The 107730-nt window shown below is 51.6% G+C and carries 87 protein-coding genes; 66 read left to right on the top strand and 21 right to left on the bottom strand.

Annotated elements, in window-relative coordinates:
* Window positions 1–160: 160 nt before the first annotated feature.
* Window positions 161–1111, bottom strand: coding sequence for a phospho-N-acetylmuramoyl-pentapeptide-transferase (mraY, locus tag AC0YOB_RS34555; RefSeq protein ID WP_475796644.1), 951 nt, complete (start codon window positions 1109–1111; stop codon window positions 161–163).
* Between the two features lie 217 nt (window positions 1112–1328).
* Between mraY and AC0YOB_RS34550 the strand changes: the two genes are divergently transcribed.
* The 8 genes from AC0YOB_RS34550 to AC0YOB_RS34515 all read left to right on the top strand — a co-directional run bounded on the left by AC0YOB_RS34550 (window position 1329) and on the right by AC0YOB_RS34515 (window position 5809).
* On the top strand, window positions 1329–1661 hold the full coding sequence (locus AC0YOB_RS34550; RefSeq protein WP_475796643.1) for a winged helix-turn-helix transcriptional regulator: 333 nt from the start codon (window positions 1329–1331) through the stop codon (window positions 1659–1661).
* 268 nt (window positions 1662–1929) lie between these two features.
* Window positions 1930–2658: an NAD(P)-dependent oxidoreductase gene (locus tag AC0YOB_RS34545; RefSeq protein ID WP_475796642.1), complete on the top strand. Its 729-nt coding sequence runs from the start codon at window positions 1930–1932 to the stop codon at window positions 2656–2658.
* A 15-nt stretch (window positions 2659–2673) separates the two neighbouring features.
* Window positions 2674–3135, top strand: coding sequence for a DUF2269 family protein (locus tag AC0YOB_RS34540; RefSeq protein ID WP_475796641.1), 462 nt, complete (start codon window positions 2674–2676; stop codon window positions 3133–3135).
* Between the two features lie 205 nt (window positions 3136–3340).
* Window positions 3341–3799, top strand: coding sequence for a nuclear transport factor 2 family protein (locus AC0YOB_RS34535; RefSeq protein WP_475796640.1), 459 nt, complete (start codon window positions 3341–3343; stop codon window positions 3797–3799).
* Between the two features lie 151 nt (window positions 3800–3950).
* Window positions 3951–4301: a class I SAM-dependent methyltransferase gene (locus tag AC0YOB_RS34530; RefSeq protein WP_475796639.1), complete on the top strand. Its 351-nt coding sequence runs from the start codon at window positions 3951–3953 to the stop codon at window positions 4299–4301.
* Between the two features lie 25 nt (window positions 4302–4326).
* Window positions 4327–4764 (top strand): hypothetical protein, encoded by a 438-nt coding sequence (locus AC0YOB_RS34525; protein WP_475796638.1) that lies wholly within the window; start codon window positions 4327–4329, stop codon window positions 4762–4764.
* Between the two features lie 333 nt (window positions 4765–5097).
* A complete protein-coding gene (locus AC0YOB_RS34520; RefSeq protein ID WP_475796637.1) occupies window positions 5098–5595 on the top strand; it encodes a DinB family protein in 498 nt (165 codons plus the stop codon).
* 82 nt (window positions 5596–5677) lie between these two features.
* Window positions 5678–5809: a hypothetical protein gene (locus tag AC0YOB_RS34515; RefSeq protein WP_475796636.1), complete on the top strand. Its 132-nt coding sequence runs from the start codon at window positions 5678–5680 to the stop codon at window positions 5807–5809.
* Window positions 5810–6100: 291 nt separating this feature from the next.
* On the opposite strand, the gene AC0YOB_RS34510 is transcribed toward AC0YOB_RS34515, so the two are convergent.
* Window positions 6101–7039, bottom strand: coding sequence for a helix-turn-helix transcriptional regulator (locus AC0YOB_RS34510; RefSeq protein WP_475796635.1), 939 nt, complete (start codon window positions 7037–7039; stop codon window positions 6101–6103).
* Window positions 7040–7355: 316 nt separating this feature from the next.
* Between AC0YOB_RS34510 and AC0YOB_RS34505 the strand changes: the two genes are divergently transcribed.
* The 4 genes from AC0YOB_RS34505 to AC0YOB_RS34490 all read left to right on the top strand — a co-directional run bounded on the left by AC0YOB_RS34505 (window position 7356) and on the right by AC0YOB_RS34490 (window position 10483).
* On the top strand, window positions 7356–7673 hold the full coding sequence (locus AC0YOB_RS34505) for an N-acetyltransferase family protein (RefSeq protein WP_475796634.1): 318 nt from the start codon (window positions 7356–7358) through the stop codon (window positions 7671–7673).
* 944 nt (window positions 7674–8617) lie between these two features.
* The gene (locus tag AC0YOB_RS34500; protein WP_475796633.1) at window positions 8618–9472 is read left to right on the top strand and encodes an ABC transporter ATP-binding protein; all 855 of its coding nucleotides are present in this window, start codon (window positions 8618–8620) and stop codon (window positions 9470–9472) included.
* The gene (locus tag AC0YOB_RS34495) at window positions 9465–10121 is read left to right on the top strand and encodes an ABC-2 transporter permease (protein WP_475796632.1); all 657 of its coding nucleotides are present in this window, start codon (window positions 9465–9467) and stop codon (window positions 10119–10121) included. The genes AC0YOB_RS34500 and AC0YOB_RS34495 overlap by 8 nt, the downstream gene beginning before the upstream one ends.
* A complete protein-coding gene (locus tag AC0YOB_RS34490) occupies window positions 10118–10483 on the top strand; it encodes a GntR family transcriptional regulator (RefSeq protein WP_475796631.1) in 366 nt (121 codons plus the stop codon). The genes AC0YOB_RS34495 and AC0YOB_RS34490 overlap by 4 nt, the downstream gene beginning before the upstream one ends.
* A gap of 138 nt (window positions 10484–10621) precedes the next feature.
* On the opposite strand, the gene AC0YOB_RS34485 is transcribed toward AC0YOB_RS34490, so the two are convergent.
* Window positions 10622–11509: a ketopantoate reductase family protein gene (locus tag AC0YOB_RS34485; protein WP_475796630.1), complete on the bottom strand. Its 888-nt coding sequence runs from the start codon at window positions 11507–11509 to the stop codon at window positions 10622–10624.
* Between the two features lie 160 nt (window positions 11510–11669).
* Here AC0YOB_RS34485 and AC0YOB_RS34480 point away from each other — a divergent pair, with 160 nt between their 5' ends.
* Both AC0YOB_RS34480 and AC0YOB_RS34475 read left to right on the top strand, forming a co-directional pair.
* Window positions 11670–12284: a TetR/AcrR family transcriptional regulator gene (locus AC0YOB_RS34480; RefSeq protein ID WP_475796629.1), complete on the top strand. Its 615-nt coding sequence runs from the start codon at window positions 11670–11672 to the stop codon at window positions 12282–12284.
* 101 nt (window positions 12285–12385) lie between these two features.
* Entirely contained in the window at window positions 12386–12871 is a 486-nt protein-coding gene (locus tag AC0YOB_RS34475) for a DinB family protein (protein WP_475796628.1), read from the top strand.
* A 64-nt stretch (window positions 12872–12935) separates the two neighbouring features.
* On the opposite strand, the gene AC0YOB_RS34470 is transcribed toward AC0YOB_RS34475, so the two are convergent.
* The gene (locus AC0YOB_RS34470; protein ID WP_475796627.1) at window positions 12936–13385 is read right to left on the bottom strand and encodes a DUF1569 domain-containing protein; all 450 of its coding nucleotides are present in this window, start codon (window positions 13383–13385) and stop codon (window positions 12936–12938) included.
* 233 nt (window positions 13386–13618) lie between these two features.
* Between AC0YOB_RS34470 and AC0YOB_RS34465 the strand changes: the two genes are divergently transcribed.
* The 5 genes from AC0YOB_RS34465 (at window position 13619) to AC0YOB_RS34445 (ending at window position 17320) form a co-directional block, all read left to right on the top strand.
* On the top strand, window positions 13619–13789 hold the full coding sequence (locus tag AC0YOB_RS34465) for a hypothetical protein (RefSeq protein WP_475796626.1): 171 nt from the start codon (window positions 13619–13621) through the stop codon (window positions 13787–13789).
* Between the two features lie 99 nt (window positions 13790–13888).
* Complete coding sequence (locus AC0YOB_RS34460) at window positions 13889–14080, top strand: hypothetical protein (protein WP_475796625.1); 192 nt, start codon at window positions 13889–13891, stop codon at window positions 14078–14080.
* Between the two features lie 238 nt (window positions 14081–14318).
* Window positions 14319–14966 carry a pyroglutamyl-peptidase I gene (pcp, locus tag AC0YOB_RS34455; protein WP_475796624.1) on the top strand — a complete coding sequence of 216 codons (648 nt, stop codon included), beginning with the start codon at window positions 14319–14321 and terminating at the stop codon, window positions 14964–14966.
* A gap of 49 nt (window positions 14967–15015) precedes the next feature.
* Window positions 15016–15822, top strand: a complete 807-nt coding sequence (locus tag AC0YOB_RS34450; RefSeq protein WP_475796623.1) for a DUF6597 domain-containing transcriptional factor — start codon at window positions 15016–15018, stop codon at window positions 15820–15822.
* Between the two features lie 88 nt (window positions 15823–15910).
* Window positions 15911–17320 carry an MFS transporter gene (locus AC0YOB_RS34445; RefSeq protein ID WP_475796622.1) on the top strand — a complete coding sequence of 470 codons (1410 nt, stop codon included), beginning with the start codon at window positions 15911–15913 and terminating at the stop codon, window positions 17318–17320.
* Window positions 17321–17545: 225 nt separating this feature from the next.
* Here the strand turns inward: AC0YOB_RS34445 and AC0YOB_RS34440 are convergent, their stop codons facing one another.
* Window positions 17546–18358: a DUF6492 family protein gene (locus tag AC0YOB_RS34440; RefSeq protein WP_475796621.1), complete on the bottom strand. Its 813-nt coding sequence runs from the start codon at window positions 18356–18358 to the stop codon at window positions 17546–17548.
* Between the two features lie 399 nt (window positions 18359–18757).
* Between AC0YOB_RS34440 and AC0YOB_RS34435 the strand changes: the two genes are divergently transcribed.
* From AC0YOB_RS34435 to AC0YOB_RS34410, 6 genes are all read left to right on the top strand, one after another.
* The gene (locus tag AC0YOB_RS34435; RefSeq protein ID WP_475796646.1) at window positions 18758–19672 is read left to right on the top strand and encodes an ABC transporter permease; all 915 of its coding nucleotides are present in this window, start codon (window positions 18758–18760) and stop codon (window positions 19670–19672) included.
* Window positions 19673–19685: 13 nt separating this feature from the next.
* Window positions 19686–20561 (top strand): carbohydrate ABC transporter permease, encoded by an 876-nt coding sequence (locus tag AC0YOB_RS34430; protein WP_210046768.1) that lies wholly within the window; start codon window positions 19686–19688, stop codon window positions 20559–20561.
* A gap of 76 nt (window positions 20562–20637) precedes the next feature.
* Entirely contained in the window at window positions 20638–22197 is a 1560-nt protein-coding gene (locus tag AC0YOB_RS34425; protein WP_475796620.1) for an extracellular solute-binding protein, read from the top strand.
* A 63-nt stretch (window positions 22198–22260) separates the two neighbouring features.
* Entirely contained in the window at window positions 22261–23514 is a 1254-nt protein-coding gene (locus tag AC0YOB_RS34420) for an FAD-dependent oxidoreductase (protein ID WP_475796619.1), read from the top strand.
* A gap of 58 nt (window positions 23515–23572) precedes the next feature.
* On the top strand, window positions 23573–25210 hold the full coding sequence (locus AC0YOB_RS34415) for a response regulator (RefSeq protein WP_475796618.1): 1638 nt from the start codon (window positions 23573–23575) through the stop codon (window positions 25208–25210).
* Window positions 25203–27071 (top strand): cache domain-containing sensor histidine kinase, encoded by a 1869-nt coding sequence (locus AC0YOB_RS34410; protein ID WP_475796617.1) that lies wholly within the window; start codon window positions 25203–25205, stop codon window positions 27069–27071. Before AC0YOB_RS34415 ends, AC0YOB_RS34410 begins: the two co-directional genes overlap by 8 nt.
* A 181-nt stretch (window positions 27072–27252) precedes the next feature.
* On the opposite strand, the gene AC0YOB_RS34405 is transcribed toward AC0YOB_RS34410, so the two are convergent.
* Together AC0YOB_RS34405 and AC0YOB_RS34400 are read right to left on the bottom strand one after the other, a co-directional pair.
* The gene (locus tag AC0YOB_RS34405; RefSeq protein ID WP_475786839.1) at window positions 27253–28146 is read right to left on the bottom strand and encodes a carbohydrate ABC transporter permease; all 894 of its coding nucleotides are present in this window, start codon (window positions 28144–28146) and stop codon (window positions 27253–27255) included.
* Window positions 28147–28166: 20 nt separating this feature from the next.
* Window positions 28167–29048 (bottom strand): ABC transporter permease, encoded by an 882-nt coding sequence (locus tag AC0YOB_RS34400; RefSeq protein WP_475787381.1) that lies wholly within the window; start codon window positions 29046–29048, stop codon window positions 28167–28169.
* Between the two features lie 273 nt (window positions 29049–29321).
* Here AC0YOB_RS34400 and AC0YOB_RS34395 point away from each other — a divergent pair, with 273 nt between their 5' ends.
* The 5 genes from AC0YOB_RS34395 (at window position 29322) to AC0YOB_RS34375 (ending at window position 38927) form a co-directional block, all read left to right on the top strand.
* Window positions 29322–30878 carry a response regulator transcription factor gene (locus tag AC0YOB_RS34395; protein ID WP_475796616.1) on the top strand — a complete coding sequence of 519 codons (1557 nt, stop codon included), beginning with the start codon at window positions 29322–29324 and terminating at the stop codon, window positions 30876–30878.
* Entirely contained in the window at window positions 30853–32628 is a 1776-nt protein-coding gene (locus tag AC0YOB_RS34390) for a sensor histidine kinase (protein ID WP_475796615.1), read from the top strand. The genes AC0YOB_RS34395 and AC0YOB_RS34390 overlap by 26 nt, the downstream gene beginning before the upstream one ends.
* Window positions 32629–32788: 160 nt before the next feature.
* Window positions 32789–34429 (top strand): ABC transporter substrate-binding protein, encoded by a 1641-nt coding sequence (locus tag AC0YOB_RS34385; RefSeq protein ID WP_475796614.1) that lies wholly within the window; start codon window positions 32789–32791, stop codon window positions 34427–34429.
* Between the two features lie 47 nt (window positions 34430–34476).
* Window positions 34477–37563, top strand: coding sequence for a discoidin domain-containing protein (locus AC0YOB_RS34380; protein ID WP_475796613.1), 3087 nt, complete (start codon window positions 34477–34479; stop codon window positions 37561–37563).
* 395 nt (window positions 37564–37958) lie between these two features.
* Complete coding sequence (locus AC0YOB_RS34375) at window positions 37959–38927, top strand: DUF1835 domain-containing protein (protein WP_475796612.1); 969 nt, start codon at window positions 37959–37961, stop codon at window positions 38925–38927.
* Between the two features lie 89 nt (window positions 38928–39016).
* On the opposite strand, the gene AC0YOB_RS34370 is transcribed toward AC0YOB_RS34375, so the two are convergent.
* On the bottom strand, window positions 39017–40444 hold the full coding sequence (locus AC0YOB_RS34370) for an aldehyde dehydrogenase family protein (RefSeq protein WP_475796611.1): 1428 nt from the start codon (window positions 40442–40444) through the stop codon (window positions 39017–39019).
* A 64-nt stretch (window positions 40445–40508) separates the two neighbouring features.
* Window positions 40509–41705, bottom strand: coding sequence for an MFS transporter (locus AC0YOB_RS34365; protein WP_475796610.1), 1197 nt, complete (start codon window positions 41703–41705; stop codon window positions 40509–40511).
* 216 nt (window positions 41706–41921) lie between these two features.
* Between AC0YOB_RS34365 and AC0YOB_RS34360 the strand changes: the two genes are divergently transcribed.
* The 4 genes from AC0YOB_RS34360 to AC0YOB_RS34345 all read left to right on the top strand — a co-directional run bounded on the left by AC0YOB_RS34360 (window position 41922) and on the right by AC0YOB_RS34345 (window position 45920).
* Window positions 41922–42590 (top strand): TetR/AcrR family transcriptional regulator, encoded by a 669-nt coding sequence (locus AC0YOB_RS34360; RefSeq protein WP_475796609.1) that lies wholly within the window; start codon window positions 41922–41924, stop codon window positions 42588–42590.
* Between the two features lie 94 nt (window positions 42591–42684).
* Window positions 42685–43041, top strand: coding sequence for a hypothetical protein (locus AC0YOB_RS34355; RefSeq protein ID WP_475796608.1), 357 nt, complete (start codon window positions 42685–42687; stop codon window positions 43039–43041).
* A gap of 26 nt (window positions 43042–43067) precedes the next feature.
* On the top strand, window positions 43068–45200 hold the full coding sequence (secD, locus tag AC0YOB_RS34350; protein ID WP_475796607.1) for a protein translocase subunit SecD: 2133 nt from the start codon (window positions 43068–43070) through the stop codon (window positions 45198–45200).
* 207 nt (window positions 45201–45407) lie between these two features.
* The gene (locus AC0YOB_RS34345; RefSeq protein ID WP_475796606.1) at window positions 45408–45920 is read left to right on the top strand and encodes a CBO0543 family protein; all 513 of its coding nucleotides are present in this window, start codon (window positions 45408–45410) and stop codon (window positions 45918–45920) included.
* A 263-nt stretch (window positions 45921–46183) separates the two neighbouring features.
* Here AC0YOB_RS34345 and AC0YOB_RS34340 read toward each other — a convergent pair whose 3' ends face one another.
* Window positions 46184–47056: an aldo/keto reductase gene (locus tag AC0YOB_RS34340; RefSeq protein WP_475796605.1), complete on the bottom strand. Its 873-nt coding sequence runs from the start codon at window positions 47054–47056 to the stop codon at window positions 46184–46186.
* A 169-nt stretch (window positions 47057–47225) separates the two neighbouring features.
* On the opposite strand from AC0YOB_RS34340, the gene AC0YOB_RS34335 reads away from it, so the two are divergent.
* The 3 genes from AC0YOB_RS34335 (at window position 47226) to AC0YOB_RS34325 (ending at window position 52371) form a co-directional block, all read left to right on the top strand.
* Entirely contained in the window at window positions 47226–48497 is a 1272-nt protein-coding gene (locus tag AC0YOB_RS34335; protein ID WP_475796604.1) for an ATP-binding protein, read from the top strand.
* A 216-nt stretch (window positions 48498–48713) separates the two neighbouring features.
* Window positions 48714–50828: an alpha-galactosidase gene (locus tag AC0YOB_RS34330; protein ID WP_475796603.1), complete on the top strand. Its 2115-nt coding sequence runs from the start codon at window positions 48714–48716 to the stop codon at window positions 50826–50828.
* Between the two features lie 640 nt (window positions 50829–51468).
* Window positions 51469–52371 carry a DUF4380 domain-containing protein gene (locus tag AC0YOB_RS34325; protein ID WP_475796602.1) on the top strand — a complete coding sequence of 301 codons (903 nt, stop codon included), beginning with the start codon at window positions 51469–51471 and terminating at the stop codon, window positions 52369–52371.
* Window positions 52372–52375: 4 nt separating this feature from the next.
* Here the strand turns inward: AC0YOB_RS34325 and AC0YOB_RS34320 are convergent, their stop codons facing one another.
* Window positions 52376–53257: a helix-turn-helix domain-containing protein gene (locus AC0YOB_RS34320; RefSeq protein ID WP_475786824.1), complete on the bottom strand. Its 882-nt coding sequence runs from the start codon at window positions 53255–53257 to the stop codon at window positions 52376–52378.
* Between the two features lie 472 nt (window positions 53258–53729).
* On the opposite strand from AC0YOB_RS34320, the gene AC0YOB_RS34315 reads away from it, so the two are divergent.
* Window positions 53730–55118, top strand: a complete 1389-nt coding sequence (locus AC0YOB_RS34315) for a sialate O-acetylesterase (protein ID WP_475796601.1) — start codon at window positions 53730–53732, stop codon at window positions 55116–55118.
* A gap of 443 nt (window positions 55119–55561) precedes the next feature.
* Here the strand turns inward: AC0YOB_RS34315 and AC0YOB_RS34310 are convergent, their stop codons facing one another.
* The gene (locus AC0YOB_RS34310) at window positions 55562–56476 is read right to left on the bottom strand and encodes an AraC family transcriptional regulator (RefSeq protein ID WP_475796600.1); all 915 of its coding nucleotides are present in this window, start codon (window positions 56474–56476) and stop codon (window positions 55562–55564) included.
* A 197-nt stretch (window positions 56477–56673) separates the two neighbouring features.
* On the opposite strand from AC0YOB_RS34310, the gene AC0YOB_RS34305 reads away from it, so the two are divergent.
* The 16 genes from AC0YOB_RS34305 to AC0YOB_RS34230 all read left to right on the top strand — a co-directional run bounded on the left by AC0YOB_RS34305 (window position 56674) and on the right by AC0YOB_RS34230 (window position 75949).
* The gene (locus tag AC0YOB_RS34305; RefSeq protein ID WP_475796599.1) at window positions 56674–57687 is read left to right on the top strand and encodes an aldo/keto reductase; all 1014 of its coding nucleotides are present in this window, start codon (window positions 56674–56676) and stop codon (window positions 57685–57687) included.
* A gap of 383 nt (window positions 57688–58070) precedes the next feature.
* A complete protein-coding gene (locus tag AC0YOB_RS34300) occupies window positions 58071–59771 on the top strand; it encodes a sensor histidine kinase (RefSeq protein WP_210046276.1) in 1701 nt (566 codons plus the stop codon).
* A complete protein-coding gene (locus AC0YOB_RS34295) occupies window positions 59768–61180 on the top strand; it encodes a response regulator transcription factor (protein WP_475796598.1) in 1413 nt (470 codons plus the stop codon). Before AC0YOB_RS34300 ends, AC0YOB_RS34295 begins: the two co-directional genes overlap by 4 nt.
* Before the next feature lie 244 nt (window positions 61181–61424).
* Entirely contained in the window at window positions 61425–63134 is a 1710-nt protein-coding gene (locus tag AC0YOB_RS34290) for an extracellular solute-binding protein (RefSeq protein WP_475796597.1), read from the top strand.
* 77 nt (window positions 63135–63211) lie between these two features.
* The gene (locus AC0YOB_RS34285) at window positions 63212–64102 is read left to right on the top strand and encodes an ABC transporter permease (RefSeq protein WP_475796596.1); all 891 of its coding nucleotides are present in this window, start codon (window positions 63212–63214) and stop codon (window positions 64100–64102) included.
* An 18-nt stretch (window positions 64103–64120) separates the two neighbouring features.
* The gene (locus AC0YOB_RS34280) at window positions 64121–65011 is read left to right on the top strand and encodes a carbohydrate ABC transporter permease (protein WP_475796595.1); all 891 of its coding nucleotides are present in this window, start codon (window positions 64121–64123) and stop codon (window positions 65009–65011) included.
* A gap of 38 nt (window positions 65012–65049) precedes the next feature.
* Window positions 65050–65931, top strand: a complete 882-nt coding sequence (locus tag AC0YOB_RS34275; RefSeq protein WP_210046267.1) for a sugar phosphate isomerase/epimerase family protein — start codon at window positions 65050–65052, stop codon at window positions 65929–65931.
* 41 nt (window positions 65932–65972) lie between these two features.
* Window positions 65973–66983: a Gfo/Idh/MocA family protein gene (locus tag AC0YOB_RS34270; protein ID WP_475796594.1), complete on the top strand. Its 1011-nt coding sequence runs from the start codon at window positions 65973–65975 to the stop codon at window positions 66981–66983.
* A 54-nt stretch (window positions 66984–67037) separates the two neighbouring features.
* Window positions 67038–68204, top strand: a complete 1167-nt coding sequence (locus AC0YOB_RS34265) for a Gfo/Idh/MocA family protein (protein ID WP_475796593.1) — start codon at window positions 67038–67040, stop codon at window positions 68202–68204.
* A gap of 48 nt (window positions 68205–68252) precedes the next feature.
* A complete protein-coding gene (locus tag AC0YOB_RS34260) occupies window positions 68253–68708 on the top strand; it encodes a VOC family protein (RefSeq protein ID WP_475771952.1) in 456 nt (151 codons plus the stop codon).
* 28 nt (window positions 68709–68736) lie between these two features.
* Window positions 68737–69213 carry a VOC family protein gene (locus AC0YOB_RS34255; protein WP_475796592.1) on the top strand — a complete coding sequence of 159 codons (477 nt, stop codon included), beginning with the start codon at window positions 68737–68739 and terminating at the stop codon, window positions 69211–69213.
* A gap of 57 nt (window positions 69214–69270) precedes the next feature.
* Window positions 69271–69936 (top strand): ThuA domain-containing protein, encoded by a 666-nt coding sequence (locus AC0YOB_RS34250; protein ID WP_475796591.1) that lies wholly within the window; start codon window positions 69271–69273, stop codon window positions 69934–69936.
* A 416-nt stretch (window positions 69937–70352) separates the two neighbouring features.
* Window positions 70353–73442 (top strand): hybrid sensor histidine kinase/response regulator, encoded by a 3090-nt coding sequence (locus AC0YOB_RS34245; RefSeq protein ID WP_475796590.1) that lies wholly within the window; start codon window positions 70353–70355, stop codon window positions 73440–73442.
* A 34-nt stretch (window positions 73443–73476) separates the two neighbouring features.
* On the top strand, window positions 73477–74619 hold the full coding sequence (locus tag AC0YOB_RS34240; RefSeq protein ID WP_475796589.1) for a response regulator: 1143 nt from the start codon (window positions 73477–73479) through the stop codon (window positions 74617–74619).
* Window positions 74620–74754: 135 nt separating this feature from the next.
* Entirely contained in the window at window positions 74755–75159 is a 405-nt protein-coding gene (locus tag AC0YOB_RS34235; protein WP_475796588.1) for a VOC family protein, read from the top strand.
* Window positions 75160–75196: 37 nt separating this feature from the next.
* Window positions 75197–75949, top strand: a complete 753-nt coding sequence (locus AC0YOB_RS34230) for an aminoglycoside adenylyltransferase domain-containing protein (RefSeq protein WP_475796645.1) — start codon at window positions 75197–75199, stop codon at window positions 75947–75949.
* 93 nt (window positions 75950–76042) lie between these two features.
* On the opposite strand, the gene AC0YOB_RS34225 is transcribed toward AC0YOB_RS34230, so the two are convergent.
* Window positions 76043–76657 carry a M15 family metallopeptidase gene (locus AC0YOB_RS34225; protein WP_475796587.1) on the bottom strand — a complete coding sequence of 205 codons (615 nt, stop codon included), beginning with the start codon at window positions 76655–76657 and terminating at the stop codon, window positions 76043–76045.
* Between the two features lie 242 nt (window positions 76658–76899).
* Between AC0YOB_RS34225 and AC0YOB_RS34220 the strand changes: the two genes are divergently transcribed.
* On the top strand, window positions 76900–77994 hold the full coding sequence (locus tag AC0YOB_RS34220; RefSeq protein ID WP_475796586.1) for an AbrB family transcriptional regulator: 1095 nt from the start codon (window positions 76900–76902) through the stop codon (window positions 77992–77994).
* Between the two features lie 339 nt (window positions 77995–78333).
* The gene (locus tag AC0YOB_RS34215) at window positions 78334–80970 is read left to right on the top strand and encodes a PAS domain S-box protein (RefSeq protein WP_475796585.1); all 2637 of its coding nucleotides are present in this window, start codon (window positions 78334–78336) and stop codon (window positions 80968–80970) included.
* Window positions 80971–81048: 78 nt separating this feature from the next.
* On the opposite strand, the gene AC0YOB_RS34210 is transcribed toward AC0YOB_RS34215, so the two are convergent.
* The 6 genes from AC0YOB_RS34210 to AC0YOB_RS34185 all read right to left on the bottom strand — a co-directional run bounded on the left by AC0YOB_RS34210 (window position 81049) and on the right by AC0YOB_RS34185 (window position 89059).
* Window positions 81049–81915 (bottom strand): tetratricopeptide repeat protein, encoded by an 867-nt coding sequence (locus tag AC0YOB_RS34210; protein ID WP_475796584.1) that lies wholly within the window; start codon window positions 81913–81915, stop codon window positions 81049–81051.
* 17 nt (window positions 81916–81932) lie between these two features.
* On the bottom strand, window positions 81933–82883 hold the full coding sequence (locus AC0YOB_RS34205; RefSeq protein ID WP_475796583.1) for an ATP-binding protein: 951 nt from the start codon (window positions 82881–82883) through the stop codon (window positions 81933–81935).
* 36 nt (window positions 82884–82919) lie between these two features.
* Entirely contained in the window at window positions 82920–84668 is a 1749-nt protein-coding gene (locus tag AC0YOB_RS34200) for a SulP family inorganic anion transporter (protein WP_475796582.1), read from the bottom strand.
* A gap of 179 nt (window positions 84669–84847) precedes the next feature.
* Window positions 84848–85183, bottom strand: coding sequence for an ArsR/SmtB family transcription factor (locus AC0YOB_RS34195; protein WP_475796581.1), 336 nt, complete (start codon window positions 85181–85183; stop codon window positions 84848–84850).
* Window positions 85184–85596: 413 nt separating this feature from the next.
* Entirely contained in the window at window positions 85597–87396 is a 1800-nt protein-coding gene (locus AC0YOB_RS34190; protein ID WP_475796580.1) for a sensor histidine kinase, read from the bottom strand.
* Window positions 87397–87409: 13 nt separating this feature from the next.
* Window positions 87410–89059 carry a response regulator gene (locus tag AC0YOB_RS34185; RefSeq protein ID WP_475796579.1) on the bottom strand — a complete coding sequence of 550 codons (1650 nt, stop codon included), beginning with the start codon at window positions 89057–89059 and terminating at the stop codon, window positions 87410–87412.
* A 127-nt stretch (window positions 89060–89186) separates the two neighbouring features.
* On the opposite strand from AC0YOB_RS34185, the gene AC0YOB_RS34180 reads away from it, so the two are divergent.
* The 7 genes from AC0YOB_RS34180 (at window position 89187) to AC0YOB_RS34150 (ending at window position 101164) form a co-directional block, all read left to right on the top strand.
* Window positions 89187–90158 (top strand): ABC transporter permease, encoded by a 972-nt coding sequence (locus tag AC0YOB_RS34180; RefSeq protein ID WP_475771936.1) that lies wholly within the window; start codon window positions 89187–89189, stop codon window positions 90156–90158.
* Between the two features lie 91 nt (window positions 90159–90249).
* Window positions 90250–91140, top strand: coding sequence for a carbohydrate ABC transporter permease (locus tag AC0YOB_RS34175; RefSeq protein ID WP_210046239.1), 891 nt, complete (start codon window positions 90250–90252; stop codon window positions 91138–91140).
* 150 nt (window positions 91141–91290) lie between these two features.
* Window positions 91291–92928, top strand: coding sequence for an extracellular solute-binding protein (locus AC0YOB_RS34170; protein ID WP_475796578.1), 1638 nt, complete (start codon window positions 91291–91293; stop codon window positions 92926–92928).
* Between the two features lie 101 nt (window positions 92929–93029).
* The gene (locus AC0YOB_RS34165; RefSeq protein ID WP_475796577.1) at window positions 93030–95096 is read left to right on the top strand and encodes an alpha-galactosidase; all 2067 of its coding nucleotides are present in this window, start codon (window positions 93030–93032) and stop codon (window positions 95094–95096) included.
* A gap of 270 nt (window positions 95097–95366) precedes the next feature.
* Window positions 95367–99818, top strand: a complete 4452-nt coding sequence (locus AC0YOB_RS34160; RefSeq protein ID WP_475796576.1) for an S-layer homology domain-containing protein — start codon at window positions 95367–95369, stop codon at window positions 99816–99818.
* Between the two features lie 163 nt (window positions 99819–99981).
* Entirely contained in the window at window positions 99982–100404 is a 423-nt protein-coding gene (locus tag AC0YOB_RS34155; RefSeq protein ID WP_475796575.1) for a VOC family protein, read from the top strand.
* Window positions 100405–100591: 187 nt separating this feature from the next.
* Window positions 100592–101164 (top strand): TetR/AcrR family transcriptional regulator, encoded by a 573-nt coding sequence (locus AC0YOB_RS34150; protein ID WP_475796574.1) that lies wholly within the window; start codon window positions 100592–100594, stop codon window positions 101162–101164.
* Between the two features lie 470 nt (window positions 101165–101634).
* Here the strand turns inward: AC0YOB_RS34150 and AC0YOB_RS34145 are convergent, their stop codons facing one another.
* On the bottom strand, window positions 101635–101958 hold the full coding sequence (locus tag AC0YOB_RS34145; protein WP_475796573.1) for a hypothetical protein: 324 nt from the start codon (window positions 101956–101958) through the stop codon (window positions 101635–101637).
* 111 nt (window positions 101959–102069) lie between these two features.
* Between AC0YOB_RS34145 and AC0YOB_RS34140 the strand changes: the two genes are divergently transcribed.
* Window positions 102070–103221 carry an acyltransferase gene (locus AC0YOB_RS34140; RefSeq protein ID WP_475796572.1) on the top strand — a complete coding sequence of 384 codons (1152 nt, stop codon included), beginning with the start codon at window positions 102070–102072 and terminating at the stop codon, window positions 103219–103221.
* Window positions 103222–103342: 121 nt separating this feature from the next.
* Here AC0YOB_RS34140 and AC0YOB_RS34135 read toward each other — a convergent pair whose 3' ends face one another.
* Window positions 103343–104242, bottom strand: a complete 900-nt coding sequence (locus AC0YOB_RS34135; RefSeq protein WP_475786796.1) for a helix-turn-helix domain-containing protein — start codon at window positions 104240–104242, stop codon at window positions 103343–103345.
* A 162-nt stretch (window positions 104243–104404) separates the two neighbouring features.
* On the opposite strand from AC0YOB_RS34135, the gene AC0YOB_RS34130 reads away from it, so the two are divergent.
* Both AC0YOB_RS34130 and AC0YOB_RS34125 read left to right on the top strand, forming a co-directional pair.
* Window positions 104405–106012 (top strand): alpha-amylase family protein, encoded by a 1608-nt coding sequence (locus tag AC0YOB_RS34130; RefSeq protein ID WP_475796571.1) that lies wholly within the window; start codon window positions 104405–104407, stop codon window positions 106010–106012.
* Between the two features lie 72 nt (window positions 106013–106084).
* The gene (locus AC0YOB_RS34125; protein WP_475796570.1) at window positions 106085–107578 is read left to right on the top strand and encodes an amidase family protein; all 1494 of its coding nucleotides are present in this window, start codon (window positions 106085–106087) and stop codon (window positions 107576–107578) included.
* Window positions 107579–107730 lie beyond the last annotated feature (152 nt).

Here is a 107730-nt window from a genome sequence, read left to right as displayed (position 1 = left end):
CTGGATAGTATTGATACTTTTGTCCTTTAATCGCCATAAAAATGCACCCCTTAGAATTCATCGGAATAACCAGGGGGTTTTTCCAATGTCTATTCTAAGGGGTGCACTTCACTTTTAGCTAAAAAGCTTTTCGTTTTTTGTTGTGGAAGTCCTTGCAATGTTAAAGGACGAACTTCCAAATAATCCAACAAATGAGAGCAGAAGCCCAGGAGATGAAACCAAACACCATGACGATCTTATTCTCGCTCCATCCATATTTTAGACTGAAATGATAATGTATCGGAGCCATCTTGAATAGACGCAATTTTGTGCGTTTATAGTACCAGACTTGCAAAATGACTGATAATTGTTCAGCCAGATAGACTGAAAACAGGATTGGTATTAAAATTTCAACCTTTTCAATAACCGCTAAAAGGGAAAGCGAGCCTCCAATTGCGAGTGATCCAGTATCCCCCATAAACGCTCGAGCGGGATAAATATTATACAGAAATAAACCGAGTAGACAGCCAATCATTACGAGCGAAAATGTTTGTACTTCAGGTTTGTCTGAGATCAGAAAGAAGAAAAAATAAGTTGGGATCGCAACATTGATCAATAGCCCGTCTAGACCATCCGTAAAATTGATGGCGTTCGCTGAACCAACTACAAATAGGAGCATTATTATGATGTATACGTAAACGGGCAGGTGTAGTTGAAATCCGTGGAACAACGTAATGTCACTGGTCAGCGAGAACGAACTGAACAATGTGAAAAGCAGCACACCAGTAAATGCGAATTGAAACACAAGTTTCGTCCGTCCAGAGATACCGGATGGATCTTGCCATGCTGCCTTTTTGAAATCATCCATAAAGCCGACTGAGCTGAATAAGAGAAACGTAACGCATAAAAAGAACATCATTGGGGCGGGATGAAACTGTAGTGACGTTACTACACCGATAAGCAAGATCAAGCCAGCCATCAGTGGTGTTCCCCGTTTGGCTTGATGATCAGGAGGCAACTCAGATCGAATCGGTTGCGTTAGCTTTAGAACTCGCAGCCCCCTAATGAGTAGAGGTGTTAATAATGCCACAAGCAAGAACGAAAGACCAGACACGCCAAAGATCCCAAACATGTTAAAAGCACCGCTTTCATTACGGATTCTCACCTTTGATTATTGTAATTCTATATAGTGGACAAATAATCCTTTTACAGGTTGGAAATAAAAAGGAAAAGGCCATTCTTCGTTGAACGGGTAGTTATAGAGGAGAATAACCCCATTTCATTAGCACTTTGTTAAGTGTATACTTTAGGGTAATGAACTTACTTAAAGGTAAGGGGATGATTTATCAATGATCCATCAGCTTGAATGTCCAGTGGAGACAATCATTCATGTTCTGGGCGGCAAATGGAAACCAATGATTTTATGGCAATTGATACAATCCAATAAGCGATTCAACGATCTGGAAAAGCTTATACCTGATGTTTCTCAAAAAATGCTTTCACAACATCTACGGGACTTGGAACGAGAGGGCATAATCGATAGAACGGTCTACCCCACCGTCCCTCCAAAAGTAGAATATTCCCTGAGTGAATATGGTAAAACATTGATTCCTGTAGCAGAAGTCATGTGTGCTTGGGGAGAAAGCCATAATAAGCGGAAATATGAAGAATCTGCTTCTTAAAGCCGGTTCAATTCATTTGCACACGAATTCAAGGACTCATAACAAAAGCTGCCACGGGATTTTCCCTGGCAGCTTTTGCTATTTACAGTCAATCTTCCTTTAAGATTTTCGCCGTGGACCAACATGGATAACCCTTTCTGCTTATTGCTTACTTTTAAGTAAGGACCCTACATTAAAGTGGGTTCTTATCAAGACCTTTAAACGATGCTAAGCTTGAGTCAATCAGAGATGAAATATCGGGAGTCACTTATACAAGGAGGAAAAAACGATGAAAATTATTGTTTTCGGAGCAACGGGAAATACGGGGAGAAGAGCGCTTGTGCAAGGGTGTAAAATGGGACATGAAATGACCGCATTCGTGCGGAACTCCGAGAAGTTTTATGAACAGCAAGGAGAGCGTTCCGCCAAACATGTGAAGGTGATCGTGGACGATATCATAAACCCGGTAAGCGTCGGCGAGGCGCTCTCGCATCAAGACGCCGCTATTATTGCTGCCGGTCATGCAGGTCAAGGAGACGAGTTCGTTCGTCTCGTTGATAACATTATAAGCCAATGTGAAATCCACCCTAGTTTTTCCGGGAGGGTATGGGTAATGGGAGGTGCCGGCCTGCTGGATATTCCATATACGGATCTCATTGGCAACAATCTGCCCGGATTCCCGCCTGCGTATAAAAATCACAACCGGAATTTTGAACGACTGCTGCAGTCTGAGCTTGATTGGTCAATTATGTGTCCGGGAACTATGATTGATTCGATAGAACCTCCGGCGTCGGTTCATCTGCATGTAACAACGGAAACCTTGCCCATAGCAATTCCGAAGACGATCAAGGAATTATCCGAGGCCGATATAGCCGGTTACTTGTTCAGCCGGCTTCAAGAGCTGGATGTTGCTTATGATGATGTCGTGAAATGCATGCTGGACCATATCGAGCTCGGAGGGCCTTTTAAGAGGAAAAGGGTCGGACTCGCCTATCAAAGCGAGATTCCGGTGTGCTAGGGAGCAGAAAGGGAGATGGTGAGTTTGTTTGGATGGATCCTCGTTTTGCACATATTGGCTTCTATCGCGGTAATCGGTCCCGCTTTAGTGGTACCCGTCATTCGAAGGTCCGCGAGAACCGTCGGCCAGTTGCGCTTTGCTTTTGATGTAACGAACAAGCTTGCCATCCTGCCAAAAATTGGCGGAGCCATGCTTATGATTACCGGGGTTTGGCTTATGATCATAACGAAGATGGGGTTGTCCCAAATATGGCTAAATATATCGATCCTTTTATCTCTGCTCATGGTCGCCACGATCGAGGGATTGATCGGGCCGCGCATGAAAAAGATCATGGAGATTGTATCTATAGGTCAAAGCAAAGGGGATGAAGTACCCTCCGAGCTCGGTCGATTGATGAAAAAGATCGTACCAATCGAGACGGCGTCACAGCTGCTTATGATTGCCATAATCGTGCTTATGATCCTTAAACCATTCTAAAGAAGCCGTCAACCCTTTTAATAATCGGCCCCTGGGTAGCCCCAGGAAGGGAAAAATCAATATCGAAAAGGCTGCCGCGTGGCAGCCTTTTGTTCCGTATATAAACTTCAGCATCAACGCCGTAGCGAATGTAATAGCAACAAATCGAAGTTCCCATGTTCTATTATTAAAACGTAGCGGTCAAAATGAAGGGTGGGTTTCATGCATGAGTGGTACATTTAGCGACAACAGCACTAAGGCAACGGAAATATTAAATCGAATGTTTGAAGCTGAAATGGAATTTATGCGTTCGGATGGAAGTGACTTTAGCGGTATTAAATCTGCCTTCCACCACGGCATCGTGGTTCATGAACCTGAATCTCTTCCTTATCCTGGCGATTGGTGCGGTTATGAAGAGCTCGGAAGACTCTTTAAAACTATGCATAATACATGGAGTTCCATGAATATTGAGAACATGCTTGCTACTCTTGATGGGGACACCCTATTTATGGGGTGTACTCTAGTGGCTACGGCAAGACTATCTGAAAAAGAAGTCCGATTACCTTTCGCCCAAATCTTAAAAATGAAGGACAATTTAGTTATAGAAGCATTTCCATATTATTTCGATACTGCATTGATTAAAGCGGTCCTTGGTTATAATCAGAACATGGTAAAAAGGACTTGAAACGATACAGGGAGCAGATTGCCGTAGCAGCTGCTCCCTATTTTTATTGAAGTGACGGGCAGTAGAGCAGAATAACTGGATTAATTCGTAAAGGGATTGGAACGATTTCATCCGAATATATAGACATAGATTTTCTTAAGGGGACGATGCAGTGAATGTATTCAATCGTGCACGAAGTAAAGAAATCAAATATCATGATAAGTTTTATGCTGAGACTAAGTTATTCCAATCTGGCAGCTGGCTTTCCCGTCCAGTGAAAGTTGTACTCGAAAATTTAACACATATAGAAAAAAACAAAATTCAAGTACTTGATCTTGGATGTGGGGTCGGAAGAAACAGCATACCAATTGCTCAACAAATTCAAGCGTATAACGGAAAGGTGCATTGCATTGATTTACTGCCTTCAGCTATCAAATTATTAAACCAATATGCGGAGCATTATGGAGTTACCGATACAATTAGAGATGGGAAATATTATCTAAATTGGGGATTTACATGTTAAAATCAAGAAAAGAAGAGGTGAATTAATGAAGAAGGTTTGGGTTAATAACTTGCTTATTTATTTAAGTTACTTAGTAGTTGTGATCTTAGCTTTTATATTCGGGTTGAAATATCAATACCATTTGCAAGTAGAAGTACGTACGACGTTTCAACTTAAACCTAGTTTAGTCTTTTCTGTTCTTTTTCCTATTTGCTTTGGAATACTGCTCGGGTTACTAAGAGTCTTTGAACTACTGCGGAAAGCTGGAGAATGGAAGATAAATTGGATTAAGCTTTGTGTTTTCGGCTTACCATCACTCTATGTTTCCATATTTCCACTTTTATATTGGTTTGATTTATCTATATCTTATTTACCTTTCAGCTACCTGTTGATTACTTCAGGAACAACAGCCCATACAATAAGCGGCTTGATATTTGGTTATTTATTACTATATGTGCTCGATAGGGAAGTTAAATATGGTTAGACATATATGGATTCAGATTTTTTTGATATTAAACTAACATGCTTCGTTAGTTGAACAAACATTATCTTTTTTCAGCTGCCACAAAAATGTAATCACCCAAATTTAATGGCAATAAAGCCATTCGAGTACTTTTTCATTTTAAGCGTCAAATAGCCCACACCTTGTCCTCAAGATGTGGGCTATCTGACGCTTGCTTCATTCTTACCGTTCTTTTGTTTGATTTAAAATTTGCTGACACACAGTTGTCAGTCGGAGCTTCTTATAATAGGAATTGCAAATGAGTTTTCAAATAACTCAACAAACAACAAAGACCAAATTAGGAGGTTTTCCCCTATGTATCAATCCGTTCAAAGCTTCGTTACCGAGTACCAGAATGAGTCCAAGTTTACGCAGCAACTTCTGAGTTCCTTGACGGACGCGTCATTGAAGCAAGAGATCGCATCAGGCGTCCGTACGCTCGGAACTCTGGCATGGCATCTGGTGCCATCAGGCGGCATTCTGAAACCGGCTGGTCTCGATTTCGAAGCGCCGCCCGAGCACAGCATGGCTCCTGAATCCGCAGCGGAGATTGTTCAAGCGTATCGCGCCGCTTCCGCTGCCCTCATCGAGGCGGTGCAGATACAGTGGACGAATGAGAAGCTGCAGGAATCAGTGAATATGTTCGGTCAACAATGGAAGAACGGTTTCACGTTAGCGATCTTCCTCAAGCACGAAATTCACCACCGTGGACAGTTAACCGTCTTGATGCGCCAAGCGGGACTTCCTGTTATCGGAATTTACGGTCCTTCCAAAGAAGAGTGGATCAGCATGGGGATGGAAGCCCCGGTTTAAACATAAATGAAGGCGTGCTCTTTATGTTGACGGTTAAAGATGCACGCTTTCTTCACTTTAATATAAATGGGAGTGAATATTGATGTTATTGGAAGACGGAACGTTTGAACAGTATTGCGACGGCATGAGGCTGAATCAGCAGGAAATGCAACAAATTGAAAAGATTAAATTCCGTGAAGAAGATCTGAAAAAATTCAAGCAATTAGCTGGGTGAAACTGGAAAGGAATCGTATTGACGGCGGATTGGTGCGGAGATGCTGCCCTTATCTGACGAAGGGAACATCCCGAATGATTCCTACTTCATCTTTCTGAATGCAGAAGGTCAAGAACAGTTCGGCTGGGGGCCAAGATCACCGGAGATGCAGACATGGATGGGTTCCTTGAAGGGGCATCTGCCTCCAACCGAAACAAACGGTTTTAGTGAAGCGCAAAGTTTCGGACGATCAAGCGAAGAATCGCATCAGATCCGAAGCTATGGCAAAGCGTCCTCAGCAGTGTGAAACCTTTATTCGTAAAGGCTATAAATCTGTAGTGAGCGTTCTTTGATGCTATCGGCCAAATGCTTCGGCTCGATGACCGTAACATCTATACCATAACTCAGCAAGGTTCCATATAACCATACATCCTCGGCATGCTCCGTTCTCACGATGAAATAGCCATCCTCTGCGATAGTAATTTCCTCAGGAGGGAAATACTCTTCGACCTTGACTCGCGCCCGGGGGTGGAAGCGCAGCACCATGCTTATCAGATTCGCCGTATCTTGTTGTTTACCCCATTTGACGTCAAGTTCCTCCAAGCTCATATTTCTGCGCATGAACCTTTCATCCGATACAACAAGTTCTTTCAACCGGGATAATCTGAAGGTTCGATAGTCGCTTCGAAGCCTGCAATAGGCGTATAAGTACCAGGCATAGCCTTTCCACGCCAAGCCGATGGGTTCCACAGTCCGCAGCTCTCCCATCCCTTCGGAATTCGTATACACGAAAAGAACGACGAATCGATTCCTGGCTGCCTGCCGGAGCCTTGCAATCATAGACCTGTCTACATGGCCGCCTCGCCATATGTTCGTATCGAATATGAGTGTTTCGCCAGCTTCCTCAAGCCGGCTGTGCTCAGATTTGGTCACAAGTGCGCCAACTTTCACCATCAGATCGGCCAGATCAGGATCATCAAGAGAAGATTGAATGCCTTTTAGCGCATTCATAATGGAATGGAGGTCTTCGAATGTGACGATTTGTCTGTCGATATGATATTGCTCCATGATCTCATAACCGCCGTTCGTGCCGGAATAAGAGATGATTGGGATCCCGGCGCTATTGATGGTTTCCAGGTCACGATAGATGGTCCGCAGGGATACCTCGAACAAATCGGCCAGCTCCTGTCCGCTCATTCTTTTACGGCTTAGCAGATGCATAACGATAGAAAGGAGACGATGGACCTTCAATGTTTCAAACCTCCTTAAATGGGGTGAGTGTAACGATTCATCATACTGAATTATGAACCGGATTTTTCAATTATAGATTCGACGCTCGTCAGTATGCCCCTGCTTTATTTTCCATGAATTGTTCATATACTTGTTCTTTGTTCATTTTTTAAGCGTCAAATAGCCCGCATCTTGTCTCAAGCTGTGGGCTTAGCTATGCTGGAATCAAGCTTTGAACACGCGACAAGTCAGCGGCAGCTTTGGAGACCACGGCAGGAAATCATCCAACGCTTGAGGAGCTCTGGGATCGGGAAGCTGCGCGGGAGGAGGAGATTCAATGTACATAAGAAAAGCTTGTTTAGAGGATGCAAAGGGTATTGCAAAGGTTCACGTCGATAGCTGGAAATCTACTTATACAAACATTATTCCGGATGAGTTTTTAAAGAACCTGTCTTATGACCAACGAAAGGACTTGTGGGACCGTAATATCTCTAAAAAGGGAAATTATGTGTTTGTCGCATTAAATAATGAGGGAGAAATCGTAGGATTTGCGGATTGCGGAAAAAGAGAAAGTAATAATATCGGTGGTTCTGGTGAACTGAATCTCCTTATATATGAGTGGAGTAATATTGGCGAGGTATTATCTAAATTGTAATAAATTATTTAACGATAGTGGAGTTGCTTACTTCGGGGCAGCTCCTTTTTGGTTTGTTGAAGTAACGTGCAGGATAACGCAGAAACGCTATCGGAGAATGATTCATGGGATACAGACAGCTATGAATATGTTTATTTGCCAATGATAAAAAACGCATGTAGCAAAGGAGGCAGAAATATTGAACTCGCAATATTGGTTTCGGGTATAGGTTTAATGGGATTAAGACGATTAGAAAAGGTGTTAATCTTTGTTGCTTTTACAAATTGGACTTTTTTTATCGGGTTATTCCTTACTATATTAGGTTCTGTGTTTTCTGCTGACACTGTCATTAAAGAGCGAGGTGATCAACCCAACTAACGGCACGATAGCGGACGGGTTCAGATGAACAGAGAACGTCACAGGGTTATCACATCCTCCTTCCGGAGGTCAACGAAATTAAGTTTCTTAGCTCCTTCCGTTCCGATTAGACTTCCTATAGTTGCAATTATAGTGCTCGAAATAATTATTTTTAAAATATAATATATTCCAGTACCGACAAAAATGTCAAAAATAATAATTTTTTTAATTGTTGAACCCTTGATCGTATAAAATACAATTAGTTTTTTGTTTATTTTCAATTTTAGCAGCACTGTAATAATAATTTTTTTAAATGTTGGATCCTTGATTGTGTAAAATAAAAATAGTTTTTTGTTTAGTTTCAATTTTATCATCACCTTCATTCTTTTTCCTAAATTATGATAATAAATGGTTGTCTTATTCTTGATTCAAGATGGTTTATTCACTCCTCCTTGGCATGTTCAGTTAACGAAAACTTCTTGTTAGGTGGAGTGTACATATTCACCATCATTGTCGTAGGCAAATTCGGTTAGGGTGCATTGACTTCACAAACCTCTCGTGATATATTGTGCATGAACAACATGCACAATTTAATAAGGAGGTACCGTATGCTGGCATTAGACATTCGAAATTTAAATAAGAAATATCAAAATTTTCAGTTAAAAGATGTCTCGTTTCAGTTGGAAAAGGGTTATATTATGGGATTTATCGGTGCCAATGGCGCAGGAAAAACAACCACAATCAAATCGATCTTGAATATGGTTCATATCGATAGCGGCGAGGTCCGTATTATGGGCAAGAGTATGGCCAAACACGAAATGGATTTGAAACAGGAAATCGGATGGGCATTTGGCGGCATCGATTTTTATATGCGAAGCAAAATGAAAACACTGACCGATGTGATTAAGAAATTTTATAAGAATTGGGATGATGAAACGTATTACAACTATCTGCGAAGATTCAAATTGGATGAAAACAAAAAAATTGCCGATTTGTCGACGGGAATGAAAGTAAAGTACACTTTGGCCCTCGCCTTATCACATGGCGCGAAGCTGCTCATCCTCGATGAACCAACAAGCGGACTCGATCCGGTCGCAAGAGATGATCTGTTGGATATTTTTCAAGAGCTCGTCATAGATGGCGAAATCAGTATTCTTTTCTCCACTCACATTACATCCGACTTGGAAAAATGCGCGGACTTTATTACCTTTATCGAAAGCGGGCAAATCATCAACAGTTCTGAGAAAGACGAATTTATGGAGTCCTATCGCTTGCTGAACGGTGAAGAGAGCCAACTGAACCTGGTGAAGGAGAAGTTGATTTCCTATAAAATAAATTCGTTCGGCTTTACGGGATTGATCCACTCCCGGGACTTCGATCCCTCTTCCGGCATTAAAGCAACGACGCCGAGTCTTGAGGAAATCATGATTTATTTTGCGAAGAAGGAGGATATGTATGGTTAACTTGGTGATGAAGGATTTAAAATTAGGCGTAAATCCTATGTTTTTCGTATTCCCGTTTCTCATAGGCGCATTAATGCTTGTTCCCGGTTGGTTATATTTTCTCGTTCCTCTGTATTTTTGCTGGATCACGATCCCGAATATGTTTGGCGGATTTCGAATTCAGAACGATTTGATCTTTACCTCGATGATGCCTGTAACCAAAAAAGACATGGTGAAGGCAAGGGTGTCCGTTATCGTCATCCTGGAATTATTGCATATTGTGATTGCCATGATCTATGGCATGATAACGGTTCGCTTATACCCGAATTTGACCTACTATTTCTTCGGACCATACATGGGTTTTTGGGGACTATGTTTTGTCATGCTTGCGATCTTTAACATTATCTTTATCTCCATGTATTACAGGACAGCGTATAAATATGGCGCGGCAACGACCGCATCAATTGCGTCCGCTATGCTTTTTGCCGGAATTGCGCAATGGCTGGGAATCCAGAATTCTTATTTAGCTGACATTTTCTGTGGTACCGGTGTTGACAATATGGCCCTCCAAACATCCATCCTGATCGCGGGAATCGTGATATTTATTGCATTCACCATGCTTGCTTATCGAATTGCGATTAAACGGTTCCTAAAAGTGGAAATACAATGAACGTAGCTATTTCGAACACATCTGAAAAACCGATTTATCAGCAGCTTTTCGAACAAATCAGCGCCCAAATTCTGAAAGGCGAGTTAGAAAGCGGCTATTGCTTACCGCCAATTCGTCAAGCGGCCCAGGAGCTTCGGATTAGCGTCATCACCGTAAAGAAAGCTTGGGAAGAACTCGAACGACGCGGTTTGATCAATACAGTAACGGGTAAAGGATGTTTTGTAGCCGAATTCTCAGCCAATGAGATGCTGCAAATACGCAACGACATGATCTTGAAGCAAATGGTTAGCGACACTTCATACTACAAATCCTTTGGCCTCACCATAGATGAAGTTTTTGAACTGTTGAAGAAGATTTATTAACAGCCTCCCCGATGCATAACTGAAAGATAAGTTATATAAAAGTCTAGAAGCATCCCTCTAAATAAGTATCAGACTCCCCTCAAAAAAAGAAACTGCGGCGGACTAGGACTTGAAAAAAGTCTTAGACTGCCGCTGTTTCTATTGTGTGTATTTGCTATGAAACATCTCATCCAATAACAGTATTTCTGTTTTTTTGCTGACAGCATGGTTTCCAAGCTTAACATCAATCACAAAGTCATTGCTCAGCATCTGGCGGTACCGGGAAATAATAGCTTTCTCAGGCAATTCTCCCATCGACTTCGTCTCGGGCGGTATTACCGGGATTCCGGCTTGCTCTACCAGGCGAAGATTTTCTTTAATATCTGCGGCGACCTTGCTTAGAATGCTTTCACTTCTTGCTGTCTCTATATCCACCATTCCGTCATTCGTATAGAAGTGCTTGTTGACTGCAGCGAGCGCAGCATGCGAAACATGGAATGCTTGAATGTCCTTCTGTATTTCATAATGCAAATCCGCTGCTTCCAATATTTTGGCAAGCTCCTTCACTCTTTCGGTCGTTTGTCCATTTATTTCACCAAAAAAGGTTCCTTGGTGAGTTTTGGAACCGAATTGGGCGTATAGAACATCTTCTTTGATGTCTCCGCCTGCACCCGGGAATCCTGGAAGTAACCGATCACCCACGATTTCAAGCCAGGGGTCATACCCAATGGTATTGGTCAAGGTGATTATGGTTTGGCTCTGATTATTCTTGATCGCAGACAGGGCAGATTCTGCCTGATCATATCGTACAGGAACAAAGATGAAATCATAGATGTCGTCGTTTGCAAGCTTCTCAATCGTCTTGATCGATATTTGCTTTATCATTCCATTATCGTTGTACCGAAGTCCGTTCCTTTTAAGTGCCCCCAGCCTCTTTCCGCGGGCCAGCATTGTGACGTCCAGTCCCGACTGTGCAAATCTGAGTGCGTACACACTGCCAATCACACCGGCGCCAACTATCAAAAGTCTATGTTGTTTGATGTTCAATATTGTCCTTCCTTTCAGCTAACTAGTCACAGTTGTTTAAACAACATCTGTTTGATACGATAATAGTACAGCATGAGGAGGATTTCAACCGGCAGAGTAAGCAAAACGTTGCCTAGACAACAAACTTTGATATTTGATGTTTAAGAAGGGGGATATAGATATGGTAAATCAGGAAGATCCAAGAGTTTTACGCACACGACAGTTAATTAGGGAAGCATTCAGAGATTTGTTGCAGAATAAAGGATTTGATGCGATAACCATAAAAGATATCGCGCAGAGAGCTACGATTAACCGCGCCACCTTATATGCCCATTATGAAGATAAATATGCTTTGATGGAAGAAATTACAGAACAGGCTTTTCGCGAGATGATTCCTGAACAAGTGGTGAATGCGCGGGAGTTTACAGATGAAATATGCGGCCAGTTGATCTTGCTGACACACCGCTACATCGTATATTTTTATCAGATATGCAGAATGGATTCCCAATCTATTGCTAAGCTTGTGGATGAAAAGGTAAAGAAGATGTTGCAGCAAATAATAGAAGGCATTTTTTTGAAAGGAGATAACCCCCATATGGCAGACCGCCATCATACAAAGATCATTTCGGCCATGACAGGCTCAGCGATCTATGGAGCTGCCCATTATTGGTTAATTGTTGGGGAAAATGATCGAGCCGATTTACTTGTAGACATTGTTCGTCCCTATGTAATGAACGGTCTGGGGCTGTACCGCAATTGTGATGAATATTTAAACGACTCGCCGACAGCGCCTTAGGTTAATGCTTATCCAGTCTGCAGGAATTCTAACAGGAAGCGGGAACTGAATAATCAGCGTGGGGCAGGAGTTAATTTCTATATTAGAAAGGAAGATGCAGGGTGGAGCTATTATTCAAGCAATACGATTATGTAAGACGTACGCGGGGGATCCTGTTTAACTACTGTGAGAGGCTGACAGACGCTGAATATATAACGGAAATTGAGCAGTTCGGGCGTGGGTCGATTCGTGAAACGCATTTCCATGTTGCGGAATGCTACGCTTTTTGGCTCGGTGAGTTCGGTATGGGCCGCTCTTGCGATAGGAGATTGGAAACGGTTGTGGATGTGGCCGCGATGCGCAGTGTATTCGCGGAAGTCGATCAATTGGTTATCGAATTTCTGGAACGATTCGCGCTTGAAGCGGATTTGCAAATTGAAGGTCAGTTCAATGGACAAAAGTTTACAGCTGCACCGCTCTGGCTTTTCACACAAACCGTGACACACGAGTTTCATCACAAGGGGCAAATTGCCACAATGGGACGGATGAAAGGATATATCCCGCCGGACCTGGATTTGATCATGACGGATGGATTGGCGGATAACTAAAGACCAGCCAAGACATATTAATTAACGGGTACGATAGCTCAGAGTTGAATTTCATATCTAAATGCTAAACGCCAAACTGTTTTAAATGATGATCCAGGTGCTTGTAAATTCCGATTCCCCATTGCTCGGGAGTAAGTTTTCCGAAAAAGGGATGGGGATGAGTGGAGCATCTCTCCGGCCCACTATTCTGAAATGCTATAATATTTTGTTTCAGTATTTCTTTTTCTTGTTCAAACTCTTTTTCTTCTGCAATCAAAATAGTGGGGATAGTGGACATATTGCGGGGTAGTGGCTTGTCGTTATAAAAAAGCGGTTTCACAAACCTTCCGATTAATACCCCTACCCAACCTCTCGGTGGAAAAGAATTCCCCATTGGAATGTCTTGGAATGATGTGCAGTGAGCCAGCATTTGGGCAACATTCATTTGTCCCCATTGCGATTGTGATTGCGGGCTTAATTTATCGATGCGGCTTAAAATTTCCATTGAATGTGTATGATTAAAAATATTCCCCATTATTGCAAATCCCCTTATTTAGAGTATTTCACTCCGTATTTTAAGTACTATAATTCCATTATATCTTATGCTTTTTCTTTGATTTCTTTTCGATTGCTTTTTTTTGAAGAATGAAGTGAGAGGTGTGAGGACTCTAGAAAACACCGTATCTTTTCCAGATTGCCGTTCGTTTATAATTATAGGGTTTGATCCACTGATTCATCAAAATATTTTGATTAATGAGGTGAACGAATATGATCAATATATTTTCTGCCGAGTATCTGATGTTCCAGAATCAATTGGAGATTGAAAAAGAGGCGAAGCAAGCCTGGAAATGGATGAACGGAAAAGAAAAAGACTTGCAGCCCGTCGTGGCCGGGAGCGTCCCGTTGGAAAATATGACCAGACACTCCCCCCATGGTTGATGTGACAATTGTCATGCCATATCCATGATAACTGCTACTAATCTGTGAATAGGCGATGCGTTAAGATCAATACATAAGAAAAACGAGGGAGTGTTCAGAATGATCGGAAAAGCAGGCATGATTTGCGGACTATGTATGATTGCAGCGGGAGAAATCGGCGGTTTATGGGGAGCAAAAGAACAAGGTTACGAAATAGGCTCTGCCGCATGCGTAATCATTATGGGGGTTGCGGTCCTGCTGAATCAGAAGCAGCGACATGGCAGCCGCAACCGTAATCGTAACCGCGTTTAAAAACGGACATCAAACCCGATTCAAGAGATCCGGTTCTTATCCATTTACTTGGCTAAGGAGCAGCACAGCTGCTCCTTTGTCTTGCTCCAAATGTTTATGATTTGTCTGCCCGCAGAGAAAATAGTGTATGATTGAGCTACTATGAACATGCATCCTGCTGATGCCTGGTGGCCCCGCAATATGCCGCGAGATGTGCAGAGACAAGTATACATTAAAGCCAGACTGTGGAGGGAATGCGATGAGTAGAGTGCTGTTAACCGGCTTTGATCCGTTTGGCGGGGAAGCGATTAACCCCGCCTGGGAAGCGGTCACCCATTTTCACCTTAAGATGTATGAAGGATTTGAGGTGGAGGTCAGGCAAATACCGACGGTGTTCAAAAAATCAATTTTATCACTCAGGCAGATGCTTCTGGATATAAAGCCGGACGTTGTCATCTGTATCGGACAAGCCGGCGGCCGAAGCGATATCGCGGTCGAACGAGTAGCGATCAATATTGACGATGCCCGCATCCCGGACAACGAGGGAAATCAACCGATCGATGAGCAAATTGTCGTAGACGGCCCGGCAGCGTATTGGTCATCCTTGCCGGTAAAGGCGATTGCAGCACGTATACGCCAGGCCGGAATACCAGCCTCTGTATCTCAAAGCGCGGGTACTTTTGTATGCAACCATCTTTTTTATGGACTCCAGCATATGATCGCAACGGAGTTTACTAATATTCGAGGCGGCTTCATTCATATACCTTATCTGCCAGTCCAAACTGTCGCACGGCCGCAATTGCCAAGCATGAGCCTGGACGTTATGGTGAAAGCAATTGAAATTGCCGCAAGCATAAGCGTGCAGTACGATAGCGATATTGCCGCTGCTGATGGCCAGCTTTATTAAATTAACGGATTTATAACTGGTGGTTAGGCAGGGAGGTGCTTCAGCGGAGATGACGAGTGATTATCGTCCTATTCAATCGCCTATATTTCAGCAGGAGCCGGAGCACCCCGGTTACAGGTACCGGGAATATGCTCCGTGCGAGCAACTGGCATCGCATGTCAGTTGTTATTGGACCATTGACTTTCATGCCGATGTCGATAATCAATTACACCGGATCATTCCGGATGGCTGCGTGGATATAATTGTGGACCGCCGGTCGCCGGCCCCCCGGAAGGCCGCCTTTGTCGAAGGATTGATGGATCAATTTGAAGTCTTGCATATTTCCGGTGCCAGATCTTTGTTAGGCATTCGCTTTTTTTCGGAATCAGCGCAGTCCATTCTGAAATTCCCCGTCTCCGCATTTACCGGACAGCATGTCTTTCTGGAGGAGATATGGGGAGTTGAAGGGCTGTATATGGTTGAGGAGATCTTAGCTGCCGGTACAGCCTCAGACATGATCGAAATCATTGAACGCAAGCTGCGGAATTTATTAAGCTCCAGCAGCAGTTCACCCAATTCCCTGCTGCTCGCAAGCATGAAATATATGTATGCTTTTAAGGGGAGTATTTCAACATCGGAGCTGGCGGAGAAGCTTAGCTTCAGCGAGCGGCATCTAAGAAGGACCTTTGCCCAGGAGCTTGGACTCAGCCCGAAGGAAATGCTGGGAATTGTTCGATTTCAAAGCATGCTCCAGGAGCTTTGCGCCGGCGCTTATTCAAGCTTTTCGGACATTGCAGTCAAATACGGCTACTATGATCAATCGCATTTCATTAAAAGCTTCAAGCGTTATTACGGGATACTGCCCAAACAAGTGTAGAACGGACTGAGGAAGTCCGTTTTTTACTATTTTGACGGCCAGGAAAAGTCTAATATAGTCATTGAATCCAGTTCAAAGGGGGCATTCAATGTCGATATCCAAGACTACATCTCAACCGGGTGAAGCTGACATAAGGCGGATTATGCCTTGGCTCCTCTATGTCATCTTTTTCTCCGTTTTGAATGAAACGGTATTTAATGTGTCTACACCGAGTATTGCAGCGCAGTTTCATTTACTTCCTTCCCAAGTCAGCTGGGTAGTCACCATCTTTATTCTTTTCTTTGGGATCGGCTCTATTGTGTTTGGCAGGCTTAGCGACATGTTCAGCCCGAAGCATCTTATGGTGATTGGGATCGCCATTTATGTCGCGAGTTCTGTTCTCGGTTTTATTTTTCATGACAATTACAGCACGGTTATTCTCTTTCGTGCCATTCAGGGACTGGGGGCCTCAGCCATCCCGGCAATAAACAACACGATCATTACCCGCTATTTTACGGCCACAGGCCGCAAGAAAATGTTCGGTTTGGTGACATCGGCATTCTCCTTCGGCGTTGCGGCAGGACCTGTACTCGGCGGATACATTACCGGCCTCGTACACTGGGCGTACTTATTTTTAATTCCGGTATTTACGCTTGCGGCCATTCCCTTTTTCTTGAAAATTCTTCCCGTCGAGGAGAAGAAGCAAGGGAAATTCGATTTTCTTGGCGCTGTTCTTATTAGTTTGACGGTCTCAGGATTGATGCTGTTTTTGACACGATTGAATGTGGCGTACCTTGCGGGGAGTCTCGCTGCAGGCATTTGGTTTGCCATTCATGTCCGGGTACGCGCGAATCCATTTCTTGAGACTGCGCTCTTTAGAAATCCCTTGTACAGAATCGGTGTTATTATCGGATTTCTTATGTTCAGCGCCATTATGACGATGATGTTTCTGCTGCCGTTGATGCTTTCTCAGATCTACGCTTTAAGTGCCGAGACGATAGGCGTGGTCATGTTTCCTGGCGCAATCTGCGCAGCGTTGTGCGGGAAAATAGCTGGCGATATCGTTGTGAAAAGAGGGGCCAGGTATGTTACGTTCACCGGTTTGGGGCTGATCTCTCTTGGCTTCGCACTGATTTGGATCAGCATTGATCAATGGGTATGGTGGATAGCGGCGGCCTTGGTGGTCATGAACACGGGATATGCTTTTGCTCAAACGTCAATAACCGAAAGCGTGTCTTCAACGCTTCGCAGGGATCAGATTGGAATCGGCATGGGAATATTCAGTCTAGGCATGTTTATTGCGCAAGCGCTGGGGACAGCCGTCGCGGCCAAACTGCTGGATGGCTCCTTCCTGACATTTCAGCTTCACCCGTTCGTTGTGGGAAAACAGCCGTTGTTGTTTGTCAATTTAACGCTATTAATGATTTTGGTTATACTCTGCAGTACTTTTATGTATTTCTTATTCTCACGGCGTGCAAGTCAAACCTCCTCTTCCGGAGCATTGAGTCACGGCAATTAAATTCGATAAGATCGGCATCGCGCTAAGAGCCCGGATATGAGCAAGGCTGGCCTGATTTTCCATGGATGATCAGGCCAGCCTTTGTCATGTATTCCTTTGAAATATAAATAGCCACTGTTGATCCCTCAAGAAGCACCTTCGCAAATCCTCTTACTTACCGTCGGATAACCCGAGGGCCGGCGTGCATCGGCGGCGATTCCTGAACGCCCCGCTTTACTGTACGGCCTAATTTTTCGCAGACTGCTTGCTTCCCGTCCGGATATATTCTTTTCTTTTGTGAAAAGAAAGCGAACGGTAGCTGCCTGCCAGCTTGCTGATTTTCGATTGGGACAGGACTGACGGGCTGGAGAACAGACTTTTGTTCAGCGCGCTCTTCAAACGGACTTTCCCGGGATTGAGCGAATACACATAGTTGCCGTAAGTCTCAAACTCGGAAAACCCGAATTGCTTTTTGCGGTTGATGCTTGCGATGATCGCTTTGTACCACTTCTTTCCGTGCTTTTTCTCGATCCTGTTCTTCAGCGACTCGAGCTTCTCCTTGTCAAACATCATATAATGCGTCACGAAGGAGCGGGGACGGGGAGCCTTCTTTCCAAGGAGCTTGCGGTAGGTGACGAAATACTCCGGCTGGCTCCATCCCCGGCAATAAAACACCTGTTTGCTGTCCACGTAGAATCGGTGAGGCCTGATAAGCACAGTGTCGGCATCCATGACCAAATAATGCTGTTGACCCACGAAGGAGCTGCTCCCGAGCTTTAATAGCTGCTGGTACAGCCAACCGGATCTTTCCCATTTCTTGGAGTGATAAACGATATGTTTTTTTCGAAGGGGGAGGACGGTGTCTTCATGAACAAAAGTGCAGCCTTTGCGCTTGCAGACAGCCTTGATCTTTTTGTTTTCGGGCGCCACGACGAAGATCTGGCCGATAGGATGCGCCACATGTTTCCTTACGCCCTCGATCACGTGAGGAAGAGTACCCAAATCTTTGGCAATAGCCGGAATGACGACGTCGATTTTGATTCCATCGCCCGATGGCACCTGATTATCCGCTCCTTTTCAAATGTCTGATCTGTTTGTTCTCCATTTATATATGCCGGAGGCAACCATTCGGGAAGGGGCTAATGAGGGGATTTCGGATCGTAAGCTATCTTCCCGGGGGCCATTTATAAGCCGACTTTTCTCCAGTAGAAGAGCGGCTTTTTCTTAACCCTACAGAATGTATAAGTTTCACTTGCTGCGCCGCCAAAAGACGGCCTCAGCCGTTTCTTCTTGCCCTATAAAATTCTATAAAACACTATACAATACCACCAGAAATCGATGGATTGCCTTCTACTCAGGCGGGAGCCGGTTATTTAAAATAAAGACATAACAGACAGAAGAAGGTGATGGATTTTGAGTAAGGCCGACATCTCGATCGATAGCAAGTCTGCCGTCAGCATGGGAAAGAGAGGCGGCCGCCTGCGGCTGATCCGCGGGAATCTCGACATGTATGCGCTGCTGCTGCCGGGGATTATCTTTTTGCTATTGTTTAAATACGCGCCCATGTACGGGATTGTGATCGCCTTTCAGGATTTCAATATTTTTAGCGGCATTTCAGGCAGCGAGTGGGTGGGATTTGCGCAATTTGAGAAGCTGATTCATTCGGATGAGTTTCTGCAGGTGCTTGCCAATACGCTGCTGATCAGTCTGTACAAGATCGTAATCCTGTTTCCGATCCCGATCGTGATCGCGCTGCTTCTGAATGAAGTAAGGCGGATGTTCTTCAAGCGCACGATCCAGACCATTATTTATTTGCCGCATTTTCTGTCATGGGTTATTATTTCGGGCTTGTTCATCAACATCCTTTCGCCTTCAGGGGGATTTGTCAACGAGATTATCCGCTCGCTCGGCGGCCAGCCCATCTCCTTCATGACCGACAATCAATTATTCCGCAGCGTGGTTGTATTCACGGCAGGCTGGAAGGAAATCGGGTGGAACGCCATTGTCTTCATAGCCGCCATAGCGGGAATCGAGCAGGAACAATACGAGGCGGCTTCCATCGATGGCGCGGGCCGGATCAGACAGATGCTGTCCATCACCCTGCCGGGCATTATGCCGATTATTATACTGATGCTCATTCTGCGCATCGGCAGCCTGCTGGAAGCCGGGACCGAACAAATTCTGACCATGTACAATCCTCTTGTCTACAAGAGCGGGGACGTGATCGGAACGTACGTATACCGCATGGGTCTGGGGCAGCAGGATTACAGCTTCAGCACGGCCGTTGGCCTGTTCAATTCCGCAGTCGGCTTCCTGCTGATTATGGGCGGGAATATGCTCAGCCGAAAATTTCTTCAGCGAAGCATCTGGTAGGGGGTTAGATACTGTGCACAGCAAAAAAATCGGAGACTATGCGCTGGATGGCGGGATTTATATCATCCTGATCGTCATGGGGCTCGCGACACTGCTCCCCTTCGCGAATGTGCTGTCAAAGTCGATAAGCGAAGAGTGGGCAATCGTGTCAGGCAAAGTCGGAATTATTCCGGTGGGGTTTCAGCTCGATACGCTGCATTACGTCGCAACCTCCGGTCAATTCCTTCATTCATTGCTCATCTCGGCGCTTATTACCGTGATCGGAACGCTGTCGTCCCTGCTGATCACGGCGCTGACGGCCTATCCGCTGTCGAAACGGGAGCTTCCCGGTATGGGAGTTCTCATTGTCTTGTTTATCTTCACGATGATGTTCAACGGAGGCATCATTCCGAATTATTTGCTCATCCGCCAATTGGGCTTGATTAACAATCTGGGTGCGCTTATTCTGCCGGCCTTGATCAGCGTATTCAATTTGCTTGTCATCAAAAGCTACTTCGAGAATCTTCCTTCGAGTCTGGAGGAATCCGCCAAGCTGGAAGGGGCGCGGAATTACACCATCCTGTTCCGGATTATCCTTCCGCTGAGCGGACCTGTGCTGGCGACGATCGGACTCTTCTACGCCGTTTATTTCTGGAATGATTATTTCAATCCGATGCTCTATATCAACAGCTCTTCGCTCAAGCCGCTGCAGTTATATCTGCAGGACATCGTCATGAATGCCGATACATCCTCGGCCTTGAACAAGAGCGCCGATGATATGATGAACGTTCCGGCGGAAGGGATCAGATCGGCGACGGTCATTGCGTCGACCATTCCCATTCTGCTGGTCTATCCTTTCCTGCAGAAATATTTTATCAAAGGCGTATTAATCGGTTCTGTCAAAGGGTAAGCGCACTTTTGCATTAACGCTGTCAGGGATTTTGTGAAAGTTTAATGATATATAATAAATTCAGGGGGGTTTTACAATGGGAAGAGGATCCAGGTTAATCATGGTTATGGTAATGGCTGCATTTATCATCGCGGCTATGGCAGCCTGCTCGTCGAACAACGGCGGGGGGAACGCTTCGGGGGATTCGAATACGGCGGCAGATGCGGGCAGTGAAGGAAGCGCAGCCGGTAATGACACGGAGTCCAAGCCCACTTTGAAGCGGTTGGACGTCTGGCAGAACGAAGACTACAACACCTATCCTGTTGCCAAAATGCTGGAGGAGAAGACGGGATATAAAGTGCAGTACGACATGCTGCCGCAGGATAAGCCATCCGAGAAGCTCAATCTGCTTATGGCCTCAGGCGAACCGTACGATCTCGTCACCACTTCCAGCGATATGGCGCTCTACTCGGATTATGCCCAGAAGGGGGCGCTGGTCGATCTGACCCCGCTCATCGAGCAATTCGGACCTAATATCAAAACATCGATCTCGCAGCAATCCATAGATGCCCTCAAGGTCGACGGCAAGTTATACGCGATTCCGACGTCGATTACCTATCCCGTAAACAGCAGCATCCTGATCCGTACGGACTGGCTGGAGAAGCTGGGCCTGCAGATGCCGACAACGACAGACGAGCTGGTCACCGTTCTCAAGGCGTTCAAGGAGAAGGATCCGGGGGGCAATGGAGATCAGAATGTGCCGCTTACGATCAGGGGCGACCTCCCGATGCTCGATAATATCGTGGGCGCGTTCGGCATGCCGAATACCTGGAACGATGTGGACGGACAGCTGGTTCCAAGGCTCCTCGACCCGGCTTACAAGGATTATATCGCCTATACGTCCGAGCTTTACAAGCAAGGCCTGCTTGACAAGGAGTTCATCGCCAACAAAGATGCAACCGCCAAAGAGAAGTTCTCAAGCGGCAAAGCCGGCGCCATTATTATCCATTGGGCCGACATTCCGACAATCTCCGATGCGATGATCAAGAATCTTCCGGATGCGAAATTCGCTTATGTCCCGGCTTTGAAGGGTCCGGCAGGCAAAGCGGGCTTCGCGGCTAATGCGGGCTTCGACCGGCTGACCTTCATTCCAAAAGCCTCCGAGCATCCGGAGGACGCGGTCAAATGGATCAACGCAAGCCTGGATGCAGAGACGTTCAAGGATATGGCTATCGGGGAAGAAGGCAAGCACTATACGTTTGAGAACGGCGCTTATACGCCAATCCTGCCGATCTTCACTGATGAACGCAATCTGGCGAACAACTATATGGCGGGAACGGACGAGACCAATTATCCCTTGTACTGGCAGGCCCGCGTCCGCAAAAATCCGGTTATGTTCGAGGCATTCGATTTTCTGAACAACCAGCAGCCTGATGAGGTCAAAATCCCGAATAAGCTTGGTCTTGCACCGTTTATGCCGGAATACGCCAAGAACAATCTTCAATTGGAATCCATGGTCGGCGATTATACGGTGAAGCTTATCGCGGGTGCCGAATCCTTGTCCGGACTGGAAGCATTCCAGGCCAAATATAAAGCGGCCGGAGAAGAAGCAAGCGCGAAAGAAATCAATGATTGGTACGCGACTCTACAAAAATAACAGAATAGGCGGCGGCAGGTGGTTAGCAGCTTGCCGCTTCCTTTCATTGGAGGAGACTTGGCTATGAATAACACGGAATATTCATTCAAGCGTCAAATTGATACGTATCTGCATGCGGAGGTCATTGTAATCGGCGGCGGTCCTGCGGGCACGGCTGCGGCGATCAGCGCGGCGCGTTGCGGAAAGAAGGTCGTACTGCTGGAGAAATCGGCACAGCTTGGCGGCATGGGGACGCTCGCCAATGTCAGCATATTTATGCCCGTAGGCAATGTAACCGGAATTTACCGGGAGATTATCTCGGAGACGATGGCGGAATATCTGCCGCCGGATCATGATCAGTCCATTGCGCCGCAGTATTCGCCATTCCTGCTCCGGCAGTATTTGAACGGGAAAATGAAAAAGGAACAGGTGCAGGTCTTTTACCATTGCGAATTCATCGGAACGATTCAGGAGGGCAGCCGGATCCGGGCGGTTATCGTATCGACCAGGGAAGGATTGAAGGCTTTCGAGGGAGATTGCTTCATCGATTGTACAGGCGACGCCAGGGCAGCGATCGATGCGGGTGTCCCCTATCACGCCGGCCGGGAAGAAGACGGCTTGACGCAGCCGATGACTTTGATGTTCACCATGCAAAATACCGGCAAGCCCGTCACGCCCGTATTGCCGGAAGGTTGCTATGATTACGGGGATGTATCGGATCTGCCGCAGGGACGAAGATTGTATTGGGAGCAAAATAACGATGGCACGCTGCTGGTCAATATGTCGCGTGTCAAAGCGAACGGCGCCAAAATCGAGGATGTCAATTATGCGGAGACCGAAGCGCTGAAGCAGGTGTTCTCCATTGCGTATTACTTGCAGAAAACCGGATTCGAAACCTACGCCTTATCCCATATTGCCCCGCAGACCGGAGTTCGGGAGACGAATCAAATCGAGGGACTCTATACGCTGACCGAGCATGATGTGGTGAGCGGAGCCCGCTTCCCGGATGTGGTCGCGCAGACCAATTACGAGATCGATATTCATAGTCCCGATGCGAAGAAAACAACGGATGAGCGTAAAGTCAGCGGATATGATATACCCTATCGGTGCATGGTACCCGACGCAATCGACAATCTGCTCGTGGCGGGAAGAGCGATCTCCGCAACGCATGTTGCCATGTCCTCCATGCGAGTACAAGCGACTTGTTATGCGCTGGGGCAGGCTGCAGGCGCTGCGGCTGCCGTTTCGCTGGATGAATCCAGCTCGATGAGAAATATTTCAATAGACAAACTGCATGAAATATTAGAACATCAAGGAGTCAGATTTTTGCGGAAATAAGAGTCCGAACGAGTGACGGGAGCGGAAGCGCAAATGAGTGGGAAAGGAGGATAGAGCGTTGTACAAATTGCTGATCGTGGATGACGAGCCGACGGTGAGATCCGGCTTGCAGACCTATTTCAACTGGTCCTCCTTCGGTATTGAAGTGATGGGCGAAGCGGACGATGGGGACGTTGCGCTGGAAATGATCGGGATGGAGCAGCCCGATCTTATCTTGACGGACGTTCGCATGCCGAACATGGATGGGATCACGTTGTCCCGGCAAATCTCCGCTCATTATCCCCAGTGCAAAATTATTTTTGTCAGCGGTCATGATGATGCCGATTATTTGAAATCCGCTTTGAAAGTAAGCGCGGTCGATTACATCTTCAAACCGGTCAATCTGCAGGAGCTCAGCGCGGTGATGAAGCGGGTCGTCGCGGATCTGGATGCGGAGCGGGCGGAGCAGCGGCTTAAACAGGAACTGCAGGTCAAGCTGAAGGAGGGCATGCCGCTGCTGCGGGAGAAGTTTCTGCTGTCGCTGATCGATAACAGCGTGCCGAAGGTGGAGCTTGGCGAGCGGCTTGAATTTCTCGGGCTGGACTTGCCCGTCGAGGCTTCCTATTGGGTAATCGTCATCTCCGTCGATGACCTGGCCGAAGTGATGGCGAGCCGTTCGGAGCGGGATCGCCAGCTGCTTTGGTATTCGGTGCTGAACATATGCCAGGAGCTGATCGCTACCCACCTCGGCGGGTATGCCTTCGAACACCGAAACGGCGAATTCGTCGGTGTTTTGCGGATGGACATGGAAGGCGATAACGCTCCGGATGCGGCGGAAGCGTTGTTCGCGTTAGCCGGAGATATCCGCGATAACCTGGAACGCTGGCTTAAAATCAGCGTTACGATCGGCATTAGCGACCGGGTGGCCGCTCTGTCCCACCTGGCTCACTCGTACAAGCAGGCCCGCGAGGCGGCTGACCATAAATGGTATCTGGGCAAAAACCGGATTATCACGATGGACAGCCTGGAAATCCCCGAGACGGATGCCAGCAGTATCAACAGGTATGATCTGGTTCATAATGAGCTGCTCATTTCGGCATTGAAGGCTGCCGATCCGGACAAGCTGCGGGAGGTTCTCGACCATATATTCACGGACTTGAGCCGCAACCGGCGGGACGGATTGAAATACGGACGCAATGTGTGTCTGCAGATCGTGCTTGCGGTAGGGCAGCTTCTGCTGGAGCTCAATGCGCAATCCTCCGAGCTGGAAGGGGCCGAATCCCTGCTGTGGGAAGCATTGTTCGAGCAGGAGACGCTTGGCGAGATGCGGCAGCTGATTGAATCGCATTTGTCCGCGGTTTGCGAACGTATCCGTGAGAAGCGGACGGGCAAAGTGGCTAATCTGGTCGAACGGGTACGGACGATTATTGAGCAAAGCTATGCGGACGGCGGTTTGACCGTGGCCGATATCGGCAAGGCGGTGTATTTGACGCCAACCTATGTCAGCCTGTTGTTTAAACAGGAAACCGGACAGACCGTTAACGAATATTTGACTCAGGTCAGGGTGGATAAAGCGAAGGAGCTGCTGCGCGATCCCCAGTACAAGTTTTACGATATCTGCTATGCGATCGGGTATACGGATCCGAGCTACTTCACCAAGCTGTTCAAGAAAGCAACGGGAGTAACGCCGAGCGTTTACCGGGACAATTATGTATAAAGCCGTCAAATCGGTTCTGCGTCTGCTGGCAGACGGAGCCGCTCTGCTCCGCCGTCTCGTCCGCCGCTTCACGATTCCCCGCCAATGGCTGCTCGCTTATCTGCTGCTGATCGTGGTTCCGGCGGCCGTCTTCCTGTACGGCTATTACGAGCGCTCGGCCATGATTCTGAAGAGTGAAGTGGTGCGGACGATGCAGCAGGCGCTGAAGCAGGCGGGCAGCAATCTCTCTTACCGGCTGGAGCATATTCAGGATTTGAGCGACGCCGCATTCATGAATTCCAATCTCCATTCCTACCTGTCCGTTGGAGCCGATGACCAATCGATTGCCATTCAACTGCAGGTCATCAAGGACTTGAGGTACCTCGTCGATACGGTACAGCTGAATACCGACGTGTTCCATGTCCGCCTGTTCGTCGACAAATCGAAGCTGTATGCGGGAGAGAAGATCAATTTTTTTGCACTGGACAGCTTGAAGGGAAGACCTTGGTATTCCGACATCATCGAGGCCAATGGAGGAATCGTGTGGACGGGCGATTACAAGGAAACCTACCTGGATGTGGGCGATGTGAATATATTTTCCTCTGCCCGCATGCTCCGGGACCCCAATCACTACGATAAGGTATCTGGCGTGCTGATGGTCGATGTAAAGGAGAATCTGGTGTCGGATATTCTATCGGCTCTCCAGTTCTCGCCGGGCACGCAGGTTTATCTTGTGGATTCCAGCGGTTCCGTGGTCTATCATCCTGACAAGACACGGATCGGCACGGTCATTGACCGGTCCATATTGGACCTGTTGAAGCAGGGAAGCGAAGGCAGCGGCACGCTCAAGCTGGATGCGGAGGTCAATGACGTGATGTATACGACACTTCCTTCAACCGGTTGGAAGCTGGTTGCCCAAGGAACCGAATCCCAGCTGTCGCAGCGCGCGGTCAAGCTGACGCAAAGGTCGGAATGGACTTCGCTTCTGGAGTATATTGCATTGTTTCTCCTGCTGCCTTTTGTCCTGCTGACTATCATCGTGCGGGGAATGAACCGCAGGGTGAATCATGTCATTACCGTCATCCGCAAGGAAGGGACAGAAAGTCTGAAGGATCTCTCGCCCGTAAACGGCGATTTTCACATGCTCGAACGAAGCGTCGATCATCTGATCATCCGGGTGCGTACGCTTGTCGAAGAGAAGTACAAGGCTCAAATTCATGAACGCGAGGCGCAGCTGCAGGCTCTGCAGGCCCAGATCAATCCTCATTTTCTCTACAATACGCTCGATACGATCAACTGGATCGCGATCGGCAAGGGAGCAGCGGACATCAGCCAGATGATCGACAGCCTGGCCAAATATTTCCGGCTCAGTCTGAACAAGGGCAAGAACATCGTCAGCGTGGAGGACGAGCTCCGTCTGGCCCAGGTCTATCTGGAAATTCAGCAGAGCCGGTTTCCGGATACGTTCGATTTTCAGCTGGAGATCCAGCCGGGGCTGGACGCTTATCTGATGCCGAAGCTGATCCTTCAGCCTATCGTCGAGAATGCGCTGCTGCACGGGATCCGCAAAGCCAAGGGAAAACACGGCACCATCGTCATCTCCGTCAGAGAGGATAGCGGGGATCTCCTCTTTACCGTGTCCGACAACGGTATCGGTATGGACGAGCGGCTGTCGCGGCAGCTTCTAATGGAAGCGATGCCCGAAGCCAGGAACGACGGTTCCGGAAGCGGAAGCTCCTATGGTCTGTTTAATGTTAATGAGCGCATTAAGCTGTATGCCGGAGATCATTATGGAATCAGCATATCTTCTCAGCCTGGCGCCGGGACTACGGTTACGGTTCGTTTGAAGGCCGAGCGTGACGAACTAACGAGACAGAGCTGAAGATCAATTGAGTCGGGAAGATGGATTAGACTCCTCTTCCACAGCTCCTTCAGCAGATATTCGGGTATGATAAAGTAATACCAAGCAAGACCACTCATGATCAATATCATGGATGGTCTGTTTTTTTTCCAAATTTTATATTTCACAAAGGATAAGAATGTATATTCTTCCCCCATATTAATCAGCTCTTAATAGCCCCCATCATGATCCCCTTGACAAAAAACCGCTGGATGAATGGATAGACAAGCACGATCGGCAGGGTTGCCACCATCGTGACGGCCATCCGGATGCTTTCACCGGAAACGGGAATCCGCTTGGTGCTGTTGGCCATCTGTTCGGCTTCCGAGACCATGGAGCCGGTCTGGAACTGGTTCAGGATTTTGACCAGGATGGCCTGCAGCGTTTTTAATTCGGGCTTGTACGTGTAGATGTAGGAATCATACCAGGCGTTCCAATGGCCGATTCCGATAAACAGGGCAATGGTCGCAAGTACGGGAACGCAGAGCGGAAGGATGATGCGGACAAAAATTTGCAGCTCGTTGGCGCCGTCGATTTTGGCGGACTCTTCAAGCTCGGAGGGCAGCTGCTCGATATAGGTGCGCACCAGAATCATCAGGAACACACCGATCAGCCCGGGGAATATGAACACCCAGAAGGAATCGATCAGCCCGAGCGACTTGATGATCATATAGGTAGGAATCAGGCCCCCGCCGAAGTACATGGTGAAGATAAACAGAAGCGTGAAAAACCGCCAGCCGATCAGCTCGCGTTTGCTGAGCGAATAGGCCATCATGCAGATGCAAAGGACGGAAAGCGGCGTACCGACAACGGTCCGCAGCACAGTCACCTTCACGGAGCTGATCAGCTCCGAGTTCCGGAATATGGTCTGATAGCTGTCCAGCGTAAACACCCGCGGCCACAGATATAATCCCCCGCGAACGGAATCGGTCGCATCGTTCAGGGACACCACAAGAATGTTCCAGAAGGGGTAGAACGTAATCAGGAAAATAACCAGCATATAGGCGTAAACCGAAATATCGAAGAGCTTATCCGGGATTGTCTTTTTTTCTGTCATACGGCTGTACCTGCTTTCTGTTAAAATAGCGACTGGTTATTGAGCTTCTTGGAAGAGAAATTCACGATGACCACAAGGATGAAAGCAACGACTGAGCTGAACAGGCCGACCGCCGAGGCATAGGAGAACATGGAATTCTGAAGACCATACCGGAAGGAATAGGTCGAGAGCACATCGGAGTACTCCTGATTGAGTCCGTTCCCCAGCAGGTAATGCTGATCGAATCCCGCATTGAGCACGCCGCCCAGCGAGAGGATGAGCAGAATGACAATCGTCGGCTTCAAATGCGGCAGAGTCACATAAATAATCTGTTTGAACCGTCCGGCCCCGTCGACCTTGGCGGCTTCATAGAGCTCCAGATTAATGGAGGAGATAGCGGCGAGATAGATGATGGAGCTGTAGCCCATCTCCTTCCACGTATTCCCGAAGGCCACGATCCACCAGAAATATTTGCCCTCCTGCAGGAACAGGATGCTCTTGTCGGTCAAATGCAGCAGCTGGAGCAGCTTGTTGACGATCCCGTCCGAGGACAGCACAGTCACGACGATATTGGCGGCGATAACCCACGAGATAAAATGCGGGAGGTAGGATACAGTCTGCATCGTTTTCTTAAACATGCCGTTCTTGATTTCATTCAGGGCGATGGCAATAATGATCGGTGCCGGAAAGGACACCAGCAGCGTTAGCAGCGTGGAGGCCAGCGTATTGCGCATGATGATATAGAAATCGCCGTTATTGAAGAAATAATCGAACCAGTACATGCCAACGAATTCACTGTGAAACAGTGAGCTCCAGAAGTTTCCCAGCGATGGCTGATAATTGACGAATGCCATATAAAGCCCCGCCATCGGCAGATAAGCGAAGAGGACGGCCCAGATCAGGGCCGGAAGCAGCATGATCATGAGGTATCTTTGCTCGATCAGCCGGCGTTTCACGGTTTTTTTTGAGACGTAATCTTTTGAGCCAACCTTGACGGCTGTTTCCATGTGCGCACCCCGTTCTGTCGTAATGTGAAAATTATACGGGCTGCTTGTTGCCGCCTCAATATAACAATGTGCAGATCTATGCGGGAAAACGTCTTACATAACCGGAAATGGCAGGTTATGGCTTCATGGCGTGAAGGGGCAATAGTATAATAGGGGAGCTTTTAATTGATTCACGAGGAGGGATGCGAATTGTTGACCATATTTCTTGTGGATGACGAAACGATTGAGCTGGACCTGATGGAGAATCACATCGACTGGGCAAGCATGGGCATTCGGGTTGCTGGCACAGCAAGGAACGGCAGGAAAGCCTGGGAGCAGATTCAGCGCCTGCAGCCGGATATTGTGCTGACGGATGTCAGGATGCCGGTTATGGACGGGCTCCGTCTGGCTGCATTGATTCAGGAGAAGCTGGGTTGGATTCAGCTCGTTTTTCTAAGCGGGCATGATGAATTTACCTATGTGAAGTCTGCGATTGAGTCCGGCGCGGTCGGGTATCTTCTGAAGCCGATTGACCGGAAGGAGCTGTTTGCCGTCATGGACAGGAGCAGACAGGAGGTGGAGAAAATAAAGCTGCTCCGCCGCTCCCGGCAGCTGCTTGCCGCACAGCAGGTGTCGGAGGTGTTGACCGCAGGGGACAGCGAAATCCGGGAGCAGGCCTGGCGTGCGCTGTCCGGCATGGATGCGGAATATCGGGACCGGATTTATGTAACCGCTCTTATCAGCCTGGACGGCTATCCCCTTTATCCGAAAGCTGCTGCGCCGCTGCAGAAGGCGGCCGTAATAGCGGACCAGACGATTCAATCGCTGTTGGACAGCCGCCAGATGGGAGGAATGGCCGTCAGGAAGCAGGAGCATGAATGGCTGCTGATCATCGAATATAGGGAGGGTGTGAATGATGAACCATTCTGGCAGGACATGTCGTCCGCCATTCGCGGGACATTGGATTGGACGGCGACCATCGGCATTTGTGAAACGGCAGCCCCGCTGAATCAGGGTTACCGCATGTTCAAGGAAGCGGAGAAAGCGGCGGGAGAACGGTTCTATCGGGGGTATGGCGGCATTATCCGTGCCGGTCAGGTTCAGAGTGGACTTGATGCGGATATGGACCCCGAAGATGAGCCGACTCTGCAAAAGATGAATCTCGCTGACGGAGAGCCGCTGCGGGAGGATATCGGTCAATATTTTGACAGGATGGCCAGAGTGCGTCTGAGCAAAAACGGGGTTCTCTGCGCCGCTGCGGCTCTGCTCGACAAGATTGCCGGGGAGCTCGCCAAATATGGGGCAGCAGCCGGCCTGGAGGTGGGCGATTTGAACAGCTGGAACCAACGGGTCAGGAATATGGATACCATTAATGGGATTAAGGAGTTTATCCAGGGGCTGATCGGCAGAATCGCCGGGTACCTTGCTGACAGGCAGCAGGACCGGCATGCGCTGCTGGTGCAGGAAGTGGTGCATGTGATCGAAACGGAATATTTCGAATCGTTGACGATCGAGTATTTGGCGGGCAAGGTGTATCTGTCCCCCAACTATCTGAGAGTGCTGTTCAAGGAAAAGAAGGGATGCACGATCCATGAATATTTGACCCGGGTCCGGCTTCAGAAGGCGGTGGAGCTGCTGGGGGACAAAACGCTGAAGATTCATGATGTCGCCCGCAAAGTCGGCTATGACAATACATCGTATTTTTGTTCGTTTTTCTATAAAACGCAAGGGGTCACACCGAATGAATATCGTAAAAAGTTTCTATAGGCTTGCATCCACCCTGTACCTGAGCCTGGTTAACAAACGCTTCAGAAGCAAGCTGTTTCTCGTCTTTCTGCTCGTTACGATCGTGCCGATTTCCTTTTTTGTAATCTATTCCTATCTCACGATCAAGGAGCAGCTGGTTCATCAGGCGGTTGAGAACGTAGGAAGCACCATTGACCAGATCAACAATAATATCGAAAACAAGCTTGATCTGTACTACCAGATATCCACCTTAATTTATATGGACAGCGATCTGCGCAATTATTTGCTTTACCGGTATAAGAAGAACGATTTATCCTATCTGGACGCCTACGATTATATCAATAAGCTGCTGTACAAGGTCATGGCCATGAATCCGAGCCTCAAGGCAATCACCATCTACACGGACAATGAGACCCTTCATTCCGACGGTTATTTCATCAAGCATATGGATGAGCTGCCGGAGACGCTGACGATGCAGTCGATGCAGGCGGAGGGGCGGATTACCAACTTCTATCCCGATCAGAAATCAGCCAAGGAAAGAGTCGTCACTCTGGCGCGTTCCCTGAATTACTTGAGCCTGAATTTCCCTTACGGCATCCTCACGATGGAGATTACAGAGCGGGAATTCTTCTCGCTTATCGAGAAGGAGAACAAGAACAAAACAATCTTTGTGGCCGACGAACAAGGCAATTTGATTACCACGAATACCAGGCCGTCCAAGATCCTGAACATCGCGGAAGTGATCCCCCAAGCGCTTTCCCATACAGCAAGCAGCATCCCGAATAGTGAAATTAGCGGCGGCAAAAAGGCCATGGTTATTCAAAAACCGCTGATGAACGGGTGGAGGACGGTTGTCCTGCTGCCCTATGACGAGCTGCTGGAGCAGGCCCGGAATGCCTCCCGGAAAATGCTGTACATCTCGCTGGGCTGCATTATTGCCGCTGCTCTCCTGATCTATGGGACCAGCCAGCTCATGACCAAGCGCTTTGAAGCGCTGCTTCACCAAATCCGCAAGGTGGAGCGGGGGAATTTCGATCTGTCCTTCCGGTCCATGGGCCATGACGAGGTCGGACAGCTGTCTTTTGCCTTGAACAAAATGGCCATGACCATACAGGATTTGATCAATGACGTGTACAAGAAGGAAATTGCGCAGAAGGAAGCGGAGATGGACAGCCTCCAGGCGCAGATCACCCCCCATTTTCTCTATAACACACTAGCTTCCATATCGGCGCTTGCGGTTACCAACAACAATATGCAGGGGCATCTCATGGCGGATGATCTGGCCAAGTTCTACCGGATCTCGCTCAACAAAGGCAAGAAGCGGATTACGATCGAACAGGAAATTATGCTCACCCGGCATTATCTGTCGATTCAGAAGACCCGGTTCGAGGGCTTGTTCACGGTCCATTATTTGCTGGATGAATCGCTCCTGCGTTTTACCACGGTCAAACTAATTCTGCAGCCTTTTATCGAGAACTGCATCAATCACGCGATCTGGGATGATGAGTCCGGCATTACAATCATTATCAGGCTGATGCCCGACGGAGATGATCTGGTATTCTCTGTTATCGACGATGGTATGGGCATGCCCGCGGATGTCCTGGAGAGGCTCGCGCAGAAGACCGATCAGCCTGCGGGCTACGGTATTTATAATGTGGATAAAAGAATCAAGCTTGCCTACGGGGAGCGCTATGGCGTGAACATCTACAGCAGGCTCGGGATTGGCACCGCGGTGAATATTCGCCTGCCGAAGACAGTCACGTTTATATGAAAGGCGTTTTCCGTTATGTTTCATCACTTTGTTGTATAGAAAGCGGAGGATCGGCTGTCTACAATTAAGCTAAGTTATAGCGCAATTCATGATGGGCCAGGGATACTGCTCATGGAAAAATTGAAATCGCTATCATATCTTAAGGGGGAACTGATCAGCAATGAAGAAGAAGGAGTATTACCGGTTGACTGTCATGATTCTTGTATTATTCTCGTTACTGGTAGGATGCGGCAGCAACAGCACGCCGCTTACAGAAGCAACGGATGCGCAGGACACGAATGAAGAGGCGGCCGGGGCAGGCGGAGAACAACCGGCCGTTACCTTCACGTTCTTCGACCGGAATGTCGGGGATGCGTTCGATAATCCGGTCGCCCAGGAAATCACGAAGAAAACCGGCGTTTCCCTGGAAATTCAGCAGCCTACCGGCAATCCTGCGGAGAAGCTGAACCTGATGCTGGCGAGCAATGATCTGCCGGACCTCATGTCGATTGCGCGCGGCGATGTGCTCGACAAATATATTGTGGCCGGCGCCCTTGTTCCGCTCGACGATCTTATCGAGAAGTATGGACCCAACATCAAGAAAATGTACGGCGACATGCTCAACAAAACCCGGCATACCGATGGGAAAAACTATTATCTGGCTAACTGGTACGGGCTTGAGCAGTATCCGGTATTCGGTTTTCTGATGAGAATGGACGTGATGAAGGAGCTTGGAGCCGGAGCCAAGGCCGACAACGGGGAGCCCTTCACCTCGGAAGAGTTCGTGGACCTGCTCAGGAAATTCAAGGAGAAATACCCGAATGTGAATGGCAAGCCTTCCACGGCGATGACCTTGAACGGGGAGAATATGGGAGCCATCACCGGAACCTTCAAGGGGATGTTCGGGATTATGCCGTTCTATGAAACCGATGGCCAGCTCAAAAGCGATGTGAAGGACCCGAAATACCTGGACATGATTAAATTTATGAATGCCTTGTACAGGGAGGGCTTGATCGATACCGAGTGGGCGACAAACAAGACGCAGCAGTACGAACAGAAATTGTCCTCGGGCGCCGTGTTTGCGACAGCCGACGCATTCTGGAATCTGGGCAAGCCCAACACGATATTGAAGGAGGAAGCAGCAGATCCGTCCAAAGCGGAAGAGAGCCAGTTCTATCCGTATAAAGTGGTTGCTCCGGGCGTGGATCCCGCCAAAACAACCTACGGACCCAAAAACTCGCTTGGCTGGGACGGCATTGCTATTTCCAAAAGCAATAAAGATCCCGTCAGCGCCATCAAGTTCCTGGATTATTTGGCAAGCGAAGAAGGCCAGTACCTGTTGATGTGGGGAGTGGAGGGCACGCATTGGGATATGAAGGACGGCAAGCATGTGCCAAGACCCGAGGTTCTGGAAGGCTTCAAGAAGGATTGGGCCGGATATTCGACGGATACCGGAATCCGGAAATGGACATGGGCAATCAAGAATGGTCCGGGCGAGGATGGAACGCCATATGACCTGATTGGCCGTTACGAGACGGATGCTGTAGCAAAGCTGGCAATCAAGAACCTGGCTGACACTTCGTTCGACACCGCCCTGTACGACAATCTGGGTCCGAGCGGCGGCACGCCGGAGGTGATCAAGCAGCAGAAGGTGAACGAAACCGTCTCGAAGTATTTCCCGAGAATGGTGATGGCTCCTTCCGAAGCGGAGGCAGCGTCCCTGTACGACAAAATGATGAAAGAGCTGGAGACGGCGGGGCTGTCGGCCATTGAGAAGATATACACGGATAATTACAACAAGCGTAAAGAGCTGTGGAAATAATCTGAAATTAAAGATGTAATGATTTCAATAACCCTGGGAGGGTACTCATGCATAGAATGGGTCTGGTCAAAGCAATTGTGGTCGTCCTGCTATTTGTGACAGGAATTACGATGATGCCTGAAGTCAATTTGGCCAAGTCCAAAATGGCAATCGAGCAGAAGAAGGAAATGGTAACAGCAACAAACGGGCAATACACGCTCACCTATGACTTGTCGACTGGCCTTGGGAATGTGGCTTGGGGAGACAGGACAGTCATACGGGATTTCAACTCCAATTATCAGCTCACAGGCAAAGAGACCAGAATCCGCTCCAGCGATCCGGGCAAACGCACAGCCGAGTGGGGGAAGATCCCAAGCGACGGCTACGGCCGGAATGGCATGCAATTAACGCTCCGCAACGCGCTGGATTCCGGTTCTGCAATCGCGCTGACGGTTTATCTCTATCCGGATAGCTCCTATTTTCTGACCGATATGAATGTAACCGGTCCGGCTGCCCAGAGCATTGATATTCTAGAGCCTGTGTCTTCCTCCTACCTGGATATTGGAGCAGGGACGGATAAGCGCATATTTACCACTCCATATACGAATAACTTTGATTTTGGGATAGCGCCGGTTAATGACTTCGGCGGCAGCCAGAACGGCGCAGACCGCTTCGAGGGTGAGCAGCTGAAGTGGGAACCCTTCAACGGGGTCAGCCACTGGGTATCCGCCGTTTTTGACAATAATGCCAAACAAGGATTTATCGGTGGCGCAGCGACCGTCAAGAATTGGAAAAGCAGTCAGCGCCTCGGGCAGGCAGCGGCAGCGAACGGACCGCTCACCTCTTACAGCCTCTATAATTGGGGCGGCTCTCAAAGCGGAGAAACGGTTTCCTCGGACCGATTCTTTCTGGGCTTTTACGGCGATTATCAAGCCGGCTTGGAAGAATACGGAACCGTATACGATATCGGAGAGCCTCGCATGAAATGGAACGGCGATGTGCCGATGGGATATAACACCTATTATTCCCACTATAATTATGCATCTGCGGAAGCATTGGAGGGTATGGTGGATTATATGGCGGAGCATCTGAAGCCGCTCGGTTATGAATATTTTAATCTGGACGGGGGGTTCCAGCCTTCCTCCGAGGTTCCTTTCGATGAAGGGATGCAGCAGTTTGCCGATTATGTGCACAGCAAAGGGCTCAAGGTAGGCGGCTATCAGACGCCGTTCACCATTTATGACGCCTGGCTGGATTTGCCCATTGAAGGGACCTCGTACACTCACCGGGATATTTGCCTCAGGGATGAGAACGGGCAGTTGATCAGAACCTATCTGGGCACATATGCGATGGATGTTTCGCATCCTGCCGCCCAAACGGCAATACGTAATGCCATTCAGAAATATATCGACTGGGGCTTCGACTACCTCAAGCTGGATTTTATCGATATGGGTATGTATGAAGGTCAACATTATGACGAAACGGTAAATGGCGTTCAGGCTTACCGGATCGGTATGGGGATAATCCGTGATACCGTCCTCGCCGCCAAACGGCCCATCTACATCAATGAATCCATCGCTCCATTGCTTCCTGCGGCGTTCGCACATGGAAGAAGGTCTGCTTGCGATACAACGATCGGCGTCGATGGTTATTCGGGAATTGAACGCCAGGCGTTCAACACGGCCGCTTCCTGGTGGACCAACGGAACGCTTTATGAGTATAACGATCCCGATATGATCATTCCGGAGAACTTTGCCCAAGGCTTCTGGAATAAGTATGGCCAGAATGACGGGAAGCTGCTGGCGACGACCGTTGCGCTTGGCGGTGGGCATTGGCTGATTGGCGATAATATTCCCTTTCTGTCGGAAGAGAGATTGGGCATTCTGGAGAATAAGGAGCTTTTGAGGATTGTGGGCAAAGGTCAAGCGGCCAAACCGGTTAAGATGACCAATGTGTATCATAAAGGAGAGCATTCCCCATCGGCTGTTTATGCGAAGGATGACCGGGGCGGCATCCTTGTCGGTCTATCCAATTGGAACAGTAAGGAAGAGGCGCAAATCCAGGTTGATTTTGCCGATCTGGGCCTGCGAGGGAATGAGAAATATACGTTAAACGAGGTCTATTCCGGAAGAACGCTGGGCAAGGCGTCCGGGAAGCTCTCTTACACGCTTCCGCCTGGCGGTACGGCGATTATTAGAATAGAGAATGGCGGATCCGGCAAGGACGAAGATGCCGCGCCTGTGAATCTTGCTTTGGGCAAACAGGTCAACGTGTCCTCTACCTGGAGTGATGCGGGATATGAAGCGGCTAATATGACCGACGGACAAGTGTCGACGAGATGGAGCGCCGCCGACGGGCATAAGAACGATGAATGGTCAGAGATTGATTTTGGCAGGGCAACTTCCGTGAACCAGGTTGTGATCAAGGAATACCGGGATACCAATTTCCAGATTGCTAATTACGCATTGCAGTACTGGGACGGCGAGAAGTACGTTGATCTGACGAAAGGCTATACGGTCGGTGATAATAAGGTGATTACTTTCAAGACCGTATCCACAAGCAAACTTAGATTATACATGACGACCAGTTACATTATCCCGTCGATTAATGAAATTGAAGCCTATTACATCAAAGGAGGCAGCGGCTCTGTCATTGATCAGGACAACAGCAATGCGGGATATCAGAGTTATTCGGACGTCCGTGCCGGTATTCAGCGGATGCAGGTGTTCGAGCTGAATAAGAGCGATCTGCCGAAGCTCGATGTATACATTTATGAGAGCTACGTGAATGCCGTTCCGGCGGATGCGTATTACTTCGATATTGTCACCCTGGATGAGAACGATAACCCGGAGAAGACCCTGTTCTCCGCGTCACTTCCGGCGTATAACATCCCTGGGAGCGTAAGTCCGTATTCGATCTATCCCAAGCTGGATAATTTGGATACCACAAGGAAATACGGGCTTATCTTGAAATCGCCAAAATCCGTGAACACACCATCCACAGACAACAACTACGGCTTTGCGTACAGCGACGATGATACGTATCCGGATGGATATGAGAAGCTCTCTCTGGATGGCGGCCTTACCTGGGCAGCCGAAAATAACGGGAAGCGGGATTTGATCTTTACGCTCTACTCGAACGGTAAAGGCGATTAAGCAGCGTGCTTAAACGTTGTGCAGATTTATAAGACAAAAGACAGGCGGCGGATGTTGGACATCGGCCGCCTGTCTTTGTTTATTTTTCTTTGACGGAGCAAGCCGCATAGAGAATAGACTTCATTCGACAGCACGAAGGGTTTAAATTTAATCAGAAGAATTTTGAGGGGCTTCCAGGTCAGGTTCAGAAGAAGCTGTTATTGTGCATATTATTATGTGAGGCAGGTTCAGCTCGCAATAGAGGAATTGGCAGAACCGTTAGAGAATAAGAAATCTGGTCCGCTTTGGCGACAACCCGGTTAATTGCCCTGCACGAGGTACGTCCCCCCGGGACAACATTGGGCGATGCTTGAGTTAAATCATAAATTAGCATACGGGGGAAGGTGAACAAGAAGATGATTGCGTCAAGGCGCATGCTGCATATTGTGAACGGAGATGCCACAGCGGATAAGCTGAAACAGGGTGTCGTGCAGGGAGATATCCTCGTATGGCGGGAGTTGTATACGTTCGGACCCGTGTTCCGCGATATGAGCGAACGGGGGAACCGGGCGGAACGTGCCGGATATTTGGAACGGACGCTGGGAATCCCTCGGGAGGAATATATCCGGAGCAGCGGGGAGCAGGAGGCGGCTTTGCAGGAATTCCACAGATACGACGAGGTGATCCTGTGGTTCGAGCACGATCTGTTCGACCAGACGATGCTTGGCTGCTTGCTGCATTGGTTCGCCCGGCAGGTGCAGGCAGCAACGAAAATCAGTTTGCTGTGCGTAGGCTCATTTCCGGGTATTGAGGTGTTCCGGGGACTCGGACAGCTGTCGCCTTCCCAATTGGCAGCCTTATCGGGCACATGGCAGCCGGTCGGACCAAGGGAGCTGGAGCTGGGCAGCCGGTTATGGGAAGCTTACGCTTCGCCGGAGCTTGCGGAACATACCCGGTTTCTGGAGGAGGATACGTCTGCACTGCCTTTCTCCCGGGCGGCGTTCGAGGCGCATTTATCCAGGCTGCCATCTGCCGGCAACGGGCTTGGAATTGTGGAGCAAACCACGCTGGAATATATGGAAAAGGGGATCCATTCCCCATACGAGCTGTTTCGTGAGGTCGGCGATAGGTTGAATTTTCTCGGGATGGGCGATCTGGAATACTGGCATCGCCTTGCGGTTATGGCGGAGGAGCCTGGTCCCCTGCTGCATATTGAGGGGAAGGCGGTATTTCCAAAATACCGGCAGGGGAATCCGGATTTCGGTGAATGTATGCTGCTGCTGACGGAACGGGGACGGCGTGTACGGGCTGGTGAACAGCATTGGTCTTTGCCGGGAGACGAGTGGTATGGCGGTCTGCATCTGCAGAGGAATTCACTCTTGTGACTGCTGGATATTAGAGAAGCAGAACCGGATTCAAATAAACAAGCAGCCGGAACCTCAGGAAACAGGTTCCGGCTGATTGTCGTTCACCTTTATACGAGATCGTAACCTGTGATGGATTTGGGCTCCAGGCACTCCTCCAGTCCGTACACGCCATATTCCCTGCCGATCCCGGATTGCTTGGACCCGCCGAACGGAGCTTTCATCTCGGGGCCGGCTCCGTTGATCATGACGATGCCCGATGAAATCCGGGAAGCGATTCGATTGGCTTTATCCAGGCTGGAGGAGCTGATATAAGCCGCCAGTCCATAGCTGGTATCATTGGCCATTTCTATCGCTTCTTCTTCGGTTGTATACGTTAAAATAGAAAGCACCGGTCCGAATATTTCCTCTCTGGCAATGGTCATGTCCATGGTGACATTAGCAAAAACGGTCGGTTTTACAAAGTATCCCTGTTCAAGCCCCTCCGGATGCCCATCGCCGCCGATAACAAGTTCCGCTCCTTCTTCCATGCCAAGCTTGATATACCGCTGCACATTGTTGTACTGTTTCCCGGTTACCATGGGGCCGATTATCGTATCCTTCTCCCGGGGGTCGCCTACCTTGATCGCTTCAACGGCCGCCTTGGCGAGCCTCTTCACTTCTTCAAGGCGGTGCCGGGGAACAATCAGCCGGGAGCCGGCAATACAGGATTGTCCGCTGTTGCCGTAAGCGATCTTGACGGCAAGCGGAACGGCTTTGTTGAAATCGGCGTCGTCCAGGATGATATTCGGCGATTTGCCGCCCAGCTCCAGCGTCAATCTTTTCATCGTATCGACGACGCCATGCCGAATGATTTTCCCGACATTGGTGGACCCTGTGAAAGAGATCATTGCAATATCCGGATGGCGGGTTAATTCTGCCCCTACCACATCGCCTGTTCCGTTAATGATATTAATGACACCCTCCGGAATATCCGCCTGGTCCAAAGATTCCATTAACAGCTGTGTCTGAATCGCGCTAAGCTCGCTCGGCTTGATGACCACCGTGCAGCCGGCAGCGATGGCGGAGGCCAGCTTGGCGGCAATCTGGGAGTAGCTCGCATTCCATGGCGTAATGATGCCGATGACGCCCACCGGCTCAAGAACAACCCTCGCCTTGCCCATATATTGGACGAATTCAAACTCATCCAGCGCCTCCTTCGTACGAAGAAAATCCGCCGCGGCGAGATTGACGCGTCCGATGGCCGCATTCAGCGGGGCGCCATATTCTTCGATATTGCCTTGAATCAGTGCCTCCGAATTGGCCATTACCGCATCATGCAGTCTCTGCAGCATCTGACTGCGTTCTTCCACGCTTGTTCTTGAAAAGCTCTTAAAGGCCTGCTTCGCAGCTGCAATCGCGTCCTGTGTATCCTTCACATTGCCCAAGGTTACACGGCCGGTCATTTCTTTGGTTGAGGGATTGATGAGGTCCAGTACATCCGTGCCCTGAGGGCTCACGAATTGTCCATTTATATAGAATTGATTGAGTGTTTTCATTTGATCATGCTCCTTATGCTTGATTTTTATTGTTTGGATGGAGTGCCTGCCGTATCCATAATAATTAATTTTCTAATGAAGCTGCCGGCTGCCGGTCCCGTCTTGCTCTTACGAACAGCAGGGAAACGACCATGGATACGCCCATTGCGGCTGCCAACAGCATGAACGTTCCTCTGGTCGAAGAAAGATGGAACAGCGATTGAATGCCCTTCATGAACAGCGGACACATAAACTGGAGAAAATAATTGCAGGCCAGCAGTATGGAAAAAGCGCTCGTCATCCGCTCTTTGGGCACTATCTCGGCTGTCTTGTTGAACATCATCGGGAAGAACAATCCTTCCGCAAAGCCGATCAATAATACCGCCATCGCCGCCGCCAACACGGAATGCGCCAGGCTTTCCACCAGGAAGCCAAGCCCGAATACGACAAAAGCGAACGGAACAAGGACTCTGCCTAACAGCTGGGTCAGCGAAGTAATGGCAAGTCCGGCACCAAAGGTCCCGATTAGGGAAAGCGCGGATAAATATCCGACCGTCGATGCGGTTCCGATCCCATTCTCAGCCAGGTACAGCGACAAGCTCGTCGGAATGGTGAAGTACAGCATAATGTGTAGTCCGCTGCCCAGCGCAATGGCGTAGAAGAGACGCGGAAGCTTTACCGCAGGCCGGCCGCTGCCCTGTGCGGGCCTCTGAACCGGAGGGAATTTGGGAATGAACAGCAGCACCAGAATAAGGAGCAGAACGGCATAGGAATAGCTGAAAAAAACGCTTCTCCATCCATACGCTGCGATGAAGCCGCCGATCGTTAGGAAGATCGCGCCGCCGATTCCGTTCACCGCCGTAACCAATCCGTTCATTCTGGAACGTTCCTTGCCCTGAAAATTCTCGGCAATCAAGGCATTGAACGTCGGAGAGATCAATCCGATGCTCAGACCGAGAAGCGCCCGGAAAACCAGAATGCCGGTGATGGAATTCAGGAAGGCCGGTCCCACACCGCCAATAAGATACAGGATCAGGCCAACTATAAGGATGTTTTTCCTGGAAAACCTTCTGGATAAATAACCGGCCATGAATAAGGTCGGCAGGATAAATAAGGAAGACAACGTGACAACCCATTGAATGAGCAGCGCGCTGGTATCCGGAAAATCAACCTTGAGCAGTTTGATCGCCGGTGCCGCGAGCATGGGGGCGAACGCTGCCGTTATGGACAAGCTGAGCAAAGCCATTCGTGTGCTTAGTTTCACTTTTATCCTTCTTTCCATGATTTTGTTTTCTCATGATGCAGCCATGAACCGGGTTCCCATCATCCCGCCATGAATAATCACTCCTCGGCTTTGAACTTCGTAATGAGGATAACATCATTTTATCATAAAGTAAACAAAAAGAATCTAAATTGTCTATTATGTAATTGTTGTATATACTATAGCAGGGGATTGTGTATAATATAAGAATAGAAATCAGAGGAGGATAAAACAGATATGGATGAAACGGAAAACCATCAAAGTAAAACGAGGACCAAAATGCTGAAGAAGCTGAATGCGGTCATTGTCAAAGAGGGCTTTCAACAATTAAAAATGGATGATATTGCGAAAAGCATGGACGTAAGCCGGGCTACCATGTACAAATATTTTTCTTCCAAGGAGGAAGTCATCGAGGGTGTCGTAGGCACTTATGAGGATTATATAAACAAACTGTTGATTCCGGCTTCCGAGGCTGCGGAGCCGTCGTTCGGCACCCGGTTTCAGCAGCAGTTCGAGCAATCCGTCATGCTGGCCGGTAACATCACGGATGTGTTTCTGAAGGAGCTGCAGGCCATCTACCCCGACCTGTACGATCGTCTTAAGGATGTCATGCATCAGCGCGAACAGAAGATTCTGGAGTTTTATGAGGATGGCATGACGCAGGGGATATTTAACCGGATGAATCCGAAATTTATTTTGCTTCAGGATAATGTGCTGCTCCGGGAAATAATCGATTTCAAATACCTGCTGATCAACCAGGTGTCGCTGCAGCAGGTTCTTCATGACTACTACATGTTCAAGAAAGTTCAATTATTTCAGGCGGACAAACTGTCCATGGTGGATGATTCACAGATCGGCCCGATTATTGATTATATCGTTCAGAAGTTCAACCGTGCTTTTTTCTGACGCTTTACCAGAAGGATGAGGGGGAAATCCAAAATAGACAACCCGATATCCCCATGATATAATCCCCCTTAACCCAAATGAAGGAGGTGAGCCTATGATCAGAAAAAGATTAATGCTGTTTATTTTACTTACGGCCTTCATCGCTGCTGTCTATCTAAGTCCGCCCCGGCATGAAGCAACCGCGCATCTGGACAATTCCCCTCAGTTCGAGTGGGCAATGGATGCTTATTCCAACGGCGCCATTGAAGCGCCTGCAGTCAAGAATGTTCTCCCCCTGCTTCCAGCGTTCCCCTTCATGATCATGATGATGGCATTATTCGCTGTCTTCGCCCTCCGCATCGGTCTCAAATCCCACATACGTTCGGCAGTCCCCATTCTTCGGCTTCTCTACATCCTTAACCCCATTAAATTTAAATCCAACTATTTAGCATCCATCCCTGTTCTTCTATAACTATAGAATGAAAGGGAGTATTTGATTTGCGCAAAAATAGAAGATCGTTTGTACCGTTTGCTATGGCGGTATTGTTTTTGGTGACGTTTATGGGCTGGGCAGCTCCCAAGGCGGCGGGAAATATCAAGCTGGGTCTAGATTTGAAAGGCGGCTTCGAAATCCTGTATCAGGTCGAGCCTCTTGACGCCCATCAGAAGGTAACGAAGGAATTGCTGCTGGCAACCGAGCGCATGGTAGAGAAGCGGATCAATATCAGTAAGGTTGCCGAGCCGGAAATCACAATCGAAGGTACGGACCGCATCCGGGCCAAAATAGCCGGGGTCGCAGACCAAACGAAGCTGCGCGAGCTGATCGGCCAACCGGCCTATCTGACGTTCAAGGACGGCCAGGGCCGGATCGTACTGGATGGCAGCGACTTGGCCCCGAATGGCGCAAGCATCGGTCATGACCAGCTGAACCGTCCCGTGGTCAATGTGAAATTCAACGACCCTTCCAGGCTGAGGTCCGTAACGAAGGACAACCTGGGCAAGCCGCTGTCAATTCTATTGGATGACAAAGCCGTCTCCACGGCGGTTGTGCAAGCGGTAATCAGCGGCGGCAGCTCCTCGATTTCAAGTGAGGACCTGGAATCTGCGACAGAGCTGAAGGATCTGCTGAACGCTGGTTCCCTGCCGGCCAAGCTTATTGAGAAGCAGGTCAATTCCGTTTCGGCAAGTCTTGGGGAGGAAGCGCTGCACCGAACGTTAGTTGCGGGATATGCGGCTTCCGCGATCATCGTCATCTTCATGCTGATCGTCTACCGCCTGGCAGGTATCATTGCCAATCTTACGCTTCTGCTGTTTGCCTTTATCTGCCTCGTGCTTCTTGATTGGATGAATGCGGCGATGACGCTGTCCGGTATCGCCGGGTTCATATTGGCCGTCGGCATGGCTGTCGATGCCAATATCATTACGTACGAGAGGATCAAGGAAGAGCTAAGAGAGGGCAAAAGTATCCGCTCGGCCAGCCGCAGCGGGGCGAAATCATCGTTCGCCACCATTCTGGATTCCCACGCCACCACCTTTATCGCCGCGTTGGTTCTGATGATGATCGGCACGAATGCGGTCAAAGGGTTTGCCATCGTTCTCATGATGACAATCCTGGTGAGTCTCGTTACAAATGTATTCGGTTCCCGTCTCCTGCTGTGGCTGCTCCTGAAGGACAATGCGATTAAGCGCACCGAGTGGTTTGGGGTCCGTCTGAAACGGACGGCAGGCAGAGCGGTTAAGAAGCCGCTGCCTGATCTCGTGAAGCGAAGAAACTGGTACCTGGGCTTCTCGAGCGTGGTGCTTATTGTTGGCCTGATTGCCATATTGGGCAGAGGGCTTAATCTTGGAGTCGATTTTCAATCGGGGACGAGGCTGGATCTCTATATAGGCAGCCCCTTCCAGACAAGCGATATTGCAGCGGTTATTCACGAGGAAATCCCGTCCGCCACGATGAAGCCGGTCGTAAAATACGGAACGGACGGCCTTGGCGCAACAACCACCTTCAGCAAGCCGATTCCCGCCAGTCAGTTGAACGCGGTAGAGGACAAGCTGCAGGAAAGGTACGGCGCTCAAGTAAGCAAGCAGGAGTCCACGGTCGATCCTGTCATTGCCGCCGAGATGGTGAAGAAGGCCAGCTACGCCATATTGATAGCCTCAGCCGGTATCGTATTGTACACGGGACTTCGCTTTCACTACTTATTCGGCATTGCGTGCATTATCGCGCTCGCCCATGATATTTTGATTCCGGTCGCGTTGTTTTCCGCCCTCCGGCTTGAGATCGACCTGACCTTCATAGCGGCGGTTCTGACGATTGTCGGCTATTCGCTCAATGATACGATCGTGATTTTCGACCGGATCCGAACGAATATGAAGCAGACGAAGCTCACATCGGCCCGCGAGCTGGAGGAGCTGGTGAACAGGAGCCTGTGGCAGACGATGAGGCGTTCCCTGTATACGGTCCTGACCGTGTTCATCGCCGCTGCCGGTTTGTTATGGCTCGGCGGGGAGAGCATTCACCTGTTCTCGCTTGCGCTTCTATTCGGATTGGTGAGCGGCGCTTACTCGTCCATCTTTATTGCCGCGCAGGTCTGGCTGATCTTGTATAAACGCAGATTTCTTACAGCGGGTTAGCACTGATCCCCGCGGCGCGCGCCGCCGCGGGGTATTTTTGGAGTTTGGAATCAGGCTGCAATCCAAACCGAGGGGCTGTTTCTCTTATTGCTGCTGACACCTGTCTGGCCATTGGCAGCGAATTTTTCATACCGCCTGCAGATGACTTTTTCTTCATGCGGACTAAAAAAAAACCAGTATGGGAATGTTGATTACTGGGTGATATATATGATGCGAATCGTGTACGTTCTTGTACTTTGGATCGTGGCTTTTTACAAAAGCAATTGGAGGGATTGGAAAAAGTACCAACCCACCATTTTGTTCATGGTTGCATCAAGCTTCTTGGTTCATCTTTTAACCTATCGCTATCTGTTGTGGGACCTCAGCTCTGAATTGGGCAGCCATTTGATTAATGATTTGTTGTTGACCATTTTTGCATATCCGCCAATGGTGCTGATTTACCTGACCAACTTTCCATTCAACAAAAAAGTGATAGCCAAAGGGATGTACATTATTCTCTGGGTGTTTATATATACGGTAATGGAAGCCATTCAATATGGGCTGGAGAATATCCGGTATTATCACGGATGGAACCTCTGGAAGTCCATATTGTTTGATTTCGCGCTATTTCCGATGCTGGTCATACATCATATCAAGCCGCTGTTGGCTTACATTCTATTCCTCGTCGGAACGATCCTTTTTATATTGATGTATGGAATCCCCATTTCCTCGTTTAAATAAGGAAAGTAAGCTTGCTTTCCTGTCTGTAGTCTGTCGGAGCTATCCCTGACGGGTTTTCCGAAAACAGACAATTAATTAATCCCCCCAATTATTCATGCGTATAACAATGAATACTCTTAATCGTCAAGATGAAACCTGTTCATGCTTCAACTCCCATTATGATTTTCGCAAGCAGTCACAGTGAAGACAATAAAACCGGTATTTGCGGGCGATAGCCGCGAATACCGGTCGTTTGGAGAATATGAAATACTCTGGGCAAAATGTTACGGCTTCACAATGTCCGATAACGTATTAAACTCTTCTTCGCTCAGCGTGATAGCAGCGGCCGCAATGTTCTCCTCCACGTGCGCGACTGTCGAAGTGCCCGGAATAGGCAGCATGACAGGCGAGCGCTTCAGCAGCCAGGCCAGAGCCAGCTGGGAAGGAAGGGCATTATGCTGCTTGGCGATAGCGTCGAGCGGTCCGCCTTCTCTGGTTAATGCGCCTGTTGCCAGCGGAAACCAGGGGATGAATGCAATGTCGTTTGCCTCTGCGTAGTCCAGTACAGCCTCGGAATCCCGTTTGGCCAGGTTGTACAGATTTTGCACGGAAGCAATTTTGGCGAACTCGCTTGCTGCCTTGATCTGCTCGACACTCACTTCGCTCAGACCGATGTGGCGGATCTTGCCTTCCTGCTGCAGCAGGGCCAGCTCGCCGATTTGTTCAGCTAATGGAACCTTGGCGTCAATGCGGTGCAATTGAAACAGGTCGATCCGCTCAAGACCCAGATGGCGCAGACTCAGCTCAACCTGCTGCCGCAAATATTCGGGACGCCCTACCGGACGCCAATCGCCGGGGCCTGACCGCGTGAGGCCTGCCTTGGTAGCAATGATTACGCCGTCCGCATAAGGATGAAGGGCTTTCTTGATGAGCATTTCGGAAACGAAGGGACCGTAGGAGTCGGCTGTGTCAATGAAATTCACTCCGAGCTCCACAGCGCGCTGAAGAACGCGCACGGCTTCGGCTGGATCCTTCGGATCTCCCCATACTCCCGGGCCGGTTATCTGCATCGCTCCATACCCCAAACGGTTGACCGGCAGATCGCCTCCAATGGCATAGGTGCCGGACGCAGCAGCTGAAACATTCAGATCAGACATGAACCATCCTCCTCGATATATAAAAATAATAGTACCTATACTTGGTATAGCTTATATAGACACTTTTTGCAAATTTTTTTCGTGAAAGATCGGGGCAGAGACTCCTGATTTAAGCAAGATTTCCTGGCTGTTTATGTTACACTATTGAGTAGAAGGGGGTTGAACAGCTGTGGTAAAAATTCGAATCACATCCAGAGGCATCAAAAAAACACTGCAAAAATTTGACTATTTACAAGCGATCGCGGAATATGTCTGGAACGGATTTGACGCGAGGGCGACGATTGTCGAAATTAAAGCCGTATGGAACGCTTTGGGCGGTATGGAGAGATTGATCATTTCGGATAACGGAGAGGGCATCGACAGAACCGTTTTGGAACGGAAATTCACGCCTTTCTATGAATCCGAGAAACAAATCGATCCGAACAACAGGGTGCGGATGAGCTCTGCGATGCATGGCAAGAATGGAATCGGCCGATTGACCTTCCACAGCTTCTGCTCCCAGGCGACATGGAATACGACTTATAAAGCAGGTCCGGTCAATCAGACCTACTCTATTCATATAGCATCTGAAAGTCTGGATTCCTATACACTGACCGGCAATGCAGAGGGCAAGGCAAAAACAGGAACCTCGGTCACATTCGACCATATCCACAAGGAAATCGATTTGACGGAGTTGAAACAATTTCTGAGCAAGGAGTTCGGCTGGTTTCTTGAGCTCCATGCGGGCAAGAAGTTCGGTATCATCATGGAAACGGGCGAATACCTGGATTATTCCGGCATTATCGGTGCGAAGGAGAATATCGAGCTTGCGCATCCCGCGACCAACACCAAATTCGCCGTCAAATATATCCGCTGGACTGAGAGAATCAACAACGAATATTCCAGACTCTATTTTCTGGACTCCAGGAAGAGGGAGAAGTACAAGCAGCCCACCAGCTTCAACAATAAAGGGGACTCCTTCTATCACAGCGTCTACATCCAAAGCAAGCTGTTTGACGACTTCGACTTTATGAGCGAGGAACAATACGGGCAGCAGGAGATGGCATTTGGTTTAAGCCGCAAGAGCGAGGCCTTCCAATATCTGCTGGAGCAAATCAACCATTTGATCAGCGGAAAGCGCAAGCCGTTCCTCAAAAGCCATTCCGATCTGATCATTTCCGAACTGATCGCGTCGGACGCATTTCCCGCCTTCAAGGACACGCCGGAGGACAGCGCGCGCCAAGAGGAGCTGAAGCATGTCATTCAAGAGCTTTACCGGGTAGAACCCCGAATCTTCGCCCGCTTGAATCCGGAGCAAAAAAAGGTGATCGTCCATATGTTGAATTTGATTATGGAGACCGCAGACCGCGAGCGGTTCTATCATGTCCTGAATGACATTATTAAATTGGAAGGTCCGGAGCGGCAGGAACTGGCCGAGCTGTTGAAGTCCAATATCGGTTAATGCTGCAGGAGTCCAACAAGCAGAACCGCCCCAGGCAGATCCCGGGCGGCTCTGCTTTTATTTATTCCGGGACTTCAGCCGAGAATAATCCATCCTGAACCGAACATTGTGAATTGCCCCGGAGGCCGCTCTATTCTATGGTGTACTTGTGGGACAATGTCAGCAAGCCAAACGACAAATCTATGTCTATCATAATCCAAAATTGAGGTGAAAGTGTTGCCGATATCCGTTCATGAAGGTTTATTTGAAATTCAAACCCGGCAGACCTCCTATGTATTCGGGGTCAACGAGCAGGGAATCCTCCAGCATTTGTATTGGGGAAAGACGATTGCAGCGCAGGAATGCGCTTACCGTCTCCGTTCCAGATCGCACAGCTCGTTTGACGCTCAGGTGGAACGCGAGTACGAGGAATACAGCTTCTGGGGCGGTGTCGGTTATGTCGAGCCGACGCTGAAGGTACGGTTCTCCGATCACGTCAGAGATCTGAAAATGGTATACGAGGGATATCGCATTGTAACCGATCATGGGGTCGAGGAGCTGGTCCTGACCCTGAAGGACGCTCATTACGATTTGCTGGTCCATCTCCATTACAAGGTAATAGCGGAATGGGATATGATCGAACGCTATGCGGAAGCGGTTAATGCCGGCGATACGGAGATTGTCATCGAAAATATGCAATCGGCCGCGTGGGCGGTTCCTTATTTGCCGCAATACCGGATGACCCATGTTACCGGAAGATGGTCGGGCGAGTATCAGCTCAGAGACACCTTTCTCTCCGAAGGCAAGAAAACGATTGAATCCAGAAGGGGCTTCACGGGCCCGCATGCCAATCCATGGTTCGCTATCGACGACGGCACTGCCACAGAGACGGCAGGCAATGTCTGGTTCGGCGCGCTCGGCTGGAGCGGCAACTGGAAAATAGTCGCGGAGAAGAGCAGCTTCAATCATGTGAGGGTGACGGGCGGCATTAATGATTTTGACAGTGAATGGCTGCTTCAGCCTGGAGAGACGTTCACAGCGCCGGTGTTCGTTGGCGGGTATACGCCATCGGGCTTCGGGGAGATGAGCCGCAGCTTTCACCGGTATCAGCGGGAATATATCCTGCCTGGAGCCGCGACACGCAAGGTGCTGTACAACTCATGGGAAGCGACGACCTTCGATGTGAATGTGGAGGAGCAAATTGAGCTTGCGCAGAAAGCGGCGAAGATGGGCGTCGAGCGCTTTGTCGTGGATGACGGCTGGTTCGGCAAACGCGACAGCGACCGGGCGGGTCTGGGCGACTGGTATGTTAATCCGCAGAAGTTTCCTGAAGGGTTGGGCGCCTTGATTGAGAAGGTCAAGGAGCTGGGAATGGATTTCGGCATCTGGGTGGAGCCCGAGTCCGTCAATCCGGACAGCGAGCTGTACCGGCAGCATCCGGAGTGGGTATACCATTTTCCGACACGGACCGGCTCACAGCTTCGCAACCAGCTGCTTCTGAATATAGCCAAGCCCGAGGTGAAGCAGTTCATTATCGGTTTCATGACGGAGCTGCTCAGCTCTCATCCGATCTCCTTCATCAAATGGGATATGAACCGGACCATTACGGAGCCGGGACTTCACGGCTTCCCGGCCGGGCAGCAGAAGGAAATCTGGATCAGGCATGTGCAAAGCCTGTATGAGATCTGGGCGGAGCTGCGTGAGAAATTCCCTCATGTCGAATTTGAGACCTGCGCCGGAGGCGGGGCCCGGATTGATTTTGGCATGCTGCGATTTGCCGATCAGGCATGGCCGAGCGATAACACCGATGCGTTCGACAGGCTGAGCATTCAGGAGGGCTTCTCCTACGTCTACAGCCCGCAGGTCATGATGTGCTGGGTAACGGATTCGCCCAATGGCATGAACGGCCGCAAGCTTCCGCTCTCCTTCCGGTTCCACAGCGCCATGACAGGCTCGCTTGGCATCGGCGGCAATCTGAAGGAATGGTCGGAGGAGGAAATGGAAGAGGCCGGCGGTCATATCCAGCGGTACAAGGAGATCAGGCATCTCGTTCAAAAAGGCAGGCAGTACCGTCTGGCTTCATTACGCAAGTCCCCGCAAGCGGCTGTACAGTATGTGAACGACGACCGGACGGAAAGCATTGTTTTTGCATTTCTGCATGCTCAGAATTTCGGCGGGCGTCTTCCGGATCTGAAGCTGGATGGCCTTGCGGAGCATAAAATCTACGACATCGAGGGAATCGGCGATGAAGTCCTGCAATTGCACGGAAGCACCTTGATGAATGCGGGTCTTCCGCTTCCGCTGCGCGGCGATTTCGACAGCGTGCTGATCTCGCTGAAAGCGCGGGAGTAAGCTTATTGGAGCCGGCATGTGGTCGACCGACCGCCGTCACAAGCGAAACGCCGCGCTGGGAGCTGCGTGCAGCCCGACGGTAATGGCTGCTGCGCTCGGCACTTTCGCAAAGCGCCACTCAATGCGCACTTCGCGTATTGCATGACAAGCCGACCAGACCATATGGATTGACGTTTAGGGCTGGGAATGGCACTGCCGCTTTCATCAGTCTCCCCCTGGTGTGAGCTGATGGACTGCCCAGGTATAGAGGCAGACAAAATTATATACTGGAAGCAGGTTATTCCGTGCTGGAGCGCATAAACGATGGGTACCGGCCGCTGCAGCACGGTTTTTCCCTGTTATAGAGGAAATGGAGAGCTGGCGGGGGATGGAAGTTATCTGGAAGAAGGTTATTCCGTGTTGGAGCGCATAAACGGTGGGTACCGGCCGCTGCAGTACGGTTTTTCCCTGTTATAGAGGAAATGGGCCGCTCCCGCGCCGATCTCAGAAGAACGCCGGACTGCGGAAGGTTTTCTGCGCCGGAACAGCGAAATGTTAGAGAAGCGTATACATATGGAACGGACACCTGGAAAACACGCGGCGCATGCAGCGGCACTTATATGATTGCAGCAGCTATATCTGCAGAGAGGCGGTTCATTCCATGATTATTGTGATGGAAAGGGAAAGCATGGGTTTTCTTTCAATCTCCATTCAAACGGAGCATTATGATTTGGCGATCGTACCCGGCATCGGCGGGCGTATTATGGAATTTGGCTCGGATGGCGTCAATCTGCTCTATCAGAACGGGAGTCTGGCGGGTTACCGCCCCCGCTATGAAGCTGAGAATGCGGAAGAAATGCGTGAACTGCGCAAGAGGAGCCCGCAGCTGCTTTATGGCGGAGAGAAAACATGGCTTGCTCCCCAAAGCGACTGGGTTGGCGTCCCGTATGCGGATTTGGATCACGGCGAGTACAGCTGGGAAGTGCAGCGGAATGAACAGGCCGTCCGGATCGTTCTGACGAGCCCCATATGCCGTGAGACGCAGCTGCAAATTATCCGCACTGTCACATGCGTGAATGGCATGCCGTCGATCGGCATCGAGCAGAAGCTGATCAACCACGGAACGGTTCCGGTAACCAAAGGCTTGTGGCAGGTGACCATGCTGAATCGCAGCGGAATCGTGGATATCCCGGACGGGTTGCTGCTCGGTTCGAGGCAGCCGCTGCCCTTGTTGGATGAACACAATGCGGCAGCCGTTCATGGCACGGATGGCTGGAGGATGGTCATGGACAATGACCGGGTGTATAAGCTCGGCTTTATGACGGATGGGGGGCGGGCAGCCGCACGGCATCAGGCCGCGAACGGCAAAACATATACTTTGACCAAGACCTATGCGGTTGAGCCGGAGCAAGTTTACCCCCATAACACGGTCGTCGAAGTGTATAATGCCAGCGACTATCCATATTATGAACTCGAGATTCACAGCCCTGCGCACACCCTCCAGCCAGGGGAGAGCGCATCATTCACGATAAACTGGGAACTTGCCGTCGATACCCTGCACTGAACGCTTAGCCTTTTAGCTTGTTCCGGTATTCCGTTGGCGACAAACCGATCATTTTTTTGAACAGACGGGAGAAGTAGTAGGGGTCCTGGAAGCCAAGCGACAGGCCTATATCCTTCATGCTTCTGTCCGTCAGGTCGAGCAGCTGTCCGGCACGCTGAATCTTCATCCGCAAATAATAGTCGATCGGCGCAAAGCCGGTCGATTGTTTGAATAAATGGTTCAAATGCTGCTTGGAAATCCGGGTATGGGCAACCAATTCTTCGAGCGACAAATTGGATTCCAGCTGCTCCTTCATATATTGAATGGCCTGCTCGATATACCGCTCCGATTTTTCCTCGCCTGCCCCTGCCTTCATCAATCCGACAAAGCTGAGATAATATCTGACCGTCTGGGAAACATGGACCTGATGGTCCATGGAATACGGCTTGGATGACAGGATATCGTAGCATTGCTCGAATAAATCCAGCAGCTTGACGGAATGGCTTAGCCCAAGCCGCAGCGGCCCTGCTTCCATGCTGAAGCTGGAGAAGAAGGCCCCGGCATCCTCCCCCATCAGATGAAACCAGTAAATGCTCCATGGATTGTTTTCATCTGCACCATAGGAATGAGGCGTATCGGCAGGGATGACGGTGAGCGTCTGCTCGGTGACCCGCATCGCCTTGTGTGACCCGCTTTGGATCCATCCTTCGCCGCCCGCGCAGTAGATCAGAATATGCATGCTGCAGCCGGAGGGCCTGTCCCGGTAATGGTGCCGCGCCCGCGGGAAGTAGCCGATATCCGTTATATACAGCTGCCTGATCAAGGGATGGGCTACCATCTCTTTCAGGATATACGGGGGCAGGACAATGATTTTCTCTGCCTCAAATCCATCCGCCTTCCTCAGCATCTTAGCAGAAAGCCTCCCTTCGCTACATAAGCTTTGTTTGAATTTTACCGAATATAATCCATCATGTACAGGGCCCTGCCCTTCGCAGGCTGTTTCTTTAATCTTTAGAGAGGTTAACATTTGGTTTCACCTTTACTGATATTCCGAAATGAAGAACCTGAGTTTGCCGCTAAAGGAGGGCTTCAGCCCTTCAGGCTGTCGAGAAACTCCCTGTTTCATGCAGGGGTCTAAAGTTGCCTTGCCTTGTTAGTCGCACAAGTTGAGGCCAACGGATCGTTTAAAATATTGAAGTGTCGAAGGTTCCTCTGGACCTTCTCGATGCTCTGGACCGCTGCAGCCGTTACTTCTTGTTTTCCGCCACAGCTGGCGGAAAGCGGCAGGATTAACAAAAACCATGCGGAATATAGAACTTTAACAGTATAAGATATTGACACAGCTAATGGTTTAACAGGGGAAGGGGAGAGCTTGGAAGATGGCCATTCAATTGGAAATTTCGGGACCGAATGCCCACCGGGTATACCAGCGTGACGATCGGGACCAGGCGGATATTACTTTCTCGGTCAAGGTGCCGCAGGGAGCGGAGGGACTTGTGGAAGGCCGGATATCTGCCGGTCCATGGAGGAGTCTGGGGTCGGCCAGCCAGCCGGAATTCTCAGCTGCTCTGGAAAGGGTGCCGGCAGGCGAGCATGAGATCTATGTTCGTATCGTATCTCCCGAGACAGGAGAACTGCTCGCGGAAGGAGATGTCGGACCGGTCTATGTAGGTGATCTGTGGGTATTGGCGGGGCAATCGAATATGGAAGGCTGCGGAAGACTGATACATGTAGAGGAGCCTCAGCCGGGTGTCAGCTGTTTCTATATGGGAGACCGTTGGGATCTGGCTGTGGAGCCGCTTTGCTGGCTGCTGGAATCGCCCGACCCTGTACATTGGACGCCATTGCCTGAGGGAATGGATGTTTCCGAAGAGAAGCGCAAAGAATATATCAGGATGGCCCGCAGAGACAGAGTGCATGGAAGCGGACTTGGACTGCCGTTCGGCAAAATGATGCTGCGCCACACCGGCGTTCCCGTTGGGCTGCTCATGGTAGCGCATGGCGGAACCTCAATGAGCCAATGGGATGCCGCGCTCGCAGGCGAAGGCGGCCGTTCCTTATATGGCGCTATGCTGCGGGTCATTCGCGAGGCCGGAGGCAAGGTGCGGGGATGCCTTTGGTATCAGGGAGAGAGCGACGCTACTGAAGCGGATTCAGAGTTTTACTACGACCGGATGACGGAATGGGTGGCCAGCCTTAGACGCGATCTGGGAGATCCGGAGCTGCCGTTCATCTACGCACAGATATCTGTTGTGACCAATTGGTCCTTCGAGCAGGGATGGAACCGGGTACAGGACGATCAGGTGCGTCTTGAATCTGTACTGGGCCGCGCAGCGGTTGTTCCGACCATCGACGCTTCGCTGGCTGATTTTATTCATCCGGATGCCGCCTCCCTGCGGGATATTGGGCACCGTATGGCGTGGGCGGCTCTTCGGCTCGTTGATGGCCGGCGCCCGGCCGAACCGGGTCCACGGTTTGCGTCGGCGGATTGGAATGAGCAGCGCACGGAGCTGACCATTACGTTTAGCGGAGTCAATGGACGGCTGCAGAAGGTTGAACGCGTTTTTTCCTTCCAGCTGACAAACGGTGAAGAGCGGCTGCCGCTGGAGGGGCAATTGGATGAAGCTGCAGAGCGGGTCATCCTCCGGCTGGAGCGGCCTGCACCGGATTCCTGCCAATTATGGCATGGCCGCGGCACCAACCCTGCGGTTAATGTGCGGGATGAAAAGGGAATACCGCTGCTTGTTTTTGGGCCGCTGCCTGTCTAAATTTACGACTGTCAAGGCTACGCTTCTATCTATCCCGGCAGCCGCAGCGTCGGGCGCAACTGCTGCCGGGAATTGCATTTTGTACAAAGCGGCCGGTTGGCCGAATATCTTCCCAGGATGCGTCTTTAAGATGACATGACGGGAGTTGTTCCGCAGGCAGTCGGACCCGATATATCAAGACGGCGAAGGAAAACGGACTGCATCCGTTCCGGTACCTCAAGTATCTGTTCGGGCAATTTCCGAGAGCTTCCGGATTCCCGGGCTCCGAGCGCACTGGAACCCTATATGCCCTGCTCCTCAATTTCCTTAATCCATATGCATCATTCAGTGGCTTCCATTTGACTACGGATGGGGCTTATTTGACGTTTACCTGCTTGATCTTCTTGACTTAATCCTTGCTTAATCCGTATAGCTTCCCCTCCGAATCTTGCTGTAATAAAATCCTACTCCTCTCGCAGCCGCTTGATATCGCTGATCGGGGGGAGGCCGAACAGGCGGGCATACTCGCGGCTGAATTGGGAGGGGCTCTCGTAGCCGACTTGAAAGGAGACGTCCGCGGCGTCTGCAGATTCGGACAATAAAAGGCGGCGTGCTTCCTGCAGCTGTAATTGCTTCTGATACTGCAGCGGGCTCATGGCGGTGACCTCTTTGAAATGCCGATGCAGAGAGGAAGGCGCCATGTTGGCGATCGAGGCGAGCTCTTCGATACGCAAAGGGGCGGTGTAGTTCTGCTTGATCCGCTGCACGACGCTGGCAATCCGGTTTGAGCTGCTGCCGCTCATGGCGATCTGCTTTAGCGCACTTCCCTGCCCTCCGCGTAAGACCCGATATAAAATTTCTCGTATAATGAGCGGCGAGAGTACCGGTACATCCTCCGGATTGTCTAATAGCCGGACCAGACGGATAGCGGCATCCAAGAGGGAAGAACTTGTTTTGGCTACAAACAAAGCTCGTTGTGAATCTCCCTTGGCAGGGACCTGCTGATCCGAACCGTTCATCAATTCAAGGACATCTTTCGGGTCAAATTTGAGCTGGACGCATAAATAGGGAGCTTCCGGCGTTGCCTGAATTACTTGTGCGGAAACAGGTAGAACCAAGGATACAACCAAATAGCTGGAGGGACCATACGTATAGCTCTCGCCCCCCAGTATGACTACTTTGGTGCCTTGGGCGACGAAGCAGATGGTCGGCTCATGGACGGAGAACGAAGGAAATGTCGTAACCGAGTTGCGTATCAAGGAAAGCGACGGGATCACTGTCGGGTGAACCCCGTCCCTGTCTGTATTATTTTCGATAAGCTGGGCCAACTCTGTCAGATATGGAACCAGGGGATCTTGGTGAGCAGGTGGATTCGGCATGACTTTCCCTCCTTATTTTTTTATCGCCATTATACCCCCCTTGGGAGGAGTAACAAAGCTGATTGAGAGGATTAGGCAATGATTTGCGATCATTTGGCTATCTTCCCGCACATCAACTGACTCATAATCAAGTTGTAAGGAAGGAGGAATCTTCAATCACAGAGATTCCAGGTTCGCAAATAAAGGAGGCCAAACATATGAAATACAGAATTCTCGGGGCAACCGGCATGTCGGTTAGCGAGTTCGCTCTTGGAACGATGATGCTCGGAGCAATGGGTAACAGCGACCATGACGAATCGGTCCGCATGATCCACACGGCCATGGATGCCGGTATCAACTTTATTGACACAGCTGACGTATACTCCAAGGGCGAGTCCGAGGAGATTGTCGGCAAGGCGCTCAAGGGAAAGCGCGATAAGGTGGTGCTGGCAACGAAGTTCGGCTTACCGATGGGGCAGGATGCCAACCAGAGCGGGGGGGCGCGGCGTTGGATCATCCGCGCGGTCGAGGATAGTTTGCGGCGGCTCGGCACTGACTACATCGACCTCTACCAGATGCATCGTCCAGATCCGAATACGGACATCGGTGAGACTCTCTCAGCGCTCTCCGATCTAATTCGGTCAGGCAAGGTGCGCGCTATTGGTTCTTCCACTTTTCCGGCAGAGCAGATCGTCGAGGCACAATGGGCCGCAGATAAGCACGGACATCACCGCTTCCTCACGGAGCAGCCGAGGTACTCCATTTTCAATAGAACGAATGAATCGGCTGTGCTCCCCTCGACGCAGCGCTATGGAATGGGTGTCCTGTCCTACGGGCCGCTGGGCAGCGGCTGGTTGTCAGGACGGGTGGACCCAACTACGGGAAACCGCGCATCGCTGCAAACGCGTGCCTTCGACCTCTCGATACCGGGAAATCAAGTGAAATTGGCCGCTGTCCGGCAGCTCAATCAACTTGCTGCAGAGACGGAAATGCCGTTAGCACACCTGGCAATCGCGTTTGTCCTGTCACATCCGGCTATAACATCCGTTCTTATTGGCCCACGGACGCCAGAGCAGCTCGAGGATCTTTTGGCGGGCGCGGACGCGGTACTGAACGAGGATATCCTTGATCGGATCGACGAAATTGTTCCACCCGGCACCGATCTCAACGTAGCAGACAATACCTTCTTGATGAATCCGGCCCTAGAAGACAAGCGTCTGCGCCGCAGATAAACGAATCCTTGAGGGCATTACAACGATAGTTCAATTAACCGCCATATCATGGGCGGTTTTTTTGAGGTTAAATTCAACCAACAAACGACGATCTCGATCTGCCCGACCAGATACTTTCAGAACGATTCGAAAATGCATTCTGCATAAATTGGGAACCATCTAAGGCAGGGGCACTTCTTTAGCGGCAGACCCGGGAAACTCTCTTTTTTTATACCAGTATCACTAACGATAATTTCTATCCACGGGGGCCGGCACAACTGTAAGGATCATCCATCCCGTGTTGCGCGGTTTGTCGAATCGTGACATGATTAAGAAAAAGCGACAGAGCCAAAGCGAGGGCACAAGCCATGAAACGAACGATGAAACGTATCACCAGCGGATCCATGACGCTAAAAAAAAGAATAATCATTCTCTTCCTGATCAGCTCCCTGCTCCCCTTCATTTTTGTGTTTTTTATCTCCTACCACACGATATACTCCATTCTTACCAATAAAATTCAGGATGGCATTCAAAGCAATCTCAGACAGGTCGAATATTCCCTGGAGAATGCGATCGGGAACTTGAATTCCGTATCCGAGCAGCTCGCGTTCAAGGGAACGATCGGCAGGGAACTGGAAATTTTGTTAACCTCGGGCAATGCGTATGAGCGTTCGCAAATGACCACTCAAATCAACAGCGAGCTTAATCTGATTACCTTCACGAATACGAATGTCGGTCTCACGATGTATTACTTTCAAAAGGACGGGCTCCATCAATTTGAAACTTCTGGCGTCAAGCCGGATTTTGATCCGAAGCGTCTGCCGCTCTTGGCCGAATATTACGGCATCACCTATTACGGCCCGCATGTCAGCTACGACCGCTTTAATAATAAATATGTGCTGTCTGCTATGCGGAAGGTGGATCTGCCAAGCCGGAATGACGTTTATGTTTATATCGAGAGCAATTTTAAATTGACGGAAAGCATTTTGGATAACGGGGAAAATGCCCAGCATGCTTTTTATCTCTTTTTAGATAATAACCATAAAATTACATATAGCGAGATTCCTGAGGAATTTCCGATAAACTCTGTATTCACCAGTGATACAGCTGTCAAATCGCATGGTCTGCATAACGAGTATTATTGGTTTGATGAAACCAGCAACCAGGGCTGGAGCATCGTGTCGGTTATTTCCAATGCGGACTACAACAAAGAAATGAACAAATGGTTTCTGCAAACCATCGTTTCCTCCCTTTTCTTCCTGGGGGTCAGTGTGCTCATGGCGTGGCTGCTGTGGAAAATGGTCTATCGTCCGTTATCGAATTTCAACAAGGAAATCAAGCTGATGACGAGCAACAAGACGCCGTCTCTCCTTGTTCGGACGAGAATTCCGGAATTTGACCAGCTGCTGGATCAGTTCCGCGATATGAAGACGCAGATCTGGGATTTGTTCGTGGAGGTTCAGCAGAAGGAGAAAAGGAGAGCCGATCTGGAGGTGGAAAAGCTGCTCTATCAGATTAATCCGCATTTTCTGATGAATACTCTCGATACGGTGCACTGGCTTGCCGTTATGAACGGGCAGAATGAAATCGACCGGATTATTTCTTCCCTGAACAAGCTGCTGCATTATAATCTCGGCAAACTGGGGCAGTCCTCCACGATCCGCGATGAAGTCGATGCGCTTAAGCAGTATTTGATCCTGCAGAAAATCCGCTATGATTTTGAATTCCAGGTTGATATCGAGGTGGATCAAAGCCTGCTCGACATGCCGATACCGCGTTTCATTCTGCAGCCGCTTGTGGAAAATTCCCTCTACCATGGCTTCAGCGACAACGGGGTTATCCAGGTTCGCGTAAAGGCGCAGGAAATGATTGAGATTTCCATCCAGGACAACGGGTCGGGGATGACCCAGGAGGCCATCAACAAGCTGCTCCACAGTGAACAGATGGAACGGGAGAAGGTCGGCATGGGCATCGGCATGAATTACGTGAAGCGGATGCTTGAGGTTTATTACAACGGCAAAGCGCGGATACATATCGAGAGCGCGCCCGGACAAGGGACGAGCATATACTTGAGTTTGCCGATATTGAAGGAGGATACGCTGTGATCCGGATATTAGTCGTAGACGACGAAAAATTGGTAAGACAGGGCATTATAACATCATTGCCGTGGGCGGAGTTTGGAATGCAGGTGGTGGGTGAAGCCAAAAACGGCGAGAAGGCCATCGAATTTCTGGAGCAGAACGAGGTGGATTTGATGCTCACGGACCTCGCCATGCCCGTCATGTCGGGAATTGAGCTGATGCGGATCGTCCGCAAGCGCTATCCGAATCTGTATATTATTGTCCTGACGCTGCATCAGGATTTTGAATATATCCAGGAGGCGCTGCGGCTTGGGGCAATCGACTATATTGCCAAAGTGGAGCTGGCTCAGGACCGGTTCTCCGAGATACTGGCGCGTATTCATGCGCGGATCAAGGAGGAACAGCAGAAAGGGAAGCAGTCCGCCGCGGGTCCTGCCTCCGATGAAACCATTGGGGTGGATCAAGGGTATGCGCTGCTTTCCCCGGAGGCGCAAGCAGACCCGGCTTGGGTCCATTCGCTTTATCCGGAGCCCTCAGGCAGCAGCCCGGACGAGCAGCAGTGGATCCGGTATCCGGCCGATAAACGGGAGAATGACGCGATGTTCGCCGTATTGACGGAGGCTGTTCAGAGCCGGGAGAACTGGGTGCTTCTATGTCTGGAAGGACTGCGGGGCATCGAGAAGACGGAGGTGCAGCAGGCGCTGCTCGCATACAGGAAGCATCTCTTATTTTACGATTATCATCCGGAGGACAAGCTGATCCGGCGATCCCTTCGCGAGCTGCAGGAGAAGGAGAGGCTGCCGGACGGTTATGATCGCGAAATCGCAGAAGCAGCCGAGCAGTGGTCGGCGCTTGGCTGGATACACAATGATGAGCGGTTTGCCGTGCTTCTGGACAGGCTCAAGTCGATGAAGCTGCCTCCGTCCAGGCTCATGCTATTTCTGCGCAAGCTGACGGATGAATGGAATGAACTGTACAGCTCGGTCCTCCCGTCCGGACTGGTGCTTCCGGAGGGATTTTATTCCTGGCATGAAGCCAATGAATGGTTCCGGCAAATTCGGAAAACGATAAGTAGGACATTGGGCGCACCTCATTATTCCCAGGAGGTCCAGGATGCAGTTATGAGAGCCGTGCAATTGATTCAGGAGCAGCTGAGCGGGCAGCTGTATGCCGCCGATATCGCCAAGCGGGTCAATATGAGCCGCAGCTATTTCAGCCAATGCTTCAGGGATATTATCGGGAAGACGTTCAATGAGTACGTGCGCCAAGCCAGAGTGGACAAGGCCAAAGAGTACCTGGTGCATACGAACATGCCGATCCTGTGGGTGGCGGAAAAAACCGGCTACCTGGACGGGAAATATTTCAGCACGGTGTTCCGCGAGCAGACCGGCGAGCTGCCAAGCACCTTCCGCAAAATGCACCGCAAGGAATAGGGCAGAAAAAGATGTCGATTTCACTCCTATACCGCATATCCATCCTTCAAACCTCTACCCGGGGGGACATTTGTCCGACAAGCAGGGTAGAGGTTTGTCCGAAAAGGGTGAAAAATGGCATCCGGCAGGGAGGAAAACCGTTCATTTCTCCCCCTTATCACAAAACCGCTCCCTGTCTAAAATGGGGCTTTGGATGTGCTACATTTATCATGCAAGTTGACGACTACTCGGAAAGAAGGGGAGCATGTTGAGAAACAAAAGAAAAGGCATGGCAACGCTGACGCTGCTTTTGGCATTTGTACTGGTCATCAGCGCCTGCAGCCAATCGAATTCGAACACATCTTCGAACAACGGGGACAATCAGTCGGGAAATGCGCCGGCTGCACCGGCAGATCCATTCGGTAAATACACAGAGCCGGTCACCCTGGCCGTCGGACAAAAGGTAGATCCGGCCGACAAATCGCTGCCAGCCGGCGACACGCCGGATAATAACCAGTTCACCCGATACATCAAGGACAACTTGAATATCGATGTCTCCAATGCCTTCACGGCATCTCCAACCAACTATGATCAGAAAGTCAGCCTTTCCATCTCAAGCAACGACCTGCCGGATGCCATGGTGGTCAATGCCCAGCAAATGCGCCTTATGTACGATAACGGTCAGCTGGCTGACTTGACGGAGGCTTTTAATTCGAATGCATCGCCGGCACTGAAGCGCGTTCTGGAAGATTCGAACAAGCGCGCGATGGATACCGTTACATTTGACGGCAAAATCATGGCGCTGCCACAGGCGGAGGATGCCGGTATCCACGAGATGTGGATCCGTAAGGATTGGCTCGACAAGCTCGGCCTTGAGCCTCCCAAAACGATGGCGGATCTGGAGAAAGTGGCAGACGCTTTCACCAACCAGGACCCTGACGGCAATGGCAAGAAAGATACGATCGGCATCGCCGGACCATCCAGCAGCGGTAAAATGTATGCGAACTTCCTTGATTCAGCGAACAATCTCTACGGCTTCGATCCGATTTTCTCGGCCTATGGCGCATACCCCGGTTACTGGGTAAAAGATGCGGACGGCAATCCGGCCTATGGCTCGACGCTGCCGCAAACGAAAGAAGCGCTTGGCAAGCTTAGAGATCTGTATTCCAAAGGATTGATCGATCCGCAAATGGCGATCCGCACCGATTCCGGAGAGTCGATCGTCAGCGGTCAAACGGGTATGTTCTTCGCTCCTTGGTGGATGGGATACGGTCCGCTCACGGATGCCGTTAAACAAAATCCGAAAGCGAACTGGCAAGCTTACGCGCTGCCGCTTGATGCGCAAGGACAATTCAGCCCGCATCTGAGCGCGCCGGCCGGTCAATTCGTAGTCGTGTCCAAAGATTATAAAAATCCCGAAGCCGTCATCAAGCTGCAAAATCTGCTGCTTCGCGACGAAAGCAAATTTGATTTGACCAAAGGTTCAATCGGCTTCTACCCTGTCCGTCTTGCTCTTGGACCTTCCGATGAATCGGAATTTACCGTTCAAGCGGTACGCGATGTGCTTTCCGGAGCGAAAACGCCGGAGGACTTTGCTGACAAACCGGAGTACAAGCTGCTGCAGGGCGATTTGACGAATATCAAAAAAGTAAAAATCGAGCCTTACGACAAGATGGATATCCAATACTGGAATCCAACGGCCGATATGGGCGCCTGGACCCGTCTGTATTCGATCATGGTCGGCGTTGCGCCTAACGTGGACGTGCAGATGAACCGGGTAAGCAGTCTGCTCTACTCGCAGACGAACGCGATGGAGACCAAATGGGTCAACCTGAAGAAAATGGAAGATGAAACCTTCCTGAAAATCGTCGTCGGGGGAGCTCCGCTCGACACCTTCGATAAGTTCGTAACCGATTGGAAGAAACAAGGCGGCGATCAAATTACCGCCGAGGTTGCTGAAGCAGTCAAGGAATAAAGAGGATGACCAGGGGGGCTTGAATCACAAGCCCTCCTATATTCCCGGCCATATGAATACTTGGGGAGGGATAACCAGTGAATACCAAAGGGTTTGCCAAGCATTATTACGCTATGCTTCTGCCGGGATTTATATGGCTTGGAGTATTCAGTATTTTTCCCATGTTCGGGATTATCATCGCATTTGAGCATTATAACCCCGTCAAGGGAATGCTCGGCTCGGAATGGGTCGGACTGGAAAATTTCCGTTACATGTTTACGCTCAGCGATACCAGAAGCATCTTTTTCAACACGATTTTCATTGCTTTGATGAAGATTATCGCCAATCTGATTGTCCCGCTTGTTTTTGCCTTGCTGCTCAATGAGCTGCGCATTACCGTGCTTAAAAAATGGGTGCAGACCATTGTTTATCTGCCTCACTTTCTGTCATGGGTTATTCTTGGAGGCATTGTATTGGATTTGTTCTCCTTTGACGGTCCCATCAATGGCATATTGTCTGTCTTCGGTCTGAAAGCAACCAATTTCTTCGCCAGTGCGCCGCTGTTTCCTTTTCTCGCGGTTGGCACCGATGTATGGAAGGAATTCGGCTTCAATATGATTATTTATTTGGCTGCCCTGACCGGCATCAATCCCGCCTTGTATGAAGCGGCAGGGATCGACGGAGCGTCGCGGATGCGCCGATTGTGGCATGTGACGCTGCCGGGCATACGCACAACCGCTGCCCTGCTTGCCGTACTGGGCCTCGGGAATGTTCTGAATGCGGGCTTTGACCAAATTTTCAACTTATATAATCCCCTTGTCTATTCGTCGGGGGACATCATCGATACCTGGGTTTACCGCACAGGGCTGCTGAATTTGCAGTATGAGCTTGCGACCGCCGTAGGGCTGCTCAAATCCCTGATCGGGTTCATTCTTATTGCCATCTCGTATGTAGCGGCCTACAAGTGGGCCAATTACCGGATTTTCTAAGAGAGGAGGCTGGCGGAAATGGTCAAAGATACGACAGCCGGTTCAAAAATATTCGATGTGCTGATTGTGATTATTCTTGTCGTAGTCGCTCTCACCTGCATACTCCCGCTATGGTATACGCTGGCGGTATCGTTCAGTACCAAATCCGCTGCGGCGGGAGGGCAAGTCTCATTATGGCCGGTCGGCTTTAATTTGAACTCCTACAAGCAGCTGCTGCAGGACAACCAGTTCTTCGTTTCCTTCTGGACGTCGATTAAGCGTGTCGTGCTGGGGGCGGGCCTGAATTTACTGGTCGTGCCGCTGATGGCTTATCCGCTGTCGAAGACGATCAAGGATTTCAGGCTGCGGAACTTTCTCATGTGGGCCATGATCTTCACCATGCTGTTCAACGGCGGCTTGATTCCGCTGTACCTGACGATCAAGCAGCTCGGCCTGTTCAACAGCATCTGGTCGCTGGTTCTCGTCGGAGGGGCGCAAACCCTGGTGTTCAACGTGATTCTGGCCATGAACTTCTTCCGCAATCTGCCCAAGGAACTGGACGAGGCGGCTCTTGTGGACGGAGCGGGCCCCTGGTATATCCTGCTCAAAGTATATGTTCCGCTGTCCGCGCCGGTTCTGGCTACCGTATCGCTGTTCAGCATCGTTTATCACTGGAATGAGTTTTTGTACGGACTGGTCTTCATGACGCGCGAGCAGTATTACCCGCTGCAGACGTATATCCAGCAGGTCGTTGTCATGCTGGATCCGTCGACCATGTCCACGGATCAGCTGCAGCGGTTGAGCCAGCTGTCCAACAAGACCTTGAACGCGGCAAAAATATTCATCGCGATGATCCCGGTTCTGGTCGTTTATCCTTTCCTGCAGCGCTTCTTCATTCACGGCATCACGCTGGGCTCGGTCAAGGAATAAGCCGGCGCTATCAAATTACTTAAAGGAGTCTTATTCATATGAAACAAATTCGGATCGGCACCCTTGTTGGCGGCGGGGACGCAGTTCGCGTCCTGCCGCAAATTCTTCCTCATGGCTTTGAATCATTCAGTCTTACCTTCTGGCAGTCGACCAATGGTCTGGACTTGTCCGAGACCGCCAAGCGGGTTAAGGAAATTCTGGCGGAGAAGGGCGTTCCCATCTCCAGCCTCGGCATCTTCGGCAATCCGCTCACCGGCGAAGGCGACAACGCCGATACGCTGGCCAGCTGGGAACGGCTGATCGACCATGCGCATGAATTCGGAACGGATCTGGTAGCGGGCTTCACCGGGCGTATGCCGGGTACGATCGACGACTCTCTCCCGCGTTACACGGAGGTGTTCGGGGAATTGGCGAAACGCGCGGCCGACAAAGGCGTCAAGCTGGCTTTTGAAAACTGCGATATGGGCGGCACATGGGAAAGCGGAGACTGGAATATCGCGCATAATCCGACGGCATGGGAAAGAATGTTCAACGCCCTTCCTGCGGAAAATATCGGACTTCAATGGGAACCGACCCATCAAATGGTCAGCCTGATCGATCCGATCCCGCAGCTGCGGAAATGGGTAGGGAAAATCTTCAATGTGCACGGCAAGGATGCCACAATCGCTTGGGATGTCGTACGCGAATACGGCATTCACGGACCGAAACCGTTCGTATGGCACCGTACGCCAGGCTTCGGCGACACCAATTGGACGGATGTCATTTCGATTCTCCGGCAGCACGGATACGAGGGCAGCATTGATATCGAAGGCTGGCATGATCCGGTTTACCGCGATGATTGGGAGATGACGGGACAGGTACACGCGCTCAACTATCTGAAAAACTGCCGCGGCGGCGATTTTATTCCAAACCCGTCATAGACATCATACCTGAATATTATGAATAGAAAGAGGTGAGCGGTATGGCGCTTCATAAAGTTGTGGTTGCCGGCTGTGGCGGAATGGCCAACGAGTGGCTTGACTACGCCGCACAGCGTGAGAATGTTGAAATTGTAGGGCTTGTGGACCTCTTCGAGGAAGCAGCCAAGAAAATGGCGCAGAAGCGCGGGTTGAATGTTCCGACATTTACGGATTTGTCCACCGCTCTCAGCCAAACGGGTGCGAATCTGGTATTTGACGTCACGATTCCTGCCAGCCACAAGCAGATTGCGACAACTGCGCTGCAGGCGGGCGCCCATGTATTCGGAGAGAAGCCGATGGCGGAAACATTGGCAGACGCACAGGAAGTTCTGGCTGTGGCGAGCGGGTCCGGCAAGCGGTATTCCGTTATGCAGAACCGCCGTTATTTGAAGCATATCCGCGCCTTGTCCAGTTTTCTGGCATCCGGTGCGATCGGAACAGTCGGCTCGCTGCATGCTGATTTCTTTCTCGGACCGCATTTCGGAGGCTTCCGTGAGACGATGGCAAGCCCGCTGATCCTGGATATGGCGATTCATACGTTCGACCAGGCGCGCTTCCTCAGCGGAGCTGATCCGGTGTCGGTCTACTGCCACGAATACAATCCGGCAGGTTCATGGTACGCAGGCAATGCTTCGGCGATCTGCATCTTCGAAATGAGCGACGGTTCCGTATTCTCGTACCGCGGTTCATGGAGCGCTCAAGGTGCAGGAACCTCATGGGAGTCCGATTGGCGCGTTACAGGAAGCCAAGGGACGGCCAAATGGGATGGGGACAATCGTCCTGTCGCAGAGGTTGTCGAGGGCGAAGAAGGCTTTATCCGTCCAGGCAAACTAGTGGAAGTGCCGGATATCTGGACGGGCCGGGAAGGCCATTTTGGCTGCCTGGACAATATGTTCGAGGCGCTGGAGCAGGATCGTCCTGCCGAAACGGATTGTACGGACAACATCAAGAGCGTATCGATGGTCTTTGGCGCGCTGGAAAGCGCAAGAACCGGCCAGAAGATTATGCTTTAACTAACAATAGAAGAAGAGAGAGATTCATAGATAGGCGGAATGGAGGCATGAAGCATGAAATCGATACGAGTTGGAATGATCGGTTATAAATTTATGGGTAAGGCGCACAGCCATGCGTATCGCGATTTGCCGATGTTTTTTCCGGATTCTCCGGCTCCGGTCATGAAGGCGATCTGCGGCAGGGACGAGCAGGGCGTACAGCAGGCGGCGAAGCAGTTCGGCTGGGAGCATGCGGTTACGGATTGGCGCGAGCTGGTCAAGCGGGAGGATATCGACCTGGTTGATATCAATGCCCCGAGCGATGCGCACAAGGAAATTGCCATTGCGGCAGCGCAGGCTGGCAAGCATCTGTTCTGCGAGAAGCCGCTCGCGCTGACGCTGTCCGACGCGAGAGAGATGCTGCAGGCGGCGGAAGCGGCCGGCGTCAAGCATATGGTTGGCTTCAATTACCGCTTTGCACCGGCTATCCGCTTGGCGAAGAAGCTGATTGCCGAAGGCAGAATCGGCAAAATTCATCATTTCCGCGCGACCTTCCTGCAGGATTGGCTGGTTGATCCGGCGTTCCCGCTCGTTTGGCGGCTGAAGAAGGAAGTGGCGGGCTCCGGCTCGCACGGCGATCTCGGCGCGCATCTGATTGATCTGGCCCGGTACCTGGTTGGCGAGATTAAAGAGGTGGTCGGAATGGACGAGACCTTCGTCAAGGAGCGTCCAATCGCCGAGTCCATGACCGGCCTGAGCGCGCAAGGAAATACGGATGGCCCCATGGGCGAAGTCACGGTGGATGACGCCACGCTGTTTATGGCCCGGTTTGCAAGCGGCGCTCTGGGAAGCTTTGAAGCAAGCCGCTTTGCGGCAGGACACCGCTGCACGAATGCGTTTGAAATTAACGGCAGCAAAGGAAGCGTTCGTTTCGACTTTGAGCGCATGAATGAGCTGGAGGTTTATTTTACCGGCGATGCGGATGATGTGCAGGGCTTCCGGCGCGTGCTTGCAACAGACCCCGCCCATGATTATATGGACGCCTGGTGGCCGCCCGGCCATACGATCGGCTTCGAGCATACGTTCATTCATGAAATCCTGGAGCTTATGGACGCCATTCAAGGCGGCCGCCAGCCAGAACCGAATTTCGTGGACGGCATCAAATGTCAGGAAATTCTGGAAGCCGTTGACGTATCCATCGCAGAGCGGCGCTGGGTATCCATCAGCGAGCTTCAGGTGTGACAGGCAGCCTGCCTGCCGCAAATTCGATCAACCTAAAGGAGATCTATCATGGATAAAAATATATTGGGCACGAATGTGGTTGCGCAAATCGGAATCCTGGTCCATGACATTGAAGCTACTTCCCAGGCGTATGCCGACTTCCTCGGCATCGAGACGCCGAAGTGGTTCTGGACGGATACGGTTGATGTGGCGCAAACGGAATATAATGGCGTTTCTTCGGAAGCCCGTTCGAAGCTGGCATTTTTCGATATGGGTTCGCTGCAGCTGGAGCTGATCGAGCCCGATCACAATCCGAGCACCTGGCGCGATTACCTGAATGAGCATGGCGAAGGCGCCCATCATATCGCTTTTGTCGTCAAGGGCATGAAGGAAAAGATTGCGGTCATGGAGAAAAACGGCATGCCGCTGCAGCAGAAGGGCGAATATACAGGCGGACGCTACGCCTATATGGATACGTCGAAGCAGTTGAAAATCCTGCTTGAGCTGCTCGAGAACGACAACTAAACCTGACGCCCGGAAAAGAGGATTAGTCATGGAGCATATCGAAAATAATAACTTGTTGAAAGTCGGCATCGTAGTCGACGATATCGAGAAGGCGCTCAAAGCCTACTGCGGGCTGTTCGGATTGGCAATGCCGGAGATTCAGACGCCCGATCCGAATGCGGTTCAGGAGCACACGGATAACTCCTACACCTGGTACAGAGGCGAATATATTACAGCCAGAACGAAATTCGCCAATCTGCAAATGGGTCCTGTAACCGTCGAATTGATGGAGCCGTTCGATGAGCCGAACCCCTGGAACGAATTCAAACAAAAGCATGGTCCCGGCGTTCACTTTATCACCTTTACGGTCAACGGCTTCCAGCAGCATATCAACTTCCTTGAAGGACAAGGAATCCCGCTGGCCCACAAAGGCGAATATGGCTCGGGGCGGTACGGCTACTTCGATACGGAATCGCTTCTTGGCGTGGTGCTGGGACTGCAGGAGCTTGGACCGAAGCAGGATTAAACATTCCGCAAAGGCGGGTCTTCCGGCGATCCGGCCGTGAAAGGTTGTGTCTTGAGTATGACGAAACGAATAACGGCAATCGTCGGCGACTTTTATCATGATGAAGCGCTCGCCAGGGAATCACTGGAGAACGCGTTTGGAGCGGCTGCATCAAGTGGAGAGTGGACGCTTGATTTTACGGGAACGGACCGAATCCTGCAGGTGCTGGAAGAGGGCCCTGCGGTGATCGTCCTGTTCAAGGAAAACCGTCTCAATCCGCAGGATGAACAGGTTGATCTGTGGATGGACGGGGCGGTATCGGCGGCAATCGAGCGCTACGTCCAGGGCGGCGGAGCATGGCTGGCCTGGCATGCGGGGCTTGCTTCCTATGCTGAGGATTCCGAATATATCCGGATGCTGAAGGGGTACTTCATCTCCCACCCGCCGCAAAACAAGGAAGTGCGTTACATACCGGTGAATACAGCCGATACCGGCTGGTCGGCGGAAGGCTTCCAGTTTCTCGATGAGCATTATTTCGTGAGCTGCGCCGAGGAGAGCACCGGGGTATTCCTGCGCTCGGAGTCCGAGGACGGCTCGTCAATCGGCGGCTGGCGTCATCTGCACGGCGAAGGAAAAGTATGCTGCCTCGCGCCTGCGCACCGGCGGGAAGGTCTGCTGGCAGCGCCGTTTCTGGAGCTTCTGGGGAACTGCCTGGAATGGTGCGCGGAGCCGGGAAAAGAATAATAGATTAGAATGCGATAAGAAATCGCTTCGGGTACACGGCAGTCAAAAGCCTTCGTGTGTCCGGGGCGTTTTTTTGTGCGGGGAGAATCGAGAGTAACATACTGATCAATGTACCAATAATTTGAACGATAAGCCACTTGCAAGTGAAGTGAATTCTCCATGTGGTTTTTGTTTGATTAACTGGATTAAAACCGACGGCTATATCCACATAAGTCAATGACTGTCTCACCGGCGGAAACCCCTGATTCGGTGCCTTGCGCGAGGTATGACGGTATGATGGCAGTCAACCTCATAGCGTTTCCCGATTGTTTTGCAATCTTGTCTGGTGCGCCTATTAAGGCTGTGGTACCCTAAATATTAACACAAGCGGTATCTTTTACGAATGTGAACAACTGTGGTTATGGAGCTGCCAAAGAATGAAGAATCAAATAATCGGCATTGTCGCGGGCATTCTGTTCGTTCTCATATTACCCATATTCTGGTTTGTTCATCTGATGCTGGAGGAACAGGGACAGGTGCATGCGGAAGCAGGCATCATGGATCTTACGGATTGGCGGTTTGACAAGGATGGTCTGGTGAGTCTTGGCGGAGAATGGGAGTTTTACCGCGGACAGCTGCTGGAGCCGGCTGATTTTCAGAGCGGGGTCAAGCCGGAAAATCCGGTCAAGGCGCAAATACCGGGAGCATGGAATGATTATCTGTCAGAGAACGGCGAAGAGGCCGCGACAGGCTACGGCACTTTCCACCTGCGCATTCGTCTGCCGGACACGGAGACGGGAACGGGTTTGTACGGCATACATACGACGAATATCAGGATGGCCAACCGGATCTTCATCAACAGCCGCGAGGTCGGAAACAGCGGCGATCCGGGGGCGCTGAACCGGAAGGGCGGGCAGGGCAATATTCCCTATGTAGGGTTTGCCGAGGTAGAGGGGAACACGGCGGATATCCTGGTTCAGGTATCCAACTACAGCTATGCGACGGGCGGTATGATCTATCCGATTCTCTTCGGTGACCAGACTGCCATCGTTGTGAGCAGAGAGTGGAAGATGACCGCCGATCTTGCCGCTGCCGTAGGCATGTCGATTCTGGCTTTATATTTTCTGGTCATCTATCGGGCACGGAGGGGAGAGGAGCAGGGACTGCTTTTTATCGGCGCATTTTGCGTCAGCGCGCTGGTCTATGTACTGACCCATGGGGAGAAGCTGGTGGCGAATCTGCTGCCCGGGCTTTCCTATGAGCTTGTGATGAAGCTGCAGGCCACTTCCCCGGTACTCGCCTATTATTGCTTGTTCCGTTACGGTCTTGCATTCGGCACTAGGAAAATCCATGCCAGATTTTATCTTGCCATCAACATCCTGATGGGGATTCTGCTGCTCATCAATATCGTCATTCCTATAGGACTGTTTGCCGTTGGCAGTGTTATGATGACGGCATTCTCGCAGATTGTGCTTCTCTACGGCATCTATCATCTGATCCACGGCATTCGCCACCGGAGAGAGGATGCGCATTATATTCTGCTCAGCATGGCGAGCATTCTGGTTCTTGTGGCTGTAAGCTGCCTGAATGTCCTAGGCCTGCTGGACGATCAGGTGTTTGTTCCCTACGAGATGCTGATGTTTATTATTTTACAGGCCTTTCTGATGGCCCGGCGATTCGAGAAAACGTTCATCGAAGTAAGGCAGCTGTCCCGGAGACTGCTCACCATTGACGGCTTGCGCGATGAATTTCTGGCCAACACCTCGCATGAGCTTCGTACGCCGCTGCATGGCATCATCAACATGGCGGACTCCTTGCTGGAGGGAGCTGGAGGGGTGCTGAGCAGCAAACAGAGCCGGGATCTGGCTACGATCGCCGCAACGGGAAGAAGCCTGAGCTTCCTGATCAATGATATTCTCGATTTTGCGAAGCTGAAGAACGGGGAAGTCATTCTTTACCGCCAGGAAGTGGATTTGCCTTCTGTCGTTCAATCGGTGCTGGAGGTCATTGCGCATCTGGCCGGGGTCAAGGATATCCGCTTCATTCAGGATTGGCCGGAGGATTTGATGCTTCTGGATACCGACGAGGAGAGGCTTCGGCAAATCCTCTACAACCTGCTGGGCAATGCGGTGAAATATACGCCAAGGGGAGAAATCCGCATCTCGGCGCGGGCGGCAGGAGCCTATGTGAGGGTGGAGGTGGCCGATACAGGCGCGGGAATTCCGAAGGAAAGGCTTGAGGATATATTTCAAGCCTACGATCAGGGCAGCCATGCCGGGAACCGGGAGTATGGAGGCACAGGGCTTGGACTGAGCATCACCAAAAGGCTGGTCGAGCTGGGAGGCGGTCAGATCGGCGTGGAATCGGATTCGGGGCAGGGCGCTGTATTCCATTTCACCCTGCCAGCCGCTTCCCGTACCAGGTCCTCCCTCATGGCGGGAGATGCCCGTCAGGAAGCGGCGGCTTCCTTGTCACCGGACCTGGAGTCGGATGCCGCGCTGCCGGACCCGGCCATGAGCAAGGTGAAAGAACCGGCGAACAACGAAGGCACCATTCTGGTTGTGGACGACAATCCGGTTAACCTGCAGGTGCTGGAAAATCTGCTGAGCATCACCGGCTATAAGGTCATTACGGCTTATGACGGGGAAGAAGCGCTGGCCGTGATCGCCGCCACTCCGCATCTGGATCTGGTCATCACGGACTGGATTATGCCGGGGATGTCGGGGATTGAGCTGTGCCGGGCGATCCGCATCCGCTGCTCGCTGTTCGAGCTGCCGGTACTGATGCTCACGGCAAGGAGCCGGGCGGAGGATGTTCAGACAGGCTTTCAGGCAGGGGCCAATGATTTTCTGAGCAAGCCGGTGGAAGCGGGCGAGCTCAGAGCCCGCGTCGGTACCCTGCTGAAGCTGCGCAAGTCGGTCCAGCAGGCCATCCGCACAGAGATGGCGTTTCTCCAGGCGCAGATCAAGCCCCATTTTCTCTATAATGCGCTGAATACCACGATTGCCGTATGTCCCGACGATCCCGAAAAAGCCATGCAGCTGTTAATTGAGCTGAGCCGCTATCTGCGGGGCAGCTTCGACTTTCAGAACCGGGAACAGCTGGCACCGCTGCACAAGGAGCTGGAGCTGATTCAATCTTATCTGTTTCTGGAGAAAGCCCGATTCGAGGAACGGCTTCAGGTCGAATACGATATCGATGAGCAGAGCCGGACCCTTGTCCCCCCTCTGAGCATCCAGCCGATTGTGGAGAATGCCGTCAGGCACGGCATTATGCAGCAGGCGGATGGAGGAACGATCAGGATTGCCATTCAAGAGACGGAGCATGGCTTGAAGGTGTCCGTCACTGATGACGGTGTCGGCATCCCGCCGGACAGACTCGGCTCCCTCCTGATGGAACCGAAGAAAGGTGGCGTTGGCTTGATCAATATTCACAGCCGTCTGCTGACGCTTTATGGCAAAGGACTGCGCATTGACAGTGAATGGGGGCGCGGCACGACGGTTTCATTTGAAGTGCCGAAACCGTAATCTGGCATATACATTACAGCAGGGAGTGAGACTCATGCGCGCGATATTGATTGATGATGAGAGGCCGGCTCTCATTCAACTGGAACGGCTGATCCGCAGCGACGGCCGCGTTGAAATGACGGGGGCTTACCTGACCGCACAGGCCGGGCTTGAGCATATAGGCAGGGAGAAAGTGGACATCGTCTTCCTGGATATCGGGATGCCGGAAATGAACGGACTGGATGCTGCGGAACATATACAGGAGCTTGATCGCAGCATCCGGATTATTTATGTGACTGCGTATGCCGATTACGCCCTGGAGGCATTCGACCTGAATGCGCTGGATTATTTGCTGAAGCCGATAGATCCCAGCCGTTTTTCCAAGACCATGGATCGGATATGCGCGTATTTAAGCGGCAGGGAGAGCCATCAGGAGGATAAGCCCGCGATGGAGAGCCCCACAGTGCTGTGCTTTAAGCGCCTGGAATTGAGCAAAGGCCGGCAAGCAGGGGACAGGCTCAAATTCCGCACGCTGAAATCCCAGGAGCTGCTGGCCTATCTGCTGCACCGCAAAGGCGAATGGATTCCCAAGCAGCAGCTCACGGAAACGCTCTGGGCCGGCTACGAGCAGGATAAGGCCGTGACTCATCTGCATACCTCCATCTATCGAATCCGCAAGCTGCTCAAGGAGCAGGGAATTCAAGCCTCCGTGGAATTCGCCCTCGAGAGCTATGCTCTGTTCGGGGAGGGGATTATTACGGATGTCGAGCAATTTGAAAGCATACTGGATGGACAGACGGGCATAGACAGGCAGAACCAGACTCAGTTCGATTACGCGCTGAAGCTGTACCGCGGCGAATATCTGGAGGAACACGACTATGAATGGGCCAAGACCAGGAGCAGCTGGCTGCAGATACTGTTTATACAGGGCACATTGGATATGGCCCGTTACGAGCTCTCAACGGGGCAGGCGCTCCAGGCGCTTCACCGGCTGCAGGAGGCGAAGGAGAAGGAGCCTTATGACAGAGAGCTCTGTCTGCTTATCCTGAAGGCTTATTCCCAGCTCAAGGATTACAGGGAAATGAGAGACTATTACGAATCGTACAGACAGCTGCTCCGCCTGGATCTGGGCATCGAGCCGGATCAACAGGTTACCGAGCAGTACCAGCAGCTGCAGGCAGTCCACCATAGACCCTGATAGAAGAGCTGTCCCGGCGAACATGCAGGTTGGCACGATAACGGATATCACGCGCAGGGAGCAGATCCAGTAAGCGATTGCGGCAATCTTTGTGATAAGATGATGATAAGCTTAGATTACAAGGGGGATGAAATCATGAACCAGCAAATTTTCGGGATTGAAGGCATTCATCATGTCAGCTTGATTGTGACCGATCTTGAGCGGGCGAAGGCTTTTTATGAAGAAATCATCGGCTTGCAGGAAATGCAGCGGCCGCCGTTTGATTTTCCCGGCGCATGGTATTCGGTCGGAGAGACTGGCCAGCAGCTCCACCTGATTGTGCACGATGGCGAGACGCTGCGGACCCGCACCATCGATACGCGCGACGGTCATTTTGCCATTCGCGTTAATGATTATCAGCAGACAATCGACTGGCTCAAGCGCCATAATATCGAGCATAAAGCCAACCCGAACAGCATTACCGGCTTTGCCCAGATTTTCCTGCTCGATCCGGACCACAATATTATTGAACTCAACGCCGCGCGCCAGCCGGAATTGTGAGCTTCAGGACGAGGGCTAGGGAGGGATCCAGGTGGATATGCCGTATGATCTGAACAGGATCGCAGCGCTGTTTAAAGAAGCCATGAAAGATAATCTGACAGGCGTTTATTTGCACGGTTCACTGGCTATGGGATGCTTTAACCCGGGCCGCAGCGACATCGATCTGCTGGTGGTTGCCAGGAAGAAGCTGACCGTGGAGAATCGCAAACAGATCGTGCGGAAGATATTAGCCCTTAACGATGAGCTGCCCGGTGCAGGCGGAATCGAGCTGAGTGTTGTCCTGGAATCGGAGCTGACAGACTTTGTTTACCCCACTCCCGTAGACCTCCATTACTCTGAATTCCACCGGGAAAAGTATCAAACGGATGAAAACTACAGCTGCAGCGATTACGGGGATTATGATCTGGCCGCACAGTATGCGGTTGCTTATGATCGGGGAACGGCATTGTACGGCCAGCCGCTTCGAGCGTTGTTTCAGCCTGTCGGGCGCCAGTATTATGTGGCATCCATTCTTTATGATATTGAGAACGCTTACGAGCATATCGTGGAAAACCCGGTATACATGACCTTGAACCTCTGCAGAGTATTGTACTTTCTCCAGGAAGACGTCATATCCTCCAAGAAAGAAGGCGGAGACTGGGGGATAAAGACGCTTCCCGGCGCATATCACCCGTTAATTCAGCAATGCCTGGATGTCTATGCCGGATTAACGGACAGCATCGAAGCGGGAAGATCAGAATTAACGGATTTCGCCGCCTATATGGGCATCGAAATACAGAAAGCCGTCTGATGCTGAAGCGGGGCGCAGATTGATCATGTTCCGCCATGCGAGACCGTTTCGTTCGTCACCGTGGCGGCGCTCATCGGGTTCAAGCAGCCTTATTCATTCCTGGGGCGGCCGCCCGCCCCTTCTCAGCTCCTGAATGGAGTAGCCGAAATCCATTTGCAGATGCGGATAATCCCGGAATTCCTCCCAATCTCCTCCCCAGGTGAAGCCAAGCCCCTTGGCGATGTCCACCACTTCCAGCCAATCAGGGCGGCCGCTGCCGTTCCCGTCATACTCCAGATCCCAGATCACGTCGTTATCCTTGGTGCGCAGGGCAAAATCGATCGCCAGACCATAATTGTGGTAGGACTCCCCGCCCTTCACATTCGTTACGACCTGTCCGCTGCTGCCCCGTCCCTGCCGGTACAGCGCATTCTGCTCCTCGTTCGTACGAAGGCCGTCCGTAATCAGAATCGTAATTCCGATTTTTGCGGCTGCCGCGATCAGGTTAGCCTGTTTGGCTGCAACGATGGGATGCAGCGAGGTCACCTCCGGCGCTGGCGAGGGCCATAACCGCTCAACTATTTCAGTTCCTTTCCACAAGCTAACGGCAGTTGCTGCTAAAATTAACCACATCAACATTCTGCGGCGTTTAGCTTTATTTCTTGCTCTCACACCCGGCTTTCGGAGTCTCTCCGGCTGCCGGGCATGTGCGAGATCATTTTGCGGCATCTCTTCGGTTCTCCTGTCCCCATACTGCAACCGTTGGCCAGCGGGCTTGCCGCAGCCCGGTTGTCAGTAATCATCTACTGTCTCATTCTATCATACTGGACGGATGAGCTGTCTCTTTGTTATGATGCCAGTAAGGTTTTGAATCGTTTCGCGGTTTCTGGTATACGGACATATTTAAAACCATCGCGCAGGAACAGGCGGTGGTTTTTTGCATGATATTACAGACAGGCGGGGTACATAACATGAATAAAAGCAACCGTTCACGAATATTAACCGCATTCATTACCGCTGCTGCCGGAGGGCTGCTGTTCAAGCTGCTGCATATCCCGATCCCCTGGCTGCTCGGGCCGATGATCGCCGTCCTGATCGGCTCGAATCTGATGAAGGAGCGTTACGCATGGCCCGGCTTCTTCCGGAATACGGGGATGATTATCGTCGGCTACACGATCGGCTTGTCCCTGACCGCCGCGGCGCTGCGCCAGATGTACCATCAGCTTCCGGTCATGCTGCTGATGACGGTGCTGCTTCTGGCTTTGTGCGCAGGCATTGCCTGGCTCGTATGCAAGCTGTCCGGCATTAATTACAAGACGGCGCTGCTGGGCTGCATCCCGGGAGGGCTGACGCAGGTTATCGCCCTGGCGGAGGAGACAGAGGGCGTCAACATTACAATCGTGACGGTCACGCAGGTTATCCGGCTGATGATGATTGTGCTGTGCATTCCGGTGATCATCTTCAGCTCCATCATGGGACAGACGCATGCAGCAGTTTCCGGCGGGGGGCCAGTGTCTGCTGCCTTGGCAAGCTGGAGCGGACTGTTTCCGAATCTGCTTCTATTTGCGGCTGCCTGCACGGTATGCGCGATAGCGGGGAATAGAATCAAATTTCCGACAGCTTTCCTGCTGGGGCCGGCTATCGCAACAGCCATTCTCCAGTTCGCCGGCCTTGACGGCCCCCTGCTTCCTTCGCCGCTCATTAATGCCGCTCAGCTGCTGATCGGAACGTATGTCGGCCTGCTGCTGAAGCCGGGCCAGCTGCCGAGCAAGCTGCGCACATTGACCCTTGCTGTTGGAGGGGGCGTCCTGCTGTTGATCGGGGCCTGCGGTCTCAGTTTTCTTCTCACCAAGCTTGAGCCCATCTCTATCTCGACGGGGCTGCTGAGCCTGGCTCCCGGGGGAATGGACCAGATGGGCATTATCGCCCACGAGATCAATGCTGATCTTTCGATGGTGGCCGGTTACCAGCTATTCCGCACATTTTTCATCTTTTTCGCGGTGCCGCCGCTAATCCGGATGATCTTTCATTACAGCGCGGAGAGACAGAAGCGGCTGAGCGAATAGGAAGCGGTAATGCGGCAAGGAGCCTGTCCTTCGTGGACAGGTTTTTTTTGATGCAGGGAAGATTGAAATTCCATCATACGCTACGCTGCTGGTATTTCAGAGGGATATGCTTCATCGCCACAGGATGGATGGAAACAGCCGGGCCTGAAGGTGCGCTTACAGGAAAACAGGGAAATAAATCTGCCCATCAAATGGCAAGGAATATAACCGTTTAAGATCGAATAAGAGAAATAGGCTGGGCGTTTTTTGTTGTTTTGCGGGTGAGGCGATGGTTCTGTTTATAACAATATGGTGAAACGAAATTATAGAATGGAAATGGATCGCGGGGGGGAGCTTGGGATGCAGAAGGTGCAAATCGATCATGTTGCGTTATTCGAACAAATCCATACCCATGCGCCAATAGGTGTAGCAGTGATGTCCATCGGCGGAAAGTGGCTCAAGGTCAATCCTGCCTTCTGCAGTCTCACCGGTTACACGGAAAACGAGTTGACAGGACTCACTTCTGCGGATATCGCCCATCCGGACGACATAGAGACGGAAGCGTTGGGAATCCGGACGCTGCTCGAAGGGGATTCGACTGTATTCGAAATGGGGAAACGATATAGAACGCGCGGCGGCAGTACGGTCTGGACCTCCACGCAGCTGTCACTCGCAGGAGACGAGAGGGATAATAAGCCTTTATATATTTTATGCTATATTCAGGAAACATCCCGGAGTAAAGCCCAAGCCGCTGAACAAGGAATAATGGAGGCCGGGGAGTTGTACAGGCTGATAACTGAACATGCATGGGATATTATCAGCTGCAGCAATTCGGACGGCATCATTCAATACTGTTCTCCATCGGTCCGTGAGCTGCTTGGCTACGAGCCGGAAGAAGTAGTAGGACAAAGCAATATTGAACTCTATCACCCGCAGGATCTGGAATCGATCCAGGCCTCGCCTTTTGCGGATAATGGCATATTCACCTACCGGATCCGCCACAAGGACGGCCATTACCTGTGGTTTGAAACCACAACGACCATAATCAGGAACGAGCAGGGCCGGATCCGGAATATTTTTGGAATCAGCCGGGACATCTCCGAGAGGAAGAACACCGAGGAAAATTTGGCGGAGGCTCAGCGCATTGCAGCTCTTGGCAGCTGGGACTGGGATATCATCCAGCAGGAAATCAGGTTTTCCGACCAGCTTTACAGGATATTGAACCTGGACATCGGCCGTTTGCCTGACGATCTGTTATCGCTGATTCATCCGGAGGACCGGGAGCTGATTCCCAAACATCTGCTGGAAGCTAGGAAAAGCGACAGCTATAGTGCGGAGTTCCGCAGTCTGCAGCCTGACGGATCGGTCAAATACTTGAATACGCGCGTATCGGTTACTTTCGACGAGAGCGGAGCGCCTGTCAAGATGAACGGGATCACCCAGGATATTACAGAGAGCAAAAAGATAGAACTGAAGCTGCAGGAAAGCATTGAACGATATACATCATTAAAGAAATATAACCATGATGCCGTGCTTTCTCTTGATTTGGACGGCAATATTATCAATACCAATGCCATGGCCGAGAAGCTTACCGGGTACAGCATTCAAGAGATGATCGGCATGAAGGTATCCGTCTTTATCGGCGCCGACAAATTAAGCGGCATCCTCTCTGACGATATAATGGCCGAACGGCAAATTAATGCCTTTAATCATAAAGATGGCCACAGTACCGAGGTTCTGACGACATTGGCGCCGATCATCATTAATAAGAAGAATGTGGGCTGGTATATTATTGCGAAGGACATTACGGAGCAGAGGAAGCTGCTGATCGCCAAGGAGGCGGCTGAGAACACGAATAAAGCCAAAAGTGAATTTCTGGCCATGATGAGCCATGAAATCCGCACGCCGATGAACGGAGTGATTGGGATGACCGATCTTCTTCTGGAATCCACCAGTCTGGATGAGAAGCAGCAGGAGTATGTCCAAATCATCAGCAAAAGCGGCAATACCCTGCTCAATATCATCAATGATATTCTGGATTTTTCAAAAATTGAATCAGGCAGGACGGAAATGCTGGAGATCCCCTTCAATATTATGGACTGCCTGAATGAAACACTCGGCATCCTGCTGCCCAGAGCCCAGGAGAAGAATCTCGAAATCCACACCCACTTCAGGAACAAATGGCCAGAGACACTGATTGGCGATCCCGAGCGGCTCAAGCAGGTGCTGATGAATCTCATCGGGAATGCTGTTAAATTTACGGATTACGGCAGCATCGCGGTTTCCATTGAAAGATTGACGGACGATGACGATGAGGTCCGGCTTAAATTTGTGATCAAGGATACGGGGATCGGAATCCCGCAGGAGAAAATCAATCATTTGTTCGAGCCCTTCTACCGGGTGGATGATTTCATGATCCGAAAAACCGAAGGAACGGGACTGGGACTTGCGATCAGCAAGAAGCTTATCGGACTATTGGGCGGGGACATCTGGGTCGAGCAGGCTGAGGCGCAGGGGACTGTTTTTGCTTTTACCGTACGGCTGCGCAAGGCCGGGCAGCAGACCTCCTTTCAGCTGCAGGGGGCCGAACCGGAGGGAAATGCGCAGGGAAGCACCCAGCAGTCTCTGAACATCCTGATTGCTGAAGACAATAAGGTCAATCAGCTGGTCTTGCAGAAAATGCTTGAATCGCAGGGTCACCTGACAAGCATAGCGGTTAATGGCAGCGAGGTTGTCCAAATGGCGGGGGCAGGCAGCTATGATATTATTTTTATGGATGTGCAGATGCCGGTCATGAACGGGCTGGAAGCGGCGGAAATGATCAAGAGAACGCTGCCGCCGGAGAGCTGCCCCTATATTATTGCGGTCACGGCAAATGCACTGAAGGGCGATCAGGAGAAGTGCCTGGCCGCCGGCATGGACGCCTATATGAGCAAACCGATCAAGAGCGCTACAATTGCGGAATTCATTGAAGTGGCGAGAAGAAAAACCTCATAGCCAGAATGAAAGGCCCGGTCAAATGGCAGCTAATGCCTTTGACCGGGCCTTCCATTTGCCTCAATGTCATTTTCCCCGCTACGAGGGAGACCGGCGGAAGCCAAACACCTTGAGATGAACAAGCCACTTGCTGGTCCAGTAAGAGAGAACATGCAGCAGGATGAGCAGCAGAATCAGCGGCTTGAACAGCACAAAAGCAATGAACCACAGAAGAAGCAGCTGCCATCTCTTCAATCGGGTCACAAACCGGGGCAGCAGCAGGATGCGGTAGAACCAATAGGATTTCTGGAGCATTTCCAGATATTCGGTGCGCGACTGTTTATTATCGGGGTCAAGTCGGACGGCGGCATTCATCCGTTCTACCGCCTGTTTGTGCTCGCCGCGTCGATCCGCAGCCCAGCCCGTGTACAGAAGCACCTCGATATTCTCCGGTTCTTCCCGCAGAGCGGTCGTCTCTGAATCCCTCGAGGCATCATGCTTGCCTGTTAAGGCAAGAGTATAGGCATAAACGGCGTAGTTAATCGCCGAATGATGAAGGGCGATGGCCTGCTCCAGCAGGACGCGGGCCTCCTCATACTTGCCATGCATAATCAGATACTGCCCCTTCAGCCGGTAAATATAATCTTCCTCCGGAAACATCCGCAGCATCTCGGAGCTCACCTGCAGGAATTTCTTCCACTCCCTGCGTTCGTAGGCAATGACGAGCATGATCCGCCAAGGGAGCTCGAATTCGGGGTCGCGCTTCAAGGCCTCTTCGCACCAATGGAGAGCTTTGCCGGTATCGGTAAACTGGTAGACGAAGGCCAGCATGCCGAGCGCCACGGAATCATCCGGAGCACTTCGGACCCAATCCTCGGCTTCGGTCAGCGCTTCCTTATAGCGCTCCCAAGCGACCAGCTGGTTGATTTTCTGAAGGGTTTGCGTTTGCATTCGATAAGGCTGCACAGCGTCTGCACCTCCCGTCAGCGAAGCCGGTGCTGCTTCATATAATCAAGGACGACCTGATAATCTTTGTTGGAATCACTGAAGGTGGCGTAATTCTTGGCCGTCTGGAACCACTCCAGGGTGGTCGGCTTGCGGCTTTTCAGACTTTGTATCATATCCTCGCTGGTTATCGGCTGAATGCTGCCCGCCTTCAGGGACCGGTGCAGCGCAAGCTGCGTGGCATCGTCGACCAGCTGGTTCAGATCCGCACCGGAGAAATGGGTCGTCTGCCCGGCAAGCTTGCGGATATCAAGCTCCTGCTGCGGCTTGCCGGCTGTCTTCAGCTGGAGAATGGTGGCGCGCTCTTCAGCGCCTGGCGGCGAGACGAAGGAAAGCTGGTTGAAGCGGCCGGGACGGCGGAGAGCGGTATCCAGATACCAGGGCGTGTTCGTCGCTCCAATAACGAATACCTGATCATTAAACGATTCCAGTCCATCCAGCTCCAGCAGCAGCTGATTGACCAGCATCCGCTCGTGATGCTGCCGCATCTGGTGCCGGCTGCCGCCGAGAGCGTCGAGCTCATCAATGAACAGCACGCAGGGCTTCTCCTGCCGGGCTCTCTCGAACAGATCATGCAGATTATGCTCGCTTTCGCCGATATACATGGATAAAATGGCTTGAAGCTCGAGATGGATGAAGTTCGCGTTGATTTCGCCGGCAACCGCGCGGGCGAGGAAGGTTTTGCCGCAGCCGGGAGGACCGTAGAGCAGCAGGCTTCCGCCGGCCTGCTTGCCGAAGGCCTCGAACATTTCGGGCTGCTGCAGCGGCAGCACAAAATTCATGCGGATATTCTGCTTGACCTCTTCGAGCCCGCCTACGTCGTCGAATGTCATTTTGGGTTGTTCAGTCTCAATGAGCGATTGCTTGTCTTTATCAAAATGAATCACTTTCAATTTGGGGCGTTCGCTTCGCTTTCCGTCATCAAACATGAGAAAATAGCTCCTCTCTTGGTGTGCGGCTACCCCTTATTTTAGCTCATGTGACCGCTCAATAACAGCTATGCCGCCTCCTTGCGATAATTTGCCGCATTCACGAAAAGCAAAATGGCTGCAGCCCACACATCTGCCGGCATCCAGTTGGGTCAAGGCATAATCAATCGCTTCACCCGTATGACGGAATAGATGAGTGGCGCCGATTCGCGCGGCCAGACCGGTCTTCTCCAACAGCTTCATAGGCTGCGGACGGGTCCCCGACAAAAGCACCCGGCCGCCCGAACGCTCGAACCGGCTCACCAGGCGGGCCAGATTATATTCGCCGGTCGTATCCATAAAAGGGACCTTGCCCATGCGCAGAAGCAGGATCCGGGGCCCTGCCTCCATACCCGCCGTGAGCGACTCTTCGAATAAATGGGCGGCGCCGAAGAAGAGTGGACCATCTACCGTGTAAATGCTGATTTGGGGGCAGTCATGGCCATCCGACACCATATAGGCCTTCACCTTCCCGTGCCTGGCGAGCGGGTCTGGCAGCATCTTGGAAACGTCCAGATTCTGGCTCATCCGCTTCACGAAGAGAATGACGGCCAGCAGGAGCCCCACCTCAACGGCGGTTGTCAAATCCGTAAATACGGTCAGCGCAAAAGTAAGGGCAAGAACGAGGGAATCACTTGTTCTTGTCCGGAGGACATGGGCGAATTCATGCCGCTCGCTCATATTCCACGCCACCAGCATCAGAATGGGGGCCATGCTGGCCAGTGGAATTTCCGAGGCGTAGGGGGCGAATAAAACAAGAACCAGCAGCACGACAATGCCGTGCACAACGCCGGAGAAAGGGGATGCGGCTCCGCTTCGGATATTGGTCGCCGTCCGGGCAATGGCCCCGGTTGCCGGAATGCCCCCGAACAGCGGGGTAATCATATTGGCAATTCCTTGCCCGATCAGCTCGCGATTGCTGTTATGGCGGCTGCCGGTCATGCCGTCGGCAACGACTGCCGACAGCAGCGACTCGATGCTTCCGAGCATCGCGATAATAAAGGCCGGCCGGAGCAGAGCTTCTATCCGACCCCATGACATGTCCGGCAAATGAAACTGAGGCAGCGCACTCGGGATGGCCCCGAAGGAGGAGCCGATGGTCGCGACATGTCCGGGGAAGCATACAGCCGCAATGACCGTGGAGATAAGAATGCCCAACAGGGAAGCCGGAACCTTCGGCATCCATTTGGGCGCAAGCAGGAGCACCGCCAGGCAAATCGCCGCCGTCAGGACGCTGTAAAGATTGACAGTCCCCAAATGCAGGACGATTTCCTTCATGTTCGGCACGAAATTCTCATGTTTTGCGATCCCGCTCAGGCCCAGAAAATTGGCGATCTGCCCGCTGAATATAATAACCGCGATCCCCGTGGTAAAGCCGATGGTCACAGGCCGGGGGATGTAACGGATGAGCGCGCCAAGCTTGAATATTCCCATGAGCACAAGAATCATCCCGGCCATGAAACCGGCGAGGAGCAAATCCTCATAGCCATACTGCATGACAATGGCGAAAAGGATGGGGATAAAGGCGCCGGTTGGACCTCCAATCTGAAATTTGGAGCCGCCGCACAAGGAAATGATGATACCGGCGACAATGGTCGTATAGATGCCGTACTCCGGCTTGACGCCAGCGGCAATAGCAAACGCCATCCCCAGCGGAATGGCGATTATGCCCACAATCAGACCTGAAACAAGATCCTTGCGGAGGGCGGCTGCATGATAGCCCTCGAACCTTCCTGACCATCTCATCCTGATACCTTCTTTTCTTCATATATTTGATTATTTGAATATATACAGGATGAATGGTACTCCTTGTGGAGAGATGCTGTCAAACATGAAATTCCGCTGCTTTTTACGAAAGGGAATGGAAAGAAACAAAAAAACAAGGGTATCCTGAATCATGCTCAGGAATGCCCTTGTTCTGTCGGTCAAGTCTCTTTTCGAATATCCTCCAGCAGCGAGATGGCATCCACAAGATGGTTGTCAAAAATCCGCTTCGTCACGGCGAGCAGATCCTTGATCAGCGGATCTCTTAAGGAATAGATGACCGAGGTGCCATCCTTAATGCCATAAACCACATTTTTATTCCGCAGCACCGACAATTGCTGGGATACGGCGGAACCCTCCGAGCCCAGAATGCTCTGCAGCTCGTTTACGTTTTTATTTCCTTCGCTTAAGGCTTCCAGAATCCGGATTCTCATGGGATGAGCCAGCGCTTTATAGAAATCGGCTTTAAATTGTTGGATATTCTGGTGGTGATTCATTGCAGCCCTGCTCCTTCACCCGATAAACTTTTGAAGATATGAATATAATAGCATAGTTTATCAAGGGGGAGCATCAAGAGAACCGGTTGGCGCTGTCTTCAGCGGCGATGCAGCAAGGTTTTTTCGGGTTGCAGTGGCGAAACCCGAGGGTATGGTGCGCGTAAGCAGGCTTTACCTTGCTGGAGCTGTCGATTGGGCCAAGTTGACCGTTGAATAAGCGTGCAGCAAGGTTTTTCCGGGTTGCAGCGGCAAAACCCGAGGGTATGGTGCGTGTAAGGAGGTTTTACCCTGCTGGAGCTGTCGATTGGGCCGAGTTGGCCGTTGATTCAGCGTGCAGCAAGGTTTTTTCGGTTGCAGTTCTGCACGGTCATGCAGGTCCGCATCGCGCTGGAAGCTGCCCGCTCTGTCCGCTGCTACAACGGCCCGCTGACGGGAATGCGGATCTGCACGGTCGTGCCGATACCGAGACGGCTGAAGATATGCACGCCGTAGCGTTCGCCGAACGTCATCCGGATGCGGCGGTCGACGTTGCGGATACCGTATCCGGATTTGTCCTCCTCATTCCCGCCGCCGCGCACGAAAGCAAGTCTCTCCGGACGCATGCCCATGCCATCGTCTATCACCTCCAGCACAAGCGTGCCGCCCTGCGTCCTGGCCCGGATGATAATGTTGAGCGGCGCCTCGTCGTCCCAAATGGCATGGTTGATGGAGTTCTCGATGAAGGGCTGCAGCGCGAGCTTGACAACCGGGTAAGGCGATACCGTTTCGTCGATATCATAGTGAATATTGAGCATTCCCTCGAACCGCAGCTGCTGTATGGCTACATAGGCCTGGGTCAGCTTCAGCTCCTCGCCAAAGCTGATGATCGTCTTTCCTTTGTTCAGGGAAATCCGGTAGAATTTGCCCAGATTTGTCACCATCCTGTGAATCCGGGCATCCTCGCTAAGCATCGCTAGAGCGGAAATGGAGGCCAGCGTGTTGTACAGAAAGTGGGGATTGATCTGCGCCTGCAGCATGCTCATCTCCGCTTCCTTCTTGGCGATTTCCTTCTTGTAGACAACGGTGATCATTTCCTTCAGGCGGCGGGACATCTTCAGCATGGCGAAGGCCAGCTGTCCGACCTCGTCATGGCCCATGAACGTGTCAGGCATGCTGAAGTCCTCACGTTCAATGCGGCGGGTCAGCTGGAGCAGCGTCTCGATGCGTTTGGTAATTAACCGCGCCGTCAGATAGATGAGCAGTATGGCGAGCCCGACGATGAAAACAGCCAGCGTGAACAACCGGGAAAAAGCCAGTTTGACGTTTTTAATCAGGCTGTCGTAGGAGACGATAGAGACCGTCTTCCATCCGCTGCCGATGCTGTTGTAGACCACATATACGCGCTCCCCCTTGTAATGCCCCATGAAGCTGCCATCGGGCTCCGCGCTCCAATTCCCCTGAACAAGCCCGGCCAGCGGCTGATTGAGAAGCGTCTTGTCGCGGGCAGAGACAATTGCACCCTCCTCGGAGACGATGAACAGCTCCTTATTCTTGTTTTCTTTCTCAATCAGTGCGTAAATATCGGCCTCCGGGATCTCCATGGTCAAATAGCCGTAGGGATAATTGAGGCTGTTGTTATCGAGCAGACGCGCGAGTACGACCCGGGCTGGCTTGCGCTCCTCGATTCCCTTTACAACCTTATCGTCAGGCGGATTGGTCGCCGTCATGACGGTGAATGTGACGCTTCCGTAGGATTTGCTGACAGGCTCGTACCACGGGCTGCGCCTCATCTTCTCATCCGCTTTGCGCAGGAACACGTTATCCGCCGGAATGGTTTCATTATGCGTATAGATGGTCATGCTCATAATCTCGTTATTGGTGGTAAGTATATTCTTGAAGGTGCTGTTGATATAGGAATAGGCGTCGATAAGCGAGCTCTCGCTGGAATAGGTTTGAATCAGAATATCGCGCAGGCGCGGGTCCAGATATAAGGAAGACGAGACCTTGGCGTAAGCGTCCAGCTTCGTTCTCAGGTTGGCGCTGATCTGGTCGGTCGTGACCGCCATGGAGGCATACGTCTGCCGGGTCAGCTCGGCTTTCATCGTTCCATAGGAATAGAAGGCGAAGAATAGGAGCGGTGCGACCGCAACCAGCGCGAAGACGGCGAACAGCTTGTTGCGAAAGCGAATATTCAGAAAAGGCCGGGTAAGGACGCGCTGAAGCCCGCGGAGCAAGAAGCATTCCTCCTCAAATTTGTTTACGGTAATGATTCGGCGTCATCCCGGTGGTCCGTTGGAAAACCGAGCAGAAATAGGAAACATTCTCGTAGCCGACCCTGCTTGCGACCTCATGGATTTTGAGCGATTTGTCCGAGAGCAGCATGGAAGCCCGCTCCATTCTGCGGTCTGTAATCGCCTCGAGAATCGTCTTGCCGGTCTTGTCCTTGAAGATCGACCGGATATAATTCGGCGACAGATATACTTCTTTGGCAATCTCTTCGACGGTAAGGGAAGTCGAGTAGGAGCGGTCGATAATCTCCTGCACATGCCTGGCCACATGCTGGTGCCGGTCCTTATCCTTGTCTGCCAGCGCCATAGCAAGCGTACTGCATACGTGGAGAATATGTGCCTCAATTTCTTCCAGCGTGCCGCAGTCGTTCATGATGATCCACTCGCTGTTGAAGGGGCGGTGCTGCTCCTTGAGGGCTCCGGCAAAATGCTGCTCGACAGCCGTAACCAGCCGGACGGCGGCGCTGCGGGCAAGCTGGGGGTGAATATGGCGCTCCCTCAGATCGGCGGTGAAGCGCTTAATCTCCAATTCCGCTTCATCCGGCAGCATCAGGCCGATCAGGCGCCGCAGCGTCTCGAGGCTGCCGCCGATCTCGACCTCCCCCATGACCGTGCCACGGAGCTCCTCTGCGGACAGCAGCGCTCCGCTGCCGTAATAGAAGCTTTGCCCTGATGCGCTGCGGGCTTCCTTCACCAGTTCCCCCGCATCCTCCAGCCGTTCGCCCGGACGGGACAGCCCGATGGTCAGGGCGAGCGGGAATTCCTCGCCGATTGTCTTCTGGAGCTGCCGCAGCGGCTCCGGATCCCCGTCAAGCAAAGAAACGGGGAGCAGGGCGACGAAAGCGCCATATCCCCAGTCGATCAGCTCGCCCGCAAATCCCATGGCCTGGAGCTGGCTGCGAATGGAAACACGGACGCTGCGCTCAAGCGGCCCCAGGACGTCCGGTCCTGCAGAGGGCGCCGCCAGTTCAGAGGGAGAGATCCCGGCGGTTTGCAAATAGACTGCCGCGTACCTCCACCTGAGCGGCAGCCTGCGGTCGAGCTCGGCAAGCTGGCGGGCAAGCTGCGCCCGGCCCTGCTCCGATTCCTCCAGCAGCAGCTCGCGCAGCAGCTTCTCCTTCGCCAGCGACTCCGAACGGGCGGCCAGCCTGGCCTCCTGGCATTTGAGCTTCACCTTCTCCATCAGCTGGGCAAGCTCATCGAGATCGACAGGCTTCAGCAGATAGCCGGTCGCTTCCACCGCAAGGGCGCTTTTAATATATTGAAACTCGTCATGCCCGCTTAAGAATACGACGGATATCTGCTTGTGCAGCCCTTTGGCGCGTCTGGCAAATTCCAGTCCGTCCATAATGGGCATCCGGACATCCGTCAGAATGATGTCAGGCAAGAGCTGCTGCGTAAGCTCCAGAGCCTCGCGGCCGTTCTTTGCCGTTCCAACCACGCGGATATCCATATCCGACCAGGGAACACAGTCAGTAAGCGCTTGCAATTCCATTTTCTCATCGTCAACAAGCAGAATCTTATACAAGGGAAGACCACGTCCTTTGCCGCAGGAATAGGATAACAGCTGAACTTTATTGTAGTCGGTCTGACGCATTTCAACAATCATCCGGCTGGAATTCCGTTATTTTGGACTATGAATCGGAGAATTCTGGCATATAATCCTCCCCGCTGCTGAATTTATAATGAGGGTACTTCAAGGGCGAATGCGACTTGGCACAAAAGGAGGAATTGGCATGAGAGCCTACGCGGACGCACAAATGCCGGGCAAACCACCCCAAACGCGAGGACGTTCATGGAAGCGCTTGCGGCAGCAAAAGTGGCTGTGGCTGATGATTTTGCCCGCGTTTATCTGCACGCTGCTGTTCTCGTACGGCCCGATGTTCGGACTGTACATGGCGTTCATTAATTACCAGCCGGGAGGCGCTTCCTTCTTCGGCTCGTTCTTCCACAGCGACTTTGTGGGGCTGCAGTGGTTTGAATATTTTCTGAATAACGGCGACTTCCGCATTATTCTGCGAAATACGCTGGCCCAGAGCCTGCTCAGCCTGCTGCTCGGCTTTCCGGCACCGATTATTCTGGCGCTGGCAATCAACGAGGTGAGGCAGCGGGCTTTCAAACGGGTGGTGCAGACCGTGTCCTATCTGCCGCATTTCATCTCCTGGGTCATCGCCGCGAATATTATCGTGACCCTGCTCGCTTCGGACGGTCTCCTGAACAAGGTGCTTGTGCTGCTCCATGTGACGAACGAGCCGATCGCTTTTTTCCAGAACGGGCATTACTTCTGGTGGATTATCGCTTCCTCCAACACCTGGAAGGATATGGGCTTCAACGCCATCATGTATTTGGCTGCGATTGCTTCCATCAATCCGGAGCTGTATGAAGCGGGCAGAGTGGACGGAGGAAGCAGGTGGCGCCTGATGCTGCATATTACGCTGCCGTCTTTGCGGCCGACTATCGTCATTCTGATGATTCTTGCGGTGGGCGGCGTGCTGAATGCGGGATTCGACCAGCAGTATCTGCTGCAGAACGATACGATCCTCCAGTATTCGGATGTTATCGATACCTACACGTACCGGTATGGATTGCAGAACAGCATGTTCTCCTATGGCGCGGCTGTGGGGCTGTTCAAATCCGTTGTCGCTTTTATGCTGGTGCTGATGGTGAACAATATTGCCAAGCGGGTCAACGATCAGTCGCTGTTTTAAATCTACGGGAATCTCTTGAAAGATCCTCTTGAACACGAACGATATGGGAGGATACCCGTACTTGCCGCCCGGCAGAGAAAGGAGTACAAGCATGGAAAGCAAAAGCATGGGAGACAGGGTCTATATCTCGGTTGTTTATCTCTTCTTGCTGGTTGTGCTGTTTGCGACCTTCTATCCGTTTTGGAACATATTAGTTTTGTCGGTCAACAGCGCGTCCGATACGATTAAAGGCGGCATCTACTTCTGGCCCAGAGAGTTCTCCTTTACCAGCTACAAGCAAATTCTGACCGATTCCGAGATTCTGAATGCCATCGTCGTGACGGTGGCGCGGACGGTCATCGGAACGCCGCTTACGGTGCTGGTCATCAGTCTGCTGTCTTACCCGTTAAGCAAGCGCGATCTGTTCATGCGCAGGCCCATTACGCTTTATTTTATCTTCACGATGTATTTTGGCGGCGGCCTTATTCCATATTATATGGTTCTGAAAAGCCTGCATCTGATCGACACGTTCTGGGTCTATATCGCCCCGGGACTGATGAATGTGTTCTATATGATTCTTGTGCGGACCTTCATCGAGCAGCTGCCCAAGGAACTGGACGAATCGGCCAAAATCGACGGAGCCAACGACGTGCAGACGTTTATCAAAATCATTTTGCCGCTGACGATGCCGGTGCTGGCTACGATTGCCCTGTTCACAGCCATTGGACACTGGAATGCCTGGTTCGATTCCTATGTCTTCACGTACAAGTCCAGCCTGAAGACGCTGCAGGCCGTGCTGGTCAAAATTCTCAATCAATACCAGACCGGCAGCATGGTATCGGATGCGCAGAAGACGGCGGATTCCGCCAAGCGGCTGGCGGTCTCCCCGGATACGATCCGGATGGCGGCCACCATGGTGGCAACGCTGCCCATCGTGCTGGTTTATCCCTTCCTGCAGCGGTATTTCGTGAAGGGCATGACGCTGGGCGCGGTGAAAAGCTGACGGTCCGCGTAATGAGCGCACGTAGCCCAGGGAAGAAACCTACGCTGACGCCAAGGGTCGGCATAGCCGTTTTTTCTTGCCGGGCTACACATTTCGGGCCTGTTGGACCAGATCTATGAAACTCACATTTGAATGTAGGGGGAAAAGAACATGAAGAAGAAAACAGCATCCATTCTGATGATGCTGGCGCTTGCCGGTTCACTGCTCGCAGGCTGCGGCAACAACGGCAGCAACGGAGGAAGCAATGGAGAGGCCGCCAATAGCGCAAATGCCGGAAGCCAAAACACAGGCGGGGATCCCGCCAAAATTTCGGAGCCGCTTACGCTCACATTCTTTGACAAAAACACGGGCGATGCGTTTACGAATGAAGTCGCCAAGGAAATTACCAAGCGGACCGGCGTAACGGTGGAAATCCAGCAGCCGACCGGCAACCCGGCGGAGAAATTGAATCTCATGCTTGCCAGCAACGATCTGCCGGATATTGTGCTTCTGGACCGGGGCAGCGACATCGTGAATAAATATATCGCCGCTGGCGCGATTATTCCCCTGGATGATCTGATTAAGAAATTCGGTCCGGATGTGCAGTCGCAGTATGGCGATGTGCTCAAGAAAACCCGCTATACGGATGGCAAGAACTACTATCTCTCCAACTGGTACGGCATGGATACCGATCCGGTGCTCGGGATGAACATCCGCAAGGACGTCCTGACGGAGCTGGCCCCGGATAAGGCGGAGGGCGGCCAGCCGTTCACAACGGATGAATTTACACAGCTGCTCAAGGATTATAAGGCCGCTCATCCGTCCGTCGACGGCAAACCGACGTTTCCGCTTACCTTCAATGCCGAGAATATGGGAGCCGTGCTGGGAACCTTCAAAGGCATGTGGGGCTTGAAAACCTATTATGAGGACGGCGGCAAGCTGAGATTCGATGTCGAGGATCCAAAATACCGGGAAATGATTATGTACATGAATGATTTATACCGTCAAGGATTAGTCGACCGCGATTGGGCGGTCAGCAAGACGCAGACCTGGGAGCAGAAGCTGTCCAACGGCATCGTGTTCTCGACGCCTGGCGCTTACTGGGATGTGGGCAACGCCAATAATGCGCTGAAAAAAACCGGCGGCGAAGATATGCAGATGATGGCCTACAAGGTTGTAGCTCCTGGTGTGGATCCCGCCAAAACCACATTTGGGCCGCGCAGTCCCCTTGGTTGGGACGCCATCGCCATTACGAAGAACAACAAGCATCCGGAAGAGACGATGAAATTCATGAATTATCTGGCGAGCGACGAAGGACAGTACCTGCTGATGTGGGGAATCGAGAGCGTGCACTGGGATATGAAGGACGGCAAGCATACGCCGCGGCAGGAAACGCTTGACGGTCTCCAGAACGATAACCCGGACGATCCGATGAAGAAAGCGGGCATCCGCAAATGGACCTGGTTCATCAAGAACGGCGCCGGCAGCGATGGTACGCCGTACGGCCTGGGACAATACAACCGCAGCATAATCGATAAAATGGCGATCAAGAACCTGGCCGATACCGTATTTGACTCGTCGCCGTACGATAATCTGGGACCGCAGGGCGGAACGCCGGAATCGCTCAATTACCAGAAGGTTCAGGATGTCATCAAGCAAAGCATTACCAAGATCATTATTGCAGGCGATGAAGCGACGGCGAACTCCATGTACGATGCGATGCTGGACCAGATCAAGGCGGCCGGCGGCGAGAAGGTCGAAGCGATCATCACGGATAATTACAACAAGCGCATGGAATTGTGGAAGTAAGCTGCTGTTTTAGAAGGGTCGCCGATTAACAGGCGATGAACCTTTTGTTCACCCTTCTGGGAAACGGCAGAGATCAAACAAAGACAGAGGAGGAACGCCAAATGAACACCCGGCTTATCCGGATAGAGACGGAAGCGGACAAAACGTCGGTATCGCTGGATAACGGCATCCTGGCATTGACGGTTGATCTTGGGAGCGGAAAATATGGCATACGCTGGAGGGACGGCTCCAGGCTGATTGGAATAGACTCGGGCTTTAGTCTGGATGGATCCATCCGCCGCGCGTCGGAGTATGAATCCCGCCAACTGAATGGAGCGGCAGCTGATGAGGTTTCGGATGCCATTGGCACAGGGCGGTGCTTGACGGTTCTGCACACGGGGGAGGGCCTCCCCCTGCTTCGACAGCGGTTCACGGTGTATGAGGAGCAAGCGTATATCACCGTGAAGCTGGAGGTCGATGCGGAATCCGGCGGCAATCTGGAATCGAATTATATGGCCCCCGTCCTTGCGGATGCCTTGTCAGGACCGTTCATGTCGCTGGGGCTGCCGGAGGGTCACGCTCTGCAGGCGCTGCTTGTCCCTTTCGATAACGACAAATGGGTGCGTTATGAATCGGTTTCGATGCCGGGAGAGGTGGAAGGGTATGAAGCGACAGCCATCTATGATCCTGCATCGGGCAAAGGCATGGTGATGGGCTCGGTTACGCACGATACATGGAAGACGGGTCTGCGGGTAAGGAGCGCCGCCGCCGGATGCGTGGAGAGCCTGGAGATTTATGGCGGCGCGGCGGGCGAGCTTAGCCGGGACTCCATCCCGCATGGAGCCATTGCGGGGGCGGTGCTTGAATCGCCGGTTATTCTGCTCGGCTCCTTCGGGAGCTACCGCGGCGGATTGGAGGCATTCGGGCATGCCAATGCCGCCTTTGCGCCTGCGCTCCCATGGGAGCATGGCGTGCCTTTCGGATGGAACAGCTGGTCTGCCGTCGGGGGAAAGCTGGATTACGATGTATACAGCAAAACGTCGGATTTTCTCCGGAAGCTGCAGGACAATGGATTTAATAAGGATGGAACCGTCTATGTAAACTTCGATTCCTTCTGGAATAACCTGACGCCGGAGCAGCTGGAGGCCGCTGTGCGGCAGGTGAAGGATAACGGGCAGAAGGCCGGTATCTATTGGACTCCGTTCGCGTTCTGGGGCACCGGCTTCGAGCGCGAGGTGGAGGGAACGGAAGGCCGCTTTACGTATAACGATATGCTGCTGCGGGACAGGGAGGGAAATCTGCTGCCGAGCCTGGATGGAGGGCTGGCGATTGATCCGACCCATCCCGGCAACCGGCTGCGGACGGATTATCATTTGAAGCGCTTCGTGGAGTGGGGCTTCGACTATGTGAAGCTTGATTTTCTGGGACATGGCGCGCTGGAGGGCAGCCATCACAATCCGGATATCCGTACGGGAATTCAAGCCTATAATTACGGAATGGATTATATCGTGCGAAGCCTCGACCCGCAGCAGATAGGCAGGCCCTTCCATATCAATCTGTCCATCGCGCCGATCTTTCCCCATATCTACGGCCACAGCCGGCGCATATCCTGCGATGCCTTCGGAACGCTGGCGGATACCGAATATATGCTCAATTCGCTGACCTACGGGTGGTGGATGAACGGAACTATTTACCGCTATAACGATCCGGATCATACGGTGCTGTATCAGAGCTTCAATCAGGAACCTACCTCGTACCACGAGGGGCGCAGCCGGCTCAACGCTTCCGTCATAGCCGGCACCCTGATGATGATGGGGGATGATTTCCGCAAGGAGGAGGCCAGCCGCCGGGCGGAGGAATGGCTGGCGAATCAGGATATCGTGGCGCTCGCAGGCCTCGGCGAGACCTTCCTTCCGCTTGTTGCGGCAGAAGGCCCGGCAGCGGCGAACGTCTTCGGGCTGGTCCGGTCCGAGAGCGGGAAAGACTGCATCTATCTGGCTGTCTTTAACTTCCAGACCGATGCTGCGGCAGAGATTACGGTTCCGCCCGGCGGGATCGGGCGTTGGGAAGAAGATACGCCGTATACGCTCAAGGACTTATGGTCAGGCGCTGCCTGGGCTGCCCGGGGCGGAGTTCGCATTGAACTGGAGCCTGCCGAATCCCGGCTGGTCAAGCTGATGCTGGAGTAAGGGTTTCTCTCTGTTTGTATCGGAGGATCGAAAGAATGGCCTTTTTTAAAGAATGGAGAGCAGACCGGCTTGAGGTCTGTTTCTCCTATTTCCGCCGCTATCTGGCTGTTGTATGCAGTTAGAGGCTGAAGGATGTGATTGGCCAAAATAACATTATTCGCATGGTTTGGCCTGAGACCATGTATGATTCGCGGGCTGCCAGACGGCGGGCGAAAACGCAAACGCACACAGCGAGGTCTATTTTATAGAAGCGAGGGAGAGGAATTAATAATGAAGAAAACGCTTTCGTGGATGCTTGTTCTGACGCTTATATTCGGCATTATGCAAACGGCTGCTGCTGCGGACAATGAACCGCTGGAGCAAGATCCGGCTATCGGCGCTGCAGACGGCACATCGGGGGAAGAAGCTGCCTTAATCATGGATACGCCGGCTCAGTCAGCGGCCGGCTCTGTTACACAGATGACCTACGAAGCGGAGGCTTCGGGCAATACGCTTGGAGGCAATGCGGGCGTAAGCAATTGCACAGCCTGCTCCGGCGGGAAGAAGGTAGGCAATCTGTATGGAGGCGGCAGCCTGCGTATCAATGATATTAACGTGCCGGAAGCGGGGCCTTATTATGTGGTTTTTACTTACATATCCGGCGATCCCAGAAGTGCGGATATCAGCGTGAACGATGGCGCGTCCCAGCATGTGGAGTTCGCAAAGACCGCGGATTGGGATACGACGGCCCAGATGCGGTTGACGCTTCATTTGGCCGCAGGCAGCAACCATATTGATTTGTCCGACGGAGGCGGCTACGCGCCCGATTTTGACAAAATCGATATTTCCCCGGCTTCGCTCGGCTATGAAGGCGAAGCGGCAGGAAATACCTTTGCGGGGAATGCCTCGATCTCAGACTGCGCAAGCTGCTCGGGCGGCAAGAAAGCAGGGAACCTGTATCAGGGAGCTTCTGTGCAGTTTAACGACATCGTCGTTCCGGAGGAGGGCGCCTATGATCTGACGTTCGCCTATATTTCCGGAGATCCGCGTTCTGCCGATGTGAGTGTGAACGGGGGGCCGGCCCAGACGATCTTGTTCGCCAGCACAGCGGATTGGAACACGGTAGGAAACCAGACGATTACGGTGACATTGGCAGCAGGAACGAATACGCTCCTGTTCTCGGACGGAGGGAGCTATGCCCCCGATCTGGACCGGATTATCGTCTCGCCAGGCACCGGAAGAGATGTATTGCCCTGTGAGAAAGCGCCGGAGACAAGCTTGCCGCTTGGTGCCCCTGTTGCCAGCAAAACGGAAGGGTCCATCGTCATTACCGAATATGCCGGCGCGGTCGTCGTGCAGAACGGCGATTACACGATGACGTATCGAACGGACAGCGGACTTGCGGAGTATGCATGGAACGGACGTGTGATCGTCCGGGGGGTATACAGCAAATCCGGGGATAATATCAGCAGCTGCTACAGCAGCCACAGCTTCTCCATGTCCGATGTGCAGCCTGTTCAGGACGGCTTTGGCAGCGGGGCGAAGATCAAGCTGGCCAACACGGAAGCCGGCAAGCCAACGCTTAATCAGTGGTATACGTTTTATCCCGATCAGCCCTTCTTCTTCGCACAGCTGGAAGCGGTCTCCGATTCGGCTATCGCGACCAATTACATGGCTCCTGTGATCACCAATACGACCGGCGGCGTGGATATTGGCAGCTATGGGGATGGCCGGGTGCTGGCTCTTCCTTATGACAATGATATGTGGATTCGTTCACAGGCCGTGCCGATCAATTCGGAGGACACCAGCTATGAGGTATCGGCCATCTATGATAACGAGACCCGCGAGGGGTTGGTCGTCGGTTCAGTGAAGCATGATGTCTGGAAGACGGGCATTCATTTTATCGGCAGCAATGACCGCCTGAACAGCCTTGAATTATACGGCGGTGCCTCCTCGGCCAAGACGCATGATTCGCAGCCGCATGGCAGCTTGTCCGGCACGAGTCTGTGGTCGCCGCAAGCTTTCGTCGGCCTCTATGACGATTACCGCACGGGCATGGAGGAATACGGGAAGGCGAATGCCGTCATCACTCCGCCGCTTTCCTTCAGCAGCGCCGTTCCGGATGCCGTTCCGATGGGCTGGAACAGCTGGGCGGCTTATGCCGACAAGCTTAGCTATCAGGACGTGCTGGATACCTCGGATTATATCAAGCAGAATTTGCAGGATAAAGGCTTGTCCAATGACAATACCACTTATGTCAACATGGATTCCTATTGGGATAATCTGTCGGATGAGCAGCTGGCCGATGCGGTCGCCCATATCCGGGCCAACGGGCAGAAAGCCGGCATCTATTGGGGGCCGTTCGTCTATTGGGGCGACAATATGAGCCAGAAGGTCGAGGGATCCGATTATACCTACGGCGACATTCTGCTGCGCGATTCCTCCGGTCAGCTGCTGCCCAAGCTCGACGGCGCTTACGCGGTTGATCCGACCCATCCGGGGGCGAAGGAGCGGATGGATTATTATTTGAACAAGTTCAAATCGCTGGGCTTTGAATATATCAAGCTGGATTTTCTGACCCATGGCTCATTGGAAGGCTCACATTATGATCCGCTGGTAGAGACGGGAACCCAGGCGTATAACATGGGCATGGCCTATGTCAACTCGCTGGTGGCGGACAGCATGTTCATCAGCACATCGATTGCGCCGATGTTCCCGAGCCAGTACGCACACAGCCGGAGAATCGCTACCGATACCTTCGGCAGCATCTCGGATACGGAATTTGAGCTGAACGCGTTAACCTATGGCTGGTGGCAGAATGGAACCATTTATCCCTATATGGACCCCGATCATATGGCATTGACACGGGCCGGATCGCTGGAGGAAGCCCGTTCAAGAGTGAATTCCGCTGTTATTACAGGTACGGTATTCCTGGATTCGGACGATTTCCATGATGCCAAAGCGCAGGAGTACGGCGAAGCGCTGCTGACCAATACGGATGTGCTGAACCTGGCCAGGAAAGGAGAAGCGTTCCGTTCCGTGGAGGGAAATACGGGCTCCAAAGCCTCCGATACCTTCGTGCTGAATGATAATGGCACCTATTATCTTGCCGTATTCAACTACAGCGGCTCTGCGACGGAGAAGACGGTCGACCTGGCAAGGGCAGGTCTTGCGGGTAATGTGGCCTATGAAACGCTGAATCTCTGGAACGGCGAGACCTCGCAGACGCAAGGGACGCTTCAGGTGAATTTGGAAGCCAAGGCCTCCAGGCTGTTCCGATTGTCGGCGCCGGATTCAGGCGGAGATAACGGAGACGGTGACGGCGGAAATGGCGGGAACGGGGGGAACCCTGGAGATGGAGGAAATGGCGGGAACGGGGGGAACCCTGGAGATGGAGGAAATGGCGGGAACGGGGGGAACCCTGGAGATGGAGGAAATGGCGGGAATGGGGGGAACCCTGGAGATGGTGGAGATGGAGGGAACGGAGGTGACCCTGGAACTGGAGGGGGTGACGGGAACGGCGGTGGCGGAATGACAAGCGCACCCGTCGTAACCGACGGCAGTTTACCGGCTGGGGATTTGTCGAATGCGGTGACGACCGATTCTGATAGCGGCGACATTCTTCGTATGTCGCTCTCCGAGGCCAAGGCCCTTGAGGCTCTCAAGGCGGCAGGGAGTATAAGCGCCTTTGTTATTTCGCTTCCATCTCAGGAAGACCGGCGCGGCCTGGCGGCCGAGATTCCTGACCGCATTATACAAGCGGCCTTGGAGCAGGGAGGCGATGACGCTTCCTTGCTCGTGAAGAGCATTTATGGAGACTATAAGCTGCCGCTCAAAGCGCTGCAGCTTCCGGATGGCGCAATACTTCAAATTAAAATCGCTTACGCGGACGAGACTGCCGCTGCGGCGATCCGCTCAGCGCTTCCGGCCGGTTTCAAGCTGGGGCATGCCGTCGATTTTGCCATTCTGGCAGTAGATGCCTCCGGCGGGATCATCGACGAGAATCCGTTGAAGGAAACGCATGTGGAGCATGTGATTCACGGGGGAAGCGGCAGCGGTGGAGCAGCCGTCAAGCTTTCAAGTGAAGGCGGACTGGTTCCTGTGCTTGCATCGTTCTCTTCACAGGCGGACGATAGCGGCGAAGTGACCGTGCGCAGCCGGGATAACGGCATATATGGCGTCATATCGGGGACGAAGTCTTTTGCGGATATTCAAGGGCATTGGGCTCAGCGGGAAATCGAGAATTTGGCTTCGCGTCTGATTGCAAACGGGATCACAGAGAACGCTTATGCTCCGGCTGAAAATGTAAACCGTGCGGAGTTCGCGGCGCTGCTGGTCCGGGCAATTGGTCTCGGGAATCTGGAAGGAAGGGCTTCTTTCACGGATCTGCAGCAGGATGATTGGTTCGCCGCTGCTGCGGGAGCGGCAGCCTCTATGGGTCTGGTGAACGGTTATGAGGACGGTACATTCCGGCCCCAGGCACCGGTGACGCGGCAGGAGATGGCGGTTATGCTTGCCAGGGCCGCGGCCTTCATTGACCGGACCTTGCCTTCGGGAGATGGTCTTACCGGTTTCTCTGATAAATCTGCTGCGGCGGATTGGGCACGGGAGGCACTGTCAGCCATGGTAGAGTCCGGTGTTATGCAGGGAGACTTGGAGGGTCGGATTCTTCCTGAAGCTGCGGCGGCAAGAGCAGATACGGCTGTTATGCTGAAGCGCTTTTTGGATTTCGTCAATAAGTAAATGTAATGAACCTATGAGGGGGGCGGCGGTTTGCCGCATCCCTCATTTTCATTGAGAAAAAGTGTCAAAAGTACAATTGAATGATGCACCGCAAATGATATAAGATGAGATGAGATTATCAATCTTGCAAAACTGGCAATCCAAAAAAAAAGGAGCTGGGCAAATGGCTGTTGACGTGTATTTGAATTTTAATGGTAATTGTCGGGAAGCAGCAGAGTTTTACTCGGAGGTTTTTGGAGCCGATAAGCCTAAATTTATGACTTTCGGAGAAACGCCGCCGAGCCCGGAATATCCGCTTCCGGAGGAAGCCAAAAATTTGATCATGCATACAAGGCTTAATATTTATGGAAGCAATGTGATGTTCTCCGATGTATTTCCCGGCATGCCGTTTGTTCAAGGCAACAACATCAGTCTGGCCATCGTCGTCGACAGCCAGGAGAAACTCCAATCCGCGTTCGATCAACTAAAAGAAGGCGGCAAAGTGGAAATGGAGCTTCAAGAAACATTCTGGAGCAAATACTACGGCAGCGTGGTGGACAAGTTCGGCATCCACTGGCAATTTAATCTTGGAATAGGTGAATGGTAAAATAACGTTATTATACAAGCTTTTTGGACAACCTCTGTGCTTCGGCGCAGGGGTTTGTCTTTTATATTAGGTTGTTCTGCCTTAATGGGCTTGAACTTTAACCATACTAAGGAATCTGGCCGCATTGAGCATACCGCCATGTACAGCATGACTTGACTTTAATCAAACGGTCATTCACTATAAGAGCATGAGACACAAAGACGAGAACAAGAACGAAGCGATCTTTCAAGCCACAATTGGATTGTTGAACGAAATAGGGTTTTCAGACATTTCGATGTCCAAAATCGCCAAGCGGGCGAATGTCTCGTCAGCGACGATTTATGTTTATTTTGAGAATAAGGAGGATATGCTCGGCAAGCTTTATGTCAAAGTCAAAGAGAAGATGAGCAGGCAGCTGATTCATGATATTGATGACAGCATGCCTACACGGCAGATATGCGAGCAGTTCATGAGAAATTCCATGAGGTTCATTCTGGAGAACAAGGATTATTTCTTGTTTCTGGAGCAGTTCTCAACCTCGCCGCTGGTAGATAAATTATATCTTGATGATACGGCATCGATGTTCACAGCGATACACGAATTTGTCGAGAAGGGGAAACGAAACGGTGAGCTAAAGCCGCTGCCGACACTTTTTCTGCTGAGCTATTGCTATTTTCCTGTCACACAGCTGGCCAAAGCCCATTTTAAAGGGGAATTTGAAGCTAATGAGGAAAATTTGCAGCAAATTGTACGCATGAGTTGGGATGCCATTAAAGCTTAATGGCATCTTTTTTTTGTAAGAAAATAGCCGATCTGCCGACTGCCGCAGCTATGCTCGATACCTGTTTTTCGTATGTGGAATGACCTGAGTTAAAGAAAGAATGCCGACGGCGCGGGAGATCACGCCATTACAAGTCCAGATTACACTGCCTGTATTCCCTCATAGATAAAAAAGACGGCTCGGGTGCAATGCCCCGAACCGTCTTTTGGCTTCTTTATGGGTTTTGCTAGAAGAAATCCCTACGAGCCGTACAATACAATTTCAGCCGTGTGTAAACGTTCCGAGCTGAGCGTAATACGAAGGTAACGCGTCGAAATCGACACAGGATGTTTGCTCTATTCCCCGTACAGCTTCATTTCATGACGTTTGTGCCAATGGGAAGCAGCAGGGTCGTACCGCTTGCGGCATTGGAAATAGCGGAGACGAGATTCGCGTCGTCCTTTGTTTTCATGGAAAAGTAACACCTGGTATCACCGGGAAGTGGAACGGTCACCGATTGGCTGGTTCCCGCTGCTGCAGGCAGGGGAATGTTCTTTAACCGGGATGGCGCTTGCAAAATTGGCGTCCGTGATGGATGCGGTGCTGACACGGATGTCGTAAGACGCCGCCGTGCCCGTCGTTCCGTCGTCGCCCGGCGCCGTCCAAGTCAACTGCAGGGACGACACCGTTGCCGAGCCGGCCGCCAGATTGCCGACCGCGGCAGGGACGGTCACATCTTCATCGGCGTATTTGACAGGCTGAATACAAGAATGTTTCGTGTTCGGCGCTACTATTTTATCTTTTTGCCTGATCATAAAGACGGCGGGGGGCATGCTTCCATGGGGGAGCCCTGTCCGGAGTGGCCTAATATGTTAAACTGATAGAGGAATGGAAGAGCTTATGCAGTCCCCCTGGAAGGAGTTTACATGAAGAAACCAAGAATAGATGAAATCGAAATGCTGCGGGGAATGGCGTTTCTGGCGGTCGTGATGCAGCATGCCCTCGCCCACTATTTTCCCATGACGGACACCCGTCTGGAGGATGGAGTGATTCTCGGTCTGCTGCTGCTGCTGTCCAAGTTCGCCGTTCCGCTGTTCGTGTTCATTACCGGGCTCGTGCTCTTCTACAATTATGACGGAGACATTCGCTATGGCGCGTTTATCCGCAAGCGGTTCAAGGATGTCATCCTGCCTTATATTCCATGGGCCGTTCTATATGCCGTGACCTTCCAGCGGCTCAATCTCTACGAGGCAGGCTCGCTGCCGAAGCTCGGGATGATGATTTTTACGGGAAAAGCGTCCTATCACCTATGGTATATCGTTATGATTGCCCAATTTTACTTGCTGTTTCCGCTTCTCCAGCGAATGGTCAGGAGGTGGAAGCCAAAGTCGGTCCGGACAGCCGCGATAATCGTTCTGGCTCTGGGACTGCTTTATGTGTGGCTGATGGATCAGGGCGGCGCTGTCTACCGCTCGGCGGATGCATGGGATATCCCTTTTCTGAGCGCGTTCTTCACTGCCTATCTCGATCGCAACGCACTGATGTTTTTCTTTTATTTCGCGCTTGGAGCGGCGGCGGGCCTGTACCTGGATCATTGGCGTGCATGGCTCATCCGCTGCCGTCACTACCTGACCGCCTTGTATGCGCTCATGGTTTGCTGGATGCTGTATGTGGTCGTATCTCATTTCAAGCTGTATCCGGACGTTGTTATCCGCTATGATGACTTGTCGCTCCTAAGGCCAGAGATGGCTGTGTTCCTCACGGTTTCGGTGCTTGCCGTATATGCGGCCTCGATCAGCTTCATGAAGAATGCACCCGTCTGGCTGCGGCAGATGCTCACCATGGCGGGCATCTACTCGTATATCGCGTATCTTGCGCATGCTTATATGCTGAGGTACACCGAGCGCGCGGCGGACTGGCTGCTTCCCGGCGGCTCCATTACGCTGCGGACGCTGACAGCCTTTGCGCTCAGCGCAGTCGTCTCGGTGGCGCTTGCTTACCTGCTGCGTCTGATCGTTCAGGGGATAAAAGCTTCCCGCCGGCATGACAGGAAGGCAGGCCAGCCGTTATCCTTCTGAATAAGCGCAAGTATACGCCAGGAAGAGCAGCTTCCCCTCTCAGGGGAATGCTGCTCTTCTTGTACCGGGCTTTGGTGAAGGGACTCGGAAAGGAAGGATGCTCATTGCCGATCGATCAGCTTCATTTGACTTCGAGGGGAGTCAAATAGATCAAATCGTCCCGGCGCTTCCTGCGGAATTCGCCCGGAGGCGAGCCCGTCCATTTCGCGAACTGGCGGATGAAGCTCTGCACATTGTCATACCCGACGCGCCGTGCAATCTGCTCGATGGAGCCCTGCGTGTTCAGCAAAAGCTGCATGGCCTCCTGCTGGCGGAGGATGGAGAAGTAATCCCGCGGCGACATCTGGTACATCTGCTGAAAAACGCGGTAGCAGTGCCTGCGGGTAAAACCCAGCTTGAGCGCAATTTCCTCCAGCCAATTGGCGGACCAGGCATGCTCCTCATCCTGGGGGGAGGCAATCAAGGTCTCGATTTCCCTGGCAATTTGTACAGGCAGGTTGCCGGCGAGCTTGGCCGCGTGATCGCTGTTCAGTCTGGTGAAGGAATCCTCAAGCTGCTCCAGCAGCGTATAGAGTCTGTGAAATATGGAGATTCTGGAAGCACCGTCCAGCAGAAGCTGCAGAATCGCCTGTACATCCGGCAGAATCTGCCGGTTAAGCGTCCCGCCCTCCGGATAATAGATTTGGGATGAGCCGCCGAGCAGCTGCAGAAATACAGGGTCATCGATCTGGATATGCATCACAAAATATTTTAAAGGAGCGGGCTCATCCGCGCTGAAGGCGTGCAGCTGCATAGGCGGAATAATCAGCAAATCGCCGCTGCGCTGCCTGTATTCCCCGTTTCCGGTATGAACGGTCTGGCAGCCTTCCAGCACGAGATTGATTTCGACCATCCGGTGATGAAGATGCCGCTGGCAGGACCAGGGTCTCGTTACTTCCCCCGTGTGGGCGCCGTACAGGTAAATCTCCGATTTGCTGTTGGGAAAGGCGTGCGCGAATTTTTTGTCACCGTCCGGATTCATAACGCACCCCCTGTTTCAAATGTCACAATTGGTTAACTTTTCTCTTCCCGGCAGGCGGCCTTTCGTTATTACTTCCTCATGCAAAGGATTCTATACTACTTATAGGAACGATTACAAGAATACTGCCTTTCCTATGGGAAGGGCAACGGGGAGCTGGAAGCTGTGGCATTGGCAATAAGAAGAGAACCGGATATGATTCTGGTCGAAACGGATAACGGCTGGCAAACGGCCAATCGCAGCGGCGACGGGATCTGGAGCGGCGGCGGAGTCGAAATAACGCTGAACAGCAGGAATGATTCCTGTTCTGTCGGGCTGTCTGCGCCGCTGCTGGCGGTTAAGACGGTCAGGCTGTATTGGAAGCAGAATGTTACAGGACGGCTTGCCGTTCTGGGCGACCATTGGGAGCGGGCGTATGGCGATCTGGAGTGGAGAGGGATTGTGCCGGAGCGCGTCATGCCCTGGTATTTTCTTGCGAATGACGGCAACGTGACTAACGGTTACGGCGTCAAGACCGGGACGGCATCCTTATGCTATTGGCAGTTTGATCAGGATGGCATTACGTTGTCGGCGGATGTCCGCTGCGGCAGCGAGGGGGTTCAGTTGGGCGGGCGCAAGCTTGTGGCGGCCGAAATCGTCGGTTATGAGGGAAAAGAAGGGGAAAGCGCATTTGCCGCGGCAAGCCGCTTTTGCTCCGTGATGTGCGAGAATCCCGTGCTGCCGGACCAGCCCGTATATGGCGGGAACAACTGGTATTACGCTTACGGGAACAGCTCCCACGCAGAGATTCTGGAGGATTCCAAATTCATGGCGTCCCTGTCTGCTTCCAGCATAAACCGTCCCTATATGGTCATTGATGACGGCTGGCAGCTGGCCAGCGGGGGCGGAGCCTGCAACGGCGGACCGTGGAGAGGCAATTCCCTCTTCCCCGAGATGGACAGGCTCGCGCATGAAATGAAGGATGCCGGCGTGAAACCGGGCATCTGGTTCCGGCCGCTGCTGACCAGTGAAAGAGTCCCGGATGAATGGCTCCGGTGCAGCTCCAATAACGGGTATGTGCTGGATCCCAGCGTGCCGGATGTGCTGAACGATATTGCCGAATCCGTCGCCAGGATGGTGTCATGGGGCTATGAGCTGATCAAGCATGACTTCTCCACCTTCGATATGCTGGGCCAGTGGGGCTTCCAGATGAAATCGAAGACAAATGCTCTGCCGCAGCCTTTTCACGACCGTTCCAGGACAACGGCCGAGATTATCCTGGATCTGTACCGGGTTCTGGCCCGGGCCTCCGGCGGCAGCGTCGTCATCGGCTGCAATACGATCAGCCATCTGTCGGCGGGATTATTCGAAGTGCAGCGGACCGGGGATGACACGAGCGGGAAGCTGTGGGAGCGGACCCGGTATATGGGCATCAATACGCTGGCGTTCCGCATGCCGCAGCATGGCACATTCTACAGCCATGATGCGGATTGCATCGGCATTACCGAACAGGTGCCGTGGGAGCTGAACCGCCAGTGGCTGGAGCTTCTGGCGGGAAGCGGCACGCCGCTGTTCGTCTCGGCATCGCCTTCTGCCGTAACGAAGCAGCAGCAGCTTGAGCTTCGCGCGGCCTTTGAATTGGCCGCACAGCCTCTTGCACCTGGCGAGCCGCTGGACTGGATGGAGACGACCTGCCCGCGCCGCTGGCTGCTTGGCGGGAAGGAAACCCGTTTCCAGTGGAACCAGGTATCCGCCGAGCTGCAGTCCGATATCGACAATATCTGGTGGAAATAAGTACAAAAAAGGACTTTGCGGGGTGCAGCTGGAACTCCTATCAGCAGAGATAATCATAGGAGTGGGTCTAAGATGACGAATAAGGAAAATAAACTTGAGCAGTGGATCATAGATGCGGATATCACGGGCATGCAGGCAGCGATGGAGCAGGGTACGATAAGTTCGGAAGAGCTGGTTCAAGTCTATATCGAACGAATCGCGAAGGTGGATGCCGTGATCCATTCCATTCTGGAGCTGAATCCGGATGCGCTGGCTATTGCACGGGCCCTTGACAAGGAACGGCGCGAGCAGGGCAGCCGCGGCCTGATGCATGGCATTCCGGTTCTGTTGAAGGATAATATCGATACCGGCGACAGCATGCATACAAGCGCCGGCTCGCTTGCCTTGGCAGACCATTATGCCGCAGAGGATTCCTACTTGGCTGCAAGGCTGCGCACCGCAGGGGCCGTCCTGTTGGGCAAAACGAACATGACTGAATGGGCCAACGCCATGTCTCCAACCATGTGGGCCGGCTACAGCGCAAGAGGCGGGCTTACCTTGAACCCTTATGGTCCGGGAGAATACTTCGTCGGCGGCTCCAGCTCCGGCTCCGCAGCGGCTGTCGCCGCTAGCCTGTCGGCAGCGGCTGTCGGAACGGAGACCTCCGGCTCCATCGTATGCCCGGCCAGCCAGAATTTTGTTGTCGGCCTGAAGCCGACTGTGGGTCTGGTCAGCCGCTCGGGCATCATCCCGTTGTCCCGGAGCCAGGATACGGCAGGACCGATAGCAAGAACGGTAACCGATGCGGCGATTCTGTTGGGGGCGCTTGCGGGTGCAGACGAGGGCGACGGGGCCACTTTGGCAGGGGGGAACCGGGTGATTCCGGATTACACGCTGTTTCTCGATGCCGGGTTCTTGAAGAAGGCCAGAATCGGTATCCCGCGTTTCTATTACAAGGTGCTTGAGGGGGATGAAGAGAGGCTGGCTATTATGGAGCAGGCCATTGCCGCTCTGAAATCGGCCGGCGCGACCATTATTGATCCCGTCTCGCTTCCCTGCGAAGAGGTAAGATGGGGCAATGTGACGGACTATGAGTTCAAGAGCCATCTCAACGATTATTTGTCCCGTGTGGATGAATCGCTCCCGGTTCATTCCCTGAAGGACGTGATTGCGTTCAATGAGGCTCATGCCGGGCAGGCATTGAAATATGGGCAGGACATCCTGATCCGTTGCGAGTCGACAAGCGGGACACTTACGGAACAGGCCTATCTGGATGCCAAGGCCCAAAATGAAGTGCAGGCCCGCAGACAGGGAATTGATTATGTCCTGGAGGAGCACCGGCTGGATGCGCTGATGCTGCCCGGCTGCTGGGAGGGCTCGGACCTTGCGGCGAGAGCCGGGTATCCCCTGATCACCGTTCCGGCGGGATTTTCCCATAAAGGGGTGCTTGCAGCGGGAGGGTATATGACAAACGGGCCGTTTGGCGTTATTTTCTCAGGAACCGCCTACAGTGAACCCGTGCTGCTTCAAATCGCATACGGGTTTGAGCAGGCAACCCGGCACCGCACTCCACCGGCATTCGGGTGATGAATGATTAAGGGAATAATCCAAAAAAAGTAGAGCCTCTTATACACTGGTACCCATAGACTGGACACTTTGAAAAAAGGCGTTCAGGCTGTGGGTACCTTTTTTGTATACTGGAGTAAGCAATGGAGGGATTACATGAGCAAGAAGCTTTT

The organism is Paenibacillus sp. JT31N17 (assembly GCF_056269255.1).
Note: the sequence above shows the minus strand (reverse complement) of the source record. Positions and strands in the feature narration are given on the sequence as shown.

Coding starts and splice junctions, on each gene's coding strand:
- AC0YOB_RS34360 (WP_475796609.1), top strand. CDS start 41,922: ATGGATGAAACGGAAAACCATCAAAGTAAAACGAGGACCAAAATGCTG.
- AC0YOB_RS34185 (WP_475796579.1), bottom strand. CDS start 89,059: ATGATTGTTGAAATGCGTCAGACCGACTACAATAAAGTTCAGCTGTTA.
- AC0YOB_RS34125 (WP_475796570.1), top strand. CDS start 106,085: ATGACGAATAAGGAAAATAAACTTGAGCAGTGGATCATAGATGCGGAT.
- AC0YOB_RS34275 (WP_210046267.1), top strand. CDS start 65,050: ATGAAACAAATTCGGATCGGCACCCTTGTTGGCGGCGGGGACGCAGTT.
- AC0YOB_RS34220 (WP_475796586.1), top strand. CDS start 76,900: ATGAATAAAAGCAACCGTTCACGAATATTAACCGCATTCATTACCGCT.
- AC0YOB_RS34250 (WP_475796591.1), top strand. CDS start 69,271: ATGACGAAACGAATAACGGCAATCGTCGGCGACTTTTATCATGATGAA.
- AC0YOB_RS34500 (WP_475796633.1), top strand. CDS start 8,618: ATGCTGGCATTAGACATTCGAAATTTAAATAAGAAATATCAAAATTTT.
- AC0YOB_RS34550 (WP_475796643.1), top strand. CDS start 1,329: ATGATCCATCAGCTTGAATGTCCAGTGGAGACAATCATTCATGTTCTG.
- AC0YOB_RS34355 (WP_475796608.1), top strand. CDS start 42,685: ATGATCAGAAAAAGATTAATGCTGTTTATTTTACTTACGGCCTTCATC.
- AC0YOB_RS34535 (WP_475796640.1), top strand. CDS start 3,341: ATGAGTGGTACATTTAGCGACAACAGCACTAAGGCAACGGAAATATTA.
- AC0YOB_RS34170 (WP_475796578.1), top strand. CDS start 91,291: ATGAAGAAGAAAACAGCATCCATTCTGATGATGCTGGCGCTTGCCGGT.
- AC0YOB_RS34425 (WP_475796620.1), top strand. CDS start 20,638: ATGGGAAGAGGATCCAGGTTAATCATGGTTATGGTAATGGCTGCATTT.
- AC0YOB_RS34325 (WP_475796602.1), top strand. CDS start 51,469: ATGATTATTGTGATGGAAAGGGAAAGCATGGGTTTTCTTTCAATCTCC.
- AC0YOB_RS34290 (WP_475796597.1), top strand. CDS start 61,425: ATGTTGAGAAACAAAAGAAAAGGCATGGCAACGCTGACGCTGCTTTTG.
- AC0YOB_RS34385 (WP_475796614.1), top strand. CDS start 32,789: ATGAAGAAGAAGGAGTATTACCGGTTGACTGTCATGATTCTTGTATTA.
- AC0YOB_RS34160 (WP_475796576.1), top strand. CDS start 95,367: ATGAAGAAAACGCTTTCGTGGATGCTTGTTCTGACGCTTATATTCGGC.
- AC0YOB_RS34260 (WP_475771952.1), top strand. CDS start 68,253: ATGGATAAAAATATATTGGGCACGAATGTGGTTGCGCAAATCGGAATC.
- AC0YOB_RS34450 (WP_475796623.1), top strand. CDS start 15,016: ATGACGAGTGATTATCGTCCTATTCAATCGCCTATATTTCAGCAGGAG.
- AC0YOB_RS34525 (WP_475796638.1), top strand. CDS start 4,327: ATGAAGAAGGTTTGGGTTAATAACTTGCTTATTTATTTAAGTTACTTA.
- AC0YOB_RS34465 (WP_475796626.1), top strand. CDS start 13,619: ATGATCAATATATTTTCTGCCGAGTATCTGATGTTCCAGAATCAATTG.
- AC0YOB_RS34370 (WP_475796611.1), bottom strand. CDS start 40,444: ATGAAAACACTCAATCAATTCTATATAAATGGACAATTCGTGAGCCCT.
- AC0YOB_RS34545 (WP_475796642.1), top strand. CDS start 1,930: ATGAAAATTATTGTTTTCGGAGCAACGGGAAATACGGGGAGAAGAGCG.
- AC0YOB_RS34490 (WP_475796631.1), top strand. CDS start 10,118: ATGAACGTAGCTATTTCGAACACATCTGAAAAACCGATTTATCAGCAG.
- AC0YOB_RS34405 (WP_475786839.1), bottom strand. CDS start 28,146: ATGACAGAAAAAAAGACAATCCCGGATAAGCTCTTCGATATTTCGGTT.
- mraY (WP_475796644.1), bottom strand. CDS start 1,111: ATGTTTGGGATCTTTGGCGTGTCTGGTCTTTCGTTCTTGCTTGTGGCA.
- AC0YOB_RS34205 (WP_475796583.1), bottom strand. CDS start 82,883: ATGTTTGATGACGGAAAGCGAAGCGAACGCCCCAAATTGAAAGTGATT.
- AC0YOB_RS34315 (WP_475796601.1), top strand. CDS start 53,730: ATGGCCATTCAATTGGAAATTTCGGGACCGAATGCCCACCGGGTATAC.
- AC0YOB_RS34380 (WP_475796613.1), top strand. CDS start 34,477: ATGCATAGAATGGGTCTGGTCAAAGCAATTGTGGTCGTCCTGCTATTT.
- AC0YOB_RS34200 (WP_475796582.1), bottom strand. CDS start 84,668: ATGAGATGGTCAGGAAGGTTCGAGGGCTATCATGCAGCCGCCCTCCGC.
- AC0YOB_RS34375 (WP_475796612.1), top strand. CDS start 37,959: ATGATTGCGTCAAGGCGCATGCTGCATATTGTGAACGGAGATGCCACA.
- AC0YOB_RS34435 (WP_475796646.1), top strand. CDS start 18,758: ATGGGAAAGAGAGGCGGCCGCCTGCGGCTGATCCGCGGGAATCTCGAC.
- AC0YOB_RS34420 (WP_475796619.1), top strand. CDS start 22,261: ATGAATAACACGGAATATTCATTCAAGCGTCAAATTGATACGTATCTG.
- AC0YOB_RS34340 (WP_475796605.1), bottom strand. CDS start 47,056: ATGTCTGATCTGAATGTTTCAGCTGCTGCGTCCGGCACCTATGCCATT.
- AC0YOB_RS34235 (WP_475796588.1), top strand. CDS start 74,755: ATGAACCAGCAAATTTTCGGGATTGAAGGCATTCATCATGTCAGCTTG.
- AC0YOB_RS34270 (WP_475796594.1), top strand. CDS start 65,973: ATGGCGCTTCATAAAGTTGTGGTTGCCGGCTGTGGCGGAATGGCCAAC.
- AC0YOB_RS34145 (WP_475796573.1), bottom strand. CDS start 101,958: ATGATCAGGCAAAAAGATAAAATAGTAGCGCCGAACACGAAACATTCT.
- AC0YOB_RS34165 (WP_475796577.1), top strand. CDS start 93,030: ATGAACACCCGGCTTATCCGGATAGAGACGGAAGCGGACAAAACGTCG.
- AC0YOB_RS34245 (WP_475796590.1), top strand. CDS start 70,353: ATGAAGAATCAAATAATCGGCATTGTCGCGGGCATTCTGTTCGTTCTC.
- AC0YOB_RS34255 (WP_475796592.1), top strand. CDS start 68,737: ATGGAGCATATCGAAAATAATAACTTGTTGAAAGTCGGCATCGTAGTC.
- AC0YOB_RS34495 (WP_475796632.1), top strand. CDS start 9,465: ATGGTTAACTTGGTGATGAAGGATTTAAAATTAGGCGTAAATCCTATG.
- AC0YOB_RS34410 (WP_475796617.1), top strand. CDS start 25,203: ATGTATAAAGCCGTCAAATCGGTTCTGCGTCTGCTGGCAGACGGAGCC.
- AC0YOB_RS34480 (WP_475796629.1), top strand. CDS start 11,670: ATGGTAAATCAGGAAGATCCAAGAGTTTTACGCACACGACAGTTAATT.
- AC0YOB_RS34505 (WP_475796634.1), top strand. CDS start 7,356: ATGTACATAAGAAAAGCTTGTTTAGAGGATGCAAAGGGTATTGCAAAG.
- AC0YOB_RS34215 (WP_475796585.1), top strand. CDS start 78,334: ATGCAGAAGGTGCAAATCGATCATGTTGCGTTATTCGAACAAATCCAT.
- AC0YOB_RS34300 (WP_210046276.1), top strand. CDS start 58,071: ATGACGCTAAAAAAAAGAATAATCATTCTCTTCCTGATCAGCTCCCTG.
- AC0YOB_RS34230 (WP_475796645.1), top strand. CDS start 75,197: ATGCCGTATGATCTGAACAGGATCGCAGCGCTGTTTAAAGAAGCCATG.
- AC0YOB_RS34305 (WP_475796599.1), top strand. CDS start 56,674: ATGAAATACAGAATTCTCGGGGCAACCGGCATGTCGGTTAGCGAGTTC.
- AC0YOB_RS34345 (WP_475796606.1), top strand. CDS start 45,408: ATGATGCGAATCGTGTACGTTCTTGTACTTTGGATCGTGGCTTTTTAC.
- AC0YOB_RS34390 (WP_475796615.1), top strand. CDS start 30,853: ATGAATATCGTAAAAAGTTTCTATAGGCTTGCATCCACCCTGTACCTG.
- AC0YOB_RS34540 (WP_475796641.1), top strand. CDS start 2,674: ATGGTGAGTTTGTTTGGATGGATCCTCGTTTTGCACATATTGGCTTCT.
- pcp (WP_475796624.1), top strand. CDS start 14,319: ATGAGTAGAGTGCTGTTAACCGGCTTTGATCCGTTTGGCGGGGAAGCG.
- AC0YOB_RS34280 (WP_475796595.1), top strand. CDS start 64,121: ATGGTCAAAGATACGACAGCCGGTTCAAAAATATTCGATGTGCTGATT.
- AC0YOB_RS34180 (WP_475771936.1), top strand. CDS start 89,187: ATGAGAGCCTACGCGGACGCACAAATGCCGGGCAAACCACCCCAAACG.
- AC0YOB_RS34140 (WP_475796572.1), top strand. CDS start 102,070: ATGAAGAAACCAAGAATAGATGAAATCGAAATGCTGCGGGGAATGGCG.
- AC0YOB_RS34460 (WP_475796625.1), top strand. CDS start 13,889: ATGATCGGAAAAGCAGGCATGATTTGCGGACTATGTATGATTGCAGCG.
- AC0YOB_RS34470 (WP_475796627.1), bottom strand. CDS start 13,385: ATGGGGAATATTTTTAATCATACACATTCAATGGAAATTTTAAGCCGC.
- AC0YOB_RS34445 (WP_475796622.1), top strand. CDS start 15,911: ATGTCGATATCCAAGACTACATCTCAACCGGGTGAAGCTGACATAAGG.
- AC0YOB_RS34135 (WP_475786796.1), bottom strand. CDS start 104,242: ATGAATCCGGACGGTGACAAAAAATTCGCGCACGCCTTTCCCAACAGC.
- AC0YOB_RS34320 (WP_475786824.1), bottom strand. CDS start 53,257: ATGCTGAGGAAGGCGGATGGATTTGAGGCAGAGAAAATCATTGTCCTG.
- AC0YOB_RS34310 (WP_475796600.1), bottom strand. CDS start 56,476: ATGCCGAATCCACCTGCTCACCAAGATCCCCTGGTTCCATATCTGACA.
- AC0YOB_RS34520 (WP_475796637.1), top strand. CDS start 5,098: ATGTATCAATCCGTTCAAAGCTTCGTTACCGAGTACCAGAATGAGTCC.
- AC0YOB_RS34225 (WP_475796587.1), bottom strand. CDS start 76,657: ATGCCGCAAAATGATCTCGCACATGCCCGGCAGCCGGAGAGACTCCGA.
- AC0YOB_RS34175 (WP_210046239.1), top strand. CDS start 90,250: ATGGAAAGCAAAAGCATGGGAGACAGGGTCTATATCTCGGTTGTTTAT.
- AC0YOB_RS34400 (WP_475787381.1), bottom strand. CDS start 29,048: ATGATCATGCTGCTTCCGGCCCTGATCTGGGCCGTCCTCTTCGCTTAT.
- AC0YOB_RS34150 (WP_475796574.1), top strand. CDS start 100,592: ATGAGACACAAAGACGAGAACAAGAACGAAGCGATCTTTCAAGCCACA.
- AC0YOB_RS34155 (WP_475796575.1), top strand. CDS start 99,982: ATGGCTGTTGACGTGTATTTGAATTTTAATGGTAATTGTCGGGAAGCA.
- AC0YOB_RS34365 (WP_475796610.1), bottom strand. CDS start 41,705: ATGGAAAGAAGGATAAAAGTGAAACTAAGCACACGAATGGCTTTGCTC.
- AC0YOB_RS34195 (WP_475796581.1), bottom strand. CDS start 85,183: ATGAATCACCACCAGAATATCCAACAATTTAAAGCCGATTTCTATAAA.
- AC0YOB_RS34515 (WP_475796636.1), top strand. CDS start 5,678: ATGTTATTGGAAGACGGAACGTTTGAACAGTATTGCGACGGCATGAGG.
- AC0YOB_RS34240 (WP_475796589.1), top strand. CDS start 73,477: ATGCGCGCGATATTGATTGATGATGAGAGGCCGGCTCTCATTCAACTG.
- AC0YOB_RS34265 (WP_475796593.1), top strand. CDS start 67,038: ATGAAATCGATACGAGTTGGAATGATCGGTTATAAATTTATGGGTAAG.